This window comes from Paenibacillus sp. Marseille-Q7038 (assembly GCF_965111595.1).
Window position 1 is genome coordinate 390,344 of record NZ_CBCOOM010000002.1, and the last position, 115,343, is coordinate 505,686.

Annotated in this window: 93 protein-coding genes, 1 tRNA gene, 6 rRNA genes, 3 pseudogenes and 1 riboswitch; of the genes and pseudogenes, 73 read left to right on the forward strand and 30 right to left on the reverse strand. The window is 41.4% G+C overall.

The features are described 5' to 3' along the window. Positions 1–78: 78 nt before the first annotated feature. Positions 79–276 carry a sigma factor G inhibitor Gin gene (locus tag ACWPWY_RS19045; RefSeq protein ID WP_191804357.1) on the reverse strand — a complete coding sequence of 66 codons (198 nt, stop codon included), beginning with the start codon at positions 274–276 and terminating at the stop codon, positions 79–81. A gap of 260 nt (positions 277–536) precedes the next feature. On the opposite strand from ACWPWY_RS19045, the gene ACWPWY_RS19050 reads away from it, so the two are divergent. Beyond that, positions 537–1,058: a hypothetical protein gene (locus tag ACWPWY_RS19050; protein WP_454193214.1), complete on the forward strand. Its 522-nt coding sequence runs from the start codon at positions 537–539 to the stop codon at positions 1,056–1,058. Between the two features lie 107 nt (positions 1,059–1,165). On the opposite strand, the gene ACWPWY_RS19055 is transcribed toward ACWPWY_RS19050, so the two are convergent. The 4 genes from ACWPWY_RS19055 to ACWPWY_RS19070 form a co-directional block, all read right to left on the reverse strand. Beyond that, positions 1,166–1,546 (reverse strand): hypothetical protein, encoded by a 381-nt coding sequence (locus ACWPWY_RS19055; RefSeq protein WP_454193215.1) that lies wholly within the window; start codon positions 1,544–1,546, stop codon positions 1,166–1,168. 220 nt (positions 1,547–1,766) lie between these two features. Then, positions 1,767–1,882, reverse strand: a 5S ribosomal RNA gene (rrf, locus tag ACWPWY_RS19060). Positions 1,883–2,014: 132 nt separating this feature from the next. Beyond that, positions 2,015–4,948: ribosomal RNA gene (locus tag ACWPWY_RS19065) — 23S ribosomal RNA — on the reverse strand. A 347-nt stretch (positions 4,949–5,295) separates the two neighbouring features. Further along, positions 5,296–6,847, reverse strand: a 16S ribosomal RNA gene (locus ACWPWY_RS19070). Together the 16S, 23S and 5S rRNA genes form the textbook arrangement of a ribosomal RNA operon. A 916-nt stretch (positions 6,848–7,763) precedes the next feature. Here ACWPWY_RS19070 and ACWPWY_RS19075 point away from each other — a divergent pair. Both ACWPWY_RS19075 and ACWPWY_RS19080 read left to right on the forward strand, forming a co-directional pair. After that, positions 7,764–7,862, forward strand: a pseudogene (locus tag ACWPWY_RS19075) (excalibur calcium-binding domain-containing protein); the annotation flags it as partial. Between the two features lie 51 nt (positions 7,863–7,913). After that, positions 7,914–8,099: a hypothetical protein gene (locus tag ACWPWY_RS19080; protein WP_454193216.1), complete on the forward strand. Its 186-nt coding sequence runs from the start codon at positions 7,914–7,916 to the stop codon at positions 8,097–8,099. Positions 8,100–8,410: 311 nt separating this feature from the next. Here the strand turns inward: ACWPWY_RS19080 and ACWPWY_RS19085 are convergent, their stop codons facing one another. The 3 genes and pseudogenes from ACWPWY_RS19085 to ACWPWY_RS19095 form a co-directional block, all read right to left on the reverse strand. Further along, positions 8,411–8,896, reverse strand: coding sequence for an alpha/beta hydrolase (locus tag ACWPWY_RS19085; protein WP_454193217.1), 486 nt, complete (start codon positions 8,894–8,896; stop codon positions 8,411–8,413). Beyond that, positions 8,893–9,627, reverse strand: a complete 735-nt coding sequence (locus ACWPWY_RS19090; RefSeq protein WP_454193218.1) for a hypothetical protein — start codon at positions 9,625–9,627, stop codon at positions 8,893–8,895. Before ACWPWY_RS19090 ends, ACWPWY_RS19085 begins: the two co-directional genes overlap by 4 nt. A 140-nt stretch (positions 9,628–9,767) precedes the next feature. Further along, positions 9,768–9,910 (reverse strand): annotated as a pseudogene (locus ACWPWY_RS19095) (IS256 family transposase); the annotation flags it as partial. A 499-nt stretch (positions 9,911–10,409) separates the two neighbouring features. Between ACWPWY_RS19095 and ACWPWY_RS19100 the strand changes: the two are divergent. Next, positions 10,410–10,913 (forward strand): TetR/AcrR family transcriptional regulator, encoded by a 504-nt coding sequence (locus ACWPWY_RS19100; protein ID WP_454193219.1) that lies wholly within the window; start codon positions 10,410–10,412, stop codon positions 10,911–10,913. Between the two features lie 941 nt (positions 10,914–11,854). Here ACWPWY_RS19100 and rrf (ACWPWY_RS19105) read toward each other — a convergent pair. From rrf (ACWPWY_RS19105) to gyrA, 5 genes are all read right to left on the reverse strand, one after another. Next, a 5S ribosomal RNA gene (rrf, locus tag ACWPWY_RS19105) occupies positions 11,855–11,971 on the reverse strand. Positions 11,972–12,104: 133 nt separating this feature from the next. After that, positions 12,105–14,889 (reverse strand): 23S ribosomal RNA (locus tag ACWPWY_RS19110). 345 nt (positions 14,890–15,234) lie between these two features. After that, positions 15,235–16,780: ribosomal RNA gene (locus tag ACWPWY_RS19115) — 16S ribosomal RNA — on the reverse strand. Positions 16,781–17,237: 457 nt separating this feature from the next. Next, on the reverse strand, positions 17,238–18,350 hold the full coding sequence (locus tag ACWPWY_RS19120; RefSeq protein WP_454193220.1) for an HD-GYP domain-containing protein: 1,113 nt from the start codon (positions 18,348–18,350) through the stop codon (positions 17,238–17,240). A gap of 158 nt (positions 18,351–18,508) precedes the next feature. Further along, positions 18,509–21,088 carry a DNA gyrase subunit A gene (gene gyrA / locus ACWPWY_RS19125; RefSeq protein ID WP_454193221.1) on the reverse strand — a complete coding sequence of 860 codons (2,580 nt, stop codon included), beginning with the start codon at positions 21,086–21,088 and terminating at the stop codon, positions 18,509–18,511. 405 nt (positions 21,089–21,493) lie between these two features. On the opposite strand from gyrA, the gene ACWPWY_RS19130 reads away from it, so the two are divergent. Beyond that, positions 21,494–22,327, forward strand: coding sequence for a YheC/YheD family protein (locus ACWPWY_RS19130; RefSeq protein WP_454193222.1), 834 nt, complete (start codon positions 21,494–21,496; stop codon positions 22,325–22,327). Between the two features lie 41 nt (positions 22,328–22,368). On the opposite strand, the gene gyrB is transcribed toward ACWPWY_RS19130, so the two are convergent. From gyrB to ACWPWY_RS19175, 9 genes are all read right to left on the reverse strand, one after another. Beyond that, entirely contained in the window at positions 22,369–24,279 is a 1,911-nt protein-coding gene (gyrB, locus tag ACWPWY_RS19135; RefSeq protein ID WP_454193223.1) for a DNA topoisomerase (ATP-hydrolyzing) subunit B, read from the reverse strand. Positions 24,280–24,422: 143 nt separating this feature from the next. After that, entirely contained in the window at positions 24,423–24,671 is a 249-nt protein-coding gene (gene remB, locus ACWPWY_RS19140; RefSeq protein WP_191802346.1) for an extracellular matrix regulator RemB, read from the reverse strand. Between the two features lie 15 nt (positions 24,672–24,686). Further along, positions 24,687–25,799 (reverse strand): DNA replication/repair protein RecF, encoded by a 1,113-nt coding sequence (gene recF / locus ACWPWY_RS19145; RefSeq protein ID WP_213530995.1) that lies wholly within the window; start codon positions 25,797–25,799, stop codon positions 24,687–24,689. Positions 25,800–25,865: 66 nt separating this feature from the next. Beyond that, positions 25,866–26,084 (reverse strand): S4 domain-containing protein YaaA, encoded by a 219-nt coding sequence (yaaA, locus tag ACWPWY_RS19150; RefSeq protein ID WP_454193224.1) that lies wholly within the window; start codon positions 26,082–26,084, stop codon positions 25,866–25,868. A 33-nt stretch (positions 26,085–26,117) separates the two neighbouring features. After that, positions 26,118–27,260: a DNA polymerase III subunit beta gene (gene dnaN / locus ACWPWY_RS19155; protein WP_454193225.1), complete on the reverse strand. Its 1,143-nt coding sequence runs from the start codon at positions 27,258–27,260 to the stop codon at positions 26,118–26,120. Between the two features lie 333 nt (positions 27,261–27,593). Then, on the reverse strand, positions 27,594–28,940 hold the full coding sequence (dnaA, locus tag ACWPWY_RS19160; RefSeq protein ID WP_191802353.1) for a chromosomal replication initiator protein DnaA: 1,347 nt from the start codon (positions 28,938–28,940) through the stop codon (positions 27,594–27,596). A 595-nt stretch (positions 28,941–29,535) separates the two neighbouring features. Next, positions 29,536–31,083 carry a gluconokinase gene (gntK, locus tag ACWPWY_RS19165; protein WP_454193226.1) on the reverse strand — a complete coding sequence of 516 codons (1,548 nt, stop codon included), beginning with the start codon at positions 31,081–31,083 and terminating at the stop codon, positions 29,536–29,538. Positions 31,084–31,138: 55 nt separating this feature from the next. Beyond that, entirely contained in the window at positions 31,139–32,500 is a 1,362-nt protein-coding gene (locus ACWPWY_RS19170; protein ID WP_454193227.1) for a GntP family permease, read from the reverse strand. A 191-nt stretch (positions 32,501–32,691) separates the two neighbouring features. Next, on the reverse strand, positions 32,692–33,360 hold the full coding sequence (locus tag ACWPWY_RS19175; protein WP_454193898.1) for a GntR family transcriptional regulator: 669 nt from the start codon (positions 33,358–33,360) through the stop codon (positions 32,692–32,694). A gap of 580 nt (positions 33,361–33,940) precedes the next feature. Between ACWPWY_RS19175 and rpmH the strand changes: the two genes are divergently transcribed. The 12 genes from rpmH (at position 33,941) to ACWPWY_RS19235 (ending at position 45,475) form a co-directional block, all read left to right on the forward strand. Next, positions 33,941–34,075, forward strand: coding sequence for a 50S ribosomal protein L34 (gene rpmH / locus ACWPWY_RS19180; protein WP_091159838.1), 135 nt, complete (start codon positions 33,941–33,943; stop codon positions 34,073–34,075). A gap of 163 nt (positions 34,076–34,238) precedes the next feature. Next, on the forward strand, positions 34,239–34,595 hold the full coding sequence (gene rnpA / locus ACWPWY_RS19185) for a ribonuclease P protein component (protein WP_454193228.1): 357 nt from the start codon (positions 34,239–34,241) through the stop codon (positions 34,593–34,595). A 69-nt stretch (positions 34,596–34,664) separates the two neighbouring features. After that, complete coding sequence (locus ACWPWY_RS19190; RefSeq protein ID WP_454193229.1) at positions 34,665–35,552, forward strand: YidC/Oxa1 family membrane protein insertase; 888 nt, start codon at positions 34,665–34,667, stop codon at positions 35,550–35,552. Between the two features lie 66 nt (positions 35,553–35,618). Then, positions 35,619–36,347 carry an RNA-binding cell elongation regulator Jag/EloR gene (gene jag, locus ACWPWY_RS19195; protein WP_454193230.1) on the forward strand — a complete coding sequence of 243 codons (729 nt, stop codon included), beginning with the start codon at positions 35,619–35,621 and terminating at the stop codon, positions 36,345–36,347. A gap of 166 nt (positions 36,348–36,513) precedes the next feature. Next, positions 36,514–37,890 carry a tRNA uridine-5-carboxymethylaminomethyl(34) synthesis GTPase MnmE gene (mnmE, locus tag ACWPWY_RS19200; protein ID WP_454193231.1) on the forward strand — a complete coding sequence of 459 codons (1,377 nt, stop codon included), beginning with the start codon at positions 36,514–36,516 and terminating at the stop codon, positions 37,888–37,890. 228 nt (positions 37,891–38,118) lie between these two features. After that, positions 38,119–40,005, forward strand: a complete 1,887-nt coding sequence (gene mnmG, locus ACWPWY_RS19205; protein WP_454193232.1) for a tRNA uridine-5-carboxymethylaminomethyl(34) synthesis enzyme MnmG — start codon at positions 38,119–38,121, stop codon at positions 40,003–40,005. Between the two features lie 2 nt (positions 40,006–40,007). Further along, positions 40,008–40,733 carry a 16S rRNA (guanine(527)-N(7))-methyltransferase RsmG gene (rsmG, locus tag ACWPWY_RS19210; protein WP_454193233.1) on the forward strand — a complete coding sequence of 242 codons (726 nt, stop codon included), beginning with the start codon at positions 40,008–40,010 and terminating at the stop codon, positions 40,731–40,733. A gap of 376 nt (positions 40,734–41,109) precedes the next feature. After that, positions 41,110–41,928 (forward strand): nucleoid occlusion protein, encoded by an 819-nt coding sequence (gene noc / locus ACWPWY_RS19215; RefSeq protein ID WP_454193234.1) that lies wholly within the window; start codon positions 41,110–41,112, stop codon positions 41,926–41,928. 114 nt (positions 41,929–42,042) lie between these two features. Beyond that, a complete protein-coding gene (locus ACWPWY_RS19220) occupies positions 42,043–42,804 on the forward strand; it encodes a ParA family protein (protein ID WP_454193235.1) in 762 nt (253 codons plus the stop codon). Continuing rightward, positions 42,797–43,639, forward strand: a complete 843-nt coding sequence (locus ACWPWY_RS19225) for a ParB/RepB/Spo0J family partition protein (RefSeq protein WP_454193236.1) — start codon at positions 42,797–42,799, stop codon at positions 43,637–43,639. The genes ACWPWY_RS19220 and ACWPWY_RS19225 overlap by 8 nt, the downstream gene beginning before the upstream one ends. 156 nt (positions 43,640–43,795) lie before the next feature. Then, positions 43,796–44,950: an aminotransferase class V-fold PLP-dependent enzyme gene (locus ACWPWY_RS19230; protein ID WP_454193237.1), complete on the forward strand. Its 1,155-nt coding sequence runs from the start codon at positions 43,796–43,798 to the stop codon at positions 44,948–44,950. 24 nt (positions 44,951–44,974) lie between these two features. After that, entirely contained in the window at positions 44,975–45,475 is a 501-nt protein-coding gene (locus tag ACWPWY_RS19235; protein ID WP_454193238.1) for a DUF4446 family protein, read from the forward strand. Here the strand turns inward: ACWPWY_RS19235 and yyaC are convergent. Continuing rightward, positions 45,447–46,055: a spore protease YyaC gene (gene yyaC / locus ACWPWY_RS19240; protein WP_454193239.1), complete on the reverse strand. Its 609-nt coding sequence runs from the start codon at positions 46,053–46,055 to the stop codon at positions 45,447–45,449. The two genes, ACWPWY_RS19235 and yyaC, sit on opposite strands and share 29 nt — an antisense overlap. Positions 46,056–46,156: 101 nt before the next feature. Here yyaC and ACWPWY_RS19245 point away from each other — a divergent pair, with 101 nt between their 5' ends. From ACWPWY_RS19245 to ACWPWY_RS19260, 4 genes are all read left to right on the forward strand, one after another. Continuing rightward, entirely contained in the window at positions 46,157–46,405 is a 249-nt protein-coding gene (locus ACWPWY_RS19245; protein WP_191802383.1) for a DUF3343 domain-containing protein, read from the forward strand. Between the two features lie 43 nt (positions 46,406–46,448). Further along, complete coding sequence (locus ACWPWY_RS19250) at positions 46,449–47,417, forward strand: mechanosensitive ion channel family protein (protein ID WP_454193899.1); 969 nt, start codon at positions 46,449–46,451, stop codon at positions 47,415–47,417. Beyond that, positions 47,407–47,616 (forward strand): DUF951 domain-containing protein, encoded by a 210-nt coding sequence (locus ACWPWY_RS19255; RefSeq protein ID WP_191802385.1) that lies wholly within the window; start codon positions 47,407–47,409, stop codon positions 47,614–47,616. The genes ACWPWY_RS19250 and ACWPWY_RS19255 overlap by 11 nt, the downstream gene beginning before the upstream one ends. 65 nt (positions 47,617–47,681) lie before the next feature. Then, a tRNA-Ser gene (locus ACWPWY_RS19260) sits at positions 47,682–47,773 on the forward strand. Positions 47,774–48,217: 444 nt separating this feature from the next. Here ACWPWY_RS19260 and ACWPWY_RS19265 read toward each other — a convergent pair. Then, positions 48,218–48,412 carry a YjzC family protein gene (locus tag ACWPWY_RS19265; RefSeq protein ID WP_191802387.1) on the reverse strand — a complete coding sequence of 65 codons (195 nt, stop codon included), beginning with the start codon at positions 48,410–48,412 and terminating at the stop codon, positions 48,218–48,220. 202 nt (positions 48,413–48,614) lie between these two features. Between ACWPWY_RS19265 and rpsF the strand changes: the two genes are divergently transcribed. The 25 genes from rpsF to ACWPWY_RS19390 all read left to right on the forward strand — a co-directional run bounded on the left by rpsF (position 48,615) and on the right by ACWPWY_RS19390 (position 75,211). After that, complete coding sequence (rpsF, locus tag ACWPWY_RS19270; protein ID WP_160035531.1) at positions 48,615–48,899, forward strand: 30S ribosomal protein S6; 285 nt, start codon at positions 48,615–48,617, stop codon at positions 48,897–48,899. Between the two features lie 51 nt (positions 48,900–48,950). Next, entirely contained in the window at positions 48,951–49,436 is a 486-nt protein-coding gene (gene ssb, locus ACWPWY_RS19275) for a single-stranded DNA-binding protein (RefSeq protein WP_454193240.1), read from the forward strand. A 19-nt stretch (positions 49,437–49,455) separates the two neighbouring features. Further along, positions 49,456–49,725 carry a 30S ribosomal protein S18 gene (gene rpsR, locus ACWPWY_RS19280; RefSeq protein ID WP_160035535.1) on the forward strand — a complete coding sequence of 90 codons (270 nt, stop codon included), beginning with the start codon at positions 49,456–49,458 and terminating at the stop codon, positions 49,723–49,725. A gap of 187 nt (positions 49,726–49,912) precedes the next feature. Continuing rightward, complete coding sequence (locus tag ACWPWY_RS19285; protein ID WP_454193241.1) at positions 49,913–50,536, forward strand: M15 family metallopeptidase; 624 nt, start codon at positions 49,913–49,915, stop codon at positions 50,534–50,536. A gap of 792 nt (positions 50,537–51,328) precedes the next feature. Beyond that, a complete protein-coding gene (locus tag ACWPWY_RS19290; RefSeq protein ID WP_454193242.1) occupies positions 51,329–53,077 on the forward strand; it encodes an ABC transporter substrate-binding protein in 1,749 nt (582 codons plus the stop codon). Between the two features lie 75 nt (positions 53,078–53,152). Then, positions 53,153–54,115 (forward strand): ABC transporter permease, encoded by a 963-nt coding sequence (locus tag ACWPWY_RS19295; protein WP_454193243.1) that lies wholly within the window; start codon positions 53,153–53,155, stop codon positions 54,113–54,115. A 12-nt stretch (positions 54,116–54,127) separates the two neighbouring features. Next, entirely contained in the window at positions 54,128–55,051 is a 924-nt protein-coding gene (gene opp4C, locus ACWPWY_RS19300; protein ID WP_454193244.1) for an oligopeptide ABC transporter permease, read from the forward strand. An 11-nt stretch (positions 55,052–55,062) separates the two neighbouring features. After that, positions 55,063–56,040: an ABC transporter ATP-binding protein gene (locus ACWPWY_RS19305; protein WP_454193245.1), complete on the forward strand. Its 978-nt coding sequence runs from the start codon at positions 55,063–55,065 to the stop codon at positions 56,038–56,040. Continuing rightward, positions 56,037–57,002, forward strand: a complete 966-nt coding sequence (locus ACWPWY_RS19310) for an ABC transporter ATP-binding protein (RefSeq protein WP_454193246.1) — start codon at positions 56,037–56,039, stop codon at positions 57,000–57,002. Before ACWPWY_RS19305 ends, ACWPWY_RS19310 begins: the two co-directional genes overlap by 4 nt. 346 nt (positions 57,003–57,348) lie before the next feature. After that, positions 57,349–58,284 carry a D-alanyl-D-alanine carboxypeptidase family protein gene (locus ACWPWY_RS19315; RefSeq protein ID WP_454193247.1) on the forward strand — a complete coding sequence of 312 codons (936 nt, stop codon included), beginning with the start codon at positions 57,349–57,351 and terminating at the stop codon, positions 58,282–58,284. 277 nt (positions 58,285–58,561) lie between these two features. Further along, positions 58,562–59,602 (forward strand): LCP family protein, encoded by a 1,041-nt coding sequence (locus ACWPWY_RS19320; RefSeq protein WP_454193248.1) that lies wholly within the window; start codon positions 58,562–58,564, stop codon positions 59,600–59,602. 160 nt (positions 59,603–59,762) lie between these two features. Beyond that, on the forward strand, positions 59,763–60,188 hold the full coding sequence (locus ACWPWY_RS19325) for a CBS domain-containing protein (protein WP_454193249.1): 426 nt from the start codon (positions 59,763–59,765) through the stop codon (positions 60,186–60,188). Between the two features lie 125 nt (positions 60,189–60,313). Then, positions 60,314–60,616 carry a MazG-like family protein gene (locus tag ACWPWY_RS19330; RefSeq protein WP_454193900.1) on the forward strand — a complete coding sequence of 101 codons (303 nt, stop codon included), beginning with the start codon at positions 60,314–60,316 and terminating at the stop codon, positions 60,614–60,616. 6 nt (positions 60,617–60,622) lie between these two features. Next, positions 60,623–61,543: a DUF2232 domain-containing protein gene (locus ACWPWY_RS19335; protein WP_454193250.1), complete on the forward strand. Its 921-nt coding sequence runs from the start codon at positions 60,623–60,625 to the stop codon at positions 61,541–61,543. An 11-nt stretch (positions 61,544–61,554) separates the two neighbouring features. Beyond that, complete coding sequence (locus ACWPWY_RS19340; protein WP_454193251.1) at positions 61,555–63,546, forward strand: DHH family phosphoesterase; 1,992 nt, start codon at positions 61,555–61,557, stop codon at positions 63,544–63,546. Next, positions 63,543–63,986, forward strand: coding sequence for a 50S ribosomal protein L9 (gene rplI, locus ACWPWY_RS19345; protein ID WP_454193252.1), 444 nt, complete (start codon positions 63,543–63,545; stop codon positions 63,984–63,986). The genes ACWPWY_RS19340 and rplI overlap by 4 nt, the downstream gene beginning before the upstream one ends. 1 nt (position 63,987) lies before the next feature. Further along, positions 63,988–65,349, forward strand: coding sequence for a replicative DNA helicase (gene dnaB / locus ACWPWY_RS19350; RefSeq protein WP_160035559.1), 1,362 nt, complete (start codon positions 63,988–63,990; stop codon positions 65,347–65,349). Positions 65,350–65,701: 352 nt separating this feature from the next. Further along, positions 65,702–66,988 carry an adenylosuccinate synthase gene (locus ACWPWY_RS19355; RefSeq protein WP_454193253.1) on the forward strand — a complete coding sequence of 429 codons (1,287 nt, stop codon included), beginning with the start codon at positions 65,702–65,704 and terminating at the stop codon, positions 66,986–66,988. Between the two features lie 272 nt (positions 66,989–67,260). Continuing rightward, positions 67,261–67,860, forward strand: a complete 600-nt coding sequence (locus ACWPWY_RS19360; protein WP_454193254.1) for a hypothetical protein — start codon at positions 67,261–67,263, stop codon at positions 67,858–67,860. Between the two features lie 246 nt (positions 67,861–68,106). After that, positions 68,107–69,591 carry a peptidoglycan DD-metalloendopeptidase family protein gene (locus ACWPWY_RS19365; protein ID WP_454193255.1) on the forward strand — a complete coding sequence of 495 codons (1,485 nt, stop codon included), beginning with the start codon at positions 68,107–68,109 and terminating at the stop codon, positions 69,589–69,591. Positions 69,592–69,761: 170 nt separating this feature from the next. Next, positions 69,762–70,484: a response regulator YycF gene (yycF, locus tag ACWPWY_RS19370; RefSeq protein ID WP_454193256.1), complete on the forward strand. Its 723-nt coding sequence runs from the start codon at positions 69,762–69,764 to the stop codon at positions 70,482–70,484. Beyond that, positions 70,485–72,311, forward strand: coding sequence for a cell wall metabolism sensor histidine kinase WalK (gene walK / locus ACWPWY_RS19375; protein ID WP_454193257.1), 1,827 nt, complete (start codon positions 70,485–70,487; stop codon positions 72,309–72,311). It abuts the gene before it with no gap. Continuing rightward, the gene (locus tag ACWPWY_RS19380; RefSeq protein WP_454193258.1) at positions 72,308–73,591 is read left to right on the forward strand and encodes a YycH family regulatory protein; all 1,284 of its coding nucleotides are present in this window, start codon (positions 72,308–72,310) and stop codon (positions 73,589–73,591) included. Before walK ends, ACWPWY_RS19380 begins: the two co-directional genes overlap by 4 nt. A 60-nt stretch (positions 73,592–73,651) precedes the next feature. Next, complete coding sequence (yycI, locus tag ACWPWY_RS19385; RefSeq protein WP_454193259.1) at positions 73,652–74,398, forward strand: two-component system regulatory protein YycI; 747 nt, start codon at positions 73,652–73,654, stop codon at positions 74,396–74,398. A gap of 6 nt (positions 74,399–74,404) precedes the next feature. Next, a complete protein-coding gene (locus tag ACWPWY_RS19390) occupies positions 74,405–75,211 on the forward strand; it encodes an MBL fold metallo-hydrolase (protein WP_191802426.1) in 807 nt (268 codons plus the stop codon). Here ACWPWY_RS19390 and ACWPWY_RS19395 read toward each other — a convergent pair. Beyond that, positions 75,180–75,386 (reverse strand): hypothetical protein, encoded by a 207-nt coding sequence (locus ACWPWY_RS19395; RefSeq protein ID WP_454193260.1) that lies wholly within the window; start codon positions 75,384–75,386, stop codon positions 75,180–75,182. The two genes, ACWPWY_RS19390 and ACWPWY_RS19395, sit on opposite strands and share 32 nt — an antisense overlap. Positions 75,387–75,856: 470 nt before the next feature. On the opposite strand from ACWPWY_RS19395, the gene ACWPWY_RS19400 reads away from it, so the two are divergent. The 5 genes from ACWPWY_RS19400 to ACWPWY_RS19420 all read left to right on the forward strand — a co-directional run bounded on the left by ACWPWY_RS19400 (position 75,857) and on the right by ACWPWY_RS19420 (position 81,494). Beyond that, a complete protein-coding gene (locus ACWPWY_RS19400; RefSeq protein ID WP_454193261.1) occupies positions 75,857–77,104 on the forward strand; it encodes a S1C family serine protease in 1,248 nt (415 codons plus the stop codon). Positions 77,105–77,392: 288 nt separating this feature from the next. Further along, on the forward strand, positions 77,393–77,560 hold the full coding sequence (locus ACWPWY_RS19405) for a CxxH/CxxC protein (RefSeq protein ID WP_160035581.1): 168 nt from the start codon (positions 77,393–77,395) through the stop codon (positions 77,558–77,560). Between the two features lie 185 nt (positions 77,561–77,745). Then, positions 77,746–78,225, forward strand: coding sequence for a 23S rRNA (pseudouridine(1915)-N(3))-methyltransferase RlmH (gene rlmH / locus ACWPWY_RS19410; RefSeq protein ID WP_454193262.1), 480 nt, complete (start codon positions 77,746–77,748; stop codon positions 78,223–78,225). A gap of 665 nt (positions 78,226–78,890) precedes the next feature. Beyond that, a complete protein-coding gene (locus ACWPWY_RS19415) occupies positions 78,891–79,976 on the forward strand; it encodes a 5-methyltetrahydropteroyltriglutamate--homocysteine S-methyltransferase (protein ID WP_454193263.1) in 1,086 nt (361 codons plus the stop codon). 27 nt (positions 79,977–80,003) lie between these two features. Further along, the gene (locus tag ACWPWY_RS19420) at positions 80,004–81,494 is read left to right on the forward strand and encodes an aldehyde dehydrogenase family protein (protein WP_454193264.1); all 1,491 of its coding nucleotides are present in this window, start codon (positions 80,004–80,006) and stop codon (positions 81,492–81,494) included. Positions 81,495–81,746: 252 nt separating this feature from the next. On the opposite strand, the gene ACWPWY_RS19425 is transcribed toward ACWPWY_RS19420, so the two are convergent. After that, on the reverse strand, positions 81,747–82,199 hold the full coding sequence (locus ACWPWY_RS19425) for a HEAT repeat domain-containing protein (protein WP_454193265.1): 453 nt from the start codon (positions 82,197–82,199) through the stop codon (positions 81,747–81,749). 722 nt (positions 82,200–82,921) lie between these two features. Between ACWPWY_RS19425 and ACWPWY_RS19430 the strand changes: the two genes are divergently transcribed. The 3 genes from ACWPWY_RS19430 (at position 82,922) to ACWPWY_RS19440 (ending at position 86,173) form a co-directional block, all read left to right on the forward strand. Then, complete coding sequence (locus tag ACWPWY_RS19430) at positions 82,922–83,389, forward strand: DUF559 domain-containing protein (RefSeq protein WP_454193266.1); 468 nt, start codon at positions 82,922–82,924, stop codon at positions 83,387–83,389. A 708-nt stretch (positions 83,390–84,097) separates the two neighbouring features. After that, the gene (locus ACWPWY_RS19435) at positions 84,098–84,715 is read left to right on the forward strand and encodes an NAD(P)-dependent oxidoreductase (protein ID WP_454193267.1); all 618 of its coding nucleotides are present in this window, start codon (positions 84,098–84,100) and stop codon (positions 84,713–84,715) included. Positions 84,716–85,081: 366 nt separating this feature from the next. Next, positions 85,082–86,173, forward strand: a complete 1,092-nt coding sequence (locus tag ACWPWY_RS19440; protein ID WP_454193268.1) for a hypothetical protein — start codon at positions 85,082–85,084, stop codon at positions 86,171–86,173. Between the two features lie 104 nt (positions 86,174–86,277). Here ACWPWY_RS19440 and ACWPWY_RS19445 read toward each other — a convergent pair whose 3' ends face one another. Next, entirely contained in the window at positions 86,278–86,787 is a 510-nt protein-coding gene (locus ACWPWY_RS19445) for a DUF421 domain-containing protein (RefSeq protein ID WP_454193269.1), read from the reverse strand. Between the two features lie 238 nt (positions 86,788–87,025). Here ACWPWY_RS19445 and ACWPWY_RS19450 point away from each other — a divergent pair, with 238 nt between their 5' ends. Beyond that, positions 87,026–88,009: an alpha/beta hydrolase gene (locus ACWPWY_RS19450; RefSeq protein ID WP_454193270.1), complete on the forward strand. Its 984-nt coding sequence runs from the start codon at positions 87,026–87,028 to the stop codon at positions 88,007–88,009. A gap of 180 nt (positions 88,010–88,189) precedes the next feature. Further along, the gene (locus ACWPWY_RS19455; protein WP_454193271.1) at positions 88,190–88,897 is read left to right on the forward strand and encodes a DNA alkylation repair protein; all 708 of its coding nucleotides are present in this window, start codon (positions 88,190–88,192) and stop codon (positions 88,895–88,897) included. A 78-nt stretch (positions 88,898–88,975) separates the two neighbouring features. On the opposite strand, the gene ACWPWY_RS19460 is transcribed toward ACWPWY_RS19455, so the two are convergent. Beyond that, the gene (locus ACWPWY_RS19460) at positions 88,976–89,731 is read right to left on the reverse strand and encodes an SDR family NAD(P)-dependent oxidoreductase (RefSeq protein ID WP_454193272.1); all 756 of its coding nucleotides are present in this window, start codon (positions 89,729–89,731) and stop codon (positions 88,976–88,978) included. A 311-nt stretch (positions 89,732–90,042) separates the two neighbouring features. Between ACWPWY_RS19460 and ACWPWY_RS19465 the strand changes: the two genes are divergently transcribed. The 9 genes from ACWPWY_RS19465 to ACWPWY_RS19505 all read left to right on the forward strand — a co-directional run bounded on the left by ACWPWY_RS19465 (position 90,043) and on the right by ACWPWY_RS19505 (position 101,012). Then, the gene (locus ACWPWY_RS19465) at positions 90,043–90,624 is read left to right on the forward strand and encodes a DapH/DapD/GlmU-related protein (protein WP_454193273.1); all 582 of its coding nucleotides are present in this window, start codon (positions 90,043–90,045) and stop codon (positions 90,622–90,624) included. 213 nt (positions 90,625–90,837) lie between these two features. Next, on the forward strand, positions 90,838–91,509 hold the full coding sequence (locus ACWPWY_RS19470) for a DUF4956 domain-containing protein (RefSeq protein WP_454193274.1): 672 nt from the start codon (positions 90,838–90,840) through the stop codon (positions 91,507–91,509). Between the two features lie 12 nt (positions 91,510–91,521). Further along, on the forward strand, positions 91,522–92,985 hold the full coding sequence (locus ACWPWY_RS19475) for a CotH kinase family protein (RefSeq protein ID WP_454193275.1): 1,464 nt from the start codon (positions 91,522–91,524) through the stop codon (positions 92,983–92,985). 93 nt (positions 92,986–93,078) lie between these two features. Next, positions 93,079–93,786: a polyphosphate polymerase domain-containing protein gene (locus ACWPWY_RS19480; protein ID WP_454193276.1), complete on the forward strand. Its 708-nt coding sequence runs from the start codon at positions 93,079–93,081 to the stop codon at positions 93,784–93,786. A 378-nt stretch (positions 93,787–94,164) separates the two neighbouring features. Continuing rightward, the gene (locus ACWPWY_RS19485) at positions 94,165–95,397 is read left to right on the forward strand and encodes an oligosaccharide MFS transporter (protein ID WP_454193277.1); all 1,233 of its coding nucleotides are present in this window, start codon (positions 94,165–94,167) and stop codon (positions 95,395–95,397) included. Between the two features lie 66 nt (positions 95,398–95,463). After that, positions 95,464–96,489: a LacI family DNA-binding transcriptional regulator gene (locus tag ACWPWY_RS19490; protein ID WP_454193278.1), complete on the forward strand. Its 1,026-nt coding sequence runs from the start codon at positions 95,464–95,466 to the stop codon at positions 96,487–96,489. A 73-nt stretch (positions 96,490–96,562) separates the two neighbouring features. Continuing rightward, positions 96,563–98,758 carry an alpha-galactosidase gene (locus ACWPWY_RS19495; protein ID WP_454193279.1) on the forward strand — a complete coding sequence of 732 codons (2,196 nt, stop codon included), beginning with the start codon at positions 96,563–96,565 and terminating at the stop codon, positions 98,756–98,758. A gap of 241 nt (positions 98,759–98,999) precedes the next feature. Further along, positions 99,000–99,081, forward strand: a riboswitch (glycine riboswitch). Between the two features lie 160 nt (positions 99,082–99,241). Beyond that, the gene (locus ACWPWY_RS19500; protein ID WP_454193280.1) at positions 99,242–100,591 is read left to right on the forward strand and encodes an amino acid permease; all 1,350 of its coding nucleotides are present in this window, start codon (positions 99,242–99,244) and stop codon (positions 100,589–100,591) included. Between the two features lies 1 nt (position 100,592). After that, complete coding sequence (locus ACWPWY_RS19505) at positions 100,593–101,012, forward strand: DUF3237 family protein (protein WP_454193281.1); 420 nt, start codon at positions 100,593–100,595, stop codon at positions 101,010–101,012. A gap of 108 nt (positions 101,013–101,120) precedes the next feature. On the opposite strand, the gene ACWPWY_RS19510 is transcribed toward ACWPWY_RS19505, so the two are convergent. Then, complete coding sequence (locus tag ACWPWY_RS19510; RefSeq protein WP_454193282.1) at positions 101,121–101,552, reverse strand: hypothetical protein; 432 nt, start codon at positions 101,550–101,552, stop codon at positions 101,121–101,123. A gap of 533 nt (positions 101,553–102,085) precedes the next feature. On the opposite strand from ACWPWY_RS19510, the gene ACWPWY_RS19515 reads away from it, so the two are divergent. The 8 genes from ACWPWY_RS19515 to mqo all read left to right on the forward strand — a co-directional run bounded on the left by ACWPWY_RS19515 (position 102,086) and on the right by mqo (position 114,054). Further along, positions 102,086–103,816 (forward strand): methyl-accepting chemotaxis protein, encoded by a 1,731-nt coding sequence (locus tag ACWPWY_RS19515; protein WP_454193283.1) that lies wholly within the window; start codon positions 102,086–102,088, stop codon positions 103,814–103,816. Positions 103,817–103,976: 160 nt separating this feature from the next. Beyond that, complete coding sequence (locus ACWPWY_RS19520) at positions 103,977–104,696, forward strand: cytochrome c biogenesis CcdA family protein (protein WP_454193284.1); 720 nt, start codon at positions 103,977–103,979, stop codon at positions 104,694–104,696. A 13-nt stretch (positions 104,697–104,709) separates the two neighbouring features. Beyond that, entirely contained in the window at positions 104,710–105,231 is a 522-nt protein-coding gene (locus ACWPWY_RS19525) for a redoxin family protein (protein ID WP_454193285.1), read from the forward strand. Between the two features lie 20 nt (positions 105,232–105,251). Continuing rightward, complete coding sequence (msrB, locus tag ACWPWY_RS19530; protein ID WP_454193286.1) at positions 105,252–106,361, forward strand: peptide-methionine (R)-S-oxide reductase MsrB; 1,110 nt, start codon at positions 105,252–105,254, stop codon at positions 106,359–106,361. Between the two features lie 100 nt (positions 106,362–106,461). Beyond that, the gene (locus ACWPWY_RS19535; protein WP_454193287.1) at positions 106,462–107,229 is read left to right on the forward strand and encodes a response regulator transcription factor; all 768 of its coding nucleotides are present in this window, start codon (positions 106,462–106,464) and stop codon (positions 107,227–107,229) included. After that, positions 107,226–108,959, forward strand: a complete 1,734-nt coding sequence (locus ACWPWY_RS19540; protein ID WP_454193288.1) for a sensor histidine kinase — start codon at positions 107,226–107,228, stop codon at positions 108,957–108,959. Before ACWPWY_RS19535 ends, ACWPWY_RS19540 begins: the two co-directional genes overlap by 4 nt. Before the next feature lie 224 nt (positions 108,960–109,183). Further along, a complete protein-coding gene (locus tag ACWPWY_RS19545) occupies positions 109,184–112,282 on the forward strand; it encodes a glycosyl hydrolase 53 family protein (RefSeq protein WP_454193289.1) in 3,099 nt (1,032 codons plus the stop codon). Positions 112,283–112,548: 266 nt separating this feature from the next. Further along, positions 112,549–114,054 (forward strand): malate dehydrogenase (quinone), encoded by a 1,506-nt coding sequence (gene mqo / locus ACWPWY_RS19550; protein ID WP_454193290.1) that lies wholly within the window; start codon positions 112,549–112,551, stop codon positions 114,052–114,054. Between the two features lie 135 nt (positions 114,055–114,189). On the opposite strand, the pseudogene ACWPWY_RS19555 reads toward mqo, so the two are convergent. Then, a pseudogene (locus tag ACWPWY_RS19555) lies at positions 114,190–115,030 on the reverse strand (formylglycine-generating enzyme family protein); the annotation flags it as partial. Between the last annotated feature and the right edge of the window lie 313 nt (positions 115,031–115,343).

Consider the following 115,343-nt stretch of genomic DNA (forward strand, 5'->3'; position numbering starts at 1 on the left):
ATAATACATAACCAAAAAAATAAATAAAAAAGGCCTTCTCAGGCCTTTACTAAAGTTGAAGGAAAAGAGCATTATATATTATGCATTATTTTGTTGTAACCAAATTTGCTTTAATTGATGAATAAAAAAAGGATATTTGGCATCTTGAGCGTCCGTATGCACGATTTCGGTCTCACAATCTGTACAAATAAATTCAGAAACAATAAAAATACCTTCTTCTTTAGACTGCTCACAGACAATACATTTGTGCTTAGGCTGAATTTGCTGTGCATCCATAACTATCCCACCTTTGTTTCTTTTCCTATTAGTATGGTACAGTTTCTACTATTTTAAACCTTTTCATAGTCAAACACCATTTCTTTATCATAGTTTATGCTATTCATCCTATATAGAATGGGTGTCTGTACCTATTTCTTTACAACATTTAAATTTATCCATATCATTGTCCGATATACAATATATGAAAGAGGTTTCATCAATTCTCTAGAATATAAAAATTAGTCAATCAGTTCATAGGTAAGGGAGGATTTAATAGAATGTCCGAAGTCATCGGAGAAGAAGCTACATACTATCACTATCGTCTTCTACGCAAAAGCTATATACTACGCCCAGTCATCTGGAGTTATGCTAGCTTGGCCATCATTATGCTATTCATTAGTCTTCTCTTCTTCACATGGTTCGGAGTACTTTGCTATGTATTATCATTCATTACGATCGTTTGGACTCATTACGTTATATCCCGGTCTGTTCTTCTTCTTAGTAAAAGATACCTACAAAAGTGGAGGTTCGCATGGAAGCTGCCTTGGATGGGAATGATCCCAGAACAATATGTGAATTATCGTTTTTTTTCAAAAATACACCTACATATTACTTGGATCAGCCTGATCCTCATCTTCATCTTTGTCATAGCTGCCCCAATTGCTTTTTCCATTAACTTATTATTCTGGCACTTCTGGTTGCTACTCCCGAGGCTCTACTGCATAACCTGGTTAATCCGTGAAAGAAAAGACGGTCTTATTAAAATAACAAATCAAGATATCTCATACTACATACAGTAAGGGCTTCGCGGTAACAAAACATATACCCTATTAAAGTAACAATCACTGCCTGATAGATACATAATAAATAAAAAGAATAAAAAAGGACCTTTCGCTTAGGAAAGGTCTTAATTATTTGTATCTACAATTTTGGGTTTAATTAGTGATGCATCTTGTGTAGGCACAAGAACCGTTAAATAACCATTATGCAAAGATAGATGCACTCTGGTTGTATCTTTTACAAAAATACGGGGTGCTGGCTCGGAGGTGTTAGATTGTTCACTAGCTACGTCCTCAGTCCAACCCCACTCTATAATTTCATTTATATATTCATCCGGTAATTGATCGTTTTTACTCACGCCTGGCAGCGAATATTGTATGTAATCCATTTCCGGATTAGTTGTTGCACGATCCATTCGATTAGCTTCTTCTGGGACAGGAAAACTTTTAACATTAGCTGCTTCCTCATATGACTCCCAAGAAGTTTTCTGGCTGCATCCCATTGTCATCAACAAACTCAGGCACAGCAGACAGTAGAGACAAAGTTTTTTGTATCGCAGCCGATATTCTCCCTTTGTTGCGAAAATGATACCACCCCTTTTATTTTATAACCCGTAGCTATTATAACTTTTTAAAAGGGTAATTCCGTAACAAAAATGTTACTACCTTCTTTCAATACAGTCTTTTAAAAAATAAAAACCACCATCGATTGATCGACAGTGGTTCTTTGCTTGGCGACGTCCTACTCTCCCAGGACCCTGCGGTCCAAGTACCATCGGCGCTGGAGGGCTTAACGGTCGTGTTCGGATGGGTACGTGTGGAACCCCTCCGCTATCGCCACCAAACGAGCATTTGTGAAACAAATGCGATCCGCATTGGTTTTGGTACATCACTATAACGTGTGTATAAAACCAATAGCGTATTCAAGGTTTTCCTCCTGAAAACTAGATACGAAACAATCTTTGCGATTTACTTTTTAGGATAAGCCCTCGACCGATTAGTACTGGTCAGCTCCATGCATTCTTTGCCGCACTTCCACCCCCAGCCTATCTACCTCGTCGTCTTCAAGGGGTCTTACTAATTGGGAAATCTCATCTTGAGGTGGGCTTCGCGCTTAGATGCTTTCAGCGCTTATCCCTTCCATACATAGCTACCCAGCGATGCTCCTGGCGGAACAACTGGTACACCAGCGGTATGTCCATCCCGGTCCTCTCGTACTAAGGACAGCTCCTCTCAAATTTCCTACGCCCACGACAGATAGGGACCGAACTGTCTCACGACGTTCTGAACCCAGCTCGCGTACCGCTTTAATGGGCGAACAGCCCAACCCTTGGGACCTACTTCAGCCCCAGGATGCGATGAGCCGACATCGAGGTGCCAAACCTCCCCGTCGATGTGGACTCTTGGGGGAGATAAGCCTGTTATCCCCAGGGTAGCTTTTATCCGTTGAGCGATGGCCCTTCCATGCGGTACCACCGGATCACTAAGCCCGACTTTCGTCCCTGCTCGACTTGTAGGTCTCGCAGTCAAGCTCCCTTGTGCCTTTACACTCTGCGAATGATTTCCAACCATTCTGAGGGAACCTTTGGGCGCCTCCGTTACTCTTTAGGAGGCGACCGCCCCAGTCAAACTGCCCACCTGACACTGTCCTCGCACCGGATCACGGTACCAAGTTAGAACCTAGATACGATCAGGGTGGTATCCCAACGTTGCCTCCACACAAGCTGGCGCTCATGCTTCTTAGGCTCCCACCTATCCTGTACAGATCGTACCCAAATCCAATATCAAGTCGCAGTAAAGCTCCATGGGGTCTTTCCGTCTTGTCGCGGGTAACCTGCATCTTCACAGGTATTAAAATTTCACCGGATCTCTCGTTGAGACAGCGCCCAAGTCGTTACGCCATTCGTGCGGGTCAGAATTTACCTGACAAGGAATTTCGCTACCTTAGGACCGTTATAGTTACGGCCGCCGTTTACTGGGGCTTCGGTTCATAGCTTCGGATTACTCCTAACCACTCCCCTTAACCTTCCAGCACCGGGCAGGCGTCAGCCCGTATACTTCGCCTTGCGGCTTCGCACAGACCTGTGTTTTTGCTAAACAGTCGCTTGGGCCTTTTCACTGCGACCCCCTCGTGCTATTCACACTACCGGGGTACCCCTTCTCCCGAAGTTACGGGGTCATTTTGCCGAGTTCCTTAACGAGAGTTCTTCCGCGCGCCTTAGAATTCTCTTCTCACCTACCTGTGTCGGTTTACGGTACGGGCACCTTCATCTGGCTAGAGGCTTTTCTTGGCAGTCTGAGATCATGACCTTCGCTACTGTAATTTTCACTCCCCATCACAGCCCAGCCTTAATGATGTGCGGATTTGCCTACACATCAGCCTCACTGCTTGGACAGACATCCATCAGTCTGCGTCACTACCCTACTGCGTCCCCCCATCGCTCGTAACGATTTACGGTGGTACAGGAATTTCGACCTGTTGTCCTTCGACTACGCCTTTCGGCCTCGCCTTAGGTCCCGACTTACCCTGAGCGGACGAGCCTTCCTCAGGAACCCTTAGGTTTTCGGCGGATCAGATTCTCACTGATCTTTTCGTTACTCATACCGGCATTCTCACTTGTATGCAGTCCAGCAGTCCTTCCGGTCTACCTTCAACCCGGCATACAACGCTCCCCTACCCCTGATACATAGTATCAAGCCATAGCTTCGGTGGTGTGTTTAGCCCCGTTACATTTTCGGCGCAGAGTCACTCGACCAGTGAGCTATTACGCACTCTTTAAATGGTGGTCGCTTCTAAGCCAACATCCTGGTTGTCTGTGCAACTCCACATCCTTTCCCACTTAACACACACTTGGGGACCTTAGCTGATGGTCTGGGCTGTTTCCCTCTTGACAATGGATCTTAGCACTCACTGTCTGACTCCCGGAATACAAGTCTATGGCATTCGGAGTTTGACTGAGCTTGGTAACCCTTGCGGGCCCCGCACCCAATCAGTGCTCTACCTCCACGACTTACTTGTTCCGAGGCTAGCCCTAAAGCTATTTCGGGGAGAACCAGCTATCTCCGAGTTCGATTGGAATTTCTCCGCTACCCCCACCTCATCCCCGCACTTTTCAACGTGCGTGGGTTCGGGCCTCCAGTGCGTGTTACCGCACCTTCACCCTGGACAGGGGTAGATCACACGGTTTCGGGTCTACGTCCACGTACTATGTCGCCCTATTCAGACTCGCTTTCGGCGCGGCTACGGCTTTTCACCTTAACCTTGCACGGGAACGTAACTCGCCGGTTCATTCTACAAAAGGCACGCCATCACCCATAAAACGGGCTCTGACTTTTTGTAAGCACACGGTTTCAGGTTCTATTTCACTCCCCTTCCGGGGTGCTTTTCACCTTTCCCTCACGGTACTGCTTCACTATCGGTCGCTAGGGAGTATTTAGCCTTGGCAGATGGTCCTGCCGGATTCATACGAGGTTTCACGTGCCTCGCACTACTCGGGATCCGTCTCGGAGGGAACAGACTTTTGACTACAGGGCTTTTACCTTCTCTGGCGGGCCTTTCCAGACCTCTTCAACTAATCGGTTCCTTTGTAACTCCATGTGAGACGTCCCACAACCCCAACCAGCAAGCTGATTGGTTTGGGCTAATCCGCGTTCGCTCGCCGCTACTGACGGAATCACTATTGTTTTCTCTTCCTCAGGGTACTTAGATGTTTCAGTTCCCCTGGTATGCCTTCAACTACCCTATGTGTTCAGGTAGAGATAACTATCCATTACGATAGTTGGGTTTCCCCATTCGGACATCCCCGGATCAAAGCTTGCGTACAGCTCCCCGAGGCAGTATCGTTGTTCGCCACGTCCTTCATCGGCTCCTAGCGCCTAGGCATCCTCCGTGTGCTCTTAATAGCTTAACCATATTGTTCGGTATTTTGTCTCCTTCGCTCCCCTTGTTTTGCTTGCGCAAAGCCAAAAGTCGCTCACGATCCAAAAACCTCACTCAGCAATCTATTAATCTTCACTTGTTTAACACAAGTTCAGCTTAAAGGATATTTCTAAAATCGCAAAATTGTTTCGTTATCTAGTTTTCAATGAGCAAATTTATTGCGAACATAAAATTATCGGTCCATCACGAAAAGTGCGGATGAAATTTTATGACCACGTTTTGAGAGATTAAACTCTCAAAACTGAACAACGAGTGAGTGTGTTTGGAAGCTTAGCTTCCGATTTGAATGTTTCCATTGCAGGAAACGATTCTCCATAGAAAGGAGGTGATCCAGCCGCACCTTCCGATACGGCTACCTTGTTACGACTTCACCCCAATCATCTACCCCACCTTCGACGGCTGGCTCCTTGCGGTTACCCCACCGGCTTCGGGTGTTGTAAACTCTCGTGGTGTGACGGGCGGTGTGTACAAGACCCGGGAACGTATTCACCGCGGCATGCTGATCCGCGATTACTAGCAATTCCGACTTCATGCAGGCGAGTTGCGGCCCTGCAATCCGAACTGAGACCGGCTTTTAAGGATTTGCTCCACCTCGCGGCTTTGTTTGCCCGTTGTACCGGCCATTGTAGTACGTGTGTAGCCCAGGTCATAAGGGGCATGATGATTTGACGTCATCCCCACCTTCCTCCGGTTTGTCACCGGCAGTCACCTTAGAGTGCCCAGCTTTACCTGCTGGCAACTAAGATCAAGGGTTGCGCTCGTTGCGGGACTTAACCCAACATCTCACGACACGAGCTGACGACAACCATGCACCACCTGTCTCCTCTGTCCCGAAGGAAAGATCTATCTCTAGACCGGTCAGAGGGATGTCAAGACCTGGTAAGGTTCTTCGCGTTGCTTCGAATTAAACCACATACTCCACTGCTTGTGCGGGTCCCCGTCAATTCCTTTGAGTTTCAGTCTTGCGACCGTACTCCCCAGGCGGAATGCTTAATGTGTTAACTTCGGCACCAAGGGTATCGAAACCCCTAACACCTAGCATTCATCGTTTACGGCGTGGACTACCAGGGTATCTAATCCTGTTTGCTCCCCACGCTTTCGCGCCTCAGCGTCAGTTACAGCCCAGAAAGCCTTCGCCACTGGTGTTCCTCCACATCTCTACGCATTTCACCGCTACACGTGGAATTCCACTTTCCTCTTCTGTACTCAAGTTACCCAGTTTTGGGTGCGACCCGAGGTTGAGCCCCGGGATTAAACACCCAACTTAAATAACCGCCTGCGCGCGCTTTACGCCCAATAATTCCGGACAACGCTTGCCCCCTACGTATTACCGCGGTTGCTGGCACGTAGTTAGCCGGGGCTTTCTTCTCAGGTACCGTCACTCCTTGAGCAGTTACTCTCAAGGACGTTCTTCCCTGGCAACAGAGCTTTACGATCCGAAAACCTTCATCACTCACGCGGCGTTGCTCCGTCAGACTTTCGTCCATTGCGGAAGATTCCCTACTCGCGCCTCCCGTAGGAGTCTGGGCCGTGTCTCAGTCCCAGTGTGGCCGATCACCCTCTCAGGTCGGCTACGCATCGTCGCCTTGGTAGGCCTTTACCCCACCAACTAGCTAATGCGCCGCAGGCCCATCCATAAGTGACAGATTGCTCCGTCTTTCTTTCTTCTCTCATGCGAGAGAAGAACCTATCCGGTATTAGCTACCGTTTCCGGTAGTTATCCCAGTCTTATGGGCAGGTTGCCTACGTGTTACTCACCCGTCCGCCGCTAAGTCTCAGAGAAGCAAGCTTCTCATTAACTCCGCTCGACTTGCATGTATTAGGCACGCCGCCAGCGTTCGTCCTGAGCCAGGATCAAACTCTCCAATAAAGTTATTGAAAAGAGCGATATGCTCATTTAGAAAATGCTGACGAGAACTAAAAGTTCTCTATTCATTGTTATGACCAACAAATTGAATTTTGTATCAATTCACTCACGAGTTTCACTTACGTAAAACTCCTCGTTGTTCAGTTTTCAAAGATCAATCTCGTTAACAACTTTCGCTGTCAACAACTTTTATATCATATCATGTCCGGTTCAGAATTGCAAGCTTTTTTTCGAAGTTTTTTCAACTTCGTTTTACGAAGCAGGTTATTCAGTGTGTTGCTTACTGGCTAACTTCTTGGCCGGAATTAGAATATACCATGCTGATAAATATTATGCAAGTGTTTTTTGAAATTATTAGATTTAATTATTTTAATTTGAATCTCTCTACTCTTTTATATAATCTAGCCCTTTCTAATATAGTTTTTTGTAGGCACAGTATGTAATTTTTTAGTTTTAAAATACTACTACTCTATACGTGTTTAGAGACAAATAGTGATTAAGAAAGCTCCGTACGCCCCCCCCATAAGGCGACACTAAATTACGTACTTAGATGCACAAGTACGATACATCATTCTATTAGATAAGTTAATATCTTTGACAACATTTATAGACTTCTGATTTGGAATATTATACTAATCTTATTACTGCTTTAATTCAACTTTCACTTCATGTAATAGGTCTCATGTTTTATTTGGACTTATGATTTAGAATCTAGCACTATTTTTTAGCTATGGTTTAGGCCGTTGATCGACAATGTAGTAACTGGATCTCTACTCCCTCTTAGCTAATATCTTGTAAAGTTGTGTAGCTTCCTCAGTTCCTCGATGTGCGATCGTATCTTCTATTGCCTAGAATATATCTCCCTATAATAGACTGAGACAAAACGGAAACCAATACGGATGTCTAATATAAGACTTGCACCGCTGTAAGAGAAGCAGGGAAATCACTAAATGAAGGTGAGCGAGGGTATAGTACGAAACTCCATAGGGATAAAGACGGTGTATCGTGTGAGAAATAAATAGGAGGTTTTTGAATAAAAGGAATCGTTGATCGATTTGAAGGGGATTAAGTGTTAATTGAGATAGATGGACAGATACATGATGTTTCTAAGTCCACCGTTGACGCTTCTTTCAAAGTGGGGAAATTCGTTACTTTGGTGGAGGGAGTTATGGAAGCTAAATCTGACGGAAACAAAGCGAGAGAGAGAAGCAAATCAAGAAGCTTATGGACGATGTTTGGGAAGATTGATCAATAATATATTTCTACTTATAGAATCAACCTATTCAAAAAATGAAAAAGTAGCAAAGGTGGATATGGAAGATCATTTGTTAATGACGCTACCTAAACAAACAAAGGATGTCTATTTAGACATCCTTTGTTTGTTCACTTATATCATAACACTGATCGCAATTATTCAATTTTACTTTTCAACATAGTTACTTAAGAAGTCAAACATATTTTGAAATGTTTCTTTAGATTGCTCTAAACCTGATTCTTCAAATCCATGATACAGAATTGCATCTTCTTTTGAAAAATATTTAAACTTAGTATCTACGCCTAAGTTAGTTAACTTTCATTTATAGCAAAAGCTTGCTTATCAAATGTTCCTGTGTTCCCATCGGAAATAAAGCTTGGTGGGAAATTTTCTGTAACATGATCTGTTACATTTGATGGTGTAACAGTTTTATTATCTGTTTTAAGTTCATTAGTTTCTAAGTAGATTCTACCTAAGTGTGTAAAACACCAATCTATTATAGCAGAGCCAGTTACACCATATTTAGAATTATCAAAAAGTGCACCTTCAAAAATAGTCGCTTTAATATATTCTGGATTAATTACAGCACTTTCATCTATAACATCAGCATATTCCGGGTTAGTTTGAATATTAACTAATAGACCTGCCAAATTTCCTCCTGCTGAGCCTCCTCCGATAACTATGTTTGTCATATCTAAGTCATATTCCTCTCCATGGTTAACTAAATAAGCTAAACCTCTATTTAATTGTTTAATAGCAATTGGAAACGGATATTCTAGGGATAATGCATAATTCATTTGACAACATTATAGCCTTGAGCTAAGAAGTTTGCTGTTGTTGAATTGTCAAAAGAAGAATTACCAGCATTTGGGTCACCACTAGCTTTATCACCCCATATATAACCTCCACCATGAATAAAAATTAATGTTGGCTTCTTTTCAGATGTAGATTCTGTAGTGTAATAAATATCTAGAAAACCGTTTTCCACTTCTGTATCATATTGAACATCTGAAAGTAAAAGTGTACCGTTATCTAAAATACTTTCTTGCTGTTCCGGTATTCCTTTGTTTTCTAATTTAGTTACACCTGTTTTTAGCCAGCCCATGGTAATATCAGGTCTAACTGTAGTCAAACTAAGAGTACTTCCTAAGAAAATAAGTATAAAACTAGATAGAGTTAATAGAATTTTTTTGATTATTTTCCCTTTTTCTTTGTAATATTCAACTAAGCCTAAAATAACTAATACTAGCCCCAATAACGATGCTGTTAAGCCAAGAAATGATAGTAAAGTAAAGTAGTCGCTAAATAATAGTCCTAATATGTTCAAAACCGCCATGGTTAAAAAGGTTGCTATCAACCTCTTATTATCCTTGTTTAGTAAAGTAAAGAATATAGAAGCGGCTACTGCTATAATAGATGTTTCAAAAAGGTAATTAACAAAAAATTGCTGTAATATACCTATTATTAAGTAAATAGACCCCATAGCTACAAATCCCATTTTGATTCCTTTGACATTAAATTTCTTCATAAATCTTCTCCTAATCTTATCTTCTATATTTATTTGTTTAAAGCGTATTCGGTAGCTTCAAGAATTTTGTGTAAAAGAAAAAATCTTATCAAAATCTTGTGGAATACCGAGTGTAACATGGCTTACAGTTCAGCCCGTACCTATACAAAGTCAATATGACAACAGGTAGCGAAATTTTGGTTATAACTTTCAAACTGTGACACTAAGAATTTTTCAAGCGCTTCTTCATGCGGAATTGCTCTTTTGCACTTGGCATATCTCTTCACAGGATGTTGAAACCCTCCAAAATAGACGAACCATAGCTTTTTGATAGCGTGCGCTTCATGAAGGCTTCTATTGACTTCATTTTTTCAAGAATTTCAGCATTCTCTAAGCGTTATGATCTTTTGCAACATATGAACGTGAAGAATTCGATACAAGCGTATTATTGGAACGCTTGTACGGCGCTATAACTCTGCTGTTTGAACTCTCCTTCGATCTCGCGGTAACTAAGATATAGATCTGCGCAGAATTACCTGAATTCACACCACACGGTCATACTTTTCTTAATCTAAAAGTTGTTAACTCTTTTTCTAACAAGTGACATATCCAGTTCTAGATGGGTGCGGAAAAATTCAGTGACACCTGTTTTGTGTCTAGCGATTGGACCAAATCTGTTGACATAATATATTCGTTTATATACTTTTTTATATTATCGGTTACAAATTATCGCATAAGCTATAATAGCGATAAGAAGCTATAGTAAGCAATATACTTGAGACAGAAGGAGAAAAATGTATCGCATGAATAGTATGCAAGAGCTTAGTCAATTGGTACGTGAATGTATTACAGAAGCACTTTTTCAATTGATGAAGAAGAAAGAGTTTTCTAAAATCAAAATAACGGACATTGTAAATAAAGCTGGTGTTGGAAGAGCTTCTTTTTATCGTAATTTCACATCTAAAGAAGATGTAATTTTGAAACACTTACAACATTTAGCGGATGATTGGTGGAAATATCAACAAGTTAATAAGAAATCAGATGTTTGGCAACTCACCTTTTCCTTATTCGAAGTGCTAAAACCAACAGCAGTACTTCTACACAAATCAAACCTGTCTCTTCTCTTCTATCAATTCTTAATGTATGTTACACACGAGAAAAAAACGGAGAATAAGTCAGAGGCATATAGACTTTCCATGACAACAGGTTTATATTTCGGGATATTTAATCAATGGGCTACGTCGAGAATGAAAGAAAGTCCAGAAGAATTGATACACATATTTCAAGACTTCACCCTACCAATATAGGGCAGGATCTTATGTTGGCTATTAATAAAATCAAAGACTAATATAATTTAGGGATTTTAAATATATAAAAAAACACATAAATTTATTTGATTCGGTTTATCGAACCAAATAGTTATCTGTTTTTGCTGAGGAGAGCAAGAGGTATGAGTCAAGTGACGATTGATTCATACCTCTTACTTTGTAGAATTGAGTTTCAATATCTTTGTTTTAGGTAATTGTTATAAAGTTTTGAGATATATTCATAAAGGGTTTCTAGTTGGGCCGCATTAAGTATGAGGGGTATATTGAGGTTGAATTTGTCAATATACCCAAAAACTTTAAATTTTAGATAAGCGAAGTGCTTCGTTTTCATGTCTAAAAGTTGAACAATACTCTCTAGTCTTTAATTCTTTTGTTTTGTGGGTGTAAAAATGGATAATAGGAGGAGTGTTAATACGATTCAAGATATATTAGTTTTAAAACTCGGGTGCACCTGAACGATAGGTGCACCTTTTTCTAAATTTTAGCTTGTGCAGGGAGGGAATCGATCGGGTTACAGATGGGTGTTTATACAGAGAAAAGACGCTAGTGCTGATGCTAGCAACTCTATGTATGGCGGCAATATCGGCCCCTAAGAGCTGTTAAACACCGCTAAGGGTTAATTGCCGATAACTAGAGTGCCTAACCGGGATGCTCAACATTCCTGTCCCTCGCTTTACAGCCTGGACAGAGCTAAGTACAAGGGCGCCTTGATGCGAAATCAGCGATGGCATGGCCGCATCATGTCCGCTCCGTGTGGCTTTGCTTCATCATCAGATAATCAGAGAAGGAACATTTGTTGAACGCTATAGTCATTACAGTGTTAAAAAGCATTCTAAATGTCACCTTAGTAAATTTGGTGTTTAACTATGAAAAACGACATAACAAAAAGACACTACCAAATGGTAGTGTCTTTTTCTATTGCTTGGCGACGTCCTACTCTCCCAGGACCCTGCGGTCCAAGTACCATCGGCGCTGGAGGGCTTAACGGTCGTGTTCGGGATGGGTACGTGTGGAACCCCTCCGCTATCGCCACCAAACGAGCATTTGTGTAACAAATGCGATCCGCGTTGGTTTGGTACATCACTATAACGTGTGTATAAAACCAATAGCGTATTCAAGGTTTTGCTCCCTGAAAACTAGATACGAAACAATCTTTGCGATTTTTATTTTTAGGATAAGCCCTCGACCGATTAGTACTGGTCAGCTCCATGCATTCTTTGCACTTCCACCCCCAGCCTATCTACCTCGTCGTCTTCAAGGGGTCTTACTAATTGGGAAATCTCATCTTGAGGTGGGCTTCGCGCTTAGATGCTTTCAGCGCTTATCCCTTCCATACATAGCTACCCAGCGATGCTCCTGGCGGAACAACTGGTACACCAGCGGTATGTCCATCCCGGTCCTCTCGTACTAAGGACAGCTCCTCTCAAATTTCCTACGCCCACGACAGATAGGGACCGAACTGTCTCACGACGTTCTGAACCCAGCTCGCGTACCGCTTTAATGGGCGAACAGCCCAACCCTTGGGACCTACTTCAGCCCCAGGATGCGATGAGCCGACATCGAGGTGCCAAACCTCCCCGTCGATGTGGACTCTTGGGGGAGATAAGCCTGTTATCCCCAGGGTAGCTTTTATCCGTTGAGCGATGGCCCTTCCATGCGGTACCACCGGATCACTAAGCCCGACTTTCGTCCCTGCTCGACTTGTAGGTCTCGCAGTCAAGCTCCCTTGTGCCTTTACACTCTGCGAATGATTTCCAACCATTCTGAGGGAACCTTTGGGCGCCTCCGTTACTCTTTAGGAGGCGACCGCCCCAGTCAAACTGCCCACCTGACACTGTCCTCGCACCGGATCACGGTACCAAGTTAGAACCTAGATACGATCAGGGTGGTATCCCAACGTTGCCTCCACACAAGCTGGCGCTCATGCTTCTTAGGCTCCCACCTATCCTGTACAGATCGTACCCAAATCCAATATCAAGTCGCAGTAAAGCTCCATGGGGTCTTTCCGTCTTGTCGCGGGTAACCTGCATCTTCACAGGTATTAAAATTTCACCGGATCTCTCGTTGAGACAGCGCCCAAGTCGTTACGCCATTCGTGCGGGTCAGAATTTACCTGACAAGGAATTTCGCTACCTTAGGACCGTTATAGTTACGGCCGCCGTTTACTGGGGCTTCGGTTCATAGCTTCGGATTACTCCTAACCACTCCCCTTAACCTTCCAGCACCGGGCAGGCGTCAGCCCGTATACTTCGCCTTGCGGCTTCGCACAGACCTGTGTTTTTGCTAAACAGTCGCTTGGGCCTTTTCACTGCGACCCCCTCGTGCTATTCACACTACCGGGGTACCCCTTCTCCCGAAGTTACGGGGTCATTTTGCCGAGTTCCTTAACGAGAGTTCTTCCGCGCGCCTTAGAATTCTCTTCTCACCTACCTGTGTCGGTTTACGGTACGGGCACCTTCATCTGGCTAGAGGCTTTTCTTGCAGTCTGAGATCATGACCTTCGCTACTGTAATTTTCACTCCCCATCACAGCCCAGCCTTAATGATGTGCGGATTTGCCTACACATCAGCCTCACTGCTTGGACAGACATCCATCAGTCTGCGTCACTACCCTACTGCGTCCCCCCATCGCTCGTAACGATTTACGGTGGTACAGGAATTTCGACCTGTTGTCCTTCGACTACGCCTTTCGGCCTCGCCTTAGGTCCCGACTTACCCTGAGCGGACGAGCCTTCCTCAGGAACCCTTAGGTTTTCGGCGGATCAGATTCTCACTGATCTTTTCGTTACTCATACCGGCATTCTCACTTGTATACAGTCCAGCAGTCCTTCCGGTCTACCTTCAACCCGGTATACAACGCTCCCCTACCCCTGATACATTCGTATCAAGCCATAGCTTCGGTGGTGTGTTTAGCCCCGTTACATTTTCGGCGCAGAGTCACTCGACCAGTGAGCTATTACGCACTCTTTAAATGGTGGTCTCTATGGCATTCGGAGTTTGACTGAGCTTGGTAACCCTTGCGGGCCCCGCACCCAATCAGTGCTCTACCTCCACGACTTACTTGTTCCGAGGCTAGCCCTAAAGCTATTTCGGGGAGAACCAGCTATCTCCGAGTTCGATTGGAATTTCTCCGCTACCCCCACCTCATCCCCGCACTTTTCAACGTGCGTGGGTTCGGGCCTCCAGTGCGTGTTACCGCACCTTCACCCTGGACAGGGGTAGATCACACGGTTTCGGGTCTACGTCCACGTACTATGTCGCCCTATTCAGACTCGCTTTCGTCGCGCGGCTACGGCTTTTCACCTTAACCTTGCACGGGAACGTAACTCGCCGTTCATTCTACAAAAGGCACGCCATCACCCATAAAACGGGCTCTGACTTTTTGTAAGCACACGGTTTCAGGTTCTATTTCACTCCCCTTCCGGGGTGCTTTTCACCTTTCCCTCACGGTACTGCTTCACTATCGGTCGCTAGGGAGTATTTAGCCTTGGCAGATGGTCCTGCCGGATTCATACGAGGTTTCACGTGCCTCGCACTACTCGGGATCCGTCTCGGAGGGAACAGACTTTTGACTACAGGGCTTTTACCTTCTCTGGCGGGCCTTTCCAGACCTCTTCAACTAATCGGTTCCTTTGTAACTCCATGTGAGACGTCCCACAACCCCAACCAGCAAGCTGATTGGTTTGGGCTAATCCGCGTTCGCTCGCCGCTACTGACGGAATCACTATTGTTTTCTCTTCCTCAGGGTACTTAGATGTTTCAGTTCCCCTGGTCTGCCTTCAACTACCCTATGTATTCAGGTAGAGATAACTATCCATTACGATAGCTGGGTTTCCATTCGGACATCCCCGGATCAAAGCTTGCGTACAGCTCCCCGAGGCAGTATCGTTGTTCGCCACGTCCTTCATCGGCTCCTAGCGCCTAGGCATCCTCCGTGTGCTCTTAATAGCTTAACCATATGCTCATTTTTGACTGATTCACTCCGGTTGGCATTCGCCAAAAGTCGTTCATCATTCAAAAATTTCGCTATGCAATCTATTAATCTTCACTTGTTTAACACAAGTTCAGCTTAAAGGATATTTCTAAAATCGCAAAATTGTTTCGTTATCTAGTTTTCAATGAGCAAAGCTGTTTCACTGAAACAGCGATCATGGAATTTTGGTCCAACACAAACCGTGTAGATAAAATTACATGACTTGATTTTGAGAGATTAAACTCTCAAAACTGAACAACGAGTGAGTGTGTTTGGAAGCTTAGCTTCCGATTTGAATGTTTCCATCGCAGGAAACGATTCTCCATAGAAAGGAGGTGATCCAGCCGCACCTTCCGATACGGCTTGTTACGACTTCACCCCAATCATCTACCCCACCTTCGACGGCTGGCTCCTTGCGGTTACCCCACCGGCTTCGGGTGTTGTAAACTCTCGTGGTGTGACGGGCGGTGTGTACAAGACCCGGGAACGTATTCACCGCGGCATGCTGATCCGCGATTACTAGCAATTCCGACTTCATGCAGGCGAGTTGCGCCTGCAATCCGAACTGAGACCGGCTTTTAAGGATTTGCTCCACCTCGCGGCTTTGTCGCCCGTTGTACCGGCCATTGTAGTACGTGTGTAGCCCAGGTCATAAGGGGCATGATGATTTGACGTCATCCCCACCTTCCTCCGGTTTGTCACCGGCAGTCACCTTAGAGTGCCCAGCTTTACCTGCTGGCAACTAAGATCAAGGGTTGCGCTCGTTGCGGGACTTAACCCAACATCTCACGACACGAGCTGACGACAACCATGCACCACCTGTCTCCTCTGTCCCGAAGGAAAGGTCTATCTCTAGACCGATCAGAGGGATGTCAAGACCTGGTAAGGTTCTTCGCGTTGCTTCGAATTAAACCACATACTCCACTGCTTGTGCGGGTCCCCGTCAATTCCTTTGAGTTTCAGTCTTGCGACCGTACTCCCCAGGCGGAATGCTTAATGTGTTAACTTCGGCACCAAGGGTATCGAAACCCCTAACACCTAGCATTCATCGTTTACGGCGTGGACTACCAGGGTATCTAATCCTGTTTGCTCCCCACGCTTTCGCGCCTCAGCGTCAGTTACAGCCCAGAAAGTCGCCTTCGCCACTGGTGTTCCTCCACATCTCTACGCATTTCACCGCTACACGTGGAATTCCACTTTCCTCTTCTGTACTCAAGTTACCCAGTTTTGGGTGCGACCCGAGGTTGAGCCCCGGGATTAAACACCCAACTTAAATAACCGCCTGCGCGCGCTTTACGCCCAATAATTCCGGACAACGCTTGCCCCCTACGTATTACCGCGGTCGCTGGCACGTAGTTAGCCGGGGCTCTTCTCAGGTACCGTCACTCCTTGAGCAGTTACTCTCAAGGACGTTCTTCCCTGGCAACAGAGCTTTACGATCCGAAAACCTTCATCACTCACGCGGCGTTGCTCCGTCAGACTTTCGTCCATTGCGGAAGATTCCCTACTGTCGCCTCCCGTAGGAGTCTGGGCCGTGTCTCAGTCCCAGTGTGGCCGATCACCCTCTCAGGTCGGCTACGCATCGTCGCCTTGGTAGGCCTTTACCCCACCAACTAGCTAATGCGCCGCAGGCCCATCCATAAGTGACAGATTGCTCCGTCTTTCTTTCTTCTCTCATGCGAGAGAAGAACCTATCCGGTATTAGCTACCGTTTCCGGTAGTTATCCCAGTCTTATGGGCAGGTTGCCTACGTGTTACTCACCCGTCCGCCGCTAAGTCTCAGAGAAGCAAGCTTCTCATTGACTCCGCTCGACTTGCATGTATTAGGCACGCCGCCAGCGTTCGTCCTGAGCCAGGATCAAACTCTCCAATAAAGTTATTGAAAAGAGCGATATGCTCATTTAGAAAATGCTGACGAGAACTAAAAGTTCTCTATTTAATTTGTTATGACCAACAAATTGAATTTGTATCAATTCACTCACGAGTTTTACTTACGTAAAACTCCTCGTTGTTCAGTTTTCAAAGATCAATCTCGTTAACAACTTTCGTCGTCAACAACTTTTATATCATATCATGTCCGGTTCAGAATTGCAAGCTTTTTTTCGAAGTTTTTTCAACTTCGTTTTACGAAGCAGGTTATTCAGTGTGTTGCTTACTGGCTAACTTCTTGGCCGGAATTAGAATATACCATGCTGATAAATATTATGCAAGTGTTTTTTTTAAAAACTTTCATTTCTATTAGACTTCTAAATAGACTTCTAAATAGACTTCTAAATTAGTTCAGAAAACCCTGCTATCAACTAAACATAAAGCAGGGTTTATCTATATGATTTATGTTTGTATTAACTCTTTAATGTATAGCTGTCTTTGCGCTACTAGATTAACAATAGCCCCTTCTACAAAAACCATAGGACGAGTTGGATGATCTCGATCTGTAAAAATGATTTCACCTAATCTGTCATCACTTAATCGTACGATTGTCCCTTGATGAAACTGTGTAGCTCTTCGAATGAAGATCTGTACGATTTTGGGGTCAAGCTTACCAAATGACTCGAGTAAGATCTGTTCTAATACCAAATAAGGTGACTGTGACTCTTTATATGGCTTATTCAAAGTCATAGCATGGAAAATATCAGCCACAGCTACGATCCTAGCATAAATATGAATTTGCTCACCTACCAGTTTAAGTGGATAGCCAGATCCGTCTATTTTCTCATGATGCTGTAATGCAGTTAGTTTTACTCCATCATTAATTGCTTTTACTTGTTTGAGAATATTGTATCCATATGTTGTATGTTTACGTACTTCTTCTTCCTCTAAATCAGATAAGAGATTAGGACTGATTATTAATGATTGATCAATCTTGCTATTACCTATGTTGTGCAGCAATCCCGCAAGAGCTACTTGGACCCAATCTTTTGATGGCAACTTACACCACTGGGCTAATAAGTAAGATGTTAAAGCGGTGAGTACTCCATTGTGAAACATATATTCTTCTTTCTTAATAGAAGAAGGTACAAAATAAAGAACTTGGTATTTCTTAATATGTAAAATCAAAATTTCTAACTGGGTACGAAGCTCAAATATCGGTATATCAAATGTTCCTGCCTCACTAAAGGCTTTCTTAATAAGTATTATCATCCTATCGTACTCTTCATCAAATGAAGAAAGTTCAGCAGAACGTACAATTTGTTCATACTGCTCGTCTTCTTCTTTTTTTTGTTCCAGCTCTTGTTTCTTATAATCTTGGGGTGGTGAAGAATTGTTTTGTATAGTCTGATTACTATCGATATCTACCGTCTGAATAAGAAAAGCACGCAATATATCTAGATCACGTGGAAGTATTACTTTTCCTTTGGGAAGCAGTAATCCCCCTAAAGGAGTATGAACATCTTTAAATAATTTAGCTCCTGGTTTTAATTCAATGATAGACATCAACGCCATTTTACTAACGCTCCGTTCTTATTACTTTGAAATTTTAATATTTTTACATTATATACCTTTTATATTGGTGTGTATATTGGTAATACAAATATGGTTATCGCTTTCTTACATTCTCTATATAAAAAAAGAGCCTCCTATAGTAGGAGACTCTTTATCCATTATTCTTCTTCGGATTCGTCTTCAGATTCATTGCTCGTGTCTAAGTCCGTTTGATCCGTTACAGTCTCTTCTGCATCCGTATCTGTATCAGACATTTCACCTGCTCCAGCAATGTTACCCTCATCGTCGAATTCACCATCTTCTTCATCATTCTCTTCAGATTTATCTGTTCGACAAACGGTCGCTACAGAATCATTATCACGAGTATGAATGAGCTTAACCCCTTGAGTATAACGTCCCATTGTAGAGACACCTTCCATACTCATTCGAATCAATGTACCGCTGGTTGTAATAATCATGAGATCCTCTTCTGTTTTTACAACTTTAAGGCTCACAACAGGACCATTTTTCTCCGTAACATTGATCGTCTTGATCCCTTTACCACCACGGGTCTGAATACGATAGTCAGCAACTGGTGTACGCTTACCGTAACCATTAGCTGTAACAATAAGCACTTCCTGATCTGGATCAATGATATCCATACCGATAACCATGTCGTCAGAATCAAGAGTAATCCCCTTCACGCCAGTAGCACTTCTGCCCATGGAGCGCACATCGCTCTCAGAGAAATGAATAGACATCCCTTGTGCTGTACCCAAGATCATTTCTTGTTTTCCATCTGTAAGTTTTACCTCAATAAGCGAGTCATCTTCACGAAGATGAATAGCAATTAAGCCGCCCTTACGTATATTTATATAATCCTCAAGCGGTGTCTTTTTCACTACTCCTTGCTTCGTAGCAAAGAATAGGTATTTATCGCTCTCGAACTCTTCAACCTCAATAACGGCATTCACCGTTTCTCCCTGTTCGATCTGAATCAGGTTAATAATTGGGGTTCCTCTTGCTGTACGTCCTAATTCAGGGATTTCGTAAGCTTTGAGTCGGTATACTTTCCCCTTGTCCGTAAAGAACATCAGATAGTTATGGGTGTTCGATACGAAAAGATGCTCAACAAAATCCTGATCCTTCGTATCCATACCAACAACGCCGCGTCCTCCTCGTCTCTGAGATCGATAAGTCGATACCGGCAATCGTTTAATGTAACCTGTATGGGTGATTGTAACGATCACATCTTCACGAGGAATAAGGTCCTCATCAAGAATGCTCTCCTCACCAACGGTAATCTCGGTACGACGCTCATCAGCAAATCGATCCTTAATCTCTTGCAGCTCATCACTGATGATTTGAAGAACAAGATGCTCATTCGCCAAAATCTCTTTAAACTCCGTGATCTTAGCTAGAAGCTCATTATATTCATTCTCAATCTTCTCGCGTTCCAGTCCAGTGAGTCGTTGCAGACGCATATCCAAAATTGCCTGCGCTTGATCATGGCTTAACTCGAAACGATTAATCAAGCTTTCTCTTGCTGCATCCGTCGTTGCCGAAGCACGAATAAGTGCAATAATCTCATCGATATGATCCAGAGCGATCCGTAGACCTTCGAGAATATGAGCACGAGCCTCTGCTTTACGCAGTTCAAACTCTGTACGGCGACGAATAACGACAATCTGATGCTGCAAGTAGTGATACAACACTTCGCGCAAATTCAGAATTTTCGGCTCGTTATTTACGATAGCCAGCATATTGATACCGAAATTAGATTGCATGGAAGTATGCTTGTATAAATTGTTCAGTACTACATTCGGATTTACATCACGGCGAAGTTCAATAACAATCCGCATCCCGCTGCGATCTGATTCATCTCGAAGATCTGTAATACCTTCGATTCTTTTGTCACGAACGAGTTCTGCAATTTTTTCTACAAGTCGTGCTTTATTCACTTGATAGGGAATTTCATGCACAATAATTCGTGCTTTATTATTCACTTCTTCAATTGTTGTTTTGGCCCGCATTGTGACAGAACCACGGCCTGTCTGATAAGCCTGTCTGATACCCGATCTACCTAGGATATATCCTGCGGTCGGGAAGTCAGGTCCATGAATATAATCCATCAGTTCCAGAGATGTAATCTCTGGATTTTTGATCATTGCTTGTACCCCATCAATGACCTCTCCCAAATTATGCGGAGGAATATTGGTAGCCATACCTACGGCTATACCACCTACCCCGTTTACAAGCAGGTTCGGATATCTGGCCGGAAGTACGATAGGTTCATGTTCCTCGCCATCATAGTTCGGCTGAAAATCAATGGTATCTTTATTGATATCACGGAGCATCTCCATAGCAATCTTGGAAAGACGTGCTTCCGTGTAACGCATAGCTGCCGCCATATCTCCATCAATGGAACCGAAGTTACCGTGTCCATCAACGAGCATATAACGCAGTGAAAAGTCTTGAGCCATCCGTACCATTGTTTCATATACAGCAGAGTCACCATGAGGATGGTACTTACCGATAACCTCACCGACGATTCTTGCAGATTTCTTATAAGGTTTATCCGGTGCCATGCCTAGCTCTGACATTGCAAACAAAATACGTCTGTGAACAGGTTTTAGCCCGTCCCTAACGTCAGGCAAAGCACGGCTGACGATGATACTCATCGCATAGTCCATAAAGGACTCACGCATCTCTACGCCTATATCACGGTCTTTAATTTGCGAGTTATTTTGATCCGCCATGCTGGACCTCCTTCTAGTCTATCAAAACCACATTGTTAAGCTGTCTTGCGTTTAATCTTTATATAACTATAGCCTAACACGACTGTAGTACTCCTAAATCGACATCTATCCTATTACATAAGCCTTTACAAAAAGAGCATTATTAAACCTGCTCTATTTCTATATATCCATGCCGTTCCTAGGGAAGTGCCCTTCCTATTTCACAGCTTAGGAATACATTGTATTAATGCAGATGCCACCATTTACTACAGGTTTTCACCTGAGTCCACAGGAATCGTCATATTCCTCTATTATACCACTGTTTTCAGTCGTTGTCCTATGGATTTCCCTCAGTTCTCTAACGTGTAAATCAATTTTATGTGAATGCGAAAAAGAATAAAGTGTTCACAGTAGAGGAGTGTTTTTGTGAGTATACAGAAAGTCTCAAGTAAGTGGAAAAAGATGAAGGTCCTTCTGAAAGATAAATACATTGCCCCCTTCAATCCTGAAACTAGAAAATATAGTCTTACTGCATTAGAGCAAATGTGCCAAATCTACCGAACAGTTTATGTTAAGCCAGAACAGGGTACCCATGGAAAAGGAATTATGAGGATTGAACATACTTCGTCATCTACATTTACAGCTACAGACAACTCGGATGAGCCAAGTAGTGAAGATGTGACTAAGTCATCGTATAAACTTCATTATGTAAAAAAGAAAGAGCACTACTACTCTATTGCTGACCTGCATAAAGCAATACTTAAACGCACCAAGGGAAAATCTTATCTTGTTCAAAGAGGAATCTCTCTCCTGAAATTTCAGCAGCGCCCCTTTGACTTACGAGTAATGATCCAGCGTAATTTGAGCGGAAATTGGGAAGCTACAGGAATAATAGGTAAAGTAGCAGCAAAAGGAAAAATTATAACCAACATCAATGGCGGGGGACGCATCGTATCTTTTGAGCAGCTAATGAAGCCCTATCTTACCAAAGTTCAGACTGCTAATTTGAAAAAAGAACTTTTTGTGCTAGGGGTACGAACAGCAAAATGTATGGAAAAGACCTACCCTCGCATTAAAGAAATCGGACTAGATATTGCACTTGATGGTCAAGTTAAACCATGGATTCTTGAAGTGAATACTTCTCCAGGTCTATATGTGTTTGGTTATCTGCCGGACAAAAGCATTTATCGTAAAATTAAAAAATACGCCATTGCCTATGGCAGACTTAAGCCTGCATCCAAATCAAAAACAACACAATAGATATTAAAAAAGAGGCCAAACTGGCCTCTTTTTATTTAATGCTATACATCAAGGTTTTTAACGTATCTCGCATTTTCTTGGATAAATTCACGACGCGGTTCAACATTATCCCCCATGAGGGTGTCAAACATCGTATCAGCTAACATAGCATCGCCAATGGAAACCTGTAACATCGAACGGCTTTCTGGGTCCATTGTCGTTTCCCAAAGCTGTGTTGCATTCATCTCACCAAGACCTTTATAACGCTGCACGTTAACTTTCGCATTTTCGCCGAACTCACGAATAATGGCATCGCGTTCTGCTTCTGATCCTGCATAACGAATCGTTTTATTACGCTCCACTTTGAAAAGTGGCGGCTGAGCGATATATACGTATCCTGCTTCGATAATTTTACGCATATAGCGGTAAAAGAAAGTCAGCAAGAGCGTACGAATATGTGCACCATCCACATCAGCATCTGTCATAATAATGACTTTGTGATAACGTGCTTTTTCAATATCAAAATCGTCGCCAATCCCTGTTCCAAGAGCAGTGATCATAGCGCGAATCTCTGCATTAGACAAAATACGATCAAGTCTTGCTTTCTCTACGTTTAGAATCTTACCACGCAGTGGCAAAATCGCCTGGAAGTGACGATCACGTCCTTGTTTGGCTGATCCCCCTGCAGAGTCACCCTCTACAATATAGAGTTCGCTGATAGAAGCATCTTTGGAGGAGCAGTCAGCCAGTTTACCTGGCAAAGAGCTTACTTCTAGTACGCTTTTACGGCGAGTCATCTCTCTTGCTTTCCGGGCCGCTTCACGTGCTCGGGATGCTTGGAGCGCCTTATCTAGAATGCGGCGGGAAGTGGAAGGATTCTCAATCAGGAACTCCTGCAGTTTTTCTGCAAACAAGGATTCGACTATACCGCGAACTTCACTATTACCAAGTTTCGTTTTGGTCTGTCCTTCAAACTGAGGTTCAGGAATCTTCACCGAGATGATTGCTGTGAGTCCCTCACGTACATCATCACCCGTAAGATTGCTGTTGTTGTCCTTAATAATACCTGTCTTCCGAGCATAATCGTTAACTACACGTGTCAGGGCGCTCTTAAAACCAGATTCATGAGTACCGCCTTCATGTGTATTAATGTTATTGGCAAAAGAGTAGATATTCTCGGCGTAGCTGTCATTGTACTGCAATGCAACTTCCACCTGGATACTATCTCTCTGTCCTTCTACATAAATCGGCTGCTCATGGAGTACTTCTCTTTTACTATTCAGGTATTGAACATATTCTTTGATTCCGCCCTCGTAATGAAAAGAGTTAGAAACTCCTGTACGTTCATCGGTAATTCGAAGACCGATTCCTTTGTTAAGAAATGCAAGTTCACGAATCCGAGTAAGCAGCGTATTGTAATCATATTCCGTTGTTTCAGTAAAAATTTCACTGTCAGGATAGAAGGTTGTCGTCGTTCCTGTTTCTTCTGTATCTCCGATTACCTTAACGTCATACTGAGGAACACCTCGTTGATATTCTTGTCTGTAGACGTGCCCATCTCTTTTTACGGTAACCACTACTTTACTCGACAATGCGTTCACGACAGAAATACCTACCCCGTGAAGACCGCCCGATACTTTGTATCCTCCGCCGCCAAATTTACCGCCAGCATGAAGTACGGTCATTACAACCTCAAGCGCTGACTTTTTCATTTTGGCCTGTTCGCTTACGGGAATTCCCCGCCCATTATCAACAACGGTAATGCTGTTATCTTCATGAATAGTAACATCAATCTGATCGCAATAACCCGCTAGTGCTTCGTCGATACTATTGTCCACGACTTCCCACACGAGGTGATGCAAGCCTCTTGCGCTGGTAGAGCCGATATACATCCCTGGACGTTTTCTGACAGCTTCAAGTCCCTCAAGGACCTGAATCTCATCTGCATCGTATGCCGGTTGATTCATAGACATGCCTTTCACCTACTTCTCAAGATTAGAGTGTATCCAAGTGATGCTATATGAGTGTATAAAATAAAAAAATCCTGACTGCGATATAAAAGTACCGCCTCCTTACTAACCGTTAGCAAGGTGACGATACTCGTGAATAATTGCTTTTATATTTCAGATAATACGTTCGCTCTTTTTTTGAGTGTAGCAGAGGATATTGGAGAATAGTAAACCGTGCTTTTAGTTACAACAATCGATTTGGCTTCCTCTTCACCAATCTGTTCGATGTTCTTCTCCTGTTTGGCGTACGTAACATACTGTTTGGAAATCTTCGAAGATTTCTCGATAGAGATATCAAAAATGGCTACGAGTTCAGAAGAGCGAATAATCTTGTCACCGCCCAGGTGAATATACATTGTCCGATCCTCTCCTTAACGTTCCACATGACCAGCGTCAACTTGATAGATGTATGCATCCTTCAGTTTGCTGGTGTTGAGTGTCTCTATGCCTGTTGCGGTAATGAAGGTCTGCACCTTGCTCTGAAATGTTTCGATGAGCTGGGTCTGACGATACGGATCCAGTTCAGAAAGCACATCATCCAGAAGCAAAACAGGATACTCCCCTATTTCTTCCCGGATCAGTTCAATCTCTGCAAGCTTCAGGGATAATGCAGTTGTTCGCTGCTGTCCCTGTGAGCCATAGGTTTGTACCTCACGTCCGTTGATGAAGAAGGATAAGTCATCCCGGTGTGGTCCGGTAAGGGACATCCCCCGCCGAATCTCCTGATCCTTCGTTTGTGATAATTTTATCATAAACCGATCTAATAAGACAGCTTCATCTTCTTCCATAGGGTCTGCAAAGGAAGGGACATAGGCAAGTTCAAGCTTTTCCTTTCCCCCCGTAATCCCCTCGTGAATCGTTTCCGCCCACTTTTGCAGCTTCTTTATGAATTGTTTCCTTTTTTTGACGATTTTAACACCGTGTTCTGCAAGCTGATCATTCCATACGGTCAGCATTACTTGCTGTGACTCACCAGCGCCATATAACTGCTTGAGCAAATTATTACGCTGAACAAGAATTTTCTGATACTGCTGAAGATGATAAATGTATCCGGGAGCAACCTGACCTATTTCCATGTCAAGGAACCGGCGGCGAACCCCCGGTGTCCCTTTTACAATCTCGAGATCTTCTGGTGCAAACATAACCACATTCAAACTTCCAACAAAATCACTTAGCTTTCGCTGCTCTAGTCCGTTAATCTTCGCTTTCTTCCCTTGTTGAGAAAGAGCAAGTTCAAGCTGAATCTTGCCATATTTTTTATCCACATGTGCACGGATGTTTGCACTGCCAGACTCAAAGCGAATTAATTCCTTATCTTTCGATGTACGGTGACTTTTCGTAAGAGCCAGTGCATAAATGGCTTCAACAAGATTTGTCTTCCCCTGCGCGTTTTGTCCTATGATGAGATTGACTGGACCAAAAGAGTCTAGTTTCAAATACTCATAGTTACGGAATTGTTTTAGTTCGATATCAGTCACAAACACGCTCTATTTCCTCCCTTGCCCCTCGCCCCTTTGAGGAAGTAGCGGGTGTTCACATCCTACTGCTGCCTATGCCTTTGCTTCTACTACGAATGAGCCTGACCCTTCAACCTCAATCTGATCTCCAGCGTAAAGTTTGCGGCCGCGACGTTCTTCTACTTCACCATTCACTTTGATCGCTTGATCTTGAAGAAGTGCTTTTGCCATTCCGCCTGTGGGTACACATTCAGACAATTTAAGAAACTGGTCGAGCTTAATATATTCACTGTGGATAACTATTTTTTTCACGATAAACTTCCTCTCATGTGCATAACTTTTGCCTTAATTCGTTGTACGGTAAGGCAAAATAACATAAAGACTATTGCTGTTGTCTATAGGTTTCAGAATAATCGGACTCATAACTCCTGTAAAGGAAATCATCAGTTCTTCACTTTCAACGACCTTGAGAACATCCAGCATATATTTGGAGTTGAAAGAAATTTTCAGAGGTTCCCCGTTAAATTCTTTAAGCTCTAGTTCCTCACGTACCTTACCTAGTTCAGATGAACTGGATGAAATCTCAATATCCCCGCTTTCAAGTGTCTGCATGCGGACAATATTCGTTTTTTCCTCACGAGACAGCAAATAAGCCCGGTCAATCGATTCGCTTAATTTTTTTGTATTCAAAACCAGTTCTGTTTTAAACGTAGTTGGAATAATTCTAGAAGTATCAGGATAAGTTCCATCCAGAATACGAGTATAGAATAATACACGGTCAATTTTGAACAACACTTGGTTATCAGCTACGACAATATCAACAAGTGTATTTTGATCAGGGACGATTTTACTAAGTTCATTCAGCGTTTTGCCCGAGATGACCACGTTGTGGAATTTAATCTCGTCAGCTCCTTCGATGTGAGCGGAGCGTGTAGCAAGACGGTGACGATCTGTTGCCACAAATTTGAATTCATTATCAGCAAGACTCCAAAGAACCCCTGTCAAAATAGGCGTAGTTTCGTGAGTCGAGATAGAAAATACCGTTTGTTTAATCATATTTTTAAGCAAATCTCCAGGAATAGAGACCGTTTGGTTCTCTTCAATGCTCGGCAGTACTGGGAATTCTTCTGGATCAAGGCCGACCAGCTGAATTTCTGTTGCTCCAGCAGAGATATAGGTGTTGAAGTTCTCTTTCACTTCCATTTTGACTTCTTGAGAAGGCAGCTTCTTGATAATTTCGACAAAAAACTTAGCAGGTAAAACAACACTTCCTGCTTGTTCGACAGAAACTACGTTTTTTCCATCTTCCTCAAGAGGGATAAAGGATTGAATTGAAATATCAGTATCACTTGCCGTAAGTGTAACGCCTTGATAGTTAACGTCAAACTTAATACCGCTGAGGATCGGAATTGTTGTTCTGCTAGAGATCGCTTTAGACACTTGCTGAATGGCATCATTCAGATAACTTTTCATTATGGTGATTTTCATAGTTACACTCCTTGGAAAAATGAATTCTCTTTTTGCAGAGAGGTTTGAAGTCCTGGAAATTGTGATTAAATGATTCAAATTTAAAAAGTTGGTTATAAAAAAATTTATACCCTCATAAATTAATTAATCCGTTTTTACAAAATAGAGACATTGAAACTAAGCTTTTTTGCAGTTCAATTTGTTGAGCTGAAAGCTTAGTTTATTGGTGTAGTAATCTTTAAAAAAAGAGTAGTAATAGTAATAGGGGCACTGAATATGTGGATAAGTGCCTTAAACGACATAAAATTAAGCCTATCCACATGTGTACAGATTGTGCATAGGCTTTGTACTTGTTCAAGTTGGGTTTTTTACTTTTTCGATAATGCTGTTGATAACTTTAAAGAGTTCTTGATCCGTTTTAATGAGCTGAGAAATCTTCTCGTGAGCATGGATGACCGTAGTATGGTCTCTTCCTCCAAATGCCTCCCCGATCTTCGGTAAAGAATAATCTGTCAGTTCTCTTGAGAGGTACATGGCAATCTGCCTTGGATAAGCAACCGCCTTTGTCCGTTTTCTCGCCTTAAAATCCTCCATCTTCAAGTTGTAGTATTCTCCAACTTTCTGCTGAATATCTTGAATCGTAATAATTTTAGGCCGACTTGACGGAATGATGTCCTTTAGAGCTTCTGCAGCTAAATGGGTTGTGACATCTTGATTCGTTAGAGAAGAGTAGGCTACCACACGTATTAGTGCTCCTTCAAGTTCTCTAATATTTGTATCAATTTGATTCGCAATATACATCATTGCTTCGTTTGGAATATCCAGGTTCTCTGCTCTCGCCTTTTTGCGTAAAATGGCGATTCTTGTCTCCAAATCCGGAGGCTGAATATCCGTAATAAGTCCCCATTCAAATCTTGAACGCAATCGTTCTTCGAGTGTTGGGATCTCTTTTGGAGGCCGGTCACTTGAAATAATGATTTGCTTACGTTCTTCATGCAGTGCGTTGAACGTATGGAAAAACTCTTCTTGTGTTGATTCTTTCCCAGCTAAAAACTGAATGTCATCGATCAGCAATATGTCTACGTTACGGTATTTATTCCGAAAATTCTCACCACGGTTATCCCGGATGGAATTAATGAATTCATTCGTGAATTTCTCCGAGGAGAGGTAAACAACCTTACTACTGGGGTTGTGCTCCAAAATGTAGTGCCCAATGGCATGCATGAGGTGTGTCTTGCCGAGTCCAACTCCGCCGTATAGGAAGAGAGGATTGTACGCTTTGGCCGGTGCTTCTGCTACAGCAAGTGAGGCTGCATGTGCAAACCTATTGCCAGGGCCAATGACAAACGTGTCAAAAGTGTACTTCGGATTAAGCATGTGAGACACAGCTTCCTCATGAGTTACAGGAGGAGGAGTGAATACTTGCTGCGGATCCGGCTCAGCCGTCTTGTCTTCTTCTATAACAAATTTTACGTCCACTTGCTTTCCGAGCAGTTCGTATACAGTCGAACCGACAAGTTTCGTATAGCGGCTTTCCAGCCATTCTACGGCAAAGGTGGTTGGCGCTGAAATAACAATCGTTCGGTCAGTCAGTTTCGTCGCCTTCGTTGCTTTAAACCAAGTGTCGTAGCTAGGCTTGCTTAGCTTCGTTTGTATGATCGATAGTATTTGCTGCCATAATTCGGAAGTATGGCTGTCCACAGACTGTCACTCCTTTTAATCTTCCAAATGTGGCCCAGTGCCATGAGTGGAATGTCGAAAAAAAATTTATATTGTAGAATTTATCCCCAATGTCCATAGGACGCTAAACAAAAAAAGAAGGAACAACGGAAAATTGTTCACAACTTTATCCACAGGCTGTTGATAATATTATGGATTGAAACATCTATTCACATCCAAAAGCAATATAATCATAGCAAAAGAAGTCTTATATTTCAACGTATCTCAGGATTTTATCCACAAATTCAATAACTTGTGTATAATTTTTAATCACAACACTACATATTGTTTATAAATTGTTTAGTTTTCGACAAGATCACTAAAAATCTGAAATCATTTATTCACAGGTTATACTTATAAATGATCAGTTGATGTTGGATAAGAGGGTAGATTGAGAATCTCGTGTGGCTTCTTTTTTCTGTGGATAACTGAAAAACGGCATAAATGATATTGTAAATGGGGGAAAAGTTGATCTTGATTAGCAACAATAATCGTCGAGCTGATTTATTTATAAACAGACAAAAGAGAGCCGGTCAAAATGACCGGCTCGTCGATTTTTCTATAAATAAAGCAGAACTTAGCTGGTAGTAGAGATGTATTTTCGCTGAAACTTGGCCAGATCTTCATACTCTTCTGTAAGCTTACGAGAGATACGGATAAAAATCGGGAGCAGCTCTTGATAAATGTCGACCTGATCTTGATTAGGAGAGTGAGCATGTGTTGTTCCAACCATGCTCGAAACGACTTCAAGGGAATCTGCATGCCCTGTTGCATATAGTCCAAGTACCACCGCGCCCAGACAAGAGCTTTCGAAGCTTTCTGGTACAACCACTTCCTGATCAAAAATATCGGCCATCATTTGCCGCCAAAGCGGAGAACGAGCGAATCCGCCAGTGGCTAAAATTCGGCTTGGTTGTCCCATTTGTTCTTTCATAGCAAGCAGAACGGTATACAGATTAAAAATAACGCCTTCTAACACAGCGCGGATCATGTGTTCTTTTTTATGTTGCAGCGTGAGACCGAAGAACGATCCTTTTGCATCTGGGTTCCATAGGGGAGCTCTTTCACCTGACAAGAAAGGGTGGAAAAGGAGTCCATCTGCTCCTGGAGCTACTCGCTCAGCAATACGGGTGAGTACATCATAGGAGCTGATTCCGAGTCTTTTCGCTGTTTCTACTTCTGACGCGGCCATCTCATCACGTACCCAACGGAAGATCATTCCCCCGTTATTCACAGGTCCTCCAACAACCCAGTGATTCTCCGTTAAGGCATAGCAAAAGGTGCGGCCTTTTACATCGGTGACCGGCTTATCTACAACCGTACGGATCGCACCGCTTGTACCAATCGTAGCAGCAACTTCTCCCGGGTGGATTGCCCCTACACCTAGATTGGAAAGTACTCCATCACTTGCTCCTACAACAAATGCGGTAGAAGGGTTTAACCCCATCTCTTTTGCATAATAAGGATCTAGGCCTGTAAGCACATGTGTAGTAGGGACAAGCTGAGATAATTGTTCTGGAGTTATGCCTGCTACTTCAAGTGCTTCTTGGTCCCAATTCAGCTGTTCCAGATTAAACAGTCCGGTAGCGGAAGCAATGGAATGGTCTACAACATATTGACTGAACAGTCTAAAAGTGACATATTCCCGAATGGATATGAATTTGGCTGCTTGATCAAAAATATTTTTTTGTTCGTTTTTTAGCCAAAGGAGCTTAGATAAAGGAGACATGGGATGAATCGGTGTTCCTGTTCTGCGATATATTTCATGTCCGTTCAGTTCTTCTTTTAATTTCCGTGCCCAAACATTACTGCGATTATCCGCCCATGTAATACATGGTGTCAGAGGAAGGCCGCTCGCATCCATAGCGATCAGACTGTGCATAGCAGAGCTAAAAGAGGCGAATAAAACCTGCTCTGGTAAGATCCCGCTTTCTGACATCACCGCTTTGACCGTATGGATTACAGCAGACATGATTTCATTTGGATTCTGAACAGCCGAATCAGGAACAGGCGTGAGAAGAGGGTACTCTTCACTCGCCTTTGCTACGACCATTCCATTTTTCTCAAAAAGTACTGCTTTTGTACTTGTCGTTCCAATATCAATGCCGATCATATAGGATTTCATATTTGGAAGCCTTCTTTCTATAAGCTGTTACCTTTGATAAGGGTAAGTGTAGCAATTAAATAACGATACTTAGCAATAAAATCAGGACAAGCGCGACGACAGAAAGTAAACTTTCCATTACAGACCATGTCTTTAGGGTTTGAGGCACTGTCATATTGAAAAATTCTTTAATCATCCAGAAGCCCGCGTCATTCACATGGGAAAGGAAAACAGATCCTGCTCCGGTTGCAAGAACCACAAGTTCTACACTTGCACCTGGTGAAAGTGCGAGAACTGGGGCAACAATACCAGCAGCGGTTGTCATTGCGACAGTAGCTGATCCTGTTGCTACACGAATTAGAGCGGCAACGAGCCAAGCAAATAATATAATATTGATATTCATACTCGTAGCGAGTTCTGCAATGGCTGCACCAACACCACTATTAATAAGTACTTGTTTAAAAGCACCGCCAGCACCGATGATCAAAATAATGCTTGCAGTTGGGGCAAGACATTCACTTGTAAACTTGGAAATTTCACTTTTGTTGAATCCCCGAGCAAATCCAAGAGAAAAGAGAGCAAATACGACAGAAATAAGAAGAGCAATAACCTCATTACCAATAAACTCTAGAAAATGAGAAAAACCATTAACACCTTCCGGGTCTACAATCAGTGCGATCGATCCAGCCAGCATAAGGATAACAGGCAGTAAAATAGTAAGCAATGTAATACCGAAACCAGGAAGTTCACGTTCACTTTTTAATGAAAATTGTTCTGCAAGTTCAGTTGGCGGCGCTACATCCACTCTTTTGCTAATAAAGTTAGCAAATACAGGACCAGCAATAGCTGCAGTTGGCAGTCCCACTAAGATTGAATACATAATGGTTTGACCTAAGTTAGCACCGAATGCCTCAATAGCAATCATAGGTGCAGGATGAGGAGGAACAAGTCCATGTACCGTAGAAAGACCCGCCAAAATTGGGATTCCGATCTTCAGAATAGATAAACCTGTTTTTCTTGCAACGGTGAACACAATCGGGATAAGAAGAATCAGACCAACTTCAAAAAATACAGGAATACCCACAATAAAACCAACAATCATCATGGCCCAGTGGACCCGTTTTAATCCAAAACGGTCAACGAGAGTAGTGGCGATTCGTTCTGCCCCGCCAGACTCTGCCATCATTTTACCTAGCATCGTACCCAGCCCGATAACGATTGCAATCGTGCCGAGTGTTCCGCCAACCCCGCTTGTAATAGATGTTACAACATCTTCTGTATTCATGCCTGTGAGGAGACCCAAAATTAAAGCGGCGATCAGGAGCGATACAAACGGATTCCATCTGTATTTGGAAATAAGTATAACTAAAAATACGATAGTGAGAAGAGTCCAAACCAGCATTGTTGCTGTATGACTAAGGCCAAAGATACTTTCCATGATGAATGTTCTCCTTTTTGATGGGATATATGTAGAGGGGGAAACCTCTATTTAGGAAATAAATACGCTTACAACAACATCTGTCTTTCGGTAAATCACCAATTTGTATACTTGTCGACAACTTGTAGGAGAGAAAAAGTACATATTTTGCACCTATCTCTTCGATTTAAGCTACATAAAAAACGCATTAGTTAAAAAGTTTTATGCAATGTTTGTCGTGAATCTGAAAAGTAGATTCTTACCTCATTCGCTACGATCTCGGGATCCTTAGATGCCAGACCTCTCATTAACTTATGGTGCTTTTCAATGACAGCTTGGATACGTTCTTCGCCATGGGAGAAAATCTCTTCAGTTGTAAGTAAAAGTAACGTCATAATAATCTGCCGAATACTTTTCCAAAGATGTAGAATTCGAGTATGATTTGCTTCGATAATAATCGTCTCATGAAACTGGAAATCGAGATAAGCAAATTCAATAAAGTCCGAATGTCTCATTGAAAGTTCCATCTTATCGATGATTTGCTGTAGTTTTGTTAACAGATCATAAGGCAGTTGCTTCGCCAAATTCTCCTGAACGAAACTTTCAATTAGATACCTTACATCATAAAGCTCGTCCTTATCTTTTGAACTGAGTCCAAGAACAACGGCACCCATCCGCTCTAAGCAAATCAAACCTTCATTTGAAAGCGCTTTAAACGCCTCTCTTACGGGGGAACGACTGCTGTTAAACTGAGCAGCTATTTTATTCTCGGATAAAATTTCTCCTTTTGGTATCGTACCATCAATAATTTGCAACCGTAAATCGCTTACAATTAACTCTCCTAAAGAATTGCCTTGCAGCCAAGCAGAAGGATAACGCATCATATAACTCTCCTATTCATACACTACACTCTTTTATCATCATGATAACGAATGGTAGTGTTAGTCGGCAATAAATGAGGACAACTTCATCCATGTATACTTGTATACAAGTTATTGATACAACTATCCTACCTCAACTGTGAACATTTTGTAAACGGTTAAATAGAGAAATACTTCTAGCGGATGTCCTGTATTTTATACATATAAACATAAGGAGCAAATTGAATCATTTTTTTAAAATAGAAGAATTGAATTTTTACTGGGTGTTAAATTCAGTTATATAGTAGAAGAGAAAATATAAAAAGAATTTAATTGTCTATCCACATGTGTATAACTTGCAGAAGATCAATAATTTATTAAAAATGTGGACAAACGAATCAAAAGATATGAATATGGGATATAATGTAGTTCAGTTGACTTTTTGACTTGTACATGGTTAAATATATAAAGGCATTTTCTGTGTTGATGAAAATGATTAAAATTAAGATATCGTTATGGATTGCGCTATGCAAATAAACAGTTTATATGTACTACTAGGTAGTTCAATCTGTACAGGATTCCTTTTAAGGGGGTGCAATACATGAGACCAACATTTAGACCGAATGTTAGCAAACGTAAGAAGAACCATGGTTTCCGGAAAAGAATGAGCACGAAAAACGGCCGTAAAGTTCTGGCAGCCCGCCGTCTTAAAGGCAGAAAAGTACTCAGTGCGTAATGCGTGCATGAAGACCACTACGGTGGTCTTTTTTTCTTAAACAAGAAATTTCTAATTTAAATAAGGGAGCGTTTATAGCTTCCTACGATCGTCCATACTTAATTTTAGGATGTAACAATGCGTTTATTATGTAGGAGACGCGCTTAGCAAGGAGAAGAGATCATTGCATAAAAGATTACGTTTACGAAACCGTGCCGACTTTAGTCGCGTATACCGTTATGGTAAGTCTCAAGCAAACTATCAGTTTGTGGTATATGGATTGCGTCGCAAGGATGTCGAGCAGTTTCGTGTCGGCGTATCTTGCAGCAAAAAAATAGGGAATGCGGTTGTCCGCAATCGCATGCGAAGAATGATTAAAGAAATTATTCGTCATCATGAAGCCGAAATTGTTGAGAATATGGATCTCATATTTATCGTAAGAAAGGGAGCAGTTTCGATGAGCTACCGAGAGATGGAGAAAAGCTTGCTTCATGTCTTGCGTAAAGCTTCGCTGCTCAAGGCAGAAAGACGCTCGAATTAGCGTTTCTTTGTTCTTCTACTTATGGTATTATTTACGGTGGAATGGATAGGTTAAGAGAGGGGTTATCAAGTGTCTCGACTCAAGTCATTGAAGGGGAAAAAGTGGATTCTCCTGATCGCTGTTATTGCTTTAGTTGCTGTACTATCGGGTTGTACATCTGCTAATACAACTCATGTTACTACAGAAGACCTTAAAAACAGTGAATCTTTTTGGAAAAGTAACGTTGTTTATTGGTTCTCATTATCTTTAGACACATTTGCTAAGCTGTTTGGTGGAGAATATGGACTAGCAATTCTCGTACTGGTTATTATCGTACGTACGTTAATCCTTCCACTAACTATTAAACAAGTTAAAAGTTCAAGAAACATGCAAAAGATTCAACCGCTTATTAAGGAAATCCAAACGAAGTATAAGGATACCCCTGAAAAAATTCAAGCGGAAACGATGAAGCTATTCCAAGAGCATAAAGTCAATCCGATGGCGGGTTGTTTGCCTCTGATTATCCAGATGCCTATTTATATCGCTCTTTATAACTCGATTCTCTATAACTCAAATATTAGCCAGCATACTTTCTTGTGGATGGAACTTGGTTCCCCAGATAAGTTGTTTATACTTCCTGTGCTTGTTGCCGTATCGATGTTCTTCCAAACATGGTACATGATGAAACAAAATCCATCACAACAGCAAGGTCCTATGCAGTTTATGCTTTGGGTATACCCAATCTTGATGTTTATTATGTCCTACCAGTTTGCTTCGGCATTGCCGCTCTACTGGTTCTACTCAAACATCTATACCATCATTCAAAACTTCTTCCTCTATCGCAACAACGACAAGCTTGTAGCTGCTGCGAATGTTGAGGGAACAAAAGGCTCTTCCAAAAAAGGACAAGCTGGAGTTGTAACTACGAATGGTGTAGGTTCTCAAGCGAAGAAGAAAAAGAAAAAGAAGAGAAAATAATATAAATAAATAATTATTGTCCGGTTTATCAGATCAGTAAGTGGCGAAGGAGGCACGGCGTTCCATATGACCACCGTCATTGTGACAGGTAAAACGATAGAAGATGCTGTAGATCAAGGTCTGACACAACTTGGTGTCAGTCGAGATTTGGTTACGTTAAACGTCTTAGAACAGCCATCCAGAGGTTTTTTAGGTCTCATTGGTGTTAAGCCAGCCAAAGTAGAATTGACACTTAAGCCAAAACAGGCAGAAGAATCTTTTCAAAACGAGCCCGATTCTGCTCTGATCCGTACTTCTGAGCTAACATCTTCAATATCGACTGAGCTAGATACTAATATATCTAATGATGTAGATCCATATGTTGAAGCGAGTAATTTCGTGAAAGAAGCAGCTGCGGGTATGGGTCTTGATGTTGAGATTGAGATAAAAAAAAGCAGGGATGGTAAGATTTTTAATATTACCGGAGAAGACCTTGGTCTTATTATTGGACGTAGAGGCCAGACTTTAGATGCTTTGCAATATTTAACGAATATTGTGGCAAACAAACACTCAAGCAGTTTTGTACGGATTATTCTTGATGCGGAGAATTTCAGATTAAGACGCCGAAAGACATTAGAAGAACTTGCAGACCGGTTGGCTTCACAGGTGATTCGAACAGGAAAAGAAGTGGTGCTTGAACCCATGCCTTCCCAGGAGCGCAAAGTGATTCATGCAAAACTTCAGAATCATCGTCAGGTGAATACAATTAGCAAGGGCGAAGAGCCTAACCGTAGAGTGGTTATTACACTTAAATAAGCTTCATGTGATTTCATGCGATTACGCAATGGCTTCCTGCCCCGTGCAGAAGCCATTGCTTTTTTCATAATCAGGGTACGCAGCCTAAATCTAGTTAATAATGAATATAACAGTCTTGATAACTTGAATATAGATCGTAAGCATGGATAAGGGAAGGTGAACATAGATGATTAGTGATACAATAGCAGCCATTTCTACAGCTGTAGGTGAAGCGGGGATTGCTGTCATTCGAGTAAGTGGTCCAGATGCAATAAAAGAGGTAGGTAAGATTGTAAAAAGTAAAACACCACTTGAACAAGCGGAATCTCATACTGTTCATTATGGACATATTATCAATCCACAGACAGAAGAAAAGGTGGAAGAGGTACTTGTTACCGTGATGAGAGCCCCAAGATCCTTCACAACAGAAGATGTTGTAGAGATAAGCTCGCACGGTGGTGTTATTTCAGTAAAACGGATTATGGATTTACTGCTTATGCTCGATATCCGAGTGGCTGAACCAGGGGAGTTTACCAAAAGAGCATTTCTGAACGGGAGAATTGATTTATCTCAAGCCGAAGGTGTTATGGATCTCATTCGTTCGAAGTCAGATCGTGCTTTTTCTGTTGCTTTGAAACAAGTGGGGGGAGCTCTCTCTACAAAGATACGTGATCTTCGTTATACACTTGTGGAAACAATGGCACATATTGAAGTGAATATTGATTATCCAGAGCATGACGTAGAATCACTTACTTCTGAATTCATCAAAGAAAAATCGTCTCATGTTATGAATGAAATTGATAAGCTGTTAAAAACAGCAGAACAAGGGAAAATATTAAGAGAAGGAATTACAACAGCCATCGTTGGAAGACCCAATGTAGGTAAATCTTCTCTCCTTAATACACTGGCTCAAGATAACCGTGCGATTGTCACAGATATTCCAGGGACAACTCGGGATGTCATCGAAGAGTTTGTAACCATTAATAATATTCCATTAAAACTGTTGGACACTGCTGGTATTCGGGAAACTATGGATGTTGTCGAGAAGATTGGTGTGGAGCGTTCTCGAACTGCTTTTACGGAAGCAGATCTGATTTTAATGGTAGTGAATGCGGGAGAACCGCTTCATGAGGATGAACTTGAACTGCTGGAGCAGATTAAAGGCAGACAGGCCATTGTTATTTTGAATAAAATGGACTTACCAACCAAAATTGATCGCGACATATTAGAACGATATATTGATCCAGAATTAATTGTACCGATGTCTGTAAAAGCGGAAGAAGGTATTGACCTGCTTGAAGAAGCAATATCGAAATTATTCTTTAGCGGGCAATTAGAATCGGCAGATTTAACTTATGTAAGTAATGTACGCCATATCTCTCTTCTGAAAAAAGCGAAGCAATCTCTACAGGATGCTTATGAGGCTGCTGAACAGTTTATTCCAATTGATATGATCCAAATTGATGTGAGATTAGCTTGGGAGCAGCTCGGTGAAATCGTTGGGGATACTGCGCATGATGCTCTAATCGATCAGATTTTCTCCCAGTTCTGTTTAGGGAAATAAGGATGATATTTTAGATCCATGGGATCTATTCTTGGCTCTTTACTTCTAAGCAATTTGAATCCACTCTTATGGAATCGCTATGTTTTTTGATATAATGAAGTTTAGTGCTTTATATAAGCACACTGAAATGAACTTGATGAGAAATCTAGAACAGTAAGGTTCTGATTTCGTTTCAATACAGCAGTACAAATTACGGGGAGTGATCCCTGAAACAAGGAGGAAGATACGATGGGATTTGATGGCGGTACATTCGATGTTATTGTCGTTGGTGCAGGTCATGCTGGTGTTGAATCAGCTCTTGCCGCAGCTCGTATGGGCTGCAAAACGCTGATGGTTACCATTAATCTGGATATGGTCGCATTTATGCCATGTAATCCATCGATCGGGGGACCAGCAAAAGGTCATGTAGTTCGTGAAATTGATGCATTAGGTGGAGAAATGGGCCGTAATACAGACCGGACTTTCATTCAGATGAGAATGCTTAATACAGGTAAAGGTCCAGCGGTACATGCGCTTCGAGCACAGGCAGATAAATTCTCTTACCAGCACACGATGAAAGAAACGATGGAAATGGAACCGAATCTTACGATGCGCCAAGGCATGGTAGAGCGTTTAATCGTGGAAAATGGCACATGTGTCGGTGTCCTTACACAGACAGGAACAGAATATCGTGCTAAATCCGTTGTACTTACAACAGGAACCTATTTACGCGGTAAAGTAATTATGGGTGAACTGATGTATGAGAGTGGACCGAACAATCAACAACCTTCGATTAAATTGTCTGACCATCTAAAAGAGCTTGGTTTTGAACTTGTACGTTTCAAGACAGGGACTCCACCTCGGGTGCATAAGGATACAATCGATTTCAGTAAAACAGAAATTCAACCAGGAGACGATATTCCTAAGTTTTTCTCCTATGAGACAGAAAGCTCAGACAATGAACAATTGCCATGCTGGTTAACGTATACTTCCGCTGAAACACATCAGATTATTTCGGATAATCTGCATCGTGCTCCAATGTTCTCGGGTGTGATTGAAGGAACAGGACCACGTTATTGTCCTTCCATTGAAGACAAGATTGTTCGTTTTAGTGATAAACCAAAACATCAAATTTTCCTAGAACCAGAAGGAAAAAACACAAAAGAATATTATGTTCAAGGATTGTCTACCAGCTTACCTGAAGATGTGCAATTAGAAGTATTGCGCTCAGTTCCGGGGCTTGAAAATGTACAAATGATGCGTAACGGCTATGCAATCGAATATGATGCAATGGTACCTACGCAACTTCTTCCCTCTTTAGAGACCAAGCGTCTTCCAGGTCTGTTCACTGCAGGACAGATTAACGGAACTTCTGGTTATGAAGAAGCAGCTGGCCAAGGAATTATGGCTGGGATTAATGCAGCTCGTAAAGCACAAGGAAAAGAAGCGGTTGTTCTAGATCGTTCGCAAGGGTACATCGGTGTTCTTATTGATGATCTGGTGACGAAAGGTACGAATGAGCCATACCGTCTACTTACTTCACGGGCAGAGTATCGACTGCTTCTGCGTCATGACAATGCAGACATGAGACTTACTCCACTTGGACACGAGATTGGTCTTGTATCAGATGAACGTTATGCTAAATTCCTTAATAAAAAGGAAAAAGTAGAACAGGAGATTGAACGTCTGCGCACCACTCGTACTCGCCCATCAGAAGTGAATGAACTTCTAGCAAGTATAGAGTCGACTCCTTTGCAAGACGGAATTGCCCTTCTTACGTTAATGAGACGTCCTGAAGTCAATTATTCATTTATCGAAAGAATCTCCCCTTCTCCTTATGACCTAAATGAAGAGATGAAGGAACAGGTTGAAATCCAGATTAAGTATGCCGGCTATATTGAGAAGCAACTGACTCATGTAGAGCGTCTGCTAAAAATGGAGAAAAAGAAAATTCCAGATACCATCAACTACAATGAGATTCATGGTCTGGCAATGGAAGCGAAACAAAAGCTAGAAAAAATTCGTCCAATTTCTATTGGTCAAGCTTCCCGAATCTCGGGTGTAACACCAGCAGATATTTCGATATTGCTCGTTTATTTGGAACACTATAATCGGGTTACTGCGTCTAGGGGGTAACAATGGATCATATACAGAAGGAATTGCAAGAACGCTTAGCAAAACACCAAATTGAGCTAAACGAGAAGCAGTTAGATCAATTTGAGATTTATTATAAAGAGCTTGTATCTTGGAATGAGAAAATGAATCTAACCGGTATCACGGAAAGAGAGCAAGTATATACAAAACATTTTTATGATTCTGTCTCACTTGCTTTCTATGTAGGAATGGACGAAGTGAATACGATTGCGGATATTGGCTCTGGAGCTGGTTTCCCTGGTATTCCACTGAAGATTTGTTTCCCTCATTTGAAGCTGACGATTATTGATTCTTTGAATAAACGAATTAATTTTTTACAGCATCTTGTGGATGCTCTTGGACTTGAAGGTGTAGAGCTTATTCATGGCAGAGCTGAAGAAATGGGAAGACGCGCAGGTTACCGGGATCATTATGATCTCGTTACCGCACGTGCTGTTGCAAGGCTCGCGGTACTTAATGAATTTTGTTTACCATTTGTTCGTAAAGACGGAATGTTCGCAGCTATGAAGGGTAGCGACCCTTCTGCAGAATTGACAGAAGCGGCATATAGTTTAAAAGAGTTAAAAGGTAAACTTATAGAGACTCACGCTTTCCAACTACCGGTGGAAGAGTCAGCAAGGCATATGATTCTAATCCGTAAAACGGCAAACACTCCAAAGATGTATCCTAGAAAACCTGGAACACCACTAAAGACCCCGCTTGTTAAATAATAAAAAGGGAATGTTTCACGTGAAACATTCCCTTTTTTGTTTTTTCTCAAGCAATCTACCCATCTCCAAAGAGAAAAAAATGTCGAATCTATCTCTACAAATTCTCAGTTGAAAATCAATAAATATGATGAAATTAGTAGAAGCCTATTTTCCTTAAAATGAGATAAAATTCACTACCAAACAATAGGATTATGGAAGAAAAAGTGATAGAATAGAGAAAGTAGTTTCTTCGTACAAAATGAGTCTAAACGTCATAGAACATAATCCCATACATAAAGAAGACGGCTTAGCCTAGGTGCAACACGGAATCGAAGAGAGAACAGTCAATGAAGTGCCTAAAGCGGCACTATTTTGAATTTAGGTGGTAATCTACGGAATGAAAGAACAATTTTCGAAGTTGTTTGGTTTGACGGAACGCAGTAACGGGGAAGAAGTAAAACAAATTCCAATCGACGAAATTGTGAGCAGCCCGTATCAGCCCCGTACGATTTTTGATGACGAGAAGATTGAAGAGTTATGCCAAACGATTAAAACACATGGCGTTATTCAGCCGATTGTAGTCCGCGTTCGAAACGGCCAATATGAACTCATTGCTGGAGAGAGACGCTGGCGTGCTGTTAAGAAACTTGGCATGGCACATATCCCTGCAATTGTTCGTGAATTTAATGATTCCCAAGCCGCCTCAATAGCGCTTATCGAAAATCTACAGCGCGAAGGGCTTACAGCGATTGAAGAAGCTGTGGCATATCAAAAGCTGATTGATCTGCACCAATTAACACAAGAAAGTCTGGCACAGCGCCTTGGCAAAAGCCAATCCACAATAGCAAATAAAATTCGCTTGCTGCATTTACCTGAAGAAGTGAAAATGGCTCTTATGGAACGGAAAATATCAGAGCGACATGCGAGGGCATTACTTTCCTTAGATAGTCTGGAGATTCAATTAAAAATACTCGAAGAAATCATCACTAAAGAATTGAACGTAAAACAAACGGAAGCCAGGGTTGCTTTTTATAAGGAATCTTCCAAGATCAAGAAGTCGAAACGGGTTTCTTTTACAAAAGATGTTAGACTTGCTTTGAACACAATTAGACAATCCATTGATATGGTGTCAGACTCGGGTTTGGACATTAAAACAAAAGAATCTGATCATGAAGATCATTATGAAATATTAATACAAATTCCGAAACGTAAATAATGAACATACAGCGGCTCAAGTGCCGCTTTTTCTATCTAGTTCATTCTAGCTTTTGCGCCGACTATCTATTATCTCGTACCCCTAAGGAATGACTCCTATACTGAGGTGAACAAAGTGTCAAAGATTATTGCCGTAGCAAACCAGAAGGGCGGAGTAGGAAAAACAACGTCCTCTGTTAATCTGGGTGCAGGATTGGCTTCACTTGGCAAGCGTGTGCTTCTTGTAGATATAGATCCCCAAGGCAACACAACTAGCGGTGTGGGTGTTAATAAAGCAGATGTTGCTTACTGTATTTACGATGTTCTCATTGAAGAAATACATCCTAGAGAAGCAATTGTCGAAACGAATATCCCGGGACTCCATCTGATTCCCGCAACAATTCAGCTCGCTGGTGCTGAAATTGAACTTGTATCTACCATCTCTCGTGAAGTTCGTCTGAAGAAATCTCTGCAGATGATCAAACATGAGTATGACTATATCTTGATTGATTGTCCTCCTTCACTTGGGATGCTTACAATTAACTCACTGACTGCATCCGATTCTGTTATTATTCCAATTCAGTGTGAATATTACGCCCTGGAAGGTTTAAGTCAACTCCTAAATACCGTTAGACTTGTACAGAAACATCTGAATACTTCTCTTCAAATTGAAGGCGTTCTTCTTACGATGTTTGATGCTCGTACTAACCTTGGGATTCAAGTTATAGAAGAAGTGAAGAAGTATTTTCAACAAAAGGTTTATAGAACGATTATTCCACGTAATGTTAGGCTTAGTGAAGCACCATCACATGGACAGTCTATTATTACGTATGATCCTCGCTCAAGGGGAGCTGAGGTTTATCTAGAGTTGGCAAAGGAAGTGATTTCATATGAGTAAGCGTTTAGGTAAAGGCTTGGATGCACTTCTACCTTCGCTTTCGATCAACGACGATGACAAAGTTGTGGAGATACCACTCAGCCAGCTTCGTGCAAATCCTTATCAGCCTAGAAAAACATTTGATGAAGAATCCATAAAAGAACTGGCCGAATCTATTCGTCAGCATGGAGTCATTCAGCCGATTATTGTACGCAGTGTGCTTAAAGGGTTTGAAATTATAGCTGGTGAGAGGCGTTTTCGTGCATCTCAATATTGCGGTAAATCAACAGTTCCAGCAGTAGTACGCAATTTTTCCGAACAGCAAGTTATGGAAATTGCACTTATTGAAAATCTGCAACGTGAAAATCTAAATGCAATGGAAGTGGCTGTAGCTTATCAAGGTCTTATGGATCAGTTCTCTCTAACTCAAGAAGAGCTGTCTATAAAAGTTGGTAAATCAAGATCTCATATTGCTAACTTTCTGCGGTTGTTATCCTTACCGGAAGAAGTAAAGGATTATGTTTCACGTGGAACATTATCCATGGGGCATGCAAGGGCTATTGTTGGTCTCAAGGACCAAAAGGTAATAAAGGAACTGGCAGAGGAATGTATCCAGAAGCAATGGAGCGTTAGAGAACTTGAAGAAGCCGTTCAACAACTGGATCGTAAGGGAAACGAAAGTAAATCTAAATCTAAGCAGAAGAGAAGAGATCCTTATATCGAAACAGTTGAGGAAAGTCTGCGTGATCGTTTTAAGACTACGGTAAAGATTAAAGCTAACAAGGAAAAAGGAAAGATTGAACTAAACTATTACAGCAAACAAGATTTAGAGAGACTTTTAGAATTACTTCAATAGATGGACTTCTCGAATGATCTACATGTCTAACCTATCATCAATACACATGAATATGAGGGTAATGGGTAAGTAAGTCTTTAGTGTAATGACATATCGTCCTCTTACCTCAGGTAGGAAGAAAAGATATGTCATTTTCTTTTGTAGAGGAGTAGGGAAATGAAAGAAATCATATATTTGGATCACGCTGCTACCTCATGGCCGAAGCCGGAAGTAGTAAAAGAAGCCATGCTTCAGGCAATGGAAACAGCAGGTGCAAATCCTGGCAGAGGAAGTCATCAAATGTCTGTTAACGCAAGTCGGGTATTATTTAATACTCGCCGTGTTATTGCAAAGCTGTTTGGGATTCATAATCCAAATGATATTGTACTTACTTCTAATACTACAATGAGTTTAAATCTAGCTATAAAAGGGATTTTGAAACCAGGCGATCATGTCATTACAACAATGATGGAACATAATTCGGTAAGAAGACCTTTAGAATACTTAAAATCGCTCGGGCAGATTGAAGTGGATTATCTACCGCTTACAAATGAAGGCCAAATATCTGTCGATATGCTTGAGGGCCAGATCCGTCCCCATACCAAATTAGTAGCAGTAACTCATAGTTCTAATCTGCTAGGAAGTATCCTTCCAGTTCAAGACATTAGTGCTGTTACTCGGAAATATGGGATACCTTTGCTCGTAGATGCAGCTCAAAGTGCGGGAGTTCTGCATATTGATGTGGAGAAGATGGGCATTGATATGTTAGCTTTTCCAGGGCATAAAGGTTTGCTTGGGCCACAGGGAACAGGTGGACTTTACATTCATCCTAATCTTGATGTGAAGCCACTGCTTTACGGAGGGACAGGTAGTCAATCAGAAGCAATAGGTCAACCTACAGTTAGGCCGGATCGTTATGAATCTGGTACACCAAACGTGGTAGGTTATGCTGGTCTAAGGGCAGGAATAGAACAAGTACTATCCTTGACGGTAGATCAAATCTATGAACATGAGTGGGCACTCTCCCAATATTTAATAGAGGAATTAGAAAAGATTCCGAGATCGCATATTCTTGGACCAAGAAAAGGGTGGCCGAGAAGCGGACTTGTATCTTTTAATATAGAAGGTATGGATTCTGCCGAGTTAGCTTTCCGGCTTGATCGGGAATACAGCATCGCAGTACGTTCGGGTTACCACTGTACCCCGTTAGCACATGAAAGCGCAGGAACTTTAGATCGAGGAGCAGTAAGAGCTAGTTTTGGTGTAAACTCAACGGAGGCAGAAGTGTCGGCGCTGCTCGCAGCTGTCCACCATCTTGCCGGTAGATCTTAATTAATAGAGGAGTAGGAACAATAAATGACAGATATGAATGAGCTGATCCTGGAACAATTACCTATGATTATTTTCGGTATTTTGTTAATTGTTCTTGTTCTTTTAATCATGATGATTGTCCAAGCTACAAAGATGCGTAGGCTTCGTAAAAACTATGATAACTTAATGTCTAGTACAGGAGTGGAAGATTTAGAATCCTTACTTTTTCAGCTTAAAGTTCAGATGGATTCCATTGAGGATATGCAAGCTGAGAACAAAGATGATATTACAAAGGCGATTACGAAGTTGAATCAAGTCCAAGGGAAAATAGGAGTAAAACGTTATAATGCATATGGAGAGCGGGGGACAGATCTAAGTTTCTCTGTTGCCATGCTGAATGAACAGAGCGATGGACTCTTGTTAACCGGGTTATATAATCGCGATGGTTCGTATGTATATGCTAAGCCCCTAAAAGGGGGAGAATCAACGTATTCCTTATCCAACGAGGAAAAAGAAGCTATTGTTCTTGCACAGCAAGAAGCGTAACACGTTTATGCCATTCTGTAAGTGCATCATATAAACTGTGGGAGATAACTTCTGCCATGCGGACGACAAGACTAAGCCGAGTATTCTGCAGTACGAAATACTCCATAAAGCCGCCGACGTTAACGATACCAGTCAAATGGATATCGCCGACCGGCGGTAATTCTTTATTTACACCTGCTCCTGGGCGGAGTGGTCCTGCAGCTACCTGAATGCAGCCTACACTAGAAGATTGTCCAAGACAGGCATCGATACCAATGACATAAGGGTCAGCATGTGTGGAATAAATTTCATCCAGTGTATCTTGCAGATTCATTGCATGAACGGGTTCCTCTAGTGTACCGTATAGGTGGTAGATGGGACTCTTTAACTTGGATAGAGATGTACCGACAAGAGGACCAAGACAATCGCCTGTTGAGCGATCCGTTCCGATGCAGACGATGACGATTTCTTTATGGGCAGGTGCCTGAAATAGATAGAATAGTAAGCGATGAACAATGGCTGATGCGATGCCTGGATCCGTATGGGATATTTTCAGGCCAGGCATGTCCTGTGAAGATAAAGCTTTTGGAATACGATTCATAGTCGCACTATCTTCCTTTCGTGCTTGGAATAGTAGTACTAGTATATGGAAGAATGGTGGATTTTATACTTACTAGACCATCATAGATAAGGAGTATTCCAATGGATACGTGGATTACGATTGCTTTTGACTCAACACAGCAAGCTATCTATGCAGAAATGCTGCTAGAGTATGCGGAGGTTGAGATCGATACCTATCCTACCCCTAAAGAAATTACGGCAGGCTGTGCCTTATCTATTCAGTTTCCTGAGCAATTTCTGGACAAAGTAAAGTATGTTATCATGACAGAGAAGGTTGAAATTCGCGGTATCTTTCGAAAAGAAGGCACAGGGTATATAGAGATAAAGTAAAGATTGTTACTTAAGAGGTGAATAAAGAGTGGATTGGCCGTTAATGTTATTGACCGGTGCAACAAATTTACCGGAAGAATCAGATAGTGGAAAAGTGGAAGAAACAGTTGAGGAAGCTGTGAGCTGGGTTCAGAAAATTACAGATGGTATATGGAATTGGTTCACCGATGCTGACATGTGGATTCGCTACACAGGTGTTCTGTTACAGATTCTTATTGTATTTATTCTAACGCGGATTGTTATCAAAGTACTGCATGGAATCATCGATAAGTCCTTACTTAATAATAATTCGGACAGAAGAATTAGACTTAATACTCGTAGAGTTAACACCGTTGGAGAACTTGTGAAAAATGTGGTTTCCATGGTATGTAACTTCATTCTGGTACTCCTTATTCTTAGTCAATTAGGTGTAGATCTAGCACCCGTGTTAGCTAGTGCTGGTGTACTTGGATTAGCTATTGGTTTTGGTGCACAAAGTTTAGTCAAAGACGTAATAACCGGTTTTTTTATTATATTTGAAGACCAATTTGCTGTTGGTGATGTCATCCAAACGGGCATCTTAAAAGGCACAGTGGAGATGATTGGTTTAAGAACAACGAAGATTGTTAGTTTCACTGGAGAGGTTCATATCATCCCTAACGGAGGAATCACCACAGTTACTAACTTCTCAATGGCTAACTCAAGAGCTGTGGTAGATATTCCGATGAAAGGTGAAGAACGACTGGGTGAAGCAATGCGGCTTGTAAAAGAGGCTGTACGCGACCTGCCAGAACGTAATACCAATGTACTGACTGTTCCTGAGGTTGTTGGAATTCAGTCTATGACAACATCTGAGTATGTGATCCGTGTTGTAGCCGAGTGTCTGCCGAATATGAATAATGCAGTGCAGCGTGACATCCAAATGGATGTGAAGGAAGCTCTCGAATATCAAGAAACCGTTCGTATGGCTGAGTTAGAGAGTGCGGCTTCAAGGGAAGATGATGAGACAGGAGATGGATCAGGTGGAGCGTAAAATTTATGGTCTTGGTGACATCGTTCAGATGAAAAAACCACATCCATGTGGAAGCAATGAGATGGAGATTATACGCATGGGAATGGATATCCGTATTAAGTGTGTTGGATGTAAGCATAGTGTACTTGTTCCTAGAGCAAAATTCGAGAAAAACTTCAAAAAAGTACTTCGCTCATCTGAAGAGCCTCAGTCAGAATAGGTAACAGATTGGGGCAATCTTTTCTTGCTAATAGAAGACTTTTTTGATATAATGAATCTTGCTGCGGAAAGGTACCCAAGAGGTTATAAGGGGACTGACTCGAAATCAGTTAGGCGCCTCACGGCGTGCGAGGGTTCGAATCCCTCTCTTTCCGCCATTTAACTAAATGAATGAACCTAAACCTAAAAATACGGACGCACCTCTTACGTTTACAACGTAAGAGGTTTTTTCGTGTATATGGATTTTTTCAGCCATTCATTATAGAGTATTTGTCTTTTATAGAAACCAAAAAAGGACCCTAAAGGGTCCTTCTCGGAAGGCAGTGCGTATTGGTAAAGAAAACATCTTCACGTAACAAATCGTAAGAAACTCGGTGTACTGCCAAGCAATACCAGTGCATCTGAATCCATTTATTTCATCTTCCGCACATTACCTTCCGCTTCTATTTGCCACGATCAAGACCCTCCTTTAAACGAATGTCCGGCTCGGTCTTCAAATCATCCAACGGAACCACACCTCTCCTTGAGCACTGCCTTAACTGTATTATATCCGGTAATAAGAAAAATAAACGTAAGCAGCAAATGAAATTATTTAGTAATAATTAATGGACCCGGGCTTTGGTAAGCTTCTTCCATTTACGATCTTTATTTGTTGTTTCCGGGAACGCATCGCCTTTTTTTAGCTTAACTCGTTTGGGGTTGTTGATCTCTGTGTGAAAACTGGCCTCGCCAACCTCGGTGTATTCTCCGTCATTTGGTGCTTTATCTCCTGGTTCGAATTCTGTTCTTTCACCCATTCGTATCCCTCCTTATATTGTAGTGCCTAATTATTGTGTGCAAATTGCATTCCAATCATGTTCGGGAATCTGATGGTAAAAGAGAACATGTGCTTGCACTCATATCATGAAAATGTTATATTGAAGTGGTGCGAGTTTTTATTCTCGTTCCTTGCTCTCAGCTAAGCTAGAGGGCCTTATGTCCATAAGGAGGTGTATAGTTATGCGCAAATACGAAGTGATGTACATTATTCGTCCTGATATTGAACAAGAAGCTGTTCAAGCTGCAGTCGAAAAATTCCAAGGCATCATCTCCAATGGCGGGGAAATTACAAAACATGATGTTTTGGGTAAACGCCGTCTTGCGTATGAGATTAAGAAATTCCGTGATGGTCACTATGTGTTGGTTAACTTCAACGCTGAACCAGCTGTCGTTTCCGAGTTGGAACGTCTCATGAAAATTTCTGACGAAGTAATTCGTTATCTCATTACGAACGATGTTGCTTAATCCGTAAAACATGATTTTTGTAATAATTACGCTCAGAAGGAGGGGATTAGATTGTTGAACCGAGTCATTCTGATTGGCCGGTTAACCCGTGACCCTGAATTACGTTATACTCCTGCTGGAGTAGCCGTGACTCAATTCACGCTTGCTGTAGACCGACCGTTTACAAGTCAAGGTGGAGAACGGGAAGCTGATTTTATACCGGTCGTTACCTGGAGACAGCTAGCGGAAACTTGTGCAAATTATTTGCGTAAAGGCCGTCTAACAGCCGTCGAGGGACGCATTCAAGTACGTAATTATGAGAATAGCGAAGGTAAACGTGTATACGTTACTGAAGTTATTGCTGATAACGTTCGTTTCTTGGAATCTAGCCGTGATGGTGGTAACACAAATAGCGGTGGAACTGTGCGTGAAGAGCCTTCATTCGGAGGCGGCGGCAACGGTAACCGAGGGAACAATAATTTCTCACGGAACAATCAGGATCCTTTTTCGGATGACGGTAAACCGATTGATATTTCGGATGATGATTTGCCATTTTAATTAGGAAGGACTGAATAGCATGGGCTTCAAACAAAGAGAAGGCGGAGACGATAAAAGACCGGCACGTCGTGGCGGCCGTAATAAACGTCGTAAAGTTTGTTTCTTCACTGTTAACAAAATTACTCACATTGACTATAAAGATACGGACCTGCTTCGTAAATTTATCAGTGAACGCGGAAAAATTTTGCCACGTCGTGTTACTGGCACGAGTGCAAAATACCAACGCATGCTGACGATTGCAATCAAACGCTCCCGTCAAATCGCATTGCTTCCGTACACAACTGAATAGTTTCAGGTTCAGTGATCGAGAACAACCTGCTGTTTACAGCAGGTTGTTTTTTTTGTTTAATAATTACATACAAAACTCTATTCTATTTATATAAAGCGATTGTTAACTATGGAAATATTGGTATGACGTTGTGATCGTCCTATTATACAAAATATAATGATAGGATAGATAAAATATAGGAGTGGTTATGAGAAGGCAAACACATCAAAGACGCGGGACTTCAGGACGTTTATTTTTAATGCTGTTGCTCTTGGGACTTGTATATTATATTTCGCAGTCGGACACTTTCCGTATTAATTGGAGCCTACCTTTTTTTAGAGAGGCAGAAGAAGAACAGTTTGAAGTAACTGGATTACACCCGGTTGTTGCTGAAAAGCAAAATCAATTAGTAGAACGCGCAAGAAAGAGCGGAATAAAGATTGTCATTACAGAAGGATACCGAAGTGAAGAGAGACAAGATGAACTCTTTGAACAAGGACGATCGACAGCAGGACAAATTGTAACTTCTGCTAGAGGCGGGGAATCCTATCATAATTATGGACTGGCGATTGATTTTGCGATTAGGGTCTCAGCAGACAAAGTGATATGGGATATAGAATATGATGGAAATGGAAATGGAAAGTCTGATTGGATGGAGATTGTAGATATCGCTAAAGAACTCGGGTTTGAATGGGGAGGCGATTGGATTAGTTTTCCTGACTATCCTCATCTACAGTATGATTTTGGCTATAGTATAGCTGAGCTGCAGCGCGGCAAAAGGCCACCGGGATATGAACTAAACGCTAAAGATCTAGAATCCAGTGAAGATTAAATGTAAGAAAAGTATCAAAAATAGATATTATAAACTTATTTTCTCTTATATCTGGTCCTGCCAAAGCAGGGCCTTTTTTATTTTCTGAAATCTTTCACAAGATGTTTACAATTCATAGTAGATTTCACTTGAAATAACAAAGTAGAATTGTATAATAGGAAAAAAGTTCTAAAAAAGTTGTTTAGCCGCGATACGTTTATACCAACAAAAAGTTCCTCTTCTAAACAATAACGATAAAATATACATGATTCTATATTTTGTTTGCGTTACGTTTACTCACACTAATATTCCTATCTTATTTAATGTGTAATATATATGTTATATATATGCTACGCTTTCATGAAATATAACAATATCCTGTCATCTATTAAATAATACACATATTCCAGAAAATTAACTCCTACCCCTAATAAATAAAAATAAACGCTAAATATCAGTTAAATGTAAAAAAAGATTGACGTTAGTAAAATTTACACGTATCATTACAATAAATTATTTAATACCAATAAATAGGATGATATTACATTTATTGACCGATGGTCTAAAAGTATGCTTCTCTAGTACTACGTTTCCGCTAATTCTATCTATATTTTTAACCTCACATCAAGAATACTCTACCTATATAGATTCATATACATGTATATCTACCACTCATTATTTCAAATCTACTCACGTTGTTTCCCTATCATCATGGTCAGTCTTTCTTAGTAACTCTGTAATTATTCATGGATAATTTTCATATATTTTATCCTGATAATTTATAAACATTATGATTTTATAAGGAGGATTTACATGAGAAAGAGATTTTCGCTAATGCTAGTGATCATGCTTATGCTGGTAACGGTACTTGCAGCATGCACTGGCGGACAAACGGCAGAACAAACTCCGGGGGATACACCAAACACTGAAACACCAGCAGAGACACCAGAAACACCTGCTGAAGATGCTACAAAGAACGATGGTTTGTTTGAGGCATTGGACATGTCACAAAATCCACCAACAGCAACAGAACGTAAGGATACGTTGATTGTAGGGGTCACTTCTCCTAAGGGTGTATTTAACCCACTTTTCCAAGATTCTGCTTATGATGATATGGTTAACATTATCCTATTTGATTTCTTCCAAACCATGAATGGTGATGGAACATATTCTCTCCATTTGGCAGACAGCATTGATGTTAGTGAAGATGGTTTGAAATATACTTTCAAACTAAAACCAGGTGTGACTTATACAGATGGAACACCAGTGACGGTTAATGATTTCTACTTCTCTCTAAAAGTTCTTCATGACAAGAGTTATGATGGACCATCCGATGCATTGTCTTACAAGATTAAAGGCGGACAAGACTATTACGATGGTAAGGCGAGTGAAATCTCTGGCGTGAAGATCGTAGATGCCAATACCGTAGAGGTAGAAGTTACTGAAGTTACAGCTCTTACTAAGGACTTCCTAGGCTCAGTTCCTTTCCTCCCAGAAGCTTACTACGGTAAAGACTACAAACAAGGTAACGTTGAACCTGTAAAAGCATTGAACGACAAGCCGCTAGGCTCAGGTCAGTATATTATGAAATCCTTCCAACCAGGACAACAAGTTATATTTGAGGCTAATGAAAACTACTTTGCTGGTGCACCAAAAATCAAAAATGTAATCTACAAATCAACTACAGATGAAACCAAACTTGCTATGCTTAACACAGGTGAGATTGATATGGACATGGTAACTGTAAATGAAGATAACATTGAGGAACTTCAATCCTATGGTTTCTTGAACATTAATGTCTTCCCTACCAACGGCTATGGATATGTAGGTATTAACCATGAAAAGGAAAAATTTAAAGACCCTGCAGTTCGTCAAGCATTGGTATATGGTTTGAACCGTGCTGAGATTGTGGAAGCTGTCTACGGTAAATTTGCAGATGTCATTAATATTCCACAGTCCAAACAATCTTGGGCTTATACAGACGAAGGAATTGAAGCTTATGCATTTGATACAGAAAAAGCAAAATCATTATTAGATGAAGCTGGATGGACAGTAGGTGCAGACGGTATTCGTGAAAAAGATGGAGAGAAATTTGAAATTGATTTCTCTGGTACGGCTGATAACCCAGTAGTTGATGCTATCTTGCCAATTATGACTGCTAACTATCAAGATCTTGGAATTAAGCTAAATGCAGAAAAACTTGATTTCAATGCAATCCTTGATAAAACAGATAAGGGTGACTTCGATATGTTCTTCATGGCTTGGGGCCTTACTCCAGATCCAGATGGAACAGTATACACAACGGGCGGAGCACAAAACCGCGTGAAATACTCTAACGAAGCTTATGATGAGTTAATGAAACAAGGTAAAAAAGAGCTTGATCAAGAGAAACGTAAAGTAATCTATGCTCAGGCTTATCAAGAACTTAACAAAGGAATTCCTGATATTTTAATGTACCAAAGAAGAGATGCTTGGGCTGTTAATGGTCGTGTAACTGGACTTGAGATTACTCCTTATAAAGACTTCACATATTCTCTTTATCAAGCGGAACTCGCACAATAATTTAACTGCATGATTATGATAAGCTCAGCTCATTAAAGAGCTGAGCTTATCCACTTATAATCCGGGAGGAATATTATGAAGCAGTACATTATCCGGAGGCTGCTGCAGATGATTCCGACGATGATCGGTATCAGCATAATTGTTTTTGCAATTACAGCACTCATTCCAGGAGACTATATTACAGCTCAGCAAAACCCGAATATGACTGCGGAAAAAGCGGAGCAATTACGAGAAATATATGGTCTCGATAAAGGTGTCGTTGATAGGTATTTCACATGGGTAGGACACATGATTACCGGTAATATGGGGGACTCACTTCAACATAAAAGACCTGTTACTGATGTAATCGGAGATTATGTGTGGAATTCATTTATCATTGCATTTTTCAGTCTCATGTTTAGTTGGATTATAGCTATTTTTACAGGAGTTTTATCAGCAAAATTTCAATATTCATTCTTCGATAAGATTGTTACGCTCTTTGTATTCTTATGTATGTCACTACCTTCTTTTTTCTTAGGACTCGTTTTAATTAAATTCCTAGCTGTTGATTTAAAACTATTCCCAGTAGGAGGAATGACAACGGCAGGCCAACCTGGTTCTACATGGGATTATATTTTAGATGTAGCTAATCACATGTTTATGCCGGTTCTTGTGCTTACCATGCTTAGTACAGGATCTTTAACGCGTTATTTCAGAACGAGTATGCTCGAGGTGATACGTCAGGATTATATTCGTACAGCCCGTGCAAAAGGTCTAAAGGAAAGAACGGTAATTTTCAAACATGCACTTCGAAATGCAATGCTTCCTGCGATTACGTTAATGGGTCTAGAACTTCCAGGATTATTTGGAGGAGCAATCATATTAGAGAAGATTTTCGTTTGGCCTGGTGTAGGACAAGTTTATCTGGAATCGATTACGATGAGGGATTATCCATTTATGCTTGGATTCACTATATTCTTAGCGGTTCTTACATTACTCGGAACTTTGCTATCCGATGTTCTCTATGGGGTTGCTGATCCTAGAATACGTTTAAAGTAGGAGGAGATTTCATTGTCAATAGAGGCTGCACCATTAAATACGAATGTTCAAGCTCCAGTTAAGCAGCCAGATTCCCCATGGCGTGTAGCAGTACGTCGTTTTACCCGTAATCGGCTTGCTGTAGGTGGACTTTTTATTCTAGTACTAATGATCATTATTTGTATATTTGGTCCCATGATTTCACCATATAGTCTAAATGATTATAAGGTAATCGACAAAAATAAAGCTCCCTATGCGGAGCACTGGTTAGGGACTGACAAGCTCGGAAGAGACATTTTGCTTCGTGTAATGTTAGCAGGACGTGTATCTATTATGGTTGGTATTATTGCTACTGCAATCACTGTAATTTTAGGTTCTATCATGGGTGCATTGGCTGGTTTTTATAGAAATTTCGTAGATACGATTATTATGCGTGTTTGTGAGATTTTTATGTCTTTGCCGTCTTTGCCGCTTCTTATTATCTTAGGAGCAGTTCTGTCTGATATGAAAGTTGAACCTAAGGATCGAATTTATTATCTAATGCTTATTATGGGGATTCTTGCATGGCCGTATCTGGCTCGCTTGGTCCGTGGTCAGATTCTGACGCTGCGAGAGCAGGAATTTATGCAGGCTACTGAAGCACTTGGGCTTCGTGATCGTCGCAAAATTTTCAAACATCTACTGCCTAATACCATTCCAATTATTATCGTATCAGCAACGCTTGGAGTCGCAGGCGCCATTATATCTGAGTCTACCCTTAGTTATCTAGGACTTGGTGTTGTTCCACCAACCCCATCTTGGGGCAATATGATCTCTGAAGCGAATGGACTGATTGAGTTCCGAAAGAGACCTTGGATCTGGATTCCACCAGGTATGTGTATTCTGATTACCGTGGTATCGATTAACTTGATTGGTGACGGGCTACGCGATGCGCTCGATCCTAAAATGAAAAAGTAGGAGATGCGAAGATGGCAAAAGACTTAGTAGAATTCCGCAACTTAAAAACGCATTTTCATACATCCGCAGGGGTCGTGAAGGCGGTTGATGACGTGAGTTTTACGATTCGCGAAGGCGAAACCGTATGTGTCGTTGGTGAATCTGGATGCGGAAAAAGCGTAACGGCAATGTCACTGATGCGTTTATTAGAGGTAGACCCCACCGGGGGAGAAATTTTATTTGAAGGCAAAGATCTTCTTAAGCTGAATAAAAGAGATATGGGCCGAATCCGGGGTAATGACATCTCCATTATTTTTCAAGAACCGATGTCTTCCTTAAACCCTGTACTTACCATTGGAGAGCAGATCAGTGAACCACTAATGATTCACCTGCTGCTGGATAGAAAGAAAGCTCGTAAGAGAGCGATTGAACTGATTAGTCTGGTTGGAATTTCTCGTCCAGAAAAAATCGTAGACTCTTTTCCACATGAACTTAGCGGTGGGATGCGTCAGCGGATCATGATTGCGATTGCACTAAGCTGTAATCCAAAGCTGCTCATTGCTGATGAGCCGACGACTGCACTTGATGTAACCATACAGGCACAGATCCTTGATCTCATGCGTGATATCAAAGAAAAGTTCAATACTTCTATCATGCTCATTACCCATGATCTGGGTGTTGTTGCGGAAATGGCTGATTATGTGGTAGTCATGTATGCAGGTAAAGTGATTGAAGAAGCCTCTGTATTTGAATTGTTCAAAGCACCGAAGCACCCATATACGAAAGGTCTGCTTAAGGCCAAGCCCATTATTAATCAAAGACAGGAACGACTGTATTCGATTCCAGGTCAAGTGCCGAACCCAGTTGAACTCGGGCAGAATTGTCATTTCCACGATCGCTGTGAGTCTTGCATGAGCATATGCCGTGAGAAAGAGCCTCCACTGCGTAAAGATGAAGAAGGACATAAAGTCGCATGTTGGCTCTATGAGGAGGAGGCAATGGTACGATGACAGAAGCGCTGATTCAAGTACAGAATTTAAAGAAATACTTTCCGATCACGGGCGGGGTGTTCCAGCATCGTGTCGGCGATGTCAAAGCAGTAGATGATGTATCGTTCACCATCTATAAAGGGGAATCATTCGGGCTTGTAGGAGAGTCTGGCTGTGGTAAAAGTACCATTGGCCGAACTATTCTTAGATTGAATGATAAAACGTCTGGCAAGGTTATTTTTAAAGGGCAGGATCTTCACAAGTTATCCAAAGAGAAGCTGCGCTCCATTCGGCCGGAAATGCAGATTGTATTTCAAGATCCTTTCAGTTCACTGAATCCTCGGATCAAAGTAGGCGATGCGATTGGTGAAGCACTGCTAGATCATAAGCTGATTCCTAGAAAGATGGTACGAGCTACAGTAGAAGAAACTTTACGTATTTGTGGTCTCTCTGCGTATCATTATGATCGTTATCCGCATGAATTTTCAGGTGGGCAACGTCAGCGGATTGGAATCGCACGTGCGCTGATTCTAAACCCCGACTTTATTGTGGCAGATGAACCAGTCTCGGCACTTGATGTATCCATTCAGGCTCAGATCATCAACTTGCTTAGTGATTTGCAAGCTGAAAAACAGCTGACGTATCTGTTTATCTCTCATGACCTCAGCGTAGTAGAGCATCTCTGTACAAGAATTGGTGTTATGTATCTTGGTTCCATGGTAGAAATGGCGAGTAAGGATGAATTGTTCCGTAATCCGCTTCACCCCTATACGAAGGCTCTATTATCAGCTGTACCTATTCCAGATCCAACGCTGAAAAGAGAACGCATTGTGCTGAAGGGGGATATCCCAAGTCCGGCCAATCCACCTTCAGGGTGCAAATTTCATACCCGCTGTCCTATTGCTTCCGATCGTTGTAAGCAAGAGATTCCGGAGTACCGTAATGTAGGTTCAGATCACTATGTTGCATGTCACTATGCATAAGTGACTTTAAAATACGAGTGGAGTATAGATTGGAGTCCTACGCTCATAAACAGTGTTTAGCAATGATTGTTTATAAATGAATGTTGAGCACAGTTTTTACACTAATGCAGTGTGAAAAACTGTGCTTTTGTTGTTATGAATGCTGGCTAAAGACATATTTACGAATTAAAAAATATTTTTTTAAAAAAATTTAAAGGAAATGCAGACAAAATGAACATTTCTTACGTCTATATATATAGATTGGTTTAATAGAGAATAGAGACTTTTATTTTAGCCTGTAAGTAAATTTAAATTACATATAATAGATACGAATTTTTTATCAAATTTGAAGAATGGGGGAATAGAGATGAAGAAATGGATCCTACGAAGCAGTACACTGGTTGTTCTCATCGCTGTCATATTTATAGGTATAAGGCCAGAAAGCTTAGTAGGAAAACCATCGATTCAATCTAGTGCCGCCCTGCTCATGGACGCCTCTTCAGGTGAAGTTATTGTTAGTTCTAATGGAGATCATCCTTTGCCTGCAGCAAGCTTATCTAAATTAATGACACAGCTTATCATTCTGGACGAAATAGATGCAGGACATATTTCTGGGAATGACACCGTAAAGATCAGTAAACATGCTGCTGAATCAGCAGGGATTAACGTATCTCTAAATGAAAATGATCAATTTACAGTCAATGAACTATTCAAAGTAATATCCGTTTATTCGGCAAATGATGCAACGATTGCTCTTGCAGAGCATGCGTTTGGCTCCGAGGAACGTTTTGTAGAAGAAATGAATATAAAAGCAAAGTCGATTGGACTGTCTGTACATACAAAGTATAATAACGCGACGGGTTCTTCTCCTTTATCTGGCGGTCCATCTGAGAACTATATGACGGCAAAAGATGTCGCAAAACTGTCCGCTCACCTCATTAAACAACATCCTGAAATTTTAAAACTTTCAAGCCAGACTCAAGTTGAATTAAGAAACAAAGGGTTATATATGAGCAACACAAACTGGATGCTGGACAATGTAAAGGGTCCATATGCTTACAGCGGGGCCGACGGTCTTAAAACAGGATATACGGAAGAAGCAGGATATTGCTTATCGGGTACGGCAAAAAAGAACGGCCAACGATTCATTACTGTTGTAATGGGAGCAGAAACCAAAGAACAGCGTTTTGGAGAAGCCAGAGAATTATTTGACTATGGGTTTGCTCACTCCTATAGTGCAAAAGAGTGGAAACAAAACTGGGCTTCCACGTGGCTTCAAGTCATTCATAGACCCTCTATTTAATCAACGTAGTCTTCATACCTTCTCTATTTTCTAGAAATAAACCAAAAAGGTTACAAAATCCGGAGAAATATGACAATTTGCATGGTGCCGTCTTACAGATTATTATGGTACTATAGCAAAATGTACAAGTTGCATGATGAAAAATAATAGGACATTATAAAGTGAGGCGTTTTCGTTGAGAAGTAGTCATTACGAATTACCGTCTCCTGTGACCTCCAATGCCTACTAAAATAGAAATAGGATTTGTTGACCCCATACTAAGAGAAGGAATGAACCAATGAGATCTAGATCAAGAAGAAAGCAACGCAATAAAAAAAAGGGTTTACTCATCACGCTTGTAACCCTTGTCGTATTAGTCGCGGTAGCCTATCCTTTTAGACAAAAAATTGCTCTTGCAGCATTTGATTTGTTCTTATCAGATACAATTAAAAATCAGCTTGAAAGATCATATAGAGGGGAAGCTAATGCAGATCCTATCGTATATCAAGAGAAACCTTTCTCTGTTCTATTACTAGGAACGGATGCAAGACCCTACGAAAAAACGCGGGGGCGTTCTGATACCGTAATTTATTCGGTTGTTCGTCCTAAAGATTCAAAAGTCCTGCTCGTGTCGATTCCCCGTGATACGTATGTACAAATTATAGGACACGATTCAGATAAAGATGGTGAAGATGACTATGATAAACTCACTCATGCTTTTGCCTTTGGGGAAGAAGAAATGTCAATTAACACTGTAGAAAATTTCCTTGAGAAGGAAATTAATTACTATGCAACGGTTAACTTTACTGCCATTCAGGAAGTTGTCGATGCGATTGGCGGTATTGAACTGCCGATTGAAGAAGATATTGTAAACAAAAATCCAAATCACGTACAGTTTACGATTGAAGGCGGTAAGCCGCTATATAGTGGAGAAGAAGCACTTTATTACATTCGTTATCGGGAAGATAGTGACTTTAATCGAACAAAACGTCAGCAGATCTTTTTGAATGCAGTTGCTAATAAAATGCTGAGTCTTAGTCAAATTTCGAATATACCTAAATTGTTTGATATCATGGGAGATAACTTCCAAACCAATATGCAGCCTTCATTTATTATCGACTTAGCTAAACAAGTTCTTACTCAGAGTAACCCTGAAATTTCTAGTTTCACTATTATGGGTGAAGGGGTAAGAAAGAATGGTATCTTCTATGATGATGTAGATGAAGATTACCTGGCGTATGCTAAAGAGCTGATTACTAACTGGCTCGATCCAAATACGACTGCAGAGACGTTAATGAAACCGAACACGGACGATATAAAGAGTGAAGATACAGAATAGATGGACAGAAGATCAGCACTGGACGATTATTTCTTTAAGTCTGGTGCTGATTTTGTTGTCTTATGAGAATATAATGGTATTAAGTAAGAAGTAAACCCGCAATATGTAAGAGATACAAATACTTAACTATTGCCTTAACATAAGGAGGAAGTGTTTAGTTATGAATATTGCTTTTTTCTTGCTGCCCAAACAGGAGGTTGCAACGGTTACCTCGGATGCAACGCTTAGACAGACCCTTGAACGGATGGAATATCACCGCTTTACTGCAGTCCCCATTTTAACCAAAGATGGAAAGTATAAAGGTACGGTAACAGAGGGAGATCTTCTATGGCATATGAAGAATTCTAAGGGAGAGATTACATTTGAAAACGCTTCAAAGTTTTACCTCAAAGATGTCCCCCTTCGAGTAAATATTAAACCCGTTTCCATTAATGCGAATATGGGTGACTTAATTAATCTGGCAAAAGCGCAAAATTTTGTACCAGTAGTCGATGATATGGATCGGTTTATCGGGATTGTACGTCGCAGTCAAATTATTGAATATTGTGAAAATATGGTGGAGAAAGAATCGCTTAATACGAATTGAGGTTAAAATAGAGGAAAAGGTCTCGTTATTGATACAGGAGATTCCGAGCAGTCCTTTTTATGGATATTCCCTTTTATGCTATAATGGAGAATAAAGCTTTTCACGGGAGTGTGACGATCATGAGCATGCCAAAAGAACTGGATGTAGCTAAACGCGCAAAAGTAATTGAATGGCTTAAAACTGAAATGCTGGATCAAGTGTCACGTTTGTTTAAAGCGCTATGGGAAGGAAGTACAGCGCGAATCAGCGATAGTCTTGCAAGTCTCATCATGAGCAGTTACATCCTGGGACGAAGGCTTGGGATTACTTTCAAAGATATGGATGATCTGCTCATCGAGAAGCTGAGGAAACACAAACAGGAAGGTCACCAGCTTGAAGACTGGTATAAAGACATTTCTGCTCTCGAAGATCATATGCGTAAGAGGTGAAACCATTTGAAATTTCGCTGGTCAACAGCTGTATGGAGTATAGTTTATCTATTACTTTTGTTATCATTACTGACTCCACCGCTGACAGCTATTAGTGTATTTTTAATTATTTTGCCCGGGGTGATTCTGTATAGCTCGCTGAGCTTAAAAGCCTTCTGCCTGCATATTATCCCCGTGGCTCTGATTGCTTTCATTGTAGAGCCTTTTTATTTGCTGTTATCTATCTTCTTTTTGATACCAGCTATTGTAATGGGTCATTTCTACAAAAACAAAAAGCCGGCACTAAATACACTTATGGCCGGTACAGGCACGATACTTGCTGAATTTTTGTTGTTGCTGCTGATCAGCACTACTATTTTTCAGTTTGATTTTCAAGGATATATGAAGGATGTAGTTTCACTCACACTCACTCCGGTGACGGAAGCTGGTGGTAACAATGCGCTTACCAATGGTTTGGTGTTAGATGAAGAAATGGCAAAGCGTATTGAAACGACAACCGTACAGATGATTCCTTTTGCTCTGATTGTCACTTCGTTTATTATGGCTTCAATAACACATGCTATTGCTCGTCCGGTGCTTAGTCGATTGGGCGTTCATGTTCCAAGACTAAAGCCTGTACGAGAGTGGAGATTACCAAAAGCTTTAATTTGGTATTATTTTATAGGTATTATTCTACAACTGGTTGCAGATGGCTCGGGATCTAGCTTTATGACGATGATTGCTCTTAATTTCGTTCCGCTGATTAGTTTCTGTTTTATGATTCAAGCCGTCGGTTTCTTCTTCTATGTAGCTCACGCAAAAAAATGGCATCCTATACTGCCCTTCTTGCTTGCAGTAGCGACGGTTCTGATTGGACCCATGCGGATTATCGGAATTATTGACCTTGCTTTCCCACTCCGTGAAGCCATTTCGAGACCAAAACGATAGGATGAATTTTAATGCCTAAATTTCTTTTAAAACGCTGGCACGGATACCAGACCGTCTGGGCGTTTGCTCTATTACTCATTCTGGATGCATTTCTCGTTGCCTATAATTGGCCGCTTGGTCTTGTCTGTCTTGTCCTCGTGGCGATTCTTGGTTTCGTAATGGTCAAAGCCGAACTTGATTTCAGGAGAGAGCTGAATCAGTATATAGGCGGACTAAATCTACGTATTAAAAGGGTAGAAGGAGAAGTCGTCAGTAACTTGCCGCTTGGGATTGTGCTTTACAGCGAGGACCGCTCCATAGAGTGGAATAATCGCTTTGTCTCCCGTATGTTCGGTGAGAAAACACTGATCGGCAATGATCTGATGACCCTTTTTCCACAGCTGCCCTTTAAGGTGAAAGACAAAAAAGATCATCATAAGGATCAACCTCATGATATTCAATTTGAGTATCGGATGAATGAACAAGTATATGATCTAAGACATTATCCGGAAGAGCGGCTGATCTACATTTATGAGACAACCGAGCTTGCAACACTTCGGGATAAATATGAGAAGGAAAAAATAGCGCTTGGTATTATCATGTTGGATAATCTGGATGAAGCATCCCAAGGAATGGATGACCAGCAGCGCACTGCCTTGACTGCTCGTGCAGCAAGTGAGATTACTTCCTGGGCTAAGGATTTCAATATCTATCTGAGACGATTGTCTTCAGAACGGTATCTAATGATTCTCAATCATAACTCCTTGCAGGATCTCGAAATGAGTCGCTTTATTATCCTCGATGATATTCGTGAGATGACAGCCGATTTGAAGGTTCCAATGACGCTCAGTATTGGTCTTGCCTACGGTTCAGACAGTATTCGTGAGCTCGGCGAGCTCGCGCAATCGAGTCTAGATATGGCACTTGGACGGGGCGGGGATCAGGCTGCAGTAAAAGCGGGTCAGCGACTTTCTTTTTATGGCGGTAAAACCAATGCCGTTGAAAAAAGAACTCGTGTAAGAGCAAGGGTTATTGCTCATGCTCTGCGTGATCTCATGCAAGAGAGTGACCAAGTCTTTATCATGGGGCACAAAATTCCAGATATGGATGCGATCGGGGCTTCCATTGGGATATGGAAAGCTGCTAATCTATATCATGTGGATGCATACATTGTGCTGGATGAATCTAATCCTTCGATTGAAAGATTAATGGAACAGGTGTATAAAGACGAGCAGCTTGGCGCTTCGTTTATTACACCGGAAGAAGCACAGCAGATGATCACAGAGCACAGTTTGCTAGTTATCGTCGATACACATAAAGCATCCATGACAATCGAACCAAGACTCGTACAAGAAGCTTCTCGTGTAGTGGTGGTCGACCATCACCGCAGAGGAGAAGAATTTATAAACGACGCAGTGCTGATCTATTTGGAGCCATATGCCTCCTCAGCAGCTGAACTCGTCACAGAGCTACTACAGTATATTCATGATAAATTGCAGCTTAGACCACTTGAAGCCACTGCACTGCTTGCAGGTATAACGGTGGATACGAAGCATTTTGCTATGCATACCGGTTCAAGAACGTTTGAAGCGGCAGGTTATTTAAGACGATCTGGTGCGGATTCCATTTTGGTGCAACGTTTGCTCAAAGAGGATCTTCAGGAATATATTGCGAAAGCAGAAATCATAAAACATGCTAAAATGATTCATGGGCATATTGCAGTAGCTGTTACCGAAGAAGGACAGATTATTTCACAGCTGCTCATTGCACAGGTGGCAGATTCATTACTTAATATGACCGATGTCGTTGCTTCTTTCGTTGTTAGTGAACGTCCGGATGGATTAATTGGCATCAGTGCCCGTTCTCTTGGTAAAATGAATGTTCAAGTTGTTATGGAACGACTTGGAGGCGGCGGTCATTTAACGAATGCAGCTGTTCAGCTAGACATGCCCATTAAAGAGGCAGAATCACGTTTGTTAGATGTACTTTCTGAAATCGAGAAGGAAGAGGGGTTGTTCGAATGAAAGTCATTTTTATAAAAGATGTAAAAGGTCAAGGGAAAAAAGGTCAAGTTAAAGAGGTGTCTGAAGGTTACGCATCAAACTTCTTGCTGCCAAGAGGACTTGCACGTCCTGCAACAGAAGGTAACGTAAAAGTTTTGGAAAACCAAAATGCTGCGGAAGAGAAACGTAAACAGCAAGAAAAAGAAGAAGCTGTAGCACTTGGTAAAAAGCTGGAATCCTTAACGGTGGAACTGAAAGCAAAAGCGGGTGAAGGCGGTAAATTGTTTGGTGCAATTACAAGCAAACAGATCGCGGAAGCACTCGGCAAGCAAGGACATAAGATCGATAAACGGAAAATCGAGCTGGATGAACCGATTCGTTCTCTCGGGGTTACAAAGATGAGTGTTAAACTCCATCCGGATGTCAAAGCCACGCTCAAGGTCCAAGTGACGGAGGAATAAGATGGGCGGCGAGATTTATTTCGACCGGGTTCCACCGCAAAACCTTGAAGCAGAGCAGGCCGTTCTAGGTGCTATTCTTTTACAAGCAGAGGCTTTGATTACCGCTATGGAGCGGGTATCGACTGAAGATTTCTACGACAAGTCTCATCAGTTAATCTATGAATCCATGATTCAGCTTAGTGAAGATAACCAGCCAATTGACCTTATTACGCTTACCTCGCTTATGCAGGATAAAGGGCAGCTTGAGGACATCGGCGGGGTAAGTTACCTTGCCAAATTGGCTCAGGCTGTTCCAACAGCGGCTAACGTGGATTATTATGCGCAGATTATTGAAGAAAAATCGATGCTCCGCAGACTTATTCGAACAGCGACTACCATTGTAAGTGAAGGGTATGCTGGCGGAGAAGATGTGTCAGGAATGCTTAGTGATGCCGAGCGGAAAATCCTTGAGATTTCCAATCGCCGTTCCAGCAGTGGCTTTATTGCCATCAGAGATGTGCTCATGGAAGTGTTTGATAAAGTAGAGACCCTTTATCAGAACAAGGGGAATACAACAGGGATTCCTTCCGGCTTTGTGGATTTGGACAAAATGACGAGTGGTTTTCAGCGAAATGACCTCATCATCGTTGCGGCACGTCCTTCTGTAGGGAAGACGGCATTTGCCCTCAACATTGCACAGAACGTAGCGGTAAGAGCAAACGAGACGGTAGCTATCTTTAGTCTCGAGATGTCAGCCGCTCAGCTGGTACAGCGGATGATCTGTGCAGAAGCCAACCTCGATGCGAATGTCATGCGTAACGGGGAGTTTAAAGGTGACGACGATTGGTCCAAGCTGACAATGGGGATTGCTGCTCTATCAGAAGCAGAGATATATATTGATGATACACCAGGAATCACCGTTGCGGATATTCGGGCTAAGTGTCGCCGTCTGAAAAAGGAAAAGGGCCTCGGTATGATTGTGATCGATTACCTCCAGCTGATTCAGGGACGCGGCAAGAGCGGCGAGAACCGTCAGCAGGAAGTATCCGAAATCTCTCGTACATTGAAGCAAATTGCCCGTGAACTAGACGTTCCTGTTATCGCGCTCTCGCAGCTAAGCCGTGGTGTAGAGCAGCGACAAGATAAACGTCCAATGATGAGTGACCTTCGTGAATCGGGTTCCATCGAGCAAGATGCGGATATTGTTGCCTTTTTGTATCGTGATGATTATTATAATCAGGATACAGAGAAGAAAAATATTATCGAGATCATTATTGCTAAACAGCGTAATGGTCCGGTCGGGACCGTTGAACTCGTATTCTTGAAAAACTTTAATAAGTTCGTAAACTATGAGCGAGTTCATGCGGATGCATTTGCTGGGTAATCCATATGGATTTTAAGATAGATTGATAAGAGATCCACTGACTAGTGTTATTTTACACTGGACAGTGGATTTTTTTTGGACAACTACTTCTATTCCCGAACAATATTTTTATGTTATGTATAATCGTTCGTTTTTATGTTTGACTTTGTTTTGAGTGACTGGTAAACTTGAATTGCTGCTTTTGGCAGCAAACTTACAGTTTTAATGATCTGTACATGGTGAGAATGAAGTAACGTAGTTTTTTATTACGCTATCGTTTTATGAATTGTTCATGGACAGATATGAATGAAGACAACAATGCCAAGTGAATATAATAAACAGGTTTGTAATTTACATTTACGGGGGAATGAATATGTCAACAGTAGTCGTTGTGGGAACACAATGGGGAGACGAAGGCAAAGGCAAGATTACCGATTATTTGGCAGAAAGCGCAGACGTTGTAGCTCGCTACCAAGGAGGTAATAATGCAGGTCATACGATCCTGATTGACGATAAGAAATATAAGCTTAGCTTGATTCCATCCGGTGTTTTTTATGAAGATAAAACGTGTGTCATTGGGAATGGTATGGTTGTAAACCCGGAGGCGCTTATAAAAGAAATAACGTACATTCATGATAATGGATTCTCTACGAAGAACTTAGTGATTAGTGATCGTGCTCATGTCATCTTGCCCTATCATATGGTTCTCGATGAACTTGAGGAAGATCGCAAAGGTCCAAATAAAATTGGTACCACACGTAAAGGTATTGGTCCGGCTTATATGGACAAAGCAGCTCGTACCGGAATCCGAATTGCAGACTTGATGGATGCTGAGGATTTCGAACTGAAACTTCGTCACATGGTTAAGGAGAAAAACCAAGTAATTCAGCAAGTGTACGGTGGAGATCCGCTTGATGTAGAAGAAATTCTGAAGCAGTACCTAGAATACGCTGAATTTATTCGTCCTTATGTAACAGATACATCTGTTGTTCTTAACAATGCAATTGATGAGAACAAACGGGTATTGTTTGAAGGAGCACAAGGGGTAATGCTGGATATTGACCAAGGCACATATCCATATGTAACCTCTTCTAACCCGTCTGCTGGCGGTGTATGTATTGGTTCAGGTGTAGGACCTTCTAAGATCAATGAGGTTATTGGTGTAGCGAAATCGTATACGACTCGTGTTGGTGATGGACCTTTCCCAACGGAACTTAACAACGAAGTCGGCGACTATATTCGTGAAAAAGGTCATGAGTATGGTACGGTAACAGGCCGTGCACGCCGTGTGGGTTGGTTTGATACGGTTGTTGTACGTCATGCGCGCCGTGTCAGCGGAATCACTGGATTATCCTTGAACTCTTTAGATGTACTTACAGGCCTTGATACTGTGAAAATCTGCGTAGGATATAAATATCGTGGTGAATTCATTACTCATTATCCGGCTAGCCTGAAAATGCTGGCTGAATGTGAAGCCGTATATGAAGAGATGCCAGGCTGGAGTGAAGATATTACGTCAGCTAAGACATTAGAGGACCTTCCCGAAACGACACGCAATTATGTAACCCGTGTGTCTGAACTGACAGGAATTCCAATTGCCATTTTCTCCGTTGGTCGTAACCGTGAACAAACCAATCAGATTCTGCCAATTTACGAATAGTATAAAATAGAACACTTGCTTTGCCTAGAAATAGGGCGAGTGGGTAATCTGAATAGAAGCTCTCGGCTTCCATCTACCTTTCAATAGGGCAGATGAAGTGGAGGGCTTTTTTTGTTCAGAAGTATGGTTATTCTTGGATCCTAGTAAAAAATAAAAAAATAAGGATAGAATAGAGCCACATGCGTCAATACTGATTCTATACACTTCTATAATTCCTATTTCTACTAAGAGTAGATCGGAGGAGTGGATTAATCAGTAGGAGGCATTTAATCATGAGATGGCTGAAATGGTGCGGAAAAATAGTGATAACGGTCATGCTGGTAAGTACACTTACTTTGCTGACAACAGGTCTTATTGTGCAATCTTATGTAAAATCTCTGCTAACTAGTTTTAATATCGCATGGGAGGGACAGCCGACAGGCCTAACTTCTATTTTTCAGGATGTTATAGGGATGAACTCTAGCAATACGAGTAAAAGTACAGATGAGCAGAAAAAAACGCCTGATAGGGTAGCAGAAAAGCAGATCGATAATAATTCACCTGAAAATTCGAGTGGTGAGAAGGATTCAGCTCCTAACTTGGTGGAAAACCCCGATGAAGGTACTGAAATTCCAAAGGAACCAGAAGACCCTGTGATTATGTCACCTGATGATATGGCAGAATATAAGGACACCATTCCAAATGAAGAAAAGACAGAGGTCTTTGATCTGCTAATGAATAAAATACCAACAGATGAGATGCAAGTGATAGCGAGTAATATGGAAAACGGCATCACAGAACAAGAATTGCAAGATATGGAACAGGTAATAGCGAAGTACCTCACAGAAGATGAATATAAGCAGCTTATGGCCATATTGACGCCAGAACAATAGAGTAAAGTTCAGGAAACCCGCGCTTGTCGCGGGTTTTTGGCATGTTTTCCCGTGTTGCTAGGGGAGGAAAACCTATGGTAGAGTATACAAGTGTATAAAAGGTTAAAATTTTGACACTTTTACACAAATATGAAGTTCAGCTATGAAATTAAATGAAATGACTCATAAGTATGTCATAAATAACTAATAATACACCGGTGACGATAACCATCATACCTAAGGCGTGTAACAATAAAGGAGAGAATCATGAGCAGTTCGAAAGACAACACGAATACACCAGCTTCCCTAGCTAAGAAGTTTTTTATGAAACCGCGCAAATGGTTTTTACTTACGGCAGCAGGTTTTTTTATGATGATATCTGTAGGATTTGCAGGTCATCAGTTACTCACGACTCCGTATTACAACGTATATGTGAAGGATGAGCTAATTGGTACCCTATCTAATGAAGAAGAGCTGCTCACTTTATACGATCAGAAGAAACAGGAATATGAGAAGAAATATCCTGATGTTGATATGAAACTGAATACAGAGGCGATCTCGCTCAAGAAGATACGTACGAGTAAGCCGGTAAGCATTACTGCAGAAGAAACGCTGGCTAAGCTAAGTGGGATGATTACTGCTTATGCAGAAGGCGCTGAACTTAAAGTAGGAGACAAAGTGATCGCGATTGTAAAAGATCAAGAAACAGCAGATCAGATTCTGGAGCGCGTAAAAGAGATGTATATTCCGGCCGAGGCAAAGGCTGATTCTTCGGATACTGGGTTAAAAGTGAGATCGGTGGCTGCTTTTACTTCATCTGAAGAAGAAGAGACGGCGGAGACCAAAGAAGAGCAGGTTAGACTCGCTTCTATACAGCTTAAGGAAGAAGTAGCAGTCAAAGAAGTGGCAGTTGACCCGAATAAAGTGTTAACGGATGAGGAAGCGATAAAGCTTCTAACCGAAGGAATGGAAGAAGAGTTTTCTTATCAAGTTAAAGAAGGAGACACCTTGTCCTCCATAGCGAAGAGTTACCAAATGACACTAGCTGAGATTCGATCCCTTAACCCAGACATTAAAAATGACTTCATCAAGGTCGGACAGCAGATTACTCTTCTTGCACTGAGACCAGCACTTACGGTAACAACGGTAGAACATGTTGTTGAAGAAGTCATTACCGAACCAGAGGTAGAGGTTCGCAAAAGCGACGAACTTAAATCAGGAGTGACCAAAGTCGTTCGTGAAGGAAAAACAGGGCGAAAACAAGTCAGCTACCGAATCACCAAAGAAAATGGGGAAGTCGTTAAAGAAGAGTGGCTTGGACAAGAAGTGTTGGAAGCTTCGGTAACGGAGATAGTAATACAGGGAACGAAAGTTACAGGGGAAGGCACTGGTGTGTTTACCTGGCCTGTATCGAATGCTGTCATAAGCAGCAGTTTTGGACAGCGCTGGGGCAGACAACATAAAGGAATCGACCTTATTGGGGAACGTTCTATTAAAGCATCGGACGAAGGAGTCGTTACTTTTGCCGGGCAGCAGAGCGGATACGGAAACGTCGTGATTATTAATCACCGTAATGGCTACGAAACGTTGTATGGACACCTAGACAGCATCGATGTGAAGGTAGGCCAGATTATTGAGAAGGGTGAAATCATCGGTGTGATGGGAAATACCGGACGCTCGACAGGTACACACCTTCATTTTGAGATTAAAAAAGACAGCGTTGCTCAGAATCCATTGAAATATCTGCCGTAAAATAGGAAAGCATGGTCTGTATAGAGACAGATCATGCTTTTTTTCATGGGAAAGGAGACCTTTTCACCTAGTGAATCTGCCGGTTTAGGTGTGTTAAAATAGATCGTATTAAGCTGATATATGAGACCGAGGTCTTTTTCACAAAATAAACGTTGGAGCGGAGCGATTGTATGCAAGGAAAGATTCTCGTAGTGGATGATGAACAACCAATCGCAGATATCCTTAAATTCAACCTTGAGAAAGAGGGATATCAGGTTACTTGTGCCTTTGACGGCATACAGGCTGTGGAACTTGCATTGTCTGAACAACCGGATCTAATTTTGCTGGATTTGATGCTCCCAGGTAAGGACGGAATGGATGTGTGCCGGGAAGTAAGGGCACAGCTTGAGACCCGCATTATTATGCTCACTGCTAAAGATTCGGAGATCGATAAAGTGTTAGGGCTTGAACTGGGAGCGGACGATTATGTTACGAAACCATTTAGCACAAGAGAACTGCTGGCCCGAGTAAAAGCACAGATGCGCAGACAGCAGAAACCACAGATTAAGGCCGATTCTTCTTCTGCAGAGGAACAGCAGGGACTGAAGCTACATGACCTTTATTTTGATACCGATATGTACACGGCTTATAAGGGCGGAGCACCGCTTGATCTGACTCACCGCGAATATGAACTGCTCTATTATATGGCCAAAAATGCAGGCAAAGTGATGACGAGAGAACATTTGCTGCAGGCGGTATGGGGGTTTGAGTATTTTGGCGATGTGCGGACAGTAGATGTAACGATTCGGCGCCTGAGAGAGAAGATTGAAGAAAATCCAAGCAAGCCGGAAACGATTGTGACACGCAGGGGACTCGGTTATTTGATACGAGGTTCAAAGAGCGGAGTTTTGTAGATGAAGTGGACTTCTTTTTTTCGTACGGTCCAAGCCAAACTGATTATTGTATACGTACTTCTCATTCTGGTAGCAATGCAGCTGATTGGTGTCTACTTTGTTAGTGCGATGAAGACGTCGCTGACCAGCAACTTTACAGAAGATTTGCACGCACGTGCAGAAATGCTGTCTGTACTTGTAGCGGAGACCCTCGTAACAGGAGACGGTGATGCCGGTGAAGAACGAACGGAAAGTCTAGGAACACTGGTAAACAATCTTTTTAATATTAGCGGGGCAGAGATTCAGGTGCTTGATGCAAGTGGTCGGGTGCTGACGACAACCCTTAGCTCGCACAACAATTACATAGGTCGTAAAAATACACAAACCGTGGTCAGCCGTGCACTGCAAGGGATTCGGGATAATGAAGAAAATGTGATTGATGAAGATAATGTACGTAAAAAAGTAGTAGCCAAGCCTGTCTCCTCCGGAGGGAAAATCGTCGGTGCTGTCTATATTGCAGCTTCGATGAACGAATTATATACAACCATGGAGCGGATCAATAATATTTTTATATCAGGAGTTATGATCGCACTTGGTCTGACCGCTGTGCTTGGTGTCATTCTATCACATACCATTACAGCCCCGATTAAGGAACTAACACGAAAAGCGAATGCCGTAGCGGAAGGAGATTTCCGCACCAAAATGCCAGTACATGGTACAGATGAGATTGGTCAGCTCAGTAAAGCTTTTAATTATATGACAAGCCGCTTACGAACGGCACTATCTGAGAACGAAGAGGAAAAAGAAAAGCTGTCCTCTATTCTTGCTAATATGAGTGACGGGGTTGTCGCTACCGATGAACTTGGACGTATTATTCTCGTGAATAAGCGTGCGAGTCTCATGCTGGGTGTTGAAGAATCTGCGATGACCGGAAGACACTTTGCTGTTCTGCTCGGTCTTGATGTGGAGGAAGCTGAAACGATGCTGAGCGGCATTACAGCTTCTACGCTTTTGCAAATCCACCCGCATGGTCAGGATGGATCACTCGTGATTCGAGTGACATTTACCCCCGTCCATCGGCGAGGACATGGCGGAACAGGTACCATTATTGTGCTGCAGGATGTGACAGAGCAGGAAGAGCTGGAAGCATCGCGGCGTGAGTTTGTGGCTAATGTGTCTCATGAGCTGAGAACTCCGCTGACAACGATTAAAAGTTATGCAGAAGCACTCGATGATGGGGCAATTGAAGATCCTGAACTAGGAGGACGTTTTGTTGGGGTAATCCAGAATGAAACGGAGCGGATGATTAGACTGGTTACGGATCTCCTCCATCTGTCACGGCTTGATTCCAATGAAGCCCCGCTCCGTAAGCAGCTTACTCCGATCATTGATGTACTGGAAGAGGTAGCTGATCGCTTCTCATTCCAAATGCAGCAGAAACAGATGAGTATTGCGGTCATTGTAGAGCGGGGAGTTCCAGAAGTACCGATTGATCGGGATCAAATAGATCAGCTTCTCGATAATCTAGTATCCAATGCCCTCAAATACTCGAATGAGGGAGGAAGTGTCACCTTGTCTGCTTCCCTTGCCGAAAAAGGGGTGGCCATATCGGTTGAGGATACCGGGATCGGCATTCCTAAAAAAGATATTGAACGCATCTTCGAAAGATTCTATCGTGTTGAAAAGGGAAGAGCCCGCAGTATGGGTGGTACCGGTCTAGGTTTATCGATTGCCCGGGAAATCGTCAAAGCACATGGCGGGGATATTGAACTTGAGTCTGAGTTTGGAAAAGGAACAAGAGTTACGTTCATTCTGCCTCTTGTACAGGAAGAGGGGGGCTATTCATGAAGGAAGGACTGAAAAACACGGTATTAGTACTGCTGATCACAGCCAGTCTTGTTCAGAGCTATTTTCTTATTTACCGTCTGCCTGGAAGTTATTCCATCGTGAATAGTGAATCAAACTACATTAAGACCGAGAATATGGGTCAGGAACAGCGAGTGGAGAATCTATTATTTCCTGATCAGATGATTATTCATATGGGAAAAGATAAACATACGCTTTTTTATCCCGAATCTACCTTTTATCAACTCATCTATTCACGGCTCCAAGGCCGTAATTTCGGTAACTTTGAAAGACAGAGCGTAGATTCTGCCGATTGGGAGGAACTGAAGAAGAAGCATCCGGGCATTGAGTTGTCATTTGATGGCGGTATACCCGTATCTCTATTACAGCGGGTTATGCAGCTTGATGCGGATTCTCTTTTTCAGGCGGAAACGATTCATAAGATTTGGATCTATACTACTGATAAAGACCCGAAGGTACATGCGCTGTTCTTCAGCGCACGGGGGGATGTCGTTTATGAAGCGTCGGATGTCGATTTAACGGTGCAGGATGTGTTGCAACATGTTGATTTTGGGACAGGTTGGACTCCTTATCGGCTGACAGAGGCTGGATACTATATTCCAGAGGAACCACTCGAAGTACTCCAAGTAGAGATTCCAACAGGTCAGTATACAGTGGAACAGATGCAGCGAAGTCTATTCTTCGACCCGAGTATGACGCGAAATATTCAAGAGAAAGATGGATCGGAAATTTATACAGATAGCAAGCGAAGTTTACAAGTGAAATATAACCAGCGCTGGATCAGCTATAATGACCCTGCGGCTGTGCTGACGAGTGAAGTAGACCGGACAAAGGACGTTCTTGCAGCGGTTGATTTTGTGAATCAATATGGCGGTTTTAACGGGACCTACCGGCTTACAATCGATACGGAGGATCAAAGTACCGAGATTAATTTGCTTCCCTATTATGAGAGCTATCAGATCTTGGATCTGCCGCAATATGGATTTGAGCATATGTATCTTGATGTGCAGAAGGAGTCTGTTGCTACTTATGAGCGTTCCCTGCTCTATTTAAGAGAGGGAGAAGAGACCGATAAGCAGATGGTAGAGCTTCCTTATGGGGAAGAGCTTGAACAGCAGATTAAAGAAGCCGCTGGAGATACTGAGGTGGTTAGTGTATACCCAGCTTATCATCCACTGCCAACGGAGGCAGGAATGAAACTGGTTCCTGTGTGGACTATTAAACTGAGTACAGGGGAAGTAAAGATGCTTGAGACAAAGTAAAAAGTGGTTAACCCTTGGACTGGCCTGTGCAGGTGGTCTATAATGAAATGAGGTGAAAAGATGGACTTTGGCCGTGCCAAGAATGTATTAATATATGCTTTTCTGCTGCTGAACCTGGTTCTGGGTTATCAGTTGTGGGTTGATGCACGGGAATCGGCCGGCTCAAGTCTTGACTATACTTCTCTTGGTGACAGTACACAGCGACTGATGGAAGAGAAGGGAATTCAGATTCTTGCGCCCATTCCAAGCGACACACCTGTTATGCCAAAGCTGACCTACCGCTATCTTAAGGGGGACAAGGCAGCGGGAATCGTGCAGCTTGATCAGCCTATTGATAGTAAACTTGTGTTTTCTGAAAAAGAAATGGTGGCTGCGCTGAAAAAGGAAATTCCAGATATCGATCAGTATAAACTTGACCCGCTTGCGAATCTGGATGCTTCAGACCGATTTATTTTACATCCGCTTGCGGAACAAAAATGGCCTCTATTTCATGTGAATCTAGAGTTATATTATTCGAATCAGAAAATAACAGCTTACCGGCAATCACCGATTGAGATGTCAACATTCGAAGAAGAACAGCAAGTGCTTCCGGCTTCCAAGGCCCTTGGCACGCTGGTCGAGCTCTTTTTACCGAATGAAGCGGTCGTACAGGATATCACGCTTGGATATTATGGTGAGGAGTTTAACTCGGACAGCCAAGTGGCAGCCCCTGCGTGGAGATTTGTGCTCGAAGGCGGGCAGACCTATTATGTTCAGGGCATCAGCGGAGAGGTGATTAGTCCGAAGACAGAAAAACCGGAGGAGTAATGAGTTATGGGGATACGTTTTACCGTGTTGTCGAGTGGTTCGACGGGGAATGCGACAGTCGTTCGTAATGATGATACGGCTTTATTAATAGATGCAGGACTCAGTGCGAAGCGAATCGATGAATTAATGCTAGAACGGGACATGCTGGGTTCACAACTTGACGGAATTTTAGTTACACATGAACATTCAGACCATATTCGGGGTCTTGGTGCGGTGGCAAGGAAATATAATTTACCGATTTATGCGAACACGAATACGTGGAAAGCGATGCAAAAATCGATTGGTAAGATCGCCGAGGAAAACATTCGAATTATGGAGAGCGGAGAGGTAAAAGAGTTTAAGTCACTTCGCGTGGAGTCGTTTGGGATCTCTCATGATGCAGCAGAGCCTGTAGGCTACTCTTTCTATGATGGTAAAGAGAAACTTAGTGTGGCGACCGACCTTGGCTACATGAGTGATAAAGTTCGCGATGCGATCTCAGATGCAGATGTTATGGTTCTAGAAGCAAATCATGATATTGATATGCTGCGAATGGGACGATACCCATGGAATACCAAAAGACGGATTATGGGCGACCTTGGTCACCTATCTAATGAAGCAGCAGGTGCTGCCCTTAGTGAACTGATGAACGGAATTACGAAACGTGTATATTTGGCTCATTTGAGCCGTGATCATAATATGATGGAACTCGCCAAACTTACGGTACGAAATGCCATGGAAGAACGAGGATGCTTCTATAAGGATAGCGAATTCCAACTTTGTGAGACGTATTATGACCGGCCTACACCGTGGGATAAGGTGAGCTCTCCATAAAGCTGTCGAGCTCGGCAGCTTTTTTTTCTACCTCTTCCCGGGTAAGGATGTTTTTTTCGATGAGCAGCTCAATGATCGTACTTAAAGCAAGCGTGTTGCGGTAATGCTCTTCTTTGAGATCCGCTAATTTGGCCGCGAGACCAACCTCTTCCATAGCACTGTATACACGATTCATAGTGATACCTCCTTCTGATTTGAGCAGCCAATCATATGAATCTTTCATGTGAGTCTAGTAAGCTCTTAATTGTATTGTAGTCAGACAGGGGCAAAAACATTCCTGTTTTTTCTTGTTTCTTGAGAAGTAAAGGTCATGCTATGCTAAAAAAGCTTTTTTGTGGAGTTTTATCTTGGTATAAATTTGGGAATAAAGACCTTGTTTAACCGGCTTGTACGGAACAAAAAATGGGGTTTCTAATCCATTTACGTTGCCGCGCTTAAAGCGGTAAAATGATGGTGATATATGTAATAGGGACTGATTTCTCACCCTTTTTCGAAACTTTTTCGTTTCATATGTGTTAACTATAGTAGAGAAGATATGAGACCTGTAGGCATTTTTATAGATAACCATTCATGTGAATAGAGAAATAAGCACGTATTAAGGCAGTAAACGGTCTTGATGCAAGTGATACGAGGGGAGAGAATCCAATGGGATTGTTTGACGATGAGTTTTATTCCACCAAAGTATCAAAACGGACCGGAAATCTTCCAAACCGAATTAGAGTCAGCCGCAAAAGATGGTGGCCGAAAACCGTAAAGAATGCCGAAACTTCCACTTTTTCAATGATTCAGGTTGTTGTAATCAGCTCGGTGATCAGCGCCATTGTATCTGTGACTTTATTTGCGTGGATTGTATATCCAGGAAATACACAGATGGCTTTTGCCGGACAAAGTTCTTATGCAAGCGGAGGAACTGACTCTTACGAGACACAAATCATGCAAGCGGGAGATAAAGTTCGTCCGGCTGTAGTAAGTATTGTGAGTCATAAAGAGGTTGAAGGTTCTAAAATTTCGGATTCGGCTTTAGGGTCGGGCGTTATTTTTAAAATTGAAGGTAAAAAAGCATATATCATGACCAATCATCATGTTGTCGATAGTGGTGAAAATCTAGAAGCAGTAACCGTAGATGGTGTATCCAAAAAAGCAGAACTGATCGGTAAGGACCGAATCAGTGATATTGCTGTGCTAGCCATCGATAGCAGCGGAATTAATACAGCAGTAGAGCTTGGAGATTCTACCAATCTACGCAGAGGTCAAACTGTACTCGCCATCGGAAATCCATTGGGACTTGGCGGTACGATGACAAGAGGGATTGTAAGCTATATTGACCGTGAGATTCCGGTCTCCATTAACCAAGACGGAGTGTATGACTGGGAACAGTCCGTCATACAGACGGATGCTGCCATTAATGAAGGGAACAGCGGTGGTGCCCTGGTTGATTTAGAAGGGAATTTAGTTGGTATTAATACAATGAAGATTGCGGATACTGGTGTAGAAGGGCTTGGGTTTGCGATTCCAACGCATGATGTGATGACAATTGTCGATGATCTGATGGTGGATGGAAAAGTATCTCGTCCTTATCTCGGCGTCTACACCGTAGATTTAACCAGTCCTTACGCTCCGCTTGATAAAGAACAGCGGGAAGAGATGAAACTGCCGGATTCTGTTGAGGAAGGCGTAATCGTGCTCGAATCATCCGGTCCAGCGGAAGAAGCAGGGCTTAAGATGAATGACGTAATCATAGAGTTCGATGGAAAGAAAATTAAATCAACCCTCGAACTGCGTAAGCACCTGTATGAGAAGAAGAAAATTGGCGATGAACTCAAAATAAACTTTTATCGTGATGGGAAACTGACGGAAGTTTCCACGAAGCTTACAGATAAACCTGAAGAATAGCAGCAGAGCGAAAAACGGTTTTCCCCGGGTAGGTGAAAGCCGTTTTTTATTTGCTTATGATGCATGGCAAGTTACTCGATCTGGGAAGGATAAACACAGGCAGAAGTAAGGATAACGATGAAAAGTCCTATTCTACTCAATTGTTAGGGGATAAAAAGGATAAAGGGTTTCTTTTCACGCGCAGGTATGGTAGAACAAGAGAAGGAGCATGTCCATATGTGAGGGCATTTGTCTCGAAGCATAAGGACAGCCGTAAGAAGGGTAAAGACAGAAAGGATGCTTGAGTGAATGTACACCGTATGTAAAGATCATGTGGAGCATGCCATTGACCAGTTTGTTGATGAATTCGAGGATGCACCCGATATTGTAGATTTGAAAGAAACCGAATTCTCCGACTGGGACCCGCCGGTAAAGTGCTCAGAATGTGATAACAACGCGGAGTTCCTAGTGGTGTAAGAGGTTCATACTTCGCACGGATATAGTTGAATAGTAAACATGGGGAGAGCGTGAAGTTTACGCTCTTTTTGCTTGTATATAACTTAGATGGTTCAGTGAGATAAGAAGATGAGTAAGGGTGTAAAAAAGCAGTGGTGTCATTACATAACGGTAAATAGCCGTGTTATATAGGAGGTATGCAGAATATGTTCATTCAAATTATTAGTGTAGGGAAATTAAAAGAGAAATATTTAGTACAGGGAATCCAGGAGTATGCAAAACGCCTTGCACCATATATCAAGTTCCAGGTGATTGAAGTGCCGGATGAAAAAGCTCCTGAAAACATGAGTGATGCGGAGATTCAGAATGTGAAGGACCGTGAAGGGGAGAAGATCCTTGGTCATATTAAAGGCGATGCCCACGTGATTGCGTTAGCACTTGATGGTCATCTGTGGAGTTCGGAAGATTTAGCTGCGGAGATCGATAAGCTCGGTACTTATGGGACAAGTCATATCGTCTTTGTGATTGGCGGTAGTAATGGGTTGTCGAATGCGGTGCTTCGGCGTGCACAGCAGCGTCTGAGCTTCGGGCGAATGACTTTGCCGCATCAGCTCATGCGTCTGGTGCTCGTGGAGCAGATTTACCGTGCAGTGAAGATTAACCGGGGGGAACCATATCACAAGTAGGGCGAAGTTCGCGGCAGGAGTAATCCCCAGGTACTGTCACCACAATCAAACCTAAAGATCGAAAGCATTTAGCAGAACTTATGAGTAACACATTTTATCATTTTATATGAAAACGAGGATATGTTTACACAAGAGGACATTGGGAGTTTTTTATGTTAGTGGAGAATATCAGTTTCAGTTTAAATGGTAAGCGTATGTCATTGAATTCTTGGTTCCAATAGATTAAGCAAAGCCGCTTTGCTTAATCTATTTTGTTTTTAACTTTGGTAATTTAAGTGAAATGGGTTTAGACGGTATGACTTTGGTATCACCCTTTTTCAGCTAAAACAATTAAACAAACACAATGGAGCCGTCCAGTGCTTGGGCGGCTTTTTACTTGCCGTTACAGGCAGCGCGGTAAACCGTACCATAAATAGTAGTAATATTTATGATATAAAATACTTTGAGAGATCCAAGGATGAGCATAAACATAATGAAGTTATCATTATGACCCCTGCTCCTCGCTCCACCCTAAATCCCTACCATAGGAGGTTGTGGATTTTTGCGTATTAAAGTCTTTTAGCTATTGTTAAAAGCTATGACTAGCTATGCTTTTTTCATATAACAAGCATTCCTTTTCATCATGCTATACTCATTAGACTAAAAAGTTAGAAGGAGAAATAGTTATGATACCATTTCGTAATGATCATGTAGGTAGCTTTCTACGCCCTGCAGATTTAAGTCAGGCACGTGAACAATATAAATTAGGCAACATCACATATGAGGAATTAAGAGCTGTGGAAGATAAAGAGATTATTCGAATTATTGAAAAGCAAAAAGAAAATGGCGTATTGGCAGTTACTGATGGTGAATTCCGCAGAAGCTGGTGGCATTTTGACTTTCTGGGCGGCTTGGATGGCGTAGAGTTGTATGAGCAAATAGACGGACCGAAATTTCATAATATGCAAACTCGCAAGGGTGGGATTCGTGTTGTTGGTAAAGTTGATTTCTCGAGTCATCCCTTTGTTCAGGATTTTGAGTTTTTGAGAAAGCATGCAGGTGACGCAGTGGCGAAACAGACCATTCCAAGTCCAAACATGCTTCTATATCGATTGGAGAATGACGTCAATATATATAAGGACAGAGAGCAATTCCTTCAGGATACTATTGCGGCGTATCAAAAAGCCATTCAAGCCTTCTATGATGCCGGATGTCGGTACCTGCAATTAGATGATACAGCTTGGGCAGACCTATTCTCAGAAGCTGGTCACGATAAGCTACGTGCTAAAGGTCTAGAACCGGCAGAAGAATTGAAAACGATGCAGCGAATGATTAATGAATCCTTGTCTCATAAACCGGCAGATTTAGTTGTGACTATGCATATTTGTCGTGGTAACTATAAATCGAACTATTTCTCAACGGGTAGTTATGATTACGCTTCTGAAGTTATCTTTGGAGGCTTAAACGTAGATGGATTATTTTTAGAATTTGATGATGAGCGCTCAGGTGGTTTCGAGCCATTAAAGTATGTGAATCGAAAAGATTTGAAAATCGTGCTTGGTTTACTCACATCGAAAACAGGCGAATTAGAGGATAAAGAACAAATTAAAGCTCGGATTGCAGAGGCGGCAACCTATGTACCACTTGAGCAACTTTGTTTGAGCCCACAATGTGGCTTTTCGTCTACAGAAGAAGGCAATATTTTAACGGAAGAACAACAATGGCGTAAACTTCGTTATGTTAAGGAAATCGCAGAAGAAGTTTGGAATTAATCCATCTAAATACGGAGGGGATGTAAAATGACGATACAAGCAGGCCAAGAGACAATTATAGTTGAAGCGTTAATTAATGGTCAAAATGTAAAATCCCTTTCGCAGTTAGCAAAAGAGAATCCGACAAACCCAACTGAGATCGTAGGCTATTTCCCTGTCACTACGAAAGAACAAGCGGTTGAAGCGATTGAAGCGGCGGCAGGGGCTTTTAAAACATGGAAGCAGACCTCCATTGATGAACGCATTATTATGATGCGCAAGGCGATCGAGAAGATTAGAGCAGCTGAGAATGAAATTGTGCATTTGCTGTCTAGAGAGCATGGCAAGCCCCTGTATGATGCACACGGTGAAATTTATGTTTCGTTAATATGGATGGAGTTTGCTTGTAATGAAGCTAAATCGGCTCTACAGGAAGAGATCAAAGAGCATGAGAATGGCAAAACGATTCTTTCCTATGATTCAATTGGTGTGGTGGCAGCGATTAGTCCATGGAACTATCCCATTGCTCTATCTACGATTAAGATCGCTCCTGCCTTACTTGCGGGCAACACCATTGTGCTTAAACCAAGCCCATTTGCGCCACTGGCGGCAGCTAAAGTGGCAGAAATTATTGCGAGTGAGTTCCCGGCTGGTGTAATCAATGTCGTTCATGGTGATACGGATGTAGGCGTTGAACTGACTAGTAATCCTTATGTTACTAAAATCGCCTTTACAGGTGGAACAGCAACAGCTAAGCATATTATCAAAGCTGCTTCGGAAACGATTAAGGATATGACGCTTGAGCTTGGTGGTAATGATGCGGCTATCTTCTTGGAAAGCTTTGATGTTCATGATGAGCGAGCAATGCGCCGGATTGTCATTTCTAATTTCTTGACAGCAGGCCAGATCTGTATGATTGCCAAACGTGTGTATGTACACCGTTCTATATATGATGAGTTTGTGGAAAAATATATAGAGGCGGCAAATCGCTGGATTCGAATTGGTGATCCATTTGATTCAAATACGACGGTAGGCCCGGTTAATAACCTGAAGCAGAAAAATTACGTGCTTGGTTTGGTTGAAGATGCGCAAAAGCGCGGGGCTAAGGTCATTCCTCTCGGTCAAATTCTTGATCAGAAGCTGTTTGACCAAGGTTACTACCTACAACCTACGCTTGTTTTAGGTTGCGATGTTCATGATCCGATTGTGGTGGAGGAACAGTTTGGACCTACGGTGCCGATTCTGCCATTTGACGATGAAGAGCAGGTTATTCATCTACACAATGAAAGTATATATGGATTGACGAGTTCTGTGTGGGGGAAAGAAAAGGATGCCATCTCCGTCGCACGTAAACTCGAAGCTGGAACGACGATGATCAATACAGCTGCTGTGCAGGGGCTCGACGTTCGGTTCCCTTTCGGTGGCTTCAAGCAGTCTGGTATTGGCCGTGAATACGGCGTGGAAGGTATCCGCACTTATACAGAAAAGCATGTCATCAACGTTCCGAAGACACTGGATCTTCCTTATATACCAGAATAAATTTTATAGCATACAACTTCGACATCGTACAGGAAATTTACATGTGAAATGGAAGTAGGCTCTAACTTTTCGCCTTGTTTACTGATCTTTAAGAATCAGTAGACAGGGCGTTTTTTTGTCAGATAAGTTTGAGCGCAGCAACTTTTCAGAAAAAAACAACCCATATCTGATGGAGGTGACCCTGAAGAAATAAGAAAGCCACTCCATTATTTTGGAGTGGCTTTGTACTCGCTATTATACGGTGAACGGCGGCTATCTTCTACCTAGTGTCTCCCAAATTCCATGGAGCCAGGAGTCGAACTCAGCATCTTTGTCGCCCTCGTAAGTATCATAAATATCCAGACGTGTCTTTTGCAGTTTTTCCTTAAATTGCTCAAATGTGTGACCTTCAGGAAGGCTTTTTTTAATCCGTAGCAAAATTTTGTTAAGACCTTTAAACAGCTCACCTTTGTTTTTGTCAGGCATTTGTACATCTTCATCCAACTGCTTGAGCTTGTGATATGCGGCTTCACGCACCTGGAACACTTGATCATTTGTCAAAACATGCTGCAGCAACTTAATGGTAGGTGCTGTATCCCAGTTCCCCAATTCGTTCACCGCATTTAGCCTGTCTCTCCAGCTTGCCGTCCGATTAGCCGCTCGTTTGAGCTCTTCAAAGTTTTCCGGTAGTTCGTTAACTGCTCCAATATCATGGTTGTTCGTCAAAATTTAATCTCCTTAATCATCGCCATCTCGGCAGAATGATGAATGTTATTTATGTGAACACTATTATAGCACGAACCTGACTAAACTACTCCTATGAAGCCGATTGACAGCCTGAAAATCACATTCACCAATTGTTAAAGATGTATCAACCTATCTAATCTCCTTGACCCTCTTTTTTTTATGAATGAAGTCTATGTGATTCTATAGTGTGTAGAAAAATAAGATTAAAAGAAGAAGAGAAAGTCCTTATCATACAAGGCGCCTCTCTTCCTTAGCTTCATAGGATTTTGAACTGAGGTTTGAAACACTTATAGCTTCCGGATAAGCCATCCCCATCTCTATGGGAAATCTAAACCAATAACAGATTCAAATAAGACTATTTATTTAAAAGGTGTGGCTGACCGATTAACAAGAGAATCTCTACAAGATGTGAAAGAGGCATTATATACATATGGAGAGTGGTATCAACAGTTCGGACCAGATACCTATCCATTACGTCATAGAAAGAGTTTTGCTTCCTTTGATATGAAAATGAAGTTAGAAGTGATTGAAAAGTTGAAGACATTAATCGAGAAAGCAGAAAGAGCGACTGAATATATTGAAACTTTTAGATATCAAAAAGATAACACCTGCTTATACTTATTGTTATTTCTAGTATAGAACCCGAAGAACTGAATGTAACCAACACATCTGAGCGTGGACCAAAGCTATTAAAGTCTTTCTTGAAATATGCCAGGGCTGTCTCAGCAGGGAAGATTGAAGAGATCCAATCTGTAATTCAAGAGATCAACGAAGCAGTCAACACACACGTTGTAGAACAATCTCTTCACTTCGATTCTCCATTTGAAGAACAGGTATATCAGCAACTCCGTAATTTAGGTTATGAAGTTACCACACAAGTAGGAATGTCTGGCTATCGTATCGACATGGCAGTTACCCATCCAAACGATAGTTCTAGATTTATTCTTGGAATAGGATGTGATGGGGCTATGTATCATAGCTCTCCGAACGCTAGAGAACGAGATGTTTATCGGCAACGATACTTAGAATCAAGAGGTTGGATCATTGAACGAATATGGAGCAGGAATTGGTCGAAGAATCCTACAAATGAAATAGAGCGTATTGACCAGAGAATTAAGGAGTTGTGTCGGAAAGAAGAAGTTCGAGCTAAATTGGAAGAGGGAATATGACCTTCATGACGTTTAATGAGAATAGAAGAATAGTAAAGAAGAGTCTGGTTCAAAACAGGCTCTTCTTTTTGTATTTTTTAAGCCCCTCCTTTATAAAAGCGCTCCTTGATTCTGGATAGTTGATAAAAGGAATTTCATGGATTGGTGCTTGTGGAGCAGATATACCGTACAGTGAAGATTAAGCGCGGGGAGCCGAACCATAAATAAGTGTGGTTTTGAAATCTATTATATTAATTTAAAGTGGATTTTTTCTTTGTGTTATATTATAGAAACTTTTAGAGGTATCAAATATGGTTCAAGTAAACCTAGAATTTTATCCTTTACATAGAGAATGGAATGTAAAGGTATTTTTTCTTCCTAAAGTCCCTAGGGGGAAAATGGGTCAACCTATCGTTTTGAGAGAAATATTGAAAGCTATAGTGGATAATGTACCTTAAAATACAAAAATGAAGTTTGAAGGCAGTTGCAGTGAATCGACTTTAGATCATTTATGTACTTGGTTAAGGCCAATTGGTTTAGTATTTAAAGACGGCGGTATGTGGAAAATATCAGAGGAGAGCAAATTATATTTAGAGACGAAAGATGATTTATATTTAACGGCAATATTTTTTGCTTGAGGCTCAGCTTGTCGAGTCATAGTAACATTTCTTTTATTAATAAGATAATATCAAGAGGGTAAGGAATGATGGGAAAGAAAGGTGAAGTGCTATGAAAATTATTGTTTTTGGCGCAACAGGCGGTGTAGGCCAATCTGTCGTGAAGCAGGCAGTAGAGAATGGGTTCGAGGTAACCGCATTTGTACGGACACCAACAAAGCTAGAAGTTACACACGATAATTTGAAAATTATAAAAGGAGATGCCTTCAATCAAGCAGAAGTCGCAGCAGCAATTGCCGGTCATGATGCGGTCGTGTCATGCTTAGGTTCTAGTCAAGGAATGAAAAAATCAACGGAGCTCCAAGAGATGGCGAAAAATATGGTCACTGGCATGCAGGAGCATGATGTGAAACGAATCGTCTACACCGCATCTGCGGGAATTCATAAAGAACTACCAGGTATAAGTGGGAAACTGGTCATGAGAATGCTTAAGAATACTCTAGCAGATCACAGAGCTGCTACAGATTATATTGAAGCACATGGACTGAACTACACCATTGTTAAACCCTTGGGATTAACCAATCGTCCCTTTTCAGGAAAGTACAGAGAATCTACGACGAGTGTACCAAAGAACGCAAGATCCATACCACGTGCTGACGTTGCACACTTTATTCTAAAAGCATTAGATAATGCAGAATATGAAAATACATCGATTGGAATTGCTACTTAGAAAGCAACAAAATTCTACTGACGTCGAGAAGTGCCGGAAGACCCGCACGGCTCAGGACGAAAAGGTCCTGCTGGGACACCCAGAGCTGACTGCAAATACTGATCGCCATTGGTAAGTCGGTTACGCCGCGGTGAACCGCATCTAAGTAAACGGAAAATTTATTCTGTATAAATACGTGTTGCAGTTAATATAATGGTCTAGTCGAACCGATTTGTTGTCGAAATTATACTCGCTTTTAGACAGTTGGTAGGTCTGCTATTAAGTCAGAAACTTACATATTTTTTAGAAAAACACATATTTGTGATTCTTACATCAATAAGAGGTTTAAGAGTAACTTATTATACATAAGAAAGAGGAGAAAACAAATTGAAAAAACAAAGTAAACGTGGTACCGGCAAGGCACTAATTATTTTGATGTTGACTGTTCTTTTTATTTCAGGCTGTAGTGCAAGTAACAACGGAAATAACGCATCGGGTGGTGACAAAGAGGAGAAAATATTTACTTCTAAAGACTGGCAGGTCCAGTTAACTTTGGATAATGGTTGGGTAGAGGACCCAGCTCTTAATGACCAGGCCATTCTGGCAGTCTCGGAGAGAAAAAATGAAAAGTATGTCATAGTAAATGCCTTTCTAAAATCTAGTTTGGCGGACGATGCTACTTTGGATGATTTCAAAGTTATATTTACTAATAACATGAACTTGTCTATAACAAATGTGGAGGAATCTAACAACAAAACAATAAATGTGGCTTCTACTGAAGCTCAGCTATTTGAAATTACCGGTGAGGCACAGAAGGTGAAAGTGCATTATTTAGTGGCTTTACTTGAAAAGGGAGGCTCTTTCTATCAAATTATTACATGGTCTACACAATCTAAATTTGAAGAAAATAAACAAGAGCTATTACAGGCGATTGAATCGTTTAAAGTATTAAAGGAAACACCAACAACTCCAGCCTCTACTTCTCCCTCCGAATCTACAGATCCTAACAACAAAGACGATGAGAATACAGAAGTAACCACCATAACGAGCGATGATAAAAAGACAGAAATTACGATTCCGGCTTATATGACATACGAACTTGAGTTGTCTCCTGATGCTGACATTCAAGCCTCCCGTATGCAGCAAGAAGAATATTTGATGGTTCTACGTGAGGGTAAAGATGTTTTTGCCGATAACTTCACTTTGAACGATTATTATACAGCGGTTACGGACTCTATGTCTCAAACATTATCGAATACCACGATAACAGAACCCAAGGAAATTGAGGTCAATGGACAGCCAGCTGTGCAATTTGAGCTAAACGGGGAAATCGACAAAGTTAAAATTAGCTACCTGATCACACTTGTAGAGACAGACGGTAACTTTACTCAATTGTTATTCTGGACTCTTCAAAATCGCATGGATGAAAAACGTGACATGTTCATCAATGCTGCTGGTACGTTTAAAGAGGTTCAATAATCCATACTATTTATGCAAACGGAATAAGACCCTGACTCCAAAGATTTGGAGTCAGGGTCTGTTTTTTTATTTTCTGTTTTTGGGATAACGACCGATATGACACCTTAAGATTCCTCCAGATCATCTAGCAAATTTGCTCGGGATTCGTTTGATGAAGAAATAATGGATAGCTTCCCGTTACTTTCGAGGACAACAAAGCTTACCTCATCCATAGTTTGAACACCTTGGTTCCTGGCAGATTGGTAAATATCTTCTTTGTTGATTCTTGTTTTTTTCATGGCGCTTTTGATATAAACGCCTTTGTAATACAGCAATTGGGGGTCAGAAGTCAGCATTTCCCGAAACCATGGCTTGCTTAAGGAAATCTTTGATAAAAGAAACTGCATTCCAATCAGCAGGGCCAACGCAGTTAAACCTTCAATCAAGGAGATTTGTTTATCTAAAATAACCGTAGAGAGAATGGAACCGAGGGCAACCGAAACGGTAAAATCAAAAGCATTCATTTGAGAAAGTGCTCGTTTGCCGGATAGTCGGACCATAAGAATAAGTGAGATATAACTGATAATCCCAATAATAACAATTCGAAATAAATCGTTCCAAGTATTAAAAAACATTGCAATCTCCTTTACAGATGAATATTTTTTAAGTTATTACCCTGGTTTTGATGTGATGGAACGATATATTTAGCATTTGTACATATGGAACTATCGCTTTTTAGTTTCTTCAATCAGGTGAAGTATTAAACCTTGACGTTACATACAGGGCGGTGAGCTGTATCATAAGTAGGAAGAAATATAACCTTTCATTAGAATTTTATAATGATGACATGTATCGAAATAAAGAGGTGAAGAGATGAAAGTGACGACCGACATGATCGATAAGCAACTGCGATTCAGAGGAAAGCTGTTCGATTCTCTGATGAAATCGAAGAATGAACAGAAATGGCAGAAGACAATGTATAAATTAAAGAAGCGATCGGATCGATCAGCTGGGAAGAACATTGAAGGTCTTGATTGCAGCGAAGAGTGGATACCGCGAAGAGACGGCTCGAAGCTGCGGATTCGGATCTATAAACCGCTTGGAGAAGCCAACCAAGTACCTGGCGTTCTTTGGATTCACGGCGGCGGCTATGCGATGGGTATCCCGGAGATGTTTGGTGAAGCGTACAAAAGATTAATCCATGCCAGCCCGTGTGTTGTCGTTGCACCCGATTACCGCCTATCCATCGAAGCACCCTATCCTGCTGCGTTGGATGACTGTTACGACACGCTTATGTGGATGAAAAGTCATGCCGAGGAGCTTGGTATAAGAGAAGACCAGCTGATGGTTGGAGGAGAAAGTGCAGGAGGTGGACTTACGGCTGCTCTTACGTTGTACGCAAGAGATCAGGCAGAGGTCAACATCGCTTTTCAAATGCCAATCTATCCAATGATCGATGACCGAATGGTTAGCGAATCAGCCAAAGCTAATTATGCACCCATCTGGAATTCCGATTATAATCTGTGGGCATGGAAGCTGTACCTTGGAGAGTTATACGGTGGAAATGTTCCTTCATATGCAGCTGCCGCAAGGGCAACGGATTACAGCAATTTGCCGCCAACCGTCACTTTTGTTGGAGACATTGAGCCGTTCAGGGATGAGACTGTTCAATATGTAGAAAACCTACGAAGTGCTGGCGTACCGGTCGAATTTAAAATGTTCCAAGGTTGTTATCACGGCTTCGATATTATTAATCCAAAAGCACAAGTGAGCAGGGATGCCCACTCCTTTTACATCAACGCATTCAAATATGCGGTGAAGCATTATTTTGCGAAGCAGCCAACGGACAAAGTCTGAGTGGAACAATTCATTTAAAGGTCCAAGAGGAAAACGAGGCAGGACACAACAGGGGAATGAGCATAGGGGTCCTATATCATTTATGAATAACTTAAGTGATCTAGATCGTTGTTTCGTAAAGGCACCTATTAACGATAATATAATGAGATCATATGAACCTTTAAAGAGGAAGTGCTAACAATGGATCTAGAAATGGTCATGCAAGAACTTGAAGCTCTCGGCAAGGAACGAACGAAGAAAATATATCAGTCGAATGGCGCGCATGAACCGCTTTTTGGTGTCGCAACAGGAGCGATGAAGCCGCTCTTCAGAATAATAAAACGTAATCAGCCTTTGGCTGAGGAACTTTATGCTACAGGGAATTACGATGCAATGTATTTTGCAGGGATGATTGCTGATCCTAAATTGATGACGGTGGATGACTTTGACCGCTGGATAGATCAAGCTTATTTTTATATGCTATCGGATTATGTAGTCGCAGTAACTTTGGCGGAAACAAATATTGCACAAGAAGTTGCTGATAAATGGATTGCGAGCGGTATAGAGTTAAAAATGTCGGCGGGGTGGAGTTGCTACTGTTGGCTGCTCGGCAATCGTCCAGATGGTGAGTTTTTGGAAAAGAAAATAGCCGCTATGTTGGATCTTGTAGCAAGTACCATTCATAACGCACCTGAACGCACGAAATATGCGATGAACAATTTCATTTACACTGTGGGAGTATCCTATCTGCCTCTCCACGATAAGGCGGTGGCAATCGCGAAGGAAGTAGGACCGGCAGAGGTCAGTAGTAATAACAATAAAACCAAGTTTTTGAATGCTTCTATTCATCTTCAAAAGGCGATAGATAAAGGGCGACTCGGTTTCAAACGAAAATATGTAAGATGCTAGAGTTGAAAAAAAGATAGCCCTCATTCAGGTTGAGGGCTATCATCATCTTCTTATTTGGCAAAGTATCTGCCGCAACAATTAACGCAATTTAATAGATCCGCCGTCCACCATAATAGTCTGACCTGTAATATAAGCAGAATCCTCACTTGCTAGGAATACCGCTACACGTCCGATATCATTCTCTAGTTCACCGAGTCTTCTCATAGGGATCTTAGCAAGCATGCCTTGATAGTACTCTGGGTTCTCTTCAGCCCACTCGATCAGTCCAGGAGATTTTGCGATAGGTGCAATGATGTTCACATTGATACCAAATGGACCAAATTCATTTGCCGCTACGCGAGTAGCTGCACGAATGGCTTCTTTTGCAACAGCATATGATACTTGATTAACGTCCCCATTAATTCCAGCACCGGAAGCGAAGTTGATGATATTACCTTGCGTTTCTTTTAAATAAGGAAGTGCAGCTTGCATCAAGTAGAATGTTGGGTAGAAACCGGTTCCAAAAGATAAATCGAAATCTTGCTGTGTTGTATCTGCAATCGAGTTCATTCGGGATGCATGCGCATTATTGACCAAGATATCAATTTTTCCGTACTTGTCAGCGATCGTTTTAACGATATCAGCTAGTTTATCATGTTCTGTTAGATTGGCTTGAATGAAGATAGATTCAGGTGCATATTCTTGTAGTTCTTTAATTGTTTGCTCCCCAGCTTCAGCGTTCAAATCGATAATGGCTACAGTTGCCCCTTCTTTAACGTAAGCGGTTGCTATACCTTTACCAATACCACCGGCTGCACCTGTAATTATAGCGATTTTTCCTTCTAGTTTACTCATCGTTGTCGTCTCCCTTTAATAGAAATATGAATTTCACTCTAAACACACTTACTTTTATAAAGTTGTTTATGTGACAACAATAACGCCGCGCTTACGGTATGTCAAATATTGTGAGAGCAATAGAAGTGAATTGTAGACAATTTGAAGTCATCAAATAACGGATTTCAATATTGGGATCAACCGTTCTTCGGTTTGATATGCCCAAAAAGCATAGGAGTGTATTTTATATAGGCATTGGATATTTGGCTCTTATCATTCTATGATTTTATTAATAGCAGTTTAATTAATGAGGGAGTCAGGTGGGTTTAGCTATGGATATGAAAGCTTTTATCGAGTTTTGTAAGGAAGGTAACCCTATTTCAGGCAGTGATGAAGAATTACATGGGCTATTAACAGAGTGCAGTTACGAAGCTCAAAGGGTAACCATGAAACTAAATACGTCCTATCACTCCAAAGAAGAAATTGTAGACATTTTTCGTGAACTGACAGGTACGGAAGTAGATTCATCTTTTATGTGTTTTCCACCGTTTTATACAGACTTCGGTAAAAATATTACCGTTGGAAAAAACGTATTTTTTAATACAGGATGTTCGTTTCAAGATAGAGGCGGAATTAGAATAGGGGACGGTTCGCTGATTGGTATGAATGTCACCATTGCTACCCTGAATCATGGATTATCCATAGAAACAAGAAATGTAACGTATTCCTCTCCCGTCGTGATTGGAGAAAATGTATGGATCGGTTCGAGCGCAACGATTCTGCCGGGGGTAACGGTTGGGGACAACGCTGTAGTTGCTGCGGGAGCCGTTGTCACTAAGGATGTGCCTGCGAACACGGTTGTTGCAGGAGTTCCAGCAAAAGCAATCAAAAAAATAGATGTCGATCTAGAGTAATACCAGATATGTTATAAAGGTTATAAAACACAGTGGGCACCCTTTGGTCTGTAGTGTTTTTTGCTGAGATAATATTCAATGTTCTATATGTAACTATTTTTATATCTATTTCTTGACGGCTCCGAATCTTGGTGCTATCGTTTCTATTAGTTTTGGATTGGTAAATTAAACCTGTCTGTAATTAATAATTTGAAACGTTTGGAGTTGTGTTTTATGAAAGATGCTTTATACGAGCTTTTGTATGGAAGTTCGGCTAATGTTACAACGTTAGGTTTACTAGGGAATATGTTGGTCGCATTAGCATTAAGTATAATCGTATTTATTACATACCGCTTTACTTATGGAAGTATTCTGTATAGTAAGAAGTTCAATGTTTCACTGATTATGCTAACGTTAATAACGACGGTGATCATGAATATTATTGGTGGGAATATCGCTCTATCGTTAGGGATGGTGGGTGCTCTTTCTATTGTTCGCTTTCGTACTGCGATTAAAGATCCTCGTGATACCGCATATATCTTTTGGACGATTGCGATTGGGTTAGGAGCAGGTTCAGGCAGTTTAGTAATTACGGTTATAGGGACCGTGATCATTTCAGTGGTTTGCTTTATTTTTAACTATGGGATTGGAAATGATGAACGATATTTAATTATTATTCGCTCTGAAAATGTAGAGGAAACGTTAGAGAACATTCGAAACCATATGATGAAAGTGTGCAGTGGATATAAATTACGTTCAGAAACGGTAAATGATCAATTTGCTGAACTGGTGTATCAAATCAAGCTAAAAGGCAATGCGTCCACAAAGGAATATGAATATATGAAACAGATGAAGGGTGTTACTTCCATTAATGTCGTATCTCAAAATGGAGAAACACTAGAATAGGTCGTATGATATATGAACAAAAGAAATAATGGAAGAAAAACATCGTTTTTTATTATAGTCGTGTTACTAATTGCTAGTTTTATTGTCTTCATACCTCGGTATACACACTCTTCTATCTATGGCATAGAACACTCCGGGGAAAGGGAAGCCTCCATTTTTGATCCCTATTCATATGAAGAAGATCATCATTTACCGGTAGTGATCATTGATGCCAATGGACAACATATTGAATCTGTATCCGATTCGTCAACCAATCAGAGAACGCTGCCGTATGAGGCAGATTTTTCTTTATATGAGGTTCATTCTGATGGCACTACCGATGTGGATGAGGAATCAAAACCAGCCATAAAAGAAAAGGTGCAGATCGATGTAAGAGGACATTCTTCCCGCAATAACCCCAAAAAGCCATTCTCACTACAATTTATTGATGATACCGGCGGAGAAAAAGATGTTTCCCTATTAAATATGTCCACAGATCATGAGTGGGTATTGCATGGTATTTCAGCGGACCCTTCTTTGATTCGAAGTTATGTAGCTTACCAGGTTTCAGGTGAAATTATGTCATTTGCTCCAGATACCCAGTTTGTTGAACTCTATATCCTTGATGACCAAACGAGTGAGGTAGATGAGGTAAGCTACCGTGGCGTGTATATACTCATGGAGAAAATAACACGTAGCTCTGAGCGGGTAGCTATAACAAAGGCAGATGAGCGTTACACAGACACCAGCTTCATTATTGAAAGGAATAAGAATAAAGATGGAGAGCCTGTTTTTGATCGTATATCGAATAAAGTCTTAGATCAAATGGTAATAGCAGAGGATACCATGAAGGAAAGTAGCGCACTTACCTATGTGTATCCGGGTAAGACACGAATTACGGACAACCAAAAAGAAATCATAGATAACTATATTAGGGATTTTGAAGCGGCTTTGTATTCCCAGAACTTCACCGATAAAAAAGACGGATATCGAAAATATATCGATGTGAAGTCATTTGTAGATTATGCAATCATTAATGACTTTTTTAATCATGTTGATGGTGGTGAAGATAACGCCTACTTTTATAGAGATATAGGGGGTCGTCTTAATGCAGGGCCAGTTTGGGATTTCGATCAGATATTAGGATTACCTGAAGATTCTTCAGACTCAAGTGTAGAAGGATTTAAAATGGTCAACACCACCTGGTTTGATCAGCTTTTTAAGGATCCTTTTTTTGTTGACACCTATATAAAAAGATATCAGTGTCTTCGAAAAAATGTATTATCAGAAGATTACTTATATGAACTGATCGATGATGCGGTTGAGGAGTTGGGAGTTGCCGTGGCACGTAATAACGCGAAATGGAACGTTGCTACCTCGCATGCGGAAGATGATCAAGACGAAATTGAGCAAATAAAAGATTATATAGCGAAGCGAGCTGACTGGATGGACCAGAATACAGCCAACTTATACAGATTGAACGAAGATAACTTGTAAGAGAATGGTGTATTCAAGGAAGATATATAGCCTAAGTGGCAGTCTACCAACATAGTATGACGTTTGAGTTAAATAAAGAGAGGCTTTCTACTAATGAGTGAAACAACATTGAATGTATCAAGAAAAGAAATGAAATATCTGATTAATTCTTTTCAATATGCGCAGTTATCAAGCGTGCTCCAAGATGTTCTTATCCCTGATAACAACAATACAGCCTTTGGTTACATGGTTCGTTCTTTATACTTTGATACCCCTTTTAATAAGGATTTCTATGAAAAAGTAGATGGAGTAGAAAACCGCAAAAAAATCAGGATAAGAACCTATGATGTAAATCATCCGAAGGTGAAGTTAGAAATTAAGCGTAAATATGGTAGTTCACAAAGAAAAGATAGTGTAATTATTGATCGCAAGGATGCGCAAAGACTAATGGAATGTGATTATGATGTTTTATTAAAGTATACCAATAAAGCAGCCAATACCATTTATAACATCATGAAGGTTGATCATTATCGTCCTGTTGTCATGATTGAATATCGGAGAAAAGCATTTATTCATTCGACCAACAATATTCGAATAACGCTGGATTCAGATATCCGCAGCAATGAGATTCAGTTGGATTTCTTTAACCAAGATACCGTTCTCTATCCATCATTTGATTTTGATACGAAAATATTAGAAGTGAAGTATGATCAATTTTTATATCGATGGCTTAGTGATATTTTAGGAAGTTGTGATGTGAAGCAACAATCGGTTAGTAAATATAGTGTATCTCGAAGCTTCTTTGAAAGTTATATGTCATAAGTATGTAAAAATGAACGGGATGAACAAATTACATGAGGTCTTTCTTTGCGTAATGAAAGAGACGTAAAGAAAGGCCTTTTTTTGTGTATCCCTATTTGTTTTGTGAAAATCACTTGGTTTTCTTGCCGGACACAACATGATTAATTTAGTAAAATTAATCGTTATTATAACTTGTTTTACTAAAATTATATGAATTAAATCATTAGGAATTGCTTTTTTACAATATTTTAAACAAAATAGTGACTAGTATTGTAGTTTCCAATATTTTTTGCTACACTTAGTTTACTAAAATAATAACAAGTTAACTAGTTATTTTATGGAATCGCTTTATGTAATCGTTTTACTGCTTTCTTGAAAAAAATTGAAAGAAGGATTGAAATGAAGACGCTTAATAAAAACTATTGGCTTTTTGGATGTTTCTTTTTACTGTATTTCTTTGTTTGGGCCGCATGTAATATGTTTCTATCTTTGTGGCTGTCACAAGTAGGAGGATTAAGCTCTACAAGCACAGGGATCGTCTTTTCTGCAATCTCGATCGCAGCCATTTGCTATCAGCCGTTTTTTGGAATTATCTCGGATAAATTAGGATTAAAGAAAAATTTATTATGGGTTTTCGTAGGGCTGCTAGTTCTAATTGGTCCTTTCTTTGTCTATGTATTCCCTGCTTTGCTCAAAACCAATATCATTCTTGCTGCCATTGTTGGAGGCGCTTACCTCGGTGCGGTTTTCAATGGTGGTGTAGGAGTCATTGAAGCCTATATTGAAAAAGTGAGCCATGTAAATAACTTTGAGTACGGACGTGTCAGAGTGTTTGGTAATATTGGTGCAGCAATCAGTACTTTTGTAACCGGTCACTTATTTGCTACGAATCCAAATATTATCTTCTGGATCAGTAGTATTGTAGCGATTCTGTTAGCCGTCGTATTAGGCTTTGCGAAAATGAGTGGTAAAGATGCTGAACAAACGATTACTACATTAGAATCATCAGCTCCAAAAAGTTCAACGATGTCTTTATTCAAGAACAAGAAATTTTGGTTCTTCGTGATTTATGTTCTAGGAGTTGGCTGTGTCTATGATGTTTACGATCAGCAATTCCCGGTTTATTTCACTCATTTTTTTGCATCAGAAAGTCAGGGAACCGAAGTGTTTGGGAATCTTGTCACACTCCAAATCTTCCTTGAAGCCATTGTCATGATTCTAGCTCCGTTTATCATTAATAAGTTTGGTGCCAAAAATGCTCTAATCTATGCTGGGTTTATTATGTCATTTAGAATACTTGGTTCCAGTATTGCGGACGGGCCTGTTTCCATTAGCATACTAAAATTAATGCACGCAGCTGAAGTGCCCATTTTACTTGTAGGGGTATTTAAGTACATTTCAGCTAATTTTGATATGAGATTATCGGCGACAATTTATTTAATAGGATTCCAGTTCTCGAAGCAAGTAGGATCCATCTTTTTATCTACAATCGCTGGGAATATGTACGATACAATTGGATTTAAAAGCGCTTACCTATTCTTAGGTCTTGTTGCACTTACCTTTACCATCGTATCGATCTTTACACTGACTCGTGAAAAAAAGAAGGTAATAGGCGACATAAGCCTTGCTTAAGCACCTTAAGTTAGATTCATGGTATGATATTTAAGTAAAATTAACTTAAAAAGTATAGGTGATACCATGGTAACCATTAAGGATATAGCAAGACAATCGAATGTTTCGACTGCAACGGTTTCAAGATTATTGAATAACGATCCGTCACTTTCTGTATCTGAAGAAACAAGGAAAAGGGTACTGTCCGTCGTTAAAGAGCTGGATTATAAGCCGCTTAGAAGAAAAAATGTAAAGGTCAAAAAACAAGAAGAGGTCTTCAATATTGGTCTCGTTATATTAAATGATGAAACGATTGACCCCTATTTTCAGTCGATTCGATTAGGGGCTGAAGATGCCTGTAATCAATATCCATTGAATATTGTTTCCACGATGATTGTGGGAAAAAGTCAAATTTCTGCTGAAAGTTTAAGTGGGTTAGATGGCTTAATTGTGATGGGTGATGTTGATATCGCTGATCTGAAGGAGCTTTATACGGAGAACGATAATATAGTGGCTGTCGATTACCTACCCAAAGACGCGAATGTTGACGTTGTTATATCAGATTTTGAGGGTGCGACGGAGCTGGTACTTGAGTATTTATTTGATAACGGGCATACCGATATCGCTTATATAGGCGGAAAAGGTGAAATTTTTGGGGTCAGTAAGTTCAAAACAAGCGATAAAGAAGACACAAGAAAAAGCACATTCGAGAAACGAATGAAGGAAAAAGGCTTATATAACCAGGATAAAGTCTTGTTAGGAGATTGGGGAACTACAAGTGGATACACATTAACCAAACAGTTAATTGAAATGAATGAGCTGCCAAGTGCGATTGTTGTCGGTAGTGATCCAACTGCGATGGGGGTACTTCGGGCACTCCATGAAGCAGATATCAAGGTTCCTGAGGATGTATCTATATTTAGTTATGACGATATCGAAGCTGCGGCTTATATGAATCCTCCGTTATCTACTGTAAGAGTATATGGGGATGAAATGGGAAAAACAGCAGTGAAACTTCTTTATGATCGTTTGAAAGGGAGAACCATTCCATTAAAGGTTATTCTTCCTGCGGAGTTGGTCATTCGAGATAGTGTTAAACCAAAAACATGCTAGAAAGATCAATTGACCTGTTATAGGCACGGTTATAAAGGAGCAATCAAATCGAGATAGGAGTTGTTTTATTGAAATGGGAATTCATTATAATTCTGAAAATAAGACCTTCCATTTGAGGGCTAAAGATACCAGCTATGTAATGGGTGTACTACGTGATGGATACCTTGTGCATTATTACTGGGGCAGAGGTGTTAGTGACTATCGGCATTCTAATGCTATTCAATATGTAGACCGGGGATTCTCGGGAAATCCTTATGATCACAGACACGATCGTACGTTTTCTCTAGATACATTGCCGCAAGAATACCCACAGTATGGGAATACGGATTTTAGAAAGCCAGCTTATCAAGTTCAACTGGACAATGGCTCAACCATCACAGACTTGCGGTATGTTGATCATAAAATTACAAAAGGAAAAACCCCGCTGCAGGGACTTCCTTCCACCTATGTTGAAAAAGAGGATGAAGCAGAAACCCTTGAGATCATGATGGAGGATTCGCTAATTGGTCTGAAGGTATATTTAACTTATACTGTCTTTGAACAATATAATGTGATTACTCGGTCTGTCCGTTTTGTGAATGAAGGTGCTCAGTCTATAAAACTACTAAGTGCACTAAGCTCATCCGTTGATTTTCGTGATGCTGAATTCGACTTTTTACATCTGCATGGCGCCCACGTGAAAGAAAGACATATTGCACGTCAGCCGCTGCGTCATGGAATCCAGTCTGTGGAAAGTACAAGAGGGGCAAGCAGTCATCAACATAATCCATTTATGGCACTTCTCAGAAAAGATGCGACAGAAGATCATGGTGAGGTATATGGATTTAACTTAGTCTACAGTGGGAATTTCTTAGCCCAGGCAGAAGTAGATCAATTTAGAAATACACGAGTAACGATGGGGATTAATCCATTTGATTTTAGTTGGAAATTGGAGAACGGTGAGAGTTTCCAAGCACCTGAAGTGGTTATGGTGTATTCATCCGAAGGGCTTGGCGGGATGTCTCGGACATTCCATGAGTTATATCGTACCCGTCTAGTAAGGGGAACTTACCGGGACAAAGAACGTCCGATATTAGTAAATAACTGGGAAGCTACTTATTTTGATTTCAATGCAGAGAAGATTATGGATATTGCTAAAGTAGGTCAAGACTTAGGAATTGAATTATTCGTTCTTGATGACGGCTGGTTTGGCAAGCGCGATGATGATACTACCTCGCTGGGAGACTGGTTTGTTGATCGGAATAAACTCCCTGAGGGTCTTGATCATCTTGCACAGAGTGTAAACAATATAGGAATGCAGTTTGGATTATGGTTTGAGCCAGAGATGATCTCTGTTGAGAGTGACCTGTATCGTGACCACCCTGATTGGTGTCTTCATGTACCGAATCGCAGCCGTTCGGAAAGCCGCAGACAGCTCGTACTTGATTTTTCACGGGATGATGTGTGTGAAGAAATTACGAGACGGGTTTGCAATATTTTGGCGAGTGCTCCCATTTCGTATGTAAAGTGGGATATGAACCGTCATATGACGGAGATCGGTTCCGCTCTTCTTCCGGCAGATCGGCAAAGAGAGACCGCACACCGTTATATGCTGGGTCTATATAAAGTAATGGATGCCATTACCTCTTCTTTCCCAGACGTTTTATTCGAAAGCTGTTCTGGCGGCGGTGGAAGATTCGATCCAGGAATCCTGTATTATATGCCGCAAACATGGACTTCTGATAATACAGATGCAGTATCACGTTTGAAAATACAATATGGTACAAGTCTTGTTTATCCGATTATTTCCATGGGTTCTCATGTTTCCGCTGTTCCCAATCACCAAGTCCATCGAGTCACATCTTTGCAGATGCGAGGAGATGTAGCGATATCAGGTAATTTGGGATATGAGCTTGATTTGACGCAGATGACGGATGAGGAGAAGGAAATTGTTAAAGAGCAAGTTTCCAACTACAAAGAAATTCGCGGATTAATACAGTTTGGAGACTTCTATCGACTGGAAAGTCCTTTTGAAGGCAACATTACGTCTTGGCTGTTCACCAATAAAGATAAGTCAGAAGTTATTGTATTCTATTTCCGTGTTTTAGATGAGGCAGCTGCACCTAGCAGTTTCTTAAAACTAAAAGGGATTGATCCTACGAAGCAATATGAAGTAGCTGGAGCGGATCAAGTATTCGGCGGAGATGAATTAATGTATGCTGGTTTAAGTATTCCTGTTGAAGTAAAAGGGGATTTCCAAAGCTTGGTTTGGCATTTAAAAGCAGTCTAGTTGTTCGAAGTAAGAGGCAAGGTTAAATTCCTTGCTTCTTTTTTTTGTTATCGGTATTTAGATTCGTAATGGTGAACTGAGAACCGGGCAGTAAGTATAGATGTACGGGTTTTACAGTTGTGTGAATGTCATTGACAAAATATTTCAATGTGATTAATATTGTGAACATATTTAAAAGAGTGAACACACTCAAAAACTGAATAACTAGCAGGCTATGATTGCTATGGATCACACTATAGCAGGAGCAGCTTCTGGAGAGACCATGAAATATTTCATGGCGCCGAAGGGTTCACAATCTCAGGCAAAAGGACAGAAGAGTACTAAATAATCTATTTGGTATACATATTTATGTATATTAACGAATCTTATTTATTACTTTTAATGACCTTGAGAGATTGGAGAATATCCAATCTCTTTTTTTATTTTCATTTTGCTGTTTAGTTTAAAGAAGAAGAATTTTAGGATGGTAAGGGAGAGATACGTATGGCACAACAAGAATTACAGAGGGGTTTAGAGAATCGTCATGTACAGCTCATTGCAATCGGCGGAACGATTGGTACTGGATTATTTTTAGGATCTGGTAAAGCGATACAACTGGCAGGCCCCTCCATCATCATTGCTTATTTAATCATAGGTATCGCCATTTTTTTTGTAATGAGGGCACTAGGGGAACTGTTGTTATCTAAAGCAGGTTATCAGTCTTTTACGGATATTGCCGAAGATTATCTTGGTCCACGGGCAGCATTTGTAACGGGATGGACTTATTGGTTCTGCTGGATCATGACTGCTATGGCGGATGTAATTGCGGTTGGAGTGTATGTACAATACTGGTTTGATATTCCGCAGTGGGTACCCGAAGTGATCTGTGTAATTATCTTATTAGGACTCAATTTGTTAACGGTAAAGAACTTTGGGGAACTTGAATTTTGGTTTGCACTGATTAAGGTAGCCACGATTCTCGCATTAATTGGTATTGGTGTTATCTTGCTCGTGATTGGATTTAAAACAGATACAGGGATCGTTACGGTAAAAAATATTTGGGAGCATGGAGGAATCTTTCCACACGGAATATCTGGGTTCTTACTTTCGTTTCAAATGGTGGTGTTTGCCTTTGTCGGCGTGGAGCTAGTCGGTGTATCGGCTGCGGAAACATCGAATCCAGAAAAAAATATTCCGTCAGCCATTAATAAAATTCCTTTACGAATTTTGTTTTTCTACGTTGGTGCCATTATTGCTCTATTATGCATTAGTCCTTGGACGCAACTTAGTGCTACCGAAAGTCCTTTTGTTAAAACATTTAGTTTAGTTGGGGTTCCCATTGCCGCAGGAGTGATTAACTTTGTCGTATTAACTTCCGCTGCTTCTGCTTGTAATAGTGGGATGTTCTCAACCAGTCGAATATTATATAGTTTAGGAAGTAATAAGCAGGCACCTTCCTTTTTCTCCAGATTAAATAAACATCATGTACCCAGAAACGGGTTACTGGTATCGACGCTTGTCTTATCCGTGGGCGCTTTACTGAGCAAATTGATTCCGGAACAAGCTTTTGGAGTCGTCACCACCATTAGTGCCATTTGTTTTATTTGGGTTTGGGGTGTACTTCTCATATGTCATATTAAGTATAAGAAAACACAGCCGCATTTACATGCCAAATCGAAGTTTAAAGCACCATTCACACCTTTTGTAAATTACGTTGTCTTAGCACTGTTTTCCTTTATTCTTGTTATTATGCTGTTTGCTGATGAAACACGTCCAGCGTTACTGTTAACTCCTCTATGGTTTGTTCTGTTATATATCCTGTACTCTTTAAAAAAGAAGGAGATAGTGGACTAATATGCTGACATGGGAAGAGATATTCACCGTACAAGTTAACATTGATAAATCTGCTGAGCTACAGAATCATGATGGGGATACAGTAATCATGATTTCTTTTACAGGCCAAGTTAAAGGGGATCTGTTTCAAGGGGAAGTACTTGACGGTGGAGTAGATACTCAGATCATCGGTAAGTCTGGCAGCCACAGTCTATCTGCTAGATACATGCTCCACGGCAAGGATTATACGGGAGAAACCTGCCAGATATATATTGAGAATAATGGGAACTTTCAAAAAAATGAGAAGGAAGCTTTATTTCGAACCTATCCGAAATTAATAACGAATAGTAAAGCATTGTCTTATCTCAATGATGAACTATTTGTGGCAGAGGGTTTTCCAACCGAAATCGGGGTTGATATTAAGATATACAGGTGGGTGTAAACTGAAAAAATGTAAATAGTAAGACCTTTTTTCTAGTTGAATGAAGTCGGCGTAATGCCTGACCCAATCATAGAAAAGAGGTCTTTTTTATAAGCTTATTGTGTGATGTTAATCTATCTTGTCTGTCTTTGCGTGTTTAGTCATTACAACGAGGGAGGTTACAGTTGCTCCAATCGTTCCACAAATGATATCCAGCATCGTATCTTTCAAACTGCCATTTTGTGAATTGAGGCTGAATAGATGATCCACCGAAAACTCATAGACCTCCCACATTCCAGCCATGGCTACAGCAAAGAATAAAGAGAACCAAATCATAATGTTGGAGGGCAGACTATCTATCCCTTTACGTTTTATCATCTTATTTAGTATGAACTGGCCTACGAAGAATAAAATAACGCCAGACAGCAGATGTTCAATTTTATCCAGATAGGGAATGACACCATACATACCAAATAGATTGGCAAGCATCATCGTAATTGTGATAAAGATCAGCACGGACAAGTACAGTGCAGGAGGCAACTCAGTTTTGGTCCACGCCATTATTCCTCTTAAAAGCAACAGAACGAAAATAATAAGACCCGCTTGAAAAGTCTTGTCATAAGCTCCAGTGATAGCAAAATAGATAACTGATACTCCACATATAACGAACAACACCATTTCAAAAATGTAATTAAACCTATGATTTCTAGAAGTATCACGCATTTCCCGCATCGTAGTTCCTTTCTGACTTATATGATAGTAAATAAGTATCTTAACAGATGTATTATCACCAGATCAAAGTTGCCTCATACAGCAATTCATATTCTATAGAAGGTACGGATAATATCAGCTGCTTTACAAACTAACAAAGGTATGTCACCTATTCATCCATGGGCATAGGATGCCGATATAATATTTATGAGAAATTGAAATGTTTAGAACAAATTAGACAAGTAGGAGGGCTTTATATTCTAAATAGTAATAAATTCAGCTGAAGAGTGAACATCATCGAGTTCAACCATCTCGTGTTTTTGAATGAGTGGCTTTTTTTGCTGTTAAAAAGATAGGATAAATTCATAAAGGAGTGTAATGATATGGGATTTGGAAGCAAGCTGAGAAATAAAGTTACATTTAAAATGACAATCGGCAGAAAGTTAATCGGTTCTTTTATCATTGTTTCCCTATTACTCGGGATGATCGGATCGATAGCAACTGTATATTTAACTAAAGTAGATAGTACATACACCGATTTAATAGATAGAAGAGCAGTCATATTATCTAACATGTTAAAAATCCAAGTAGGAATTGCGAAAGAAAATAGTTTAATTCGTGGTTATATTGTGACTAAGGATGCTGAGTTTTTAGACAAATTGGCAGTGGAGTATGAAACAGCTACCAAACTGATTGCAGAGACGCAGGTGTTGTCTCACATCCCTGAGTTTGATGAAAGATTGCAGGAACTCCAAGAAGGAAATAGTGAATTCAAACAAAAATATGAGCAATTAATTCAGATGATTGAGGAGAATGCTCCTTCAGAACAAATTACGGAGTACTTCATGAGTGAAGTTTTTCCATTAGGAACTAATCTAGATCCTGTATCAGAACAACTGGCAATCGATCAAATGCAATCGATGAATGAAGCAAGTAGAGAAAGCTCGGCAATTGTTAAAAATGCGATCATCACGGTTATGGTAATTAGTATTTTTGCATTTATTTTGGCAGTGCTCATTGGCTATCTCTGTTCACGTTCCATTTCAAAACCGGTAGTGGCAATCACCTCAGCTGCTGAGCAAATTGCGCTTGGAAATCTAGCAATCGAAGATGTCAAAGTGAAAAGTAAAGATGAGATCCGAACTTTGGCGGATTCATTCCATCAGATGAGAGATAATCTTCAGGATTTAGTTCGTCAAATCAGCATTAGTTCAGAGCATGTAGCGTCATCGTCTGAAGAGTTAACCGCAAGTTCAGAACAATCGAGTCAAGCATCTGAAACGATCACAATCACGATTCAAGAAGTATCCAACAGTGCTCAAATGCAATCGAGAAGTGTAGATGAGAGTCTCCAAGCAATTCATGAAATGTCATCCGGTGTCCAGCAAATAGCTTCTAATGCACAAATGACCTCCTCTCTCACTATGGAGACGGCAAGCAGAGCTATTGAAGGTAACCAGTCCATAAAATTGACCGTATCGCAGATGGAGTCAATTGAGCTTACAATGAATAATTTAGTGAGTGCAGTGACGGATATGGAAGAACAGTCAGAGAAAATAGAAATGATCGTTGAAGTGATATCAGAAATTGCTGCTCAGACGAATCTGTTAGCTTTAAACGCAGCGATTGAAGCGGCTAGAGCAGGTGAACATGGGCGAGGCTTTGCAGTGGTTGCTGATGAAGTAAGAAAGCTAGCGGAACAATCATCGCAGTCGGCAGGACAAATAACTGAGCTCGTAACCACGATTAAAGAACGAACGCATCATGTAGTGGAAACAACAGAAGCCGGCGTGAAGGAAGTCAGTGATGGAATTGGGGTTGTTCATAAGACGGGCGATTTATTTGAGGTCATTAAGAGAAATATAGAAGAAGTCTCTAACCAGGTTCAGGAGATCTCGGCCGCTTCTCAGCAAATTTCAGTAAGTACAGAGCAGGTCGTTCATTCTATAGGACTTATATCAGATGGCTCCAAGACGGTCGCTGCTGAATCACAGAATCTTGCGGCATCCACGGAAGAACAGTTAGCTTCCATGGAAGAAATAACATCATCTGCTTCGTCGCTGTCTACGATGGCTGAAGACTTGCAAGAACTAGTAGGAAAATTCAAAGTGTAAATGATAAGCGCCAGGAATACGGTTTCTCCGTAACTGGCGTTTTTCGCGTTTTTAAGGATATATACATGATCATTTTAAAGATTTACAACATCTCATTCTATGTCATAAACAGGAAAATACTTGTAATATGAATGGAGCAAGTAAAAAGGAGGTGTTCCTGTTGGCTATCGATCAGCTGGTTTTAAGCTCCGTCTTCATTGCAGGTTTATTGTCCTTTTTCTCTCCGTGTATATTGCCGTTACTTCCTGTATACATCTCCATTTTATCTACGAATGAACAGGGACAAACAACAAAAGAAACGAGCTCGCTGTCTAAGGGAAAGCTTAACTTTCATTTGTTGCTGAAGACTTTCATTTTTGTAGCTGGTTTATCAACAAGTTTTATTATACTCGGCTTTGGGGCGGGATTCTTAGGTGCTGTACTGAATACAAGCTGGTTTATCATCGTCTGTGGTGCCTTTGTGGTATTGCTTGGATTACATCAAGTTGGTTTGTTTCAGGTTTCTATTCTAAATCGTGAGAAGAAAGTGCAGATCAATCGAAGTGAAAAGCGGGATCTGGTTGGAACTTATTTATTAGGCTTTACGTTTAGTATCGGCTGGACTCCATGTATTGGACCGATTTTAGGTGCCGTGCTAGGTTTATCCGCAAATGAAGGTCAGGCATTATACGGAGCATTCCTTATGTTCATCTATGCACTTGGCTTACTTATTCCGTTTTTAATGCTAGCTCTATTCTCCGATGTTTTGCTGCGGAAGGTGAAAAAACTGAATAAGCATATGAACAAAATGAAGATTGCTGGTGGTGTCATCATTATTATTATGGGGCTGTTCCTTATGACCAACAATTTAAACTGGTTTACTACACTGATTCCACAGTAAAGGAGTGAAAACAATGAAAAAAATGATGTTGATTTTGCTCGCAGTAACGATGATCTCCTTGCTGGCTGCTTGTTCATCCGGAACGAAGGCAACAGAAGGAGGGAGTACTGCAAGTGCAGAAGCACCCAATTTCACATTAACAGACATTGATGGCAAGACACACAGCTTATCCGACTATGCAGGAAAAAAAGTGTACGTGAAGTTCTGGGCTTCCTGGTGTTCCATCTGCTTAGCAGGTCTTGAAGAAGTAGATGAACTTGCGAAGAACGATGAAGATTTTATTGTCTTAACCATTGTTTCTCCAGGCTATAAAAATGAAAAGGAAACCGGAGCTTTTAAAAAATGGATCACTGGTGTGGAAGAAGTAGCGAATACAACGGTGTTGCTAGATGAAGGCGGTACGATTGCTGATGAATTTGGGGTTCGTGGATATCCAACCTCTGCGTACATTGACTCGAATGGAAAACTCATTCAAACCCTGCCTGGTCATGCAGCTAACGAACAAATCATCGAAAAATTCGCATCAATAAAGTAAAGGAAAGGCTGTGAACACGAATGAAGAAGATGGGATGGTTTCTACTTCTGGGACTGGTTATTGTCATAGCAGGATGTGGAACAGTAAAAGCAACGAATGGATCGGGATTATCTCTGAAGGCAGAGTCAAAGTACCCGGAGAACCCAAACGTGAATTTAGCTTTTGATGAGAATAATCTTGAGGAAATTTGGCTGGCTGGTGGCTGCTTCTGGGGTGTGGAGGCATATATGGCCCGTGTGTACGGCGTTTATGATGTGACATCTGGTTATGCAAATGGAGATACGGAGAACCCCACTTATGAGCAAGTGATTCGCGGTAATACAGGATATGCAGAAACCGTTCATGTTACCTACGATCCAGAGCGCGTTGATTTAGAGAAGCTGCTAACCTATTATTTTAAAATCATTGATCCAACGATTCTAAATCAGCAAGGAAATGATCGCGGAGAACAATACCGTACAGGTATTTATTATACAAATGAGGAAGATAAAAAAGTTATAGATAAAGTCATTGCAGCGGAACAAGAACGTTATGATGATCCGATTGTTACGGAAGCTGAGCCCCTGACCAGTTACACACTGGCAGAAGAATATCATCAAGATTATCTGGAGAAAAATCCAGACGGATACTGCCACGTTGAATTTGATTCATTAGAAAATCAGGAGATTCCTTCTCTGATCGACCCGGCTCTATATCCAAAGCCAAGTGAGGAAGAGATTAAAGCAAAATTAACTGACGAACAATATGAAGTGACTCAAGGTAAAGGCACAGAAAGAGCATTTTCTAATGAATATTGGGATAATTACGAACCAGGGATTTACGTGGATGTAGTAACCGGTGAGCCTTTATTCTCATCTGCCGATAAGTATGACTCGATGTGCGGATGGCCCAGCTTTACCAAGCCAATCGACCCAGCAGTGGTGCTCGAGTATGTAGATTCCAGCTATAACATGGTTCGTACCGAAGTAAGAAGTCGTACAGGGAACAGTCATTTAGGCCATGTATTTGAAGACGGACCAGAGGACCGTGGGGGCTTACGTTATTGTATTAACAGTGCTTCTGTTACCTTTATCCCGCAAGCAGAGATGGAAGCGGCCGGTTATGGATATCTGGAACATCTTACAAAATAGATACATTATTGTACAATATATATAAGTGAAACAAAGGAGATGGTGCAAGCCATCTTCTTTGTGATGGACAAATGATCCTAGCTTTAAGAAGGAGGAGACAATGTATAAACTACTTCTAGTTGATGATGAACCCATCATCATTCGAGGAATTCGTTCCTTTGTTAATTTTGAAGCATTGTCCATCTCTGAGGTATATGAAGCCTCAAACGGGGAAGCTGCGTTAGAAATTTTCAAACAACATGAACCTGATTTTATTTTAGCTGATATTAATATGCCGAAAATGAATGGACTTGATTTTGCCATTGCTGTTAAGAGTTTAAAGCCAGACGTAAAAATTGCCTTGGTGACAGGCTATGATTATTTTGATTACGCAGTTTCTGCATTAAAAGCAGGTGTGGATGATTATGTATTAAAGCCAGTTTCTAAAAAAGATATTGAGCAAATGCTAAAGAAACTCATTGAAAAAAGACAGCAAGCGGACAATTACATAGAGGTGTCACGACTTGTACAAGATTTGAAAAAGAATACAGATACAGCAGATGACACAGGTTATAAAGTGAAGATACAAAAAGAGATCGAAGAAAACATTGCGAATAAGGATTTTTCTTTAACATATCTAGCAAAACAGCTGGCTCTCAGCACATCGTACCTCAGCAGTCTTTTTAAACGTCTGTACGGTCAAACTTTTCAAGAGTATATGGTAACGCTACGCTTGGAACGTGCCAAGATTCTGCTGCTGAGCACACATATGCGAGTATATGAGATTGCCGATGCGGTTGGTTTTGAAGATCCGAACTACTTAAGCGCCTCATTCAAACGAAAGTTTATGCTCTCCCCTAATCAATTTCGAGAAAAGGCGCGGGAATGAGGATGCCGCACTTCTTCGTATTTAAAAAACTGCGTGTGCAAATCGCTCTTCACTATATTGTTTCAAGTGTGCTGACCCTTCTTTTTATCGGAATTATCTTATACTTTAGCATTGCTTCTATTGTTCAGAAAGAAGCAACAACGAACACCGAAAATGCAGTGGAACAGAGCGGAATGTATATAGATTTGTATATTGACCGGCTAAAAGCACTATCGTGGTTGCTTGCGGAAAATCCGCAGCTCGTCGATTATTTTTCGAGTACAGATCGGCAGCAAGCAGACAAAGAAATGATTCTTAGCATGATTGATACTTCCATAGCGACAGATCCGTTCATTGAGTCGATTGTCATTGTCAGTAAGGACGGGCAAATCATTTCTAATGAGTCGGGTTTATCGATGAGCATGTCCAGCAATATGATGAAAGAAGCTTGGTATGTATCGGCCATTAATAATGGGGACGTTCCTGTTCTAACTTCGGCGCGTATGCAAGATTTTAGCATGAATAAAGATAATTGGGTCATCTCGCTCAGCCGCGAAATTAAAAATGAAAAGGGCAGAAATATCGGTGTTCTCCTCATTGATGTTCAGTACAAAGTAATAGAAGACTATCTAGAAAATTTAGATTTAGGACATACGGGTTTTTCGTTTATTTTAAATGCGAATCATGAGGTCGTGTATCATGAAGACCCGGCTTATTTTCAAAATGAAATCAAACAGCAGGAATTGTACGAAATTGCTTTAAATCCAGCAGCATATGATCAGACAGAGCAGACCTTCACACATCTGTATTCTTTACGAAATGCAGACTGGATTTTTGCAGGGGTATCATCCCAAGATGAACTGACCGCAATTAAAAATAAACTGTTTAACATTTTCATCCTCTTTGGCTTCGTATTTCTCGTTATCGCAACGGTTAGTGTCGTTCTCTTTACAGGAAGGATTACTACGCCTTTTCGTAAATTAGAGCGAGCCATGCAAGATATTGAACAGGGTCTTACGGAGATACCGATCGATAACAGAGGATGTTATGAAGCTCAAAGTCTTTCTCGTCACTTTAACGGGATGATGATGGAGATCAGAAAACTTATGCAAGAAATTACGGACAAAGAAAAGGATTTACGCCGTTCCGAAATCAGCACACTGCATAGTCAGATCAATCCTCATTTTCTCTATAATACGCTGGATACCATTGTGTGGATGGCGGAGTTTAATGATAGTGAGAAAGTTATTGAAATGACGAAAGCGTTGGCTCAATTTTTCCGGTTATCTTTAAGCGGAGGAAATGAGCTGACCACGGTGGAGAATGAACTCGATCATGTAAGGCAGTATCTATTTATTCAAAAGGAACGTTACGGCGATGGGCTTGTATATACCATTGACTGTGACCCATCCATATCACGAGTACAGATGCCTAAGATTATCCTTCAACCGATTGTTGAAAATGCACTGTATCACGGGATACGGGGGCTGGATCGTCAAGGTGTAATCGAGGTCCGTGCAGAGATGGATGAAGACCAGGTTATTTTTACAGTTAAAGATAACGGAGATGGATTTGATAAAGACGCTGTGCTGCAAAATACAACAAATCAAACGACGAAACTTGGTGGTGTCGGGATTAAAAACGTAGATGAGCGTATTCAGTTATATTACGGGCAGAAGTATGGAGTAAATATCCATTCCGATCATTACGGGACAACCGTGCGCATTGTCATATCAAAGACGCTGGATTGAATGAAATCAGTGATAAATCACCGTAGTCGTTTCCTTAAATGGGAAACGGCTTTTTTACGTTGTTAGGGAAAGATTCATGTGAGACAAGTGCTTGCATAAGGATACAAAATGTTTCATTTACATACGTTACCCGTTATTTTATCTCTTGTATATTTAGATGTAAGTGCTTACAAGAGGTAGAAATAGCTTTTGTAGTGAAAAAAGGGCTAAAGGGTGGTCGGAACATGAGAAAAAAAGAAAAAGAGATATCTTTGTTCATGGTATTGATCTTGGCGTTAAGTTCGTTTTCGTTCAACATAGGGACAGCGAAGGCGGCAGATGTAAACAGTTCATATATCAAGAATGGCGGATTCGAATCCGATTTTTGGGCAGACAAGTCATGGACGGTGGAAACGGAAGTATGGGATCATGTGGATATCAACCGTTTCGCGTATGCCGATGATTCCTCGATTACAGCTGAAGAAGAAGGTCATGCATTTAAATATTGGATTAAAGCAGAGGCTCCTAATACCCAACATGTTATGTTAAAACAGTCAATCGAGTCCCTTCCGGCAGGAACTTATGAGTTGTCAGTGAAGTTGATGGGCGGAGCTGATAATGAGGCAGGGAGCGTTGAACTGTTTGCCGGAAATGAGAAGGCAGCAGCGGCTGCTACCACTGGCTATAATAAATGGGGAGAAGCCAGCCTGAAACTTGTCCTAGAAGAAGACGCATCAAATCTTGTTATTGGTGCTAATATAAGCGGCGGACCAGGTGCATGGGGATATATAGATCGTTTTGAACTGAAACAAGTCAGTACCGATACAACTCGGCCGGTAGAGTCAGATATTTTTGTGAAGAAGATAGAAGGACTCTCACCTGACTTTATTAAGGGTGTCGATAACTCGAGCATTATTTCTTTAGAAAATAGCGGAGTGAAGTTCTATAGTGAGGAAGGCGATGAACAGGATATATTTACAACGTTAAAAGAAGCTGGAGTCAATTATATTCGGGTACGTGTATGGAATAATCCTTTTGATTCAGCAGGTAAAGGTTATGGTGGTGGTAATAATGACCTGGAAACTGCGATAGCGATCGGCAAAAGAGCTACGGCAAATGGAATGAAGCTACTGGTAGACTTCCATTATTCTGACTTTTGGGCGGATCCAGCTAAACAGCACACTCCCAAGGCATGGGGAAATTTAAGTTTTGAAAACAAAAAGAAAGAATTGTATGAATATACAAAAGGTAGCCTGCAAGACATGATCGATGAAGGCATTGATATTGGCATGGTGCAGATCGGTAATGAAACCAATGGACAATTTGTTGGTGAATCGGATTGGGCAAAGATGAGTCAGTTGTTTAATGCGGGAAGCCGTGCAGTTCGAGAGATCGATGAGAGTATTCTGGTCGCTTTGCATTTTGCGAATCCTGAGGCATCAGGCAGATATGATTCATATGCACAACATTTAAAGAAAAACGAGGTAGACTATGACGTTTTTGCAAGCTCTTACTATCCATTCTGGCACGGTACACTGAGTAATTTAACTTCGGTTTTAAAACAAGTTGCCGATACCTATGGAAAGAAAGTAATGGTAGCAGAAACATCATATGCTTATACAGAAGAAGACGGTGATGGACATGGAAATACGGCGCCGGGCCCTAGTCAAACGTTAAACTACTCCATTACTGCACAAGGGCAGGCTAATTCCGTTAGAGATGTCATTCAAGCAGTGGTAAATGTCGGCGAGGCAGGAATCGGTGTCTTCTACTGGGAACCTGCGTGGCTTCCGGTAGGTCCGAGCGATAGCTTGGAGCAGAATAAAATCAAATGGGAACAATATGGATCGGGCTGGGCATCCAGCTATTCAAAAGAATATGATCCTGATGATGCAGGAAAATGGTACGGCGGAAGTGCCGTTGATAATCAGGCTCTATTTGATTTTGACGGACACCCGCTTCCTTCACTGAACGTGTTCAAATATGTGGATACAGGAGCTGTTGCTCCCGTTGCTATTGATGAAGTTAAGAATGTATCCGTGACGGCGATTGCAGGAGAGAAGATCACTTTACCGACCGTAGTTAATGTTACTTACAATGATGGAAGTACAGGAACGTTATCTGTGGTGTGGAATCAAGGTGAGCTTGAACAAGCCGAAAGTAAAGGTGCAGGAAGTTATGTAATCAGTGGAATGGCAGAAGGCGAAACGGTAGAGGCTATTCTTGAAATTAAGAAAGAGAATTACGCCAGCAATGCAGGGTTTGAGAGTGATAACCGGAGTATGTGGAAAATTACTTATGGAGAGGGAAGCGAGCCGCATACGAACTATCAGGATAAAGTGACAGATGCGAAAACAGGCAACTATTCTCTCCATTTCTACTCAGCAGAAGCAGTGGACTTTCATGTGCAGCAGACGATCTCGGGACTGAAGGCGGGCTACTATAATCTCTCTATGTTTATTCAAGGGGGCGATGCATCTAGTTCTGATATGAATCTTTATGCTGTATCCGGTGGTAAGGAAGTGAAAGTGAGCACAGATGTAGGTGGATGGGCGCAGTGGAGAAATCCAGAGCTCCAGAACATTCTAGTTACCGATGGAACCCTTACCATCGGAGCGAGTATCAAAGCAAGCGGCGGTGCTTGGGGTACTATTGATGATTTCTATCTGGGTTATGTAAAAGAGGTGGAATCCGTTCCTGACTCAGGGATGGGAACAACGCCGGAAAGTCCTGGAGGAGGGCAGGCTCAGCCAAATGTTCATCAACCGTATATGAAAGGATATTCCGATGGAACCTTTAAACCTGATCAAGCGATGACCAGAGCGGAGATGGCAGCAGTACTATCACGACTTCAAGCAGGACAAGAGGGAACCGCTCAGACGGTAAACTATACGGATGATTTGGGTTGGGCAGGAAATGAGATACGGGAAGTAACTTCAGCGGGTTTGATGACAGGGTATAGGGACGGAACCTTTGGACCGAATAAGATGATAACGAGAGCAGAGATGGCGGCAGTTGTCGTACGTTGGATGGATTTGAGTGGAGATTCCTCTTCACCATTCACGGATACGAAAGGTCATTGGTCAGCAGAAAATATAGCCTTGGTTCAGAAGGCAGGTTATATGAAAGGAATGCCTAATGGAAGTTTTGGACCCGACCAAAACTTAAGCCGAGCAGAGGCGGTAACTCTAATCAATAGAGTGTTAAAAAGGGGACCGCTGCTTGGCAGCTCCACTTCATCATGGGCTGACGTGTCACTGAATCATTGGGCTTCGCAAGATATTGAAGAAGCCACTGTAAGTCATAATTCTAATCACGACGACGGCAAAGAAGTAAAAGAATAGATGTAAAACGTTCACCTTCTGTGTACGTTAAGAATGCGGCACAGGGATGAAATCCTTGTGCCGCATTGTCTTTATCCTTGTAAGGAATGCAATCCTAACAACCAGTAAAATTTACAGAGTTTTCTATTATTTAAAAGTAGATAAAATAGTGATATGCTAGGTACAGGTTCAATTCATCTAGAAAAGGTGTGCAAAAGGCTGTATTATTGCTTGCATGATAGCGCATACATCTTTTCTTCAAATACTAGCGTATAAGGACGGTAATTATGAGCAACAGACAAACCGAAACAGACGTAATCTTAATTGGTGCTGGAATCATGAGTGCGACTTTAGGGACATTGCTAAAAGAATTAGTACCGAACTGGAACATTAAAGTATTTGAAAAGTTAGCAAGTGCAGGTGAGGAAAGCTCTAACGAGTGGAACAATGCAGGAACGGGTCATGCCGCACTCTGCGAGCTTAACTACACAACTGAAAAAGCGGACGGCTCCATAGATATTAGTAAAGCAGTAAATGTAAATGAACAGTTTCAAGTCTCTATGCAGTTTTGGTCTTATCTAGTAAAGAGCAATTTGATTCGCAATCCGCATGATTTCATTATGCCATTACCCCATATTAGTCTAGTACACGGCGCAAAAGATGTAGCATTTTTGAAAAAACGTTATGAAACGATGACAGGCAATCCTTTGTTTCAAGGCTTGGAATTTTCCAGTGATCCGAAGAAACTGAAAGAATGGATTCCGCTTATTATGAAAGAACGTAAATCAAGTGAGCCTATTGCCGCAACAAAGATGGATGCGGGTACGGATGTAAACTTTGGCGCTTTAACGCGCATGCTATTTGACCACTTAAAGAACAAAAACGTTGATATCAAATATAAACATAGTGTCGAAGATATAAAGCGAAACAGTAACGGATCTTGGGAACTAAAAGTACGAAATGGCAGCGGTCAGGTCGAACGTCATATAGCTAAATTTGTGTTTGTTGGCGGCGGCGGTGGCAGTCTTCCATTGCTGCAAAAGTCAGGGATTCCCGAAGGAAAACATATTGGCGGCTTCCCAATCAGCGGTCTATTCATGGTATGTAATAACCCAGAAGTGATCGCAAAACATCACGCTAAAGTGTATGGCAAAGCTAAAGTGGGTGCACCACCCATGTCAGTTCCGCATCTGGATACAAGATTTATTGATAATAAAAAATCCTTACTTTTTGGGCCGTTTGCCGGCTTCTCGCCAAAATTCTTAAAAACCGGATCTATGTTCGATTTGATCGGTTCAGTAAAACCAAATAATGTACTCACGATGCTTGCTGCTGGAGCTAAAAATATGTCTTTAACAAAATACCTCATTCAACAAGTGATGTTATCGAAAGAAAAACGGATGGAAGAGTTGCGAGAATTTATTCCTAATGCCAAAAGTGAAGATTGGGATTTGCTTGTCTCTGGACAGCGTGTCCAAGTCATTAAAGATACCGCGACTGGCGGTAAAGGAACACTACAATTTGGTACAGAAGTGGTAAGTGCCTCCGATGGCTCGATTGCAGCATTACTGGGTGCATCCCCAGGAGCTTCAACGGCAGTTCCTGTTATGCTTGAAGTTATTGAGAAATGCTTCCCTGAGCATTTGAACAATTGGAAACCGAAGTTAAAAGAGATGATTCCCTCTTACGGAATGTCTTTAGTGAAAAATCCTGATCTCATCCATCAGATTCATACTTCGACTGCACGGACACTTGGTCTAAACAACGGTGAATTACAATCATCAATCAAGTAGTCTCTGTCATGGTTAAAACTTTATAGAGTAAATAAATCGGTTCGATCGACTAATGCATATAGGCATCGTCCCTGCTAAGAAGCGGAGGACGATGCCTATTTTTATATATATGATCTTATCTCCGTCAGCGGGTCTCTACTTATAGTCGGCCACACAGCGAAATCCGATATTTCCAGTTGAGCTGTCCGGTGTATTGGAACTGCGAGCGACCACCCGATATCGATTACAGTAGGAGCTGTGACACAAGTAAGAACCCCTCGCATGACTTTGTGTGTTCCATGTTTCGGTCCTTGAGGATTAGCACTATTACCGCGGGTCGCCGCCTCTGAGCTAAACCAGTCTGAGCACCATTCCCATACATTCCCCACTACATTATAGAGTCCATATCCATTTGATTCGAAGGAGTGAACAGGCGCAGTACCCGCGTACCCATCGCTCACATGATTCTTTTCAGGGAATTTTCCTTGCCATATATTGCACATATGCTGTCCACTTGGCTTTAGTGAGTCACCCCAAGGATAGCGCTTCTGAACCAGTCCTCCTCGAGCAGATACTCCCACTCTGCTTCGCTAGGAAGACGTTTCCCTGCCCAGTGGCAGTAATTAACGGCATCATTCCAGGATACGTGTATAACCGGATGGTTTCCGCGTCCCTTAATTGTTGAACCAAGCCCTTCGGGCTGATACCAATAGGCACCAAATACGCCCTTCCACCAGGGTGTTCCGGGGACATTCATTCTCTCCTCCAGCCCTACAGATGGAGAGACGAAAGAATGGAATACAAAGGACCATCCGTACTTTTCTGCTTCCGTAACATAGCCGGTTTCTTGGACAAAGCTAGTGAACTCATCATTTGATACAGCATAAGGGTCGATATAGAAGGGATCGAGCGTAACTTCTCTGACAGGACCTTCTCCGTCGGCAGGAAATCCTTCCGAATCATTCGTTCCCATGAGAAATGATCCTCCGCCAAGAAGAACCATTCCTTCCGTGTTTAATTTGGTTTGGTGTATTTCAGACCAGGAGATCGTACTTAGACCTGAATTCCGATTCACGTTGCGGCATGAGCGATTAGCGGGATCTTGTTTTGCGGCGTCTGCGTCGATTTCAATCACCTCATCAAAATTTTTGTTTGATAATCCGCATAGATTATTTCCACAATAACACAAATTAGGATTATACCTGGAGGATAAAATCGACATGCGCAGTTCTAGATAGAATAAGCTTCATATAAATATTTCTAAGAAAAAACACCTTTTGCTAAAGGGTCGGCATGATGCCCATCTTTTA

Bases quoted from the DNA above. Each gene is read 5' to 3' on its own strand.
- ACWPWY_RS19055 (WP_454193215.1), bottom strand. From the start codon at position 1,546: ATGACAATGGGATGCAGCCAGAAAACTTCTTGGGAGTCATATGAGGAA.
- ACWPWY_RS19475 (WP_454193275.1), top strand. From the start codon at position 91,522: ATGAACAAAAGAAATAATGGAAGAAAAACATCGTTTTTTATTATAGTC.
- rpsF (WP_160035531.1), top strand. From the start codon at position 48,615: ATGCGCAAATACGAAGTGATGTACATTATTCGTCCTGATATTGAACAA.
- ACWPWY_RS19415 (WP_454193263.1), top strand. From the start codon at position 78,891: ATGATACCATTTCGTAATGATCATGTAGGTAGCTTTCTACGCCCTGCA.
- mnmG (WP_454193232.1), top strand. From the start codon at position 38,119: ATGGGATTTGATGGCGGTACATTCGATGTTATTGTCGTTGGTGCAGGT.
- ACWPWY_RS19045 (WP_191804357.1), bottom strand. From the start codon at position 276: ATGGATGCACAGCAAATTCAGCCTAAGCACAAATGTATTGTCTGTGAG.
- msrB (WP_454193286.1), top strand. From the start codon at position 105,252: ATGAAGAAGATGGGATGGTTTCTACTTCTGGGACTGGTTATTGTCATA.
- ACWPWY_RS19485 (WP_454193277.1), top strand. From the start codon at position 94,165: ATGAAGACGCTTAATAAAAACTATTGGCTTTTTGGATGTTTCTTTTTA.
- ACWPWY_RS19290 (WP_454193242.1), top strand. From the start codon at position 51,329: ATGAGAAAGAGATTTTCGCTAATGCTAGTGATCATGCTTATGCTGGTA.
- ACWPWY_RS19340 (WP_454193251.1), top strand. From the start codon at position 61,555: ATGCCTAAATTTCTTTTAAAACGCTGGCACGGATACCAGACCGTCTGG.
- ACWPWY_RS19265 (WP_191802387.1), bottom strand. From the start codon at position 48,412: ATGGGTGAAAGAACAGAATTCGAACCAGGAGATAAAGCACCAAATGAC.
- ACWPWY_RS19360 (WP_454193254.1), top strand. From the start codon at position 67,261: ATGAGATGGCTGAAATGGTGCGGAAAAATAGTGATAACGGTCATGCTG.
- ACWPWY_RS19380 (WP_454193258.1), top strand. From the start codon at position 72,308: ATGAAGGAAGGACTGAAAAACACGGTATTAGTACTGCTGATCACAGCC.
- rsmG (WP_454193233.1), top strand. From the start codon at position 40,008: ATGGATCATATACAGAAGGAATTGCAAGAACGCTTAGCAAAACACCAA.
- ACWPWY_RS19235 (WP_454193238.1), top strand. From the start codon at position 44,975: ATGACAGATATGAATGAGCTGATCCTGGAACAATTACCTATGATTATT.
- gyrB (WP_454193223.1), bottom strand. From the start codon at position 24,279: ATGTCTATGAATCAACCGGCATACGATGCAGATGAGATTCAGGTCCTT.
- ACWPWY_RS19405 (WP_160035581.1), top strand. From the start codon at position 77,393: ATGTACACCGTATGTAAAGATCATGTGGAGCATGCCATTGACCAGTTT.
- ACWPWY_RS19505 (WP_454193281.1), top strand. From the start codon at position 100,593: ATGCTGACATGGGAAGAGATATTCACCGTACAAGTTAACATTGATAAA.
- ACWPWY_RS19315 (WP_454193247.1), top strand. From the start codon at position 57,349: ATGAAGAAATGGATCCTACGAAGCAGTACACTGGTTGTTCTCATCGCT.
- ACWPWY_RS19400 (WP_454193261.1), top strand. From the start codon at position 75,857: ATGGGATTGTTTGACGATGAGTTTTATTCCACCAAAGTATCAAAACGG.
- ACWPWY_RS19175 (WP_454193898.1), bottom strand. From the start codon at position 33,360: ATGCGTTATCCTTCTGCTTGGCTGCAAGGCAATTCTTTAGGAGAGTTA.
- yyaC (WP_454193239.1), bottom strand. From the start codon at position 46,055: ATGAATCGTATTCCAAAAGCTTTATCTTCACAGGACATGCCTGGCCTG.
- ACWPWY_RS19455 (WP_454193271.1), top strand. From the start codon at position 88,190: ATGGATCTAGAAATGGTCATGCAAGAACTTGAAGCTCTCGGCAAGGAA.
- ACWPWY_RS19435 (WP_454193267.1), top strand. From the start codon at position 84,098: ATGAAAATTATTGTTTTTGGCGCAACAGGCGGTGTAGGCCAATCTGTC.
- ACWPWY_RS19525 (WP_454193285.1), top strand. From the start codon at position 104,710: ATGAAAAAAATGATGTTGATTTTGCTCGCAGTAACGATGATCTCCTTG.
- ACWPWY_RS19395 (WP_454193260.1), bottom strand. From the start codon at position 75,386: ATGAATCGTGTATACAGTGCTATGGAAGAGGTTGGTCTCGCGGCCAAA.
- ACWPWY_RS19120 (WP_454193220.1), bottom strand. From the start codon at position 18,350: ATGGCGTTGATGTCTATCATTGAATTAAAACCAGGAGCTAAATTATTT.
- ACWPWY_RS19225 (WP_454193236.1), top strand. From the start codon at position 42,797: ATGAGTAAGCGTTTAGGTAAAGGCTTGGATGCACTTCTACCTTCGCTT.
- ACWPWY_RS19090 (WP_454193218.1), bottom strand. From the start codon at position 9,627: ATGAAGAAATTTAATGTCAAAGGAATCAAAATGGGATTTGTAGCTATG.
- ACWPWY_RS19325 (WP_454193249.1), top strand. From the start codon at position 59,763: ATGAATATTGCTTTTTTCTTGCTGCCCAAACAGGAGGTTGCAACGGTT.
- ACWPWY_RS19085 (WP_454193217.1), bottom strand. From the start codon at position 8,896: ATGAATTATGCATTATCCCTAGAATATCCGTTTCCAATTGCTATTAAA.
- remB (WP_191802346.1), bottom strand. From the start codon at position 24,671: ATGTATATTCACCTGGGCGGTGACAAGATTATTCGCTCTTCTGAACTC.
- ACWPWY_RS19310 (WP_454193246.1), top strand. From the start codon at position 56,037: ATGACAGAAGCGCTGATTCAAGTACAGAATTTAAAGAAATACTTTCCG.
- ACWPWY_RS19470 (WP_454193274.1), top strand. From the start codon at position 90,838: ATGAAAGATGCTTTATACGAGCTTTTGTATGGAAGTTCGGCTAATGTT.
- ACWPWY_RS19250 (WP_454193899.1), top strand. From the start codon at position 46,449: ATGTTATTGACCGGTGCAACAAATTTACCGGAAGAATCAGATAGTGGA.
- rlmH (WP_454193262.1), top strand. From the start codon at position 77,746: ATGTTCATTCAAATTATTAGTGTAGGGAAATTAAAAGAGAAATATTTA.
- mnmE (WP_454193231.1), top strand. From the start codon at position 36,514: ATGATTAGTGATACAATAGCAGCCATTTCTACAGCTGTAGGTGAAGCG.
- ACWPWY_RS19490 (WP_454193278.1), top strand. From the start codon at position 95,464: ATGGTAACCATTAAGGATATAGCAAGACAATCGAATGTTTCGACTGCA.
- ACWPWY_RS19545 (WP_454193289.1), top strand. From the start codon at position 109,184: ATGAGAAAAAAAGAAAAAGAGATATCTTTGTTCATGGTATTGATCTTG.
- ACWPWY_RS19285 (WP_454193241.1), top strand. From the start codon at position 49,913: ATGAGAAGGCAAACACATCAAAGACGCGGGACTTCAGGACGTTTATTT.
- ACWPWY_RS19390 (WP_191802426.1), top strand. From the start codon at position 74,405: ATGGGGATACGTTTTACCGTGTTGTCGAGTGGTTCGACGGGGAATGCG.
- mqo (WP_454193290.1), top strand. From the start codon at position 112,549: ATGAGCAACAGACAAACCGAAACAGACGTAATCTTAATTGGTGCTGGA.
- ACWPWY_RS19510 (WP_454193282.1), bottom strand. From the start codon at position 101,552: ATGGCGTGGACCAAAACTGAGTTGCCTCCTGCACTGTACTTGTCCGTG.
- ACWPWY_RS19445 (WP_454193269.1), bottom strand. From the start codon at position 86,787: ATGTTTTTTAATACTTGGAACGATTTATTTCGAATTGTTATTATTGGG.
- ACWPWY_RS19500 (WP_454193280.1), top strand. From the start codon at position 99,242: ATGGCACAACAAGAATTACAGAGGGGTTTAGAGAATCGTCATGTACAG.
- ACWPWY_RS19495 (WP_454193279.1), top strand. From the start codon at position 96,563: ATGGGAATTCATTATAATTCTGAAAATAAGACCTTCCATTTGAGGGCT.
- ACWPWY_RS19420 (WP_454193264.1), top strand. From the start codon at position 80,004: ATGACGATACAAGCAGGCCAAGAGACAATTATAGTTGAAGCGTTAATT.
- ACWPWY_RS19450 (WP_454193270.1), top strand. From the start codon at position 87,026: ATGAAAGTGACGACCGACATGATCGATAAGCAACTGCGATTCAGAGGA.
- ACWPWY_RS19460 (WP_454193272.1), bottom strand. From the start codon at position 89,731: ATGAGTAAACTAGAAGGAAAAATCGCTATAATTACAGGTGCAGCCGGT.
- ACWPWY_RS19515 (WP_454193283.1), top strand. From the start codon at position 102,086: ATGGGATTTGGAAGCAAGCTGAGAAATAAAGTTACATTTAAAATGACA.
- walK (WP_454193257.1), top strand. From the start codon at position 70,485: ATGAAGTGGACTTCTTTTTTTCGTACGGTCCAAGCCAAACTGATTATT.
- yycI (WP_454193259.1), top strand. From the start codon at position 73,652: ATGGACTTTGGCCGTGCCAAGAATGTATTAATATATGCTTTTCTGCTG.
- ACWPWY_RS19480 (WP_454193276.1), top strand. From the start codon at position 93,079: ATGAGTGAAACAACATTGAATGTATCAAGAAAAGAAATGAAATATCTG.
- ACWPWY_RS19535 (WP_454193287.1), top strand. From the start codon at position 106,462: ATGTATAAACTACTTCTAGTTGATGATGAACCCATCATCATTCGAGGA.
- noc (WP_454193234.1), top strand. From the start codon at position 41,110: ATGAAAGAACAATTTTCGAAGTTGTTTGGTTTGACGGAACGCAGTAAC.
- ACWPWY_RS19295 (WP_454193243.1), top strand. From the start codon at position 53,153: ATGAAGCAGTACATTATCCGGAGGCTGCTGCAGATGATTCCGACGATG.
- dnaN (WP_454193225.1), bottom strand. From the start codon at position 27,260: ATGAAAATCACCATAATGAAAAGTTATCTGAATGATGCCATTCAGCAA.
- jag (WP_454193230.1), top strand. From the start codon at position 35,619: ATGACCACCGTCATTGTGACAGGTAAAACGATAGAAGATGCTGTAGAT.
- rplI (WP_454193252.1), top strand. From the start codon at position 63,543: ATGAAAGTCATTTTTATAAAAGATGTAAAAGGTCAAGGGAAAAAAGGT.
- ACWPWY_RS19330 (WP_454193900.1), top strand. From the start codon at position 60,314: ATGCCAAAAGAACTGGATGTAGCTAAACGCGCAAAAGTAATTGAATGG.
- ACWPWY_RS19230 (WP_454193237.1), top strand. From the start codon at position 43,796: ATGAAAGAAATCATATATTTGGATCACGCTGCTACCTCATGGCCGAAG.
- ACWPWY_RS19465 (WP_454193273.1), top strand. From the start codon at position 90,043: ATGGATATGAAAGCTTTTATCGAGTTTTGTAAGGAAGGTAACCCTATT.
- rpsR (WP_160035535.1), top strand. From the start codon at position 49,456: ATGGGCTTCAAACAAAGAGAAGGCGGAGACGATAAAAGACCGGCACGT.
- dnaB (WP_160035559.1), top strand. From the start codon at position 63,988: ATGGGCGGCGAGATTTATTTCGACCGGGTTCCACCGCAAAACCTTGAA.
- rpmH (WP_091159838.1), top strand. From the start codon at position 33,941: ATGAGACCAACATTTAGACCGAATGTTAGCAAACGTAAGAAGAACCAT.
- yycF (WP_454193256.1), top strand. From the start codon at position 69,762: ATGCAAGGAAAGATTCTCGTAGTGGATGATGAACAACCAATCGCAGAT.
- ACWPWY_RS19245 (WP_191802383.1), top strand. From the start codon at position 46,157: ATGGATACGTGGATTACGATTGCTTTTGACTCAACACAGCAAGCTATC.
- gyrA (WP_454193221.1), bottom strand. From the start codon at position 21,088: ATGGCGGATCAAAATAACTCGCAAATTAAAGACCGTGATATAGGCGTA.
- ACWPWY_RS19540 (WP_454193288.1), top strand. From the start codon at position 107,226: ATGAGGATGCCGCACTTCTTCGTATTTAAAAAACTGCGTGTGCAAATC.
- ACWPWY_RS19365 (WP_454193255.1), top strand. From the start codon at position 68,107: ATGAGCAGTTCGAAAGACAACACGAATACACCAGCTTCCCTAGCTAAG.
- ACWPWY_RS19100 (WP_454193219.1), top strand. From the start codon at position 10,410: ATGAATAGTATGCAAGAGCTTAGTCAATTGGTACGTGAATGTATTACA.
- ACWPWY_RS19320 (WP_454193248.1), top strand. From the start codon at position 58,562: ATGAGATCTAGATCAAGAAGAAAGCAACGCAATAAAAAAAAGGGTTTA.
- ACWPWY_RS19170 (WP_454193227.1), bottom strand. From the start codon at position 32,500: ATGGAAAGTATCTTTGGCCTTAGTCATACAGCAACAATGCTGGTTTGG.
- ACWPWY_RS19050 (WP_454193214.1), top strand. From the start codon at position 537: ATGTCCGAAGTCATCGGAGAAGAAGCTACATACTATCACTATCGTCTT.
- ACWPWY_RS19355 (WP_454193253.1), top strand. From the start codon at position 65,702: ATGTCAACAGTAGTCGTTGTGGGAACACAATGGGGAGACGAAGGCAAA.
- ACWPWY_RS19305 (WP_454193245.1), top strand. From the start codon at position 55,063: ATGGCAAAAGACTTAGTAGAATTCCGCAACTTAAAAACGCATTTTCAT.
- gntK (WP_454193226.1), bottom strand. From the start codon at position 31,083: ATGAAATCCTATATGATCGGCATTGATATTGGAACGACAAGTACAAAA.